Source organism: Serratia sp. CY74737 (assembly GCF_052166775.1).
GTDB lineage: Bacteria > Pseudomonadota > Gammaproteobacteria > Enterobacterales > Enterobacteriaceae > Serratia > Serratia ureilytica.
Genome location: NZ_JBJNOF010000013.1, coordinates 57,672 through 169,491 on the forward strand (window position 1 = coordinate 57,672; position 111,820 = coordinate 169,491).

At 59.5% G+C, this 111,820-nt stretch carries 112 protein-coding genes and 5 tRNA genes (2 of these 117 only partly in view); 78 read left to right on the forward strand and 39 right to left on the reverse strand.

What is annotated here, in order from left to right:
- From groL to ACJ8PE_RS17700, 3 genes are all read left to right on the forward strand, one after another.
- A protein-coding gene (gene groL / locus ACJ8PE_RS17690; protein WP_004929662.1) for a chaperonin GroEL crosses the window boundary here: on the forward strand, positions 1-1,286 show its 3' portion. It extends 361 nt beyond the left edge of the window; 1,286 of the gene's 1,647 nt are visible here — the last part of the coding sequence; the start codon falls outside the window, past its left edge; the stop codon is at positions 1,284-1,286.
- 225 nt (positions 1,287-1,511) lie between these two features.
- Positions 1,512-3,137, forward strand: coding sequence for a methyl-accepting chemotaxis protein (locus ACJ8PE_RS17695; protein ID WP_197793285.1), 1,626 nt, complete (start codon positions 1,512-1,514; stop codon positions 3,135-3,137).
- Between the two features lie 303 nt (positions 3,138-3,440).
- Positions 3,441-3,785 (forward strand): DUF4156 domain-containing protein, encoded by a 345-nt coding sequence (locus ACJ8PE_RS17700; RefSeq protein WP_025305007.1) that lies wholly within the window; start codon positions 3,441-3,443, stop codon positions 3,783-3,785.
- An 87-nt stretch (positions 3,786-3,872) separates the two neighbouring features.
- Here ACJ8PE_RS17700 and epmB read toward each other — a convergent pair whose 3' ends face one another.
- Complete coding sequence (epmB, locus tag ACJ8PE_RS17705; RefSeq protein ID WP_187048543.1) at positions 3,873-4,901, reverse strand: EF-P beta-lysylation protein EpmB; 1,029 nt, start codon at positions 4,899-4,901, stop codon at positions 3,873-3,875.
- Positions 4,902-4,943: 42 nt separating this feature from the next.
- On the opposite strand from epmB, the gene efp reads away from it, so the two are divergent.
- The 4 genes from efp (at position 4,944) to sugE (ending at position 6,474) form a co-directional block, all read left to right on the forward strand.
- Positions 4,944-5,510 (forward strand): elongation factor P, encoded by a 567-nt coding sequence (efp, locus tag ACJ8PE_RS17710; RefSeq protein WP_004929666.1) that lies wholly within the window; start codon positions 4,944-4,946, stop codon positions 5,508-5,510.
- Between the two features lie 70 nt (positions 5,511-5,580).
- Positions 5,581-5,712, forward strand: coding sequence for an entericidin A/B family lipoprotein (locus tag ACJ8PE_RS17715; RefSeq protein WP_004929667.1), 132 nt, complete (start codon positions 5,581-5,583; stop codon positions 5,710-5,712).
- 120 nt (positions 5,713-5,832) lie between these two features.
- Positions 5,833-5,964 carry an entericidin A/B family lipoprotein gene (locus tag ACJ8PE_RS17720; RefSeq protein ID WP_004929668.1) on the forward strand — a complete coding sequence of 44 codons (132 nt, stop codon included), beginning with the start codon at positions 5,833-5,835 and terminating at the stop codon, positions 5,962-5,964.
- A 192-nt stretch (positions 5,965-6,156) separates the two neighbouring features.
- Positions 6,157-6,474 carry a quaternary ammonium compound efflux SMR transporter SugE gene (sugE, locus tag ACJ8PE_RS17725; RefSeq protein WP_004929669.1) on the forward strand — a complete coding sequence of 106 codons (318 nt, stop codon included), beginning with the start codon at positions 6,157-6,159 and terminating at the stop codon, positions 6,472-6,474.
- On the opposite strand, the gene blc is transcribed toward sugE, so the two are convergent.
- The 5 genes from blc to frdA all read right to left on the reverse strand — a co-directional run bounded on the left by blc (position 6,468) and on the right by frdA (position 10,388).
- On the reverse strand, positions 6,468-7,001 hold the full coding sequence (gene blc / locus ACJ8PE_RS17730) for an outer membrane lipoprotein Blc (protein WP_197760334.1): 534 nt from the start codon (positions 6,999-7,001) through the stop codon (positions 6,468-6,470). The genes sugE and blc overlap by 7 nt on opposite strands.
- Before the next feature lie 84 nt (positions 7,002-7,085).
- Entirely contained in the window at positions 7,086-7,445 is a 360-nt protein-coding gene (gene frdD, locus ACJ8PE_RS17735; protein WP_004929672.1) for a fumarate reductase subunit FrdD, read from the reverse strand.
- Positions 7,446-7,457: 12 nt separating this feature from the next.
- Entirely contained in the window at positions 7,458-7,850 is a 393-nt protein-coding gene (gene frdC / locus ACJ8PE_RS17740) for a fumarate reductase subunit FrdC (RefSeq protein WP_025305010.1), read from the reverse strand.
- A 14-nt stretch (positions 7,851-7,864) separates the two neighbouring features.
- Positions 7,865-8,599, reverse strand: coding sequence for a succinate dehydrogenase/fumarate reductase iron-sulfur subunit (locus tag ACJ8PE_RS17745; protein WP_033648713.1), 735 nt, complete (start codon positions 8,597-8,599; stop codon positions 7,865-7,867).
- Entirely contained in the window at positions 8,592-10,388 is a 1,797-nt protein-coding gene (frdA, locus tag ACJ8PE_RS17750; RefSeq protein WP_404769132.1) for a fumarate reductase (quinol) flavoprotein subunit, read from the reverse strand. The genes ACJ8PE_RS17745 and frdA overlap by 8 nt, the downstream gene beginning before the upstream one ends.
- A 385-nt stretch (positions 10,389-10,773) precedes the next feature.
- Between frdA and epmA the strand changes: the two genes are divergently transcribed.
- Positions 10,774-11,751 carry an elongation factor P--(R)-beta-lysine ligase gene (gene epmA / locus ACJ8PE_RS17755; protein WP_004929681.1) on the forward strand — a complete coding sequence of 326 codons (978 nt, stop codon included), beginning with the start codon at positions 10,774-10,776 and terminating at the stop codon, positions 11,749-11,751.
- A 66-nt stretch (positions 11,752-11,817) separates the two neighbouring features.
- On the opposite strand, the gene mscM is transcribed toward epmA, so the two are convergent.
- From mscM to rsgA, 3 genes are all read right to left on the reverse strand, one after another.
- Positions 11,818-15,165: a miniconductance mechanosensitive channel MscM gene (gene mscM / locus ACJ8PE_RS17760; protein WP_273873545.1), complete on the reverse strand. Its 3,348-nt coding sequence runs from the start codon at positions 15,163-15,165 to the stop codon at positions 11,818-11,820.
- Positions 15,166-15,178: 13 nt separating this feature from the next.
- A complete protein-coding gene (asd, locus tag ACJ8PE_RS17765; RefSeq protein WP_089192471.1) occupies positions 15,179-16,072 on the reverse strand; it encodes an archaetidylserine decarboxylase in 894 nt (297 codons plus the stop codon).
- Positions 16,073-16,148: 76 nt separating this feature from the next.
- The gene (gene rsgA, locus ACJ8PE_RS17770) at positions 16,149-17,198 is read right to left on the reverse strand and encodes a small ribosomal subunit biogenesis GTPase RsgA (RefSeq protein ID WP_033641617.1); all 1,050 of its coding nucleotides are present in this window, start codon (positions 17,196-17,198) and stop codon (positions 16,149-16,151) included.
- 245 nt (positions 17,199-17,443) lie between these two features.
- Here rsgA and orn point away from each other — a divergent pair, with 245 nt between their 5' ends.
- The 4 genes from orn to ACJ8PE_RS17790 all read left to right on the forward strand — a co-directional run bounded on the left by orn (position 17,444) and on the right by ACJ8PE_RS17790 (position 18,529).
- A complete protein-coding gene (gene orn, locus ACJ8PE_RS17775) occupies positions 17,444-17,989 on the forward strand; it encodes an oligoribonuclease (protein ID WP_197760331.1) in 546 nt (181 codons plus the stop codon).
- 192 nt (positions 17,990-18,181) lie between these two features.
- Positions 18,182-18,257 (forward strand) — tRNA-Gly (locus ACJ8PE_RS17780).
- Between the two features lie 66 nt (positions 18,258-18,323).
- A tRNA-Gly gene (locus ACJ8PE_RS17785) sits at positions 18,324-18,399 on the forward strand.
- 54 nt (positions 18,400-18,453) lie between these two features.
- A tRNA-Gly gene (locus tag ACJ8PE_RS17790) sits at positions 18,454-18,529 on the forward strand.
- 311 nt (positions 18,530-18,840) lie between these two features.
- Here ACJ8PE_RS17790 and queG read toward each other — a convergent pair.
- Entirely contained in the window at positions 18,841-19,980 is a 1,140-nt protein-coding gene (gene queG, locus ACJ8PE_RS17795) for a tRNA epoxyqueuosine(34) reductase QueG (protein ID WP_033651499.1), read from the reverse strand.
- Between queG and nnr the strand changes: the two genes are divergently transcribed.
- The 16 genes from nnr (at position 19,979) to ACJ8PE_RS17875 (ending at position 38,604) form a co-directional block, all read left to right on the forward strand.
- On the forward strand, positions 19,979-21,493 hold the full coding sequence (gene nnr / locus ACJ8PE_RS17800) for a bifunctional ADP-dependent NAD(P)H-hydrate dehydratase/NAD(P)H-hydrate epimerase (RefSeq protein WP_197760329.1): 1,515 nt from the start codon (positions 19,979-19,981) through the stop codon (positions 21,491-21,493). The genes queG and nnr overlap by 2 nt on opposite strands.
- A gap of 10 nt (positions 21,494-21,503) precedes the next feature.
- On the forward strand, positions 21,504-21,974 hold the full coding sequence (tsaE, locus tag ACJ8PE_RS17805; protein ID WP_025305017.1) for a tRNA (adenosine(37)-N6)-threonylcarbamoyltransferase complex ATPase subunit type 1 TsaE: 471 nt from the start codon (positions 21,504-21,506) through the stop codon (positions 21,972-21,974).
- Positions 21,975-21,981: 7 nt separating this feature from the next.
- Positions 21,982-23,778, forward strand: coding sequence for an N-acetylmuramoyl-L-alanine amidase AmiB (amiB, locus tag ACJ8PE_RS17810; RefSeq protein WP_197760328.1), 1,797 nt, complete (start codon positions 21,982-21,984; stop codon positions 23,776-23,778).
- 22 nt (positions 23,779-23,800) lie between these two features.
- Positions 23,801-25,684 (forward strand): DNA mismatch repair endonuclease MutL, encoded by a 1,884-nt coding sequence (gene mutL / locus ACJ8PE_RS17815; protein ID WP_122004263.1) that lies wholly within the window; start codon positions 23,801-23,803, stop codon positions 25,682-25,684.
- The gene (miaA, locus tag ACJ8PE_RS17820; RefSeq protein ID WP_047025079.1) at positions 25,677-26,618 is read left to right on the forward strand and encodes a tRNA (adenosine(37)-N6)-dimethylallyltransferase MiaA; all 942 of its coding nucleotides are present in this window, start codon (positions 25,677-25,679) and stop codon (positions 26,616-26,618) included. Before mutL ends, miaA begins: the two co-directional genes overlap by 8 nt.
- Positions 26,619-26,732: 114 nt before the next feature.
- Positions 26,733-27,041: an RNA chaperone Hfq gene (gene hfq / locus ACJ8PE_RS17825; protein ID WP_004933678.1), complete on the forward strand. Its 309-nt coding sequence runs from the start codon at positions 26,733-26,735 to the stop codon at positions 27,039-27,041.
- Positions 27,042-27,139: 98 nt separating this feature from the next.
- The gene (gene hflX, locus ACJ8PE_RS17830; protein ID WP_033641625.1) at positions 27,140-28,420 is read left to right on the forward strand and encodes a ribosome rescue GTPase HflX; all 1,281 of its coding nucleotides are present in this window, start codon (positions 27,140-27,142) and stop codon (positions 28,418-28,420) included.
- Between the two features lie 68 nt (positions 28,421-28,488).
- On the forward strand, positions 28,489-29,739 hold the full coding sequence (gene hflK / locus ACJ8PE_RS17835; protein WP_033641626.1) for an FtsH protease activity modulator HflK: 1,251 nt from the start codon (positions 28,489-28,491) through the stop codon (positions 29,737-29,739).
- A gap of 3 nt (positions 29,740-29,742) precedes the next feature.
- Positions 29,743-30,747: a protease modulator HflC gene (gene hflC / locus ACJ8PE_RS17840; RefSeq protein ID WP_004933669.1), complete on the forward strand. Its 1,005-nt coding sequence runs from the start codon at positions 29,743-29,745 to the stop codon at positions 30,745-30,747.
- Positions 30,748-30,810: 63 nt separating this feature from the next.
- Positions 30,811-31,011, forward strand: coding sequence for a DUF2065 domain-containing protein (locus tag ACJ8PE_RS17845; RefSeq protein ID WP_004933666.1), 201 nt, complete (start codon positions 30,811-30,813; stop codon positions 31,009-31,011).
- Positions 31,012-31,109: 98 nt separating this feature from the next.
- Positions 31,110-32,408, forward strand: a complete 1,299-nt coding sequence (locus ACJ8PE_RS17850) for an adenylosuccinate synthase (RefSeq protein ID WP_025159583.1) — start codon at positions 31,110-31,112, stop codon at positions 32,406-32,408.
- Positions 32,409-32,641: 233 nt separating this feature from the next.
- Positions 32,642-33,067: a nitric oxide-sensing transcriptional repressor NsrR gene (nsrR, locus tag ACJ8PE_RS17855; RefSeq protein ID WP_015376391.1), complete on the forward strand. Its 426-nt coding sequence runs from the start codon at positions 32,642-32,644 to the stop codon at positions 33,065-33,067.
- Between the two features lie 59 nt (positions 33,068-33,126).
- Positions 33,127-35,601, forward strand: coding sequence for a ribonuclease R (gene rnr / locus ACJ8PE_RS17860; RefSeq protein ID WP_033651494.1), 2,475 nt, complete (start codon positions 33,127-33,129; stop codon positions 35,599-35,601).
- 61 nt (positions 35,602-35,662) lie between these two features.
- Positions 35,663-36,394, forward strand: a complete 732-nt coding sequence (gene rlmB / locus ACJ8PE_RS17865) for a 23S rRNA (guanosine(2251)-2'-O)-methyltransferase RlmB (protein ID WP_149571042.1) — start codon at positions 35,663-35,665, stop codon at positions 36,392-36,394.
- 116 nt (positions 36,395-36,510) lie between these two features.
- On the forward strand, positions 36,511-38,139 hold the full coding sequence (locus ACJ8PE_RS17870; protein ID WP_117187861.1) for an isovaleryl-CoA dehydrogenase: 1,629 nt from the start codon (positions 36,511-36,513) through the stop codon (positions 38,137-38,139).
- Between the two features lie 66 nt (positions 38,140-38,205).
- Positions 38,206-38,604 carry a DUF350 domain-containing protein gene (locus ACJ8PE_RS17875; protein WP_015376394.1) on the forward strand — a complete coding sequence of 133 codons (399 nt, stop codon included), beginning with the start codon at positions 38,206-38,208 and terminating at the stop codon, positions 38,602-38,604.
- Here ACJ8PE_RS17875 and ACJ8PE_RS17880 read toward each other — a convergent pair.
- Both ACJ8PE_RS17880 and bsmA read right to left on the reverse strand, forming a co-directional pair.
- The gene (locus ACJ8PE_RS17880) at positions 38,601-38,876 is read right to left on the reverse strand and encodes a DUF1471 domain-containing protein (RefSeq protein ID WP_025305027.1); all 276 of its coding nucleotides are present in this window, start codon (positions 38,874-38,876) and stop codon (positions 38,601-38,603) included. The two genes, ACJ8PE_RS17875 and ACJ8PE_RS17880, sit on opposite strands and share 4 nt — an antisense overlap.
- Before the next feature lie 123 nt (positions 38,877-38,999).
- Positions 39,000-39,308 (reverse strand): biofilm peroxide resistance protein BsmA, encoded by a 309-nt coding sequence (gene bsmA, locus ACJ8PE_RS17885; RefSeq protein WP_197793289.1) that lies wholly within the window; start codon positions 39,306-39,308, stop codon positions 39,000-39,002.
- 127 nt (positions 39,309-39,435) lie between these two features.
- Here bsmA and yjfP point away from each other — a divergent pair, with 127 nt between their 5' ends.
- Together yjfP and ACJ8PE_RS17895 are read left to right on the forward strand one after the other, a co-directional pair.
- Positions 39,436-40,188 carry an esterase gene (gene yjfP / locus ACJ8PE_RS17890; RefSeq protein ID WP_033641630.1) on the forward strand — a complete coding sequence of 251 codons (753 nt, stop codon included), beginning with the start codon at positions 39,436-39,438 and terminating at the stop codon, positions 40,186-40,188.
- A gap of 124 nt (positions 40,189-40,312) precedes the next feature.
- Positions 40,313-40,687: a hypothetical protein gene (locus tag ACJ8PE_RS17895; RefSeq protein ID WP_197760324.1), complete on the forward strand. Its 375-nt coding sequence runs from the start codon at positions 40,313-40,315 to the stop codon at positions 40,685-40,687.
- Positions 40,688-40,786: 99 nt separating this feature from the next.
- Here ACJ8PE_RS17895 and ACJ8PE_RS17900 read toward each other — a convergent pair whose 3' ends face one another.
- Complete coding sequence (locus ACJ8PE_RS17900; protein ID WP_033638913.1) at positions 40,787-41,053, reverse strand: DUF1471 domain-containing protein; 267 nt, start codon at positions 41,051-41,053, stop codon at positions 40,787-40,789.
- A 453-nt stretch (positions 41,054-41,506) separates the two neighbouring features.
- Here ACJ8PE_RS17900 and rpsF point away from each other — a divergent pair, with 453 nt between their 5' ends.
- The 5 genes from rpsF to ACJ8PE_RS17925 all read left to right on the forward strand — a co-directional run bounded on the left by rpsF (position 41,507) and on the right by ACJ8PE_RS17925 (position 43,421).
- The gene (rpsF, locus tag ACJ8PE_RS17905; protein ID WP_004933634.1) at positions 41,507-41,905 is read left to right on the forward strand and encodes a 30S ribosomal protein S6; all 399 of its coding nucleotides are present in this window, start codon (positions 41,507-41,509) and stop codon (positions 41,903-41,905) included.
- An 8-nt stretch (positions 41,906-41,913) separates the two neighbouring features.
- Positions 41,914-42,231, forward strand: a complete 318-nt coding sequence (gene priB, locus ACJ8PE_RS17910; protein ID WP_049233092.1) for a primosomal replication protein N — start codon at positions 41,914-41,916, stop codon at positions 42,229-42,231.
- 4 nt (positions 42,232-42,235) lie between these two features.
- Positions 42,236-42,463 carry a 30S ribosomal protein S18 gene (gene rpsR, locus ACJ8PE_RS17915; protein ID WP_000135199.1) on the forward strand — a complete coding sequence of 76 codons (228 nt, stop codon included), beginning with the start codon at positions 42,236-42,238 and terminating at the stop codon, positions 42,461-42,463.
- Positions 42,464-42,502: 39 nt separating this feature from the next.
- The gene (gene rplI / locus ACJ8PE_RS17920) at positions 42,503-42,955 is read left to right on the forward strand and encodes a 50S ribosomal protein L9 (protein ID WP_004933629.1); all 453 of its coding nucleotides are present in this window, start codon (positions 42,503-42,505) and stop codon (positions 42,953-42,955) included.
- Between the two features lie 112 nt (positions 42,956-43,067).
- Positions 43,068-43,421: a DUF488 domain-containing protein gene (locus tag ACJ8PE_RS17925; RefSeq protein ID WP_033641634.1), complete on the forward strand. Its 354-nt coding sequence runs from the start codon at positions 43,068-43,070 to the stop codon at positions 43,419-43,421.
- Between the two features lie 3 nt (positions 43,422-43,424).
- Here ACJ8PE_RS17925 and ACJ8PE_RS17930 read toward each other — a convergent pair whose 3' ends face one another.
- Positions 43,425-44,099, reverse strand: a complete 675-nt coding sequence (locus tag ACJ8PE_RS17930) for an OapA family protein (RefSeq protein WP_197793292.1) — start codon at positions 44,097-44,099, stop codon at positions 43,425-43,427.
- 267 nt (positions 44,100-44,366) lie between these two features.
- On the opposite strand from ACJ8PE_RS17930, the gene fklB reads away from it, so the two are divergent.
- Positions 44,367-44,987 (forward strand): FKBP-type peptidyl-prolyl cis-trans isomerase, encoded by a 621-nt coding sequence (gene fklB, locus ACJ8PE_RS17935; RefSeq protein ID WP_004933618.1) that lies wholly within the window; start codon positions 44,367-44,369, stop codon positions 44,985-44,987.
- Positions 44,988-45,087: 100 nt separating this feature from the next.
- Here fklB and ACJ8PE_RS17940 read toward each other — a convergent pair whose 3' ends face one another.
- Positions 45,088-47,040, reverse strand: a complete 1,953-nt coding sequence (locus tag ACJ8PE_RS17940; RefSeq protein ID WP_404769133.1) for a bifunctional 2',3'-cyclic-nucleotide 2'-phosphodiesterase/3'-nucleotidase — start codon at positions 47,038-47,040, stop codon at positions 45,088-45,090.
- Between the two features lie 255 nt (positions 47,041-47,295).
- On the opposite strand from ACJ8PE_RS17940, the gene cysQ reads away from it, so the two are divergent.
- Positions 47,296-48,036 carry a 3'(2'),5'-bisphosphate nucleotidase CysQ gene (gene cysQ / locus ACJ8PE_RS17945; RefSeq protein ID WP_197760363.1) on the forward strand — a complete coding sequence of 247 codons (741 nt, stop codon included), beginning with the start codon at positions 47,296-47,298 and terminating at the stop codon, positions 48,034-48,036.
- Position 48,037: 1 nt separating this feature from the next.
- On the opposite strand, the gene ACJ8PE_RS17950 is transcribed toward cysQ, so the two are convergent.
- Entirely contained in the window at positions 48,038-48,595 is a 558-nt protein-coding gene (locus tag ACJ8PE_RS17950) for a YtfJ family protein (protein ID WP_025159587.1), read from the reverse strand.
- Positions 48,596-48,925: 330 nt separating this feature from the next.
- Here ACJ8PE_RS17950 and ACJ8PE_RS17955 point away from each other — a divergent pair, with 330 nt between their 5' ends.
- The gene (locus tag ACJ8PE_RS17955) at positions 48,926-49,132 is read left to right on the forward strand and encodes a DUF1107 domain-containing protein (RefSeq protein WP_197793294.1); all 207 of its coding nucleotides are present in this window, start codon (positions 48,926-48,928) and stop codon (positions 49,130-49,132) included.
- 69 nt (positions 49,133-49,201) lie between these two features.
- On the opposite strand, the gene ACJ8PE_RS17960 is transcribed toward ACJ8PE_RS17955, so the two are convergent.
- Together ACJ8PE_RS17960 and msrA are read right to left on the reverse strand one after the other, a co-directional pair.
- A complete protein-coding gene (locus ACJ8PE_RS17960) occupies positions 49,202-50,533 on the reverse strand; it encodes a hemolysin family protein (RefSeq protein WP_197793295.1) in 1,332 nt (443 codons plus the stop codon).
- A gap of 180 nt (positions 50,534-50,713) precedes the next feature.
- A complete protein-coding gene (gene msrA / locus ACJ8PE_RS17965; protein ID WP_089195519.1) occupies positions 50,714-51,352 on the reverse strand; it encodes a peptide-methionine (S)-S-oxide reductase MsrA in 639 nt (212 codons plus the stop codon).
- Positions 51,353-51,656: 304 nt separating this feature from the next.
- Here msrA and tamA point away from each other — a divergent pair, with 304 nt between their 5' ends.
- From tamA to ACJ8PE_RS17980, 3 genes are read left to right on the forward strand one after another with little or no spacing between them, the layout of a single operon-like run.
- A complete protein-coding gene (tamA, locus tag ACJ8PE_RS17970; RefSeq protein ID WP_232099426.1) occupies positions 51,657-53,375 on the forward strand; it encodes an autotransporter assembly complex protein TamA in 1,719 nt (572 codons plus the stop codon).
- Positions 53,372-57,190, forward strand: a complete 3,819-nt coding sequence (tamB, locus tag ACJ8PE_RS17975) for an autotransporter assembly complex protein TamB (protein WP_197793297.1) — start codon at positions 53,372-53,374, stop codon at positions 57,188-57,190. Before tamA ends, tamB begins: the two co-directional genes overlap by 4 nt.
- 2 nt (positions 57,191-57,192) lie before the next feature.
- Positions 57,193-57,540, forward strand: coding sequence for a gamma-glutamylcyclotransferase family protein (locus ACJ8PE_RS17980; protein ID WP_025159589.1), 348 nt, complete (start codon positions 57,193-57,195; stop codon positions 57,538-57,540).
- Between the two features lie 53 nt (positions 57,541-57,593).
- Here ACJ8PE_RS17980 and ppa read toward each other — a convergent pair whose 3' ends face one another.
- The gene (gene ppa, locus ACJ8PE_RS17985) at positions 57,594-58,124 is read right to left on the reverse strand and encodes an inorganic diphosphatase (RefSeq protein ID WP_004933594.1); all 531 of its coding nucleotides are present in this window, start codon (positions 58,122-58,124) and stop codon (positions 57,594-57,596) included.
- 260 nt (positions 58,125-58,384) lie between these two features.
- Here ppa and ACJ8PE_RS17990 point away from each other — a divergent pair, with 260 nt between their 5' ends.
- Positions 58,385-59,938 (forward strand): methyl-accepting chemotaxis protein, encoded by a 1,554-nt coding sequence (locus tag ACJ8PE_RS17990; RefSeq protein WP_033651483.1) that lies wholly within the window; start codon positions 58,385-58,387, stop codon positions 59,936-59,938.
- A gap of 45 nt (positions 59,939-59,983) precedes the next feature.
- Here ACJ8PE_RS17990 and fbp read toward each other — a convergent pair whose 3' ends face one another.
- A complete protein-coding gene (fbp, locus tag ACJ8PE_RS17995; protein WP_004933587.1) occupies positions 59,984-60,988 on the reverse strand; it encodes a class 1 fructose-bisphosphatase in 1,005 nt (334 codons plus the stop codon).
- A 169-nt stretch (positions 60,989-61,157) separates the two neighbouring features.
- Between fbp and mpl the strand changes: the two genes are divergently transcribed.
- Positions 61,158-62,537 carry a UDP-N-acetylmuramate:L-alanyl-gamma-D-glutamyl-meso-diaminopimelate ligase gene (gene mpl, locus ACJ8PE_RS18000; protein ID WP_033651482.1) on the forward strand — a complete coding sequence of 460 codons (1,380 nt, stop codon included), beginning with the start codon at positions 61,158-61,160 and terminating at the stop codon, positions 62,535-62,537.
- A gap of 197 nt (positions 62,538-62,734) precedes the next feature.
- Here mpl and yhcN (ACJ8PE_RS18005) read toward each other — a convergent pair whose 3' ends face one another.
- The 3 genes from yhcN (ACJ8PE_RS18005) to argR form a co-directional block, all read right to left on the reverse strand.
- On the reverse strand, positions 62,735-62,998 hold the full coding sequence (gene yhcN, locus ACJ8PE_RS18005) for a peroxide/acid stress response protein YhcN (RefSeq protein WP_025305042.1): 264 nt from the start codon (positions 62,996-62,998) through the stop codon (positions 62,735-62,737).
- A gap of 120 nt (positions 62,999-63,118) precedes the next feature.
- Complete coding sequence (gene yhcN / locus ACJ8PE_RS18010) at positions 63,119-63,382, reverse strand: peroxide/acid stress response protein YhcN (RefSeq protein ID WP_197793324.1); 264 nt, start codon at positions 63,380-63,382, stop codon at positions 63,119-63,121.
- Between the two features lie 403 nt (positions 63,383-63,785).
- On the reverse strand, positions 63,786-64,256 hold the full coding sequence (gene argR / locus ACJ8PE_RS18015; RefSeq protein ID WP_016929335.1) for a transcriptional regulator ArgR: 471 nt from the start codon (positions 64,254-64,256) through the stop codon (positions 63,786-63,788).
- 464 nt (positions 64,257-64,720) lie between these two features.
- On the opposite strand from argR, the gene mdh reads away from it, so the two are divergent.
- The gene (gene mdh / locus ACJ8PE_RS18020; RefSeq protein WP_033636811.1) at positions 64,721-65,659 is read left to right on the forward strand and encodes a malate dehydrogenase; all 939 of its coding nucleotides are present in this window, start codon (positions 64,721-64,723) and stop codon (positions 65,657-65,659) included.
- A gap of 67 nt (positions 65,660-65,726) precedes the next feature.
- On the opposite strand, the gene ACJ8PE_RS18025 is transcribed toward mdh, so the two are convergent.
- Entirely contained in the window at positions 65,727-65,987 is a 261-nt protein-coding gene (locus tag ACJ8PE_RS18025) for a helix-turn-helix domain-containing protein (RefSeq protein WP_004933567.1), read from the reverse strand.
- 180 nt (positions 65,988-66,167) lie between these two features.
- Between ACJ8PE_RS18025 and ACJ8PE_RS18030 the strand changes: the two genes are divergently transcribed.
- Entirely contained in the window at positions 66,168-66,524 is a 357-nt protein-coding gene (locus ACJ8PE_RS18030) for a DNA-binding protein (RefSeq protein ID WP_033651481.1), read from the forward strand.
- A gap of 50 nt (positions 66,525-66,574) precedes the next feature.
- Here the strand turns inward: ACJ8PE_RS18030 and ispB are convergent, their stop codons facing one another.
- The gene (gene ispB, locus ACJ8PE_RS18035) at positions 66,575-67,546 is read right to left on the reverse strand and encodes an octaprenyl diphosphate synthase (protein WP_033641648.1); all 972 of its coding nucleotides are present in this window, start codon (positions 67,544-67,546) and stop codon (positions 66,575-66,577) included.
- A 270-nt stretch (positions 67,547-67,816) separates the two neighbouring features.
- Between ispB and rplU the strand changes: the two genes are divergently transcribed.
- The 4 genes from rplU to cgtA all read left to right on the forward strand — a co-directional run bounded on the left by rplU (position 67,817) and on the right by cgtA (position 70,669).
- Positions 67,817-68,128 carry a 50S ribosomal protein L21 gene (gene rplU / locus ACJ8PE_RS18040; RefSeq protein WP_004933561.1) on the forward strand — a complete coding sequence of 104 codons (312 nt, stop codon included), beginning with the start codon at positions 67,817-67,819 and terminating at the stop codon, positions 68,126-68,128.
- A gap of 17 nt (positions 68,129-68,145) precedes the next feature.
- On the forward strand, positions 68,146-68,403 hold the full coding sequence (gene rpmA, locus ACJ8PE_RS18045; RefSeq protein WP_004933559.1) for a 50S ribosomal protein L27: 258 nt from the start codon (positions 68,146-68,148) through the stop codon (positions 68,401-68,403).
- 105 nt (positions 68,404-68,508) lie between these two features.
- On the forward strand, positions 68,509-69,480 hold the full coding sequence (locus tag ACJ8PE_RS18050; protein ID WP_033641649.1) for a DMT family transporter: 972 nt from the start codon (positions 68,509-68,511) through the stop codon (positions 69,478-69,480).
- Positions 69,481-69,496: 16 nt separating this feature from the next.
- Entirely contained in the window at positions 69,497-70,669 is a 1,173-nt protein-coding gene (cgtA, locus tag ACJ8PE_RS18055) for an Obg family GTPase CgtA (RefSeq protein ID WP_033641651.1), read from the forward strand.
- 36 nt (positions 70,670-70,705) lie between these two features.
- On the opposite strand, the gene pmrB is transcribed toward cgtA, so the two are convergent.
- From pmrB to dacB, 3 genes are read right to left on the reverse strand one after another with little or no spacing between them, the layout of a single operon-like run.
- Positions 70,706-71,767 (reverse strand): two-component system sensor histidine kinase PmrB, encoded by a 1,062-nt coding sequence (gene pmrB / locus ACJ8PE_RS18060; RefSeq protein WP_197760317.1) that lies wholly within the window; start codon positions 71,765-71,767, stop codon positions 70,706-70,708.
- Positions 71,764-72,426: a two-component system response regulator PmrA gene (pmrA, locus tag ACJ8PE_RS18065; RefSeq protein ID WP_033641655.1), complete on the reverse strand. Its 663-nt coding sequence runs from the start codon at positions 72,424-72,426 to the stop codon at positions 71,764-71,766. Before pmrA ends, pmrB begins: the two co-directional genes overlap by 4 nt.
- An 8-nt stretch (positions 72,427-72,434) precedes the next feature.
- Positions 72,435-73,868: a serine-type D-Ala-D-Ala carboxypeptidase gene (gene dacB, locus ACJ8PE_RS18070; RefSeq protein ID WP_197793298.1), complete on the reverse strand. Its 1,434-nt coding sequence runs from the start codon at positions 73,866-73,868 to the stop codon at positions 72,435-72,437.
- A gap of 256 nt (positions 73,869-74,124) precedes the next feature.
- Between dacB and greA the strand changes: the two genes are divergently transcribed.
- Positions 74,125-74,601, forward strand: coding sequence for a transcription elongation factor GreA (gene greA, locus ACJ8PE_RS18075; protein WP_004933539.1), 477 nt, complete (start codon positions 74,125-74,127; stop codon positions 74,599-74,601).
- A 112-nt stretch (positions 74,602-74,713) separates the two neighbouring features.
- Here greA and yhbY read toward each other — a convergent pair whose 3' ends face one another.
- Positions 74,714-75,007: a ribosome assembly RNA-binding protein YhbY gene (yhbY, locus tag ACJ8PE_RS18080; RefSeq protein ID WP_004933536.1), complete on the reverse strand. Its 294-nt coding sequence runs from the start codon at positions 75,005-75,007 to the stop codon at positions 74,714-74,716.
- A 143-nt stretch (positions 75,008-75,150) separates the two neighbouring features.
- Here yhbY and rlmE point away from each other — a divergent pair, with 143 nt between their 5' ends.
- From rlmE to yedF, 19 genes are all read left to right on the forward strand, one after another.
- Positions 75,151-75,780, forward strand: coding sequence for a 23S rRNA (uridine(2552)-2'-O)-methyltransferase RlmE (rlmE, locus tag ACJ8PE_RS18085; protein WP_004933533.1), 630 nt, complete (start codon positions 75,151-75,153; stop codon positions 75,778-75,780).
- Positions 75,781-75,836: 56 nt separating this feature from the next.
- Complete coding sequence (gene ftsH, locus ACJ8PE_RS18090) at positions 75,837-77,768, forward strand: ATP-dependent zinc metalloprotease FtsH (RefSeq protein ID WP_004933529.1); 1,932 nt, start codon at positions 75,837-75,839, stop codon at positions 77,766-77,768.
- Positions 77,769-77,860: 92 nt separating this feature from the next.
- A complete protein-coding gene (gene folP / locus ACJ8PE_RS18095; RefSeq protein WP_042783532.1) occupies positions 77,861-78,697 on the forward strand; it encodes a dihydropteroate synthase in 837 nt (278 codons plus the stop codon).
- 4 nt (positions 78,698-78,701) lie between these two features.
- A complete protein-coding gene (gene glmM, locus ACJ8PE_RS18100; RefSeq protein ID WP_033648671.1) occupies positions 78,702-80,039 on the forward strand; it encodes a phosphoglucosamine mutase in 1,338 nt (445 codons plus the stop codon).
- Positions 80,040-80,259: 220 nt separating this feature from the next.
- Positions 80,260-80,595, forward strand: coding sequence for a preprotein translocase subunit SecG (secG, locus tag ACJ8PE_RS18105; RefSeq protein ID WP_004933519.1), 336 nt, complete (start codon positions 80,260-80,262; stop codon positions 80,593-80,595).
- 69 nt (positions 80,596-80,664) lie between these two features.
- Positions 80,665-80,751, forward strand: a tRNA-Leu gene (locus ACJ8PE_RS18110).
- Between the two features lie 60 nt (positions 80,752-80,811).
- Positions 80,812-80,888 (forward strand) — tRNA-Met (locus tag ACJ8PE_RS18115).
- Between the two features lie 217 nt (positions 80,889-81,105).
- Positions 81,106-81,558 carry a ribosome maturation factor RimP gene (rimP, locus tag ACJ8PE_RS18120; protein WP_004933515.1) on the forward strand — a complete coding sequence of 151 codons (453 nt, stop codon included), beginning with the start codon at positions 81,106-81,108 and terminating at the stop codon, positions 81,556-81,558.
- A gap of 21 nt (positions 81,559-81,579) precedes the next feature.
- The gene (gene nusA / locus ACJ8PE_RS18125; RefSeq protein ID WP_004933514.1) at positions 81,580-83,088 is read left to right on the forward strand and encodes a transcription termination factor NusA; all 1,509 of its coding nucleotides are present in this window, start codon (positions 81,580-81,582) and stop codon (positions 83,086-83,088) included.
- A gap of 23 nt (positions 83,089-83,111) precedes the next feature.
- Positions 83,112-85,802, forward strand: a complete 2,691-nt coding sequence (gene infB / locus ACJ8PE_RS18130) for a translation initiation factor IF-2 (protein WP_019453339.1) — start codon at positions 83,112-83,114, stop codon at positions 85,800-85,802.
- Between the two features lie 70 nt (positions 85,803-85,872).
- Positions 85,873-86,283, forward strand: coding sequence for a 30S ribosome-binding factor RbfA (gene rbfA / locus ACJ8PE_RS18135; protein WP_004933508.1), 411 nt, complete (start codon positions 85,873-85,875; stop codon positions 86,281-86,283).
- On the forward strand, positions 86,283-87,227 hold the full coding sequence (gene truB / locus ACJ8PE_RS18140) for a tRNA pseudouridine(55) synthase TruB (RefSeq protein ID WP_197793300.1): 945 nt from the start codon (positions 86,283-86,285) through the stop codon (positions 87,225-87,227). The genes rbfA and truB overlap by 1 nt, the downstream gene beginning before the upstream one ends.
- A gap of 124 nt (positions 87,228-87,351) precedes the next feature.
- Positions 87,352-87,621 (forward strand): 30S ribosomal protein S15, encoded by a 270-nt coding sequence (gene rpsO / locus ACJ8PE_RS18145; RefSeq protein ID WP_004933502.1) that lies wholly within the window; start codon positions 87,352-87,354, stop codon positions 87,619-87,621.
- A gap of 256 nt (positions 87,622-87,877) precedes the next feature.
- Positions 87,878-89,995 (forward strand): polyribonucleotide nucleotidyltransferase, encoded by a 2,118-nt coding sequence (gene pnp, locus ACJ8PE_RS18150; RefSeq protein ID WP_016929321.1) that lies wholly within the window; start codon positions 87,878-87,880, stop codon positions 89,993-89,995.
- A gap of 128 nt (positions 89,996-90,123) precedes the next feature.
- Positions 90,124-91,008, forward strand: a complete 885-nt coding sequence (gene nlpI / locus ACJ8PE_RS18155; RefSeq protein ID WP_004933495.1) for a lipoprotein NlpI — start codon at positions 90,124-90,126, stop codon at positions 91,006-91,008.
- A gap of 122 nt (positions 91,009-91,130) precedes the next feature.
- Positions 91,131-91,205, forward strand: a complete 75-nt coding sequence (yrbN, locus tag ACJ8PE_RS18160; RefSeq protein ID WP_223182019.1) for a protein YrbN — start codon at positions 91,131-91,133, stop codon at positions 91,203-91,205.
- Positions 91,195-93,117, forward strand: coding sequence for a DEAD/DEAH family ATP-dependent RNA helicase (locus ACJ8PE_RS18165; protein WP_033641661.1), 1,923 nt, complete (start codon positions 91,195-91,197; stop codon positions 93,115-93,117). The genes yrbN and ACJ8PE_RS18165 overlap by 11 nt, the downstream gene beginning before the upstream one ends.
- A gap of 145 nt (positions 93,118-93,262) precedes the next feature.
- Positions 93,263-94,477, forward strand: coding sequence for a selenium metabolism membrane protein YedE/FdhT (gene yedE, locus ACJ8PE_RS18170; RefSeq protein ID WP_197793301.1), 1,215 nt, complete (start codon positions 93,263-93,265; stop codon positions 94,475-94,477).
- Complete coding sequence (yedF, locus tag ACJ8PE_RS18175) at positions 94,474-94,713, forward strand: sulfurtransferase-like selenium metabolism protein YedF (RefSeq protein ID WP_033641662.1); 240 nt, start codon at positions 94,474-94,476, stop codon at positions 94,711-94,713. Before yedE ends, yedF begins: the two co-directional genes overlap by 4 nt.
- Before the next feature lie 37 nt (positions 94,714-94,750).
- Here the strand turns inward: yedF and ACJ8PE_RS18180 are convergent, their stop codons facing one another.
- On the reverse strand, positions 94,751-95,764 hold the full coding sequence (locus ACJ8PE_RS18180) for a luciferase-like monooxygenase (protein ID WP_197793302.1): 1,014 nt from the start codon (positions 95,762-95,764) through the stop codon (positions 94,751-94,753).
- A gap of 230 nt (positions 95,765-95,994) precedes the next feature.
- On the opposite strand from ACJ8PE_RS18180, the gene ACJ8PE_RS18185 reads away from it, so the two are divergent.
- From ACJ8PE_RS18185 to ACJ8PE_RS18205, 5 genes are all read left to right on the forward strand, one after another.
- Positions 95,995-96,966, forward strand: a complete 972-nt coding sequence (locus ACJ8PE_RS18185) for an HlyD family secretion protein (RefSeq protein ID WP_197760312.1) — start codon at positions 95,995-95,997, stop codon at positions 96,964-96,966.
- Positions 96,948-98,102 (forward strand): ABC transporter permease, encoded by a 1,155-nt coding sequence (locus ACJ8PE_RS18190; protein ID WP_197760311.1) that lies wholly within the window; start codon positions 96,948-96,950, stop codon positions 98,100-98,102. The genes ACJ8PE_RS18185 and ACJ8PE_RS18190 overlap by 19 nt, the downstream gene beginning before the upstream one ends.
- Positions 98,099-99,238, forward strand: a complete 1,140-nt coding sequence (locus ACJ8PE_RS18195; RefSeq protein ID WP_171453222.1) for an ABC transporter permease — start codon at positions 98,099-98,101, stop codon at positions 99,236-99,238. The genes ACJ8PE_RS18190 and ACJ8PE_RS18195 overlap by 4 nt, the downstream gene beginning before the upstream one ends.
- 568 nt (positions 99,239-99,806) lie before the next feature.
- Positions 99,807-100,595, forward strand: a complete 789-nt coding sequence (locus ACJ8PE_RS18200) for an alpha/beta hydrolase (RefSeq protein WP_197760310.1) — start codon at positions 99,807-99,809, stop codon at positions 100,593-100,595.
- Positions 100,596-100,608: 13 nt separating this feature from the next.
- On the forward strand, positions 100,609-101,151 hold the full coding sequence (locus tag ACJ8PE_RS18205; protein WP_197760309.1) for a chorismate mutase: 543 nt from the start codon (positions 100,609-100,611) through the stop codon (positions 101,149-101,151).
- 128 nt (positions 101,152-101,279) lie between these two features.
- Here the strand turns inward: ACJ8PE_RS18205 and ACJ8PE_RS18210 are convergent, their stop codons facing one another.
- Both ACJ8PE_RS18210 and ubiU read right to left on the reverse strand, forming a co-directional pair.
- On the reverse strand, positions 101,280-102,158 hold the full coding sequence (locus ACJ8PE_RS18210; RefSeq protein WP_046897988.1) for a U32 family peptidase: 879 nt from the start codon (positions 102,156-102,158) through the stop codon (positions 101,280-101,282).
- Between the two features lie 11 nt (positions 102,159-102,169).
- Positions 102,170-103,165 (reverse strand): ubiquinone anaerobic biosynthesis protein UbiU, encoded by a 996-nt coding sequence (ubiU, locus tag ACJ8PE_RS18215; RefSeq protein WP_033641666.1) that lies wholly within the window; start codon positions 103,163-103,165, stop codon positions 102,170-102,172.
- A 258-nt stretch (positions 103,166-103,423) separates the two neighbouring features.
- Between ubiU and ubiT the strand changes: the two genes are divergently transcribed.
- Positions 103,424-103,945, forward strand: coding sequence for a ubiquinone anaerobic biosynthesis accessory factor UbiT (gene ubiT, locus ACJ8PE_RS18220; protein ID WP_033644181.1), 522 nt, complete (start codon positions 103,424-103,426; stop codon positions 103,943-103,945).
- Entirely contained in the window at positions 103,939-104,442 is a 504-nt protein-coding gene (locus ACJ8PE_RS18225; protein ID WP_197760308.1) for a GNAT family N-acetyltransferase, read from the forward strand. The genes ubiT and ACJ8PE_RS18225 overlap by 7 nt, the downstream gene beginning before the upstream one ends.
- On the opposite strand, the gene ACJ8PE_RS18230 is transcribed toward ACJ8PE_RS18225, so the two are convergent.
- The 4 genes from ACJ8PE_RS18230 to speFL all read right to left on the reverse strand — a co-directional run bounded on the left by ACJ8PE_RS18230 (position 104,429) and on the right by speFL (position 108,742).
- A complete protein-coding gene (locus ACJ8PE_RS18230; RefSeq protein WP_139120340.1) occupies positions 104,429-104,734 on the reverse strand; it encodes a GIY-YIG nuclease family protein in 306 nt (101 codons plus the stop codon). The two genes, ACJ8PE_RS18225 and ACJ8PE_RS18230, sit on opposite strands and share 14 nt — an antisense overlap.
- A gap of 86 nt (positions 104,735-104,820) precedes the next feature.
- On the reverse strand, positions 104,821-106,137 hold the full coding sequence (gene potE / locus ACJ8PE_RS18235) for a putrescine-ornithine antiporter (protein ID WP_033648789.1): 1,317 nt from the start codon (positions 106,135-106,137) through the stop codon (positions 104,821-104,823).
- Between the two features lie 62 nt (positions 106,138-106,199).
- Complete coding sequence (gene speF / locus ACJ8PE_RS18240; RefSeq protein ID WP_197793303.1) at positions 106,200-108,362, reverse strand: ornithine decarboxylase SpeF; 2,163 nt, start codon at positions 108,360-108,362, stop codon at positions 106,200-106,202.
- 275 nt (positions 108,363-108,637) lie between these two features.
- On the reverse strand, positions 108,638-108,742 hold the full coding sequence (speFL, locus tag ACJ8PE_RS18245) for a leader peptide SpeFL (protein ID WP_004933443.1): 105 nt from the start codon (positions 108,740-108,742) through the stop codon (positions 108,638-108,640).
- 433 nt (positions 108,743-109,175) lie between these two features.
- Between speFL and ACJ8PE_RS18250 the strand changes: the two genes are divergently transcribed.
- A complete protein-coding gene (locus tag ACJ8PE_RS18250; RefSeq protein ID WP_197760307.1) occupies positions 109,176-109,616 on the forward strand; it encodes a YhbP family protein in 441 nt (146 codons plus the stop codon).
- Between the two features lie 30 nt (positions 109,617-109,646).
- A complete protein-coding gene (locus tag ACJ8PE_RS18255) occupies positions 109,647-110,279 on the forward strand; it encodes an NAD(P)H-binding protein (RefSeq protein ID WP_442536827.1) in 633 nt (210 codons plus the stop codon).
- Here the strand turns inward: ACJ8PE_RS18255 and phnP are convergent.
- The 3 genes in view from phnP to phnN are tightly spaced (at most 13 nt apart) and all read right to left on the reverse strand, a layout consistent with a single transcriptional unit that may run on beyond the window.
- Positions 110,236-111,018 carry a phosphonate metabolism protein PhnP gene (gene phnP / locus ACJ8PE_RS18260; RefSeq protein ID WP_033641671.1) on the reverse strand — a complete coding sequence of 261 codons (783 nt, stop codon included), beginning with the start codon at positions 111,016-111,018 and terminating at the stop codon, positions 110,236-110,238. The two genes, ACJ8PE_RS18255 and phnP, sit on opposite strands and share 44 nt — an antisense overlap.
- A gap of 13 nt (positions 111,019-111,031) precedes the next feature.
- Positions 111,032-111,634 (reverse strand): DapH/DapD/GlmU-related protein, encoded by a 603-nt coding sequence (locus tag ACJ8PE_RS18265; RefSeq protein WP_197776734.1) that lies wholly within the window; start codon positions 111,632-111,634, stop codon positions 111,032-111,034.
- Positions 111,631-111,820, reverse strand: partial view of a ribose 1,5-bisphosphokinase gene (phnN, locus tag ACJ8PE_RS18270; RefSeq protein WP_016929305.1) — the 3' end only. The gene runs 380 nt beyond the window's last position; only the last 190 of its 570 coding nucleotides appear in the window; its start codon lies off the right edge, out of view; it ends in the stop codon at positions 111,631-111,633. The genes ACJ8PE_RS18265 and phnN overlap by 4 nt, the downstream gene beginning before the upstream one ends.

Genomic DNA, 111,820 nt, shown 5'->3' on the forward strand with positions numbered 1-111,820 from the left:
ACAAAGCGGTTGTCGCTGCGGTTGAAGAACTGAAAAAACTGTCCGTACCTTGCTCCGATTCCAAAGCTATCGCTCAGGTCGGCACCATCTCCGCCAACTCTGACGAAACCGTGGGTAAACTGATCGCGGAAGCGATGGAGAAAGTGGGCAAAGAAGGCGTTATCACCGTTGAAGAAGGCACCGGCCTGCAAGACGAGCTGGACGTGGTTGAAGGTATGCAGTTCGACCGCGGTTACCTGTCCCCATACTTCATCAACAAGCCGGAAACCGGTTCTGTTGAGCTGGAAAGCCCGTTCATCCTGCTGGCTGACAAGAAGATCTCCAACATCCGCGAAATGCTGCCGGTGCTGGAAGCCGTTGCCAAAGCAGGCAAACCGCTGCTGATCATCGCTGAAGACGTTGAAGGTGAAGCGCTGGCGACCCTGGTGGTCAACACCATGCGCGGCATCGTGAAAGTGGCTGCCGTTAAGGCGCCTGGCTTCGGCGACCGTCGTAAAGCCATGCTGCAGGACATCGCGACCCTGACTGCCGGTACCGTTATCTCTGAAGAGATCGGTCTGGAGCTGGAAAAAGCCACCCTGGAAGACCTGGGTCAGGCGAAACGCGTTGTCATCAACAAAGACACCACCATCATCATCGATGGCGTGGGCGACGAAGCGACCATCCAGGGCCGCGTTGCTCAAATTCGTCAGCAGATCGAAGAAGCGACTTCTGACTACGATCGTGAAAAACTGCAGGAGCGCGTAGCGAAACTGGCCGGCGGCGTTGCCGTTATCAAGGTTGGCGCAGCCACTGAAGTTGAAATGAAAGAGAAGAAAGCCCGCGTTGAAGACGCCCTGCACGCGACCCGCGCCGCAGTGGAAGAAGGCGTGGTTGCCGGCGGCGGCGTAGCGCTGATCCGCGTTGCAGGCAAAATCGCCGCGCTGAAAGGCGACAACGAAGACCAGAATGTGGGTATCAAAGTTGCGCTGCGCGCAATGGAAGCCCCTCTGCGTCAGATCGTGGTCAACGCCGGTGAAGAAGCTTCCGTTATCGCCAACCAGGTGAAAGCGGGTGAAGGCAGCTACGGCTACAACGCTTACTCTGAAGAATACGGCGACATGATCGCGATGGGTATCCTGGATCCAACCAAAGTGACCCGTTCTGCTCTGCAGTACGCGGCTTCCGTGGCTGGCCTGATGATCACCACCGAATGCATGGTCACCGACCTGCCGAAGGCTGACGCACCGGATCTGGGCGCAGCAGGCGGCATGGGTGGCATGGGCGGCATGGGCGGCATGATGTAATCATCCCCCACACGCTTGTGTGCTGAAAACCCCGGTCAAATGGCCGGGGTTTTTTTTAGCTTAAAAATCAATAAAAAGAATGTTTATTTAGCTTGTCATTAGTTCACTGAATGAATTATTGCATTATTTTGCTTTTGCCCCAAACCGTTGTCGTTTCGTACCGATATAGCCCTTACCGAGCGGGGAATTTCCCCTCGCCGGTGTGACTGTCAACGGAGACGACTTATGCTGAAAAATATGAAAATAGCCACCTGGCTGATGTTGATGCTGTTGCTGCTGGGCTTGATGCCCATGGGAACCGGCGCCATTGCCTTCTATTTCATGCAGCAAAACGGCCACAGCATCGACAGGATGAGCACCTTCTCCGACGAGGAAGCGGCGCTGAACCGCAGTTGGCGTGCTTTGCTGCAAACGCAGACGCTGATCGACAACATGGCGTTCGAGCGCTGGGCGCAGACCAGCAGAGCCGATATTCAACAGGGTATCGATGAGGCGCGCGGTGAGCTGCGCAGCGCCGACGTCGCTTTCAATCTGTTTTGGGAGACGCCGGGCCTGACGGTATCGCGCCCGGATCTGGGCGAGGCGATGAAAAAGGTCTACCTGGCGCAGCAGGCGGTGCTGAAGCAAGAACTGACGCTGTTGGCCGACACGCCGCAGGCGGCGCTGATTGAGCGGCTGCACGCCATGGCGGCAGAGAAGCGCCAGGTGCGCCAGCGGCTGGATAACCAGTTTGCCGACTACATGCGGGCCACGGTGGCCGCCCACCGTCTGGCAGTGGAAGAGGCGGAGCAGACCCAAAAAGTCTTCGCCCGTCTGCTGAGCGGCACCCTGGCGGCGATCCTGCTGCTGCTGGTCGCCGTGCAGCGTGATTTCCGCCGGCGCTTGATTCTGCCGCTGCGCCAGATCGCCGAACACTTGCAAAAGGTTGGGCGCGGCGATCTACGTAGCGAGATCGCGGTACGCAACAACAATGAGATCGGCATGCTGTTCGCCAGCCTACGGACGATGCAGCAGGAGCTGAGTGCCACCGTGCAGCAGGTGCGTGACGGTGTGGAGTCGATCAACCACGGTACGCACGAGATCGCCGTCGGCAACGCCGATCTCTCCAGCCGCACCGAAGAACAAGCCAGCGCGCTGACGGAAACCGTCGCCAGCATGGAGCAGATCACCGCCACGGTGCGGCAAAACGCCGATAACGCCACTCAGGCCGCCGGCATGGTCAATCAGACCGCCGCCATTGCCCGCAACGGCGAAACGCTGATGGCCAGCGCGGTCGACAAGATGCGGGCGATCAACGACAGCGCGCGTCAGGTGGGGGATATCACCAGCGTGATCGACGGCATCGCCTTCCAGACCAACATTCTGGCGCTGAACGCCGCCGTCGAGGCCGCGCGTGCCGGGGAGCAGGGGCGGGGTTTTGCGGTGGTAGCCGGCGAAGTGCGCAATCTGGCGCAGCGCTGCGCGACTTCGGCCAAGGAGATCAGCGGTCTGGTCGACGGCGTAACCGGCGATATCGCCGCCGGCGTGCGGCTGGTGGAACAGGCGGGCGAGACGATGAATGCCATCGTCGGCTCGGTGAACCAGGTGACGTCGCTGATGGATAACATCTCCTATGCGTCGGAAGAGCAAAGCAAAGGCGTCGAGCAGGTCGGGGTGGCGGTGACCCAGATGGATCAGGTGACCCAGCAGAACGCCGCGCTGGTGGAGGAGGTGGCGACCACCGCCGTCGGCGTGGAGGAACAGGCGGCCCTGCTGGCGCAGGCGGTGGCGGTATTCAAACTGGCGGAGGGGGAACCGCGCCAGGACGAAGAGCAGGCGCAGCCATCGGCGGCCGTTGCCGGTTGGGTATAACGCCGCCGCACTGTATTTGATGATATTTTTGCCGCCCGGGGCGATTTAGCTGGTAAACTGGTAAGTCATCAGCTGTCGCTCAAGACGTTGGCCCGCTCGCGTGGCAACGGATGCTTAAGAGATGGCATCGCTTTCTGATATACCCTATGAATTTCAAGTTGTAGCTAGGCGGCCAGCTCGTGAGTCCCCAGGCGCTTACTTGAGTAAGTAACTGGGGTGAGCGAGTGCAGTCAACAACGCTACAGCTTGAAAGGCGACGGGTAGAAGATTTTGCGTAATTCTCAACATCGAATGGGGAACAAGATGCGGATTAAAGCCTTACTGGGTCTTTCGGCAGCGATGCTGCTGGCGGGTTGCAGCACCACTCATGAACTGACCGCTGCGGGTCAGCAGATCAAGTTCACCGACAGCAAGCCGGCGGCGGAATGCCAGCTGCTGGGGGAAGTGACCGGCACCCAGAGCAACTGGCTGTCCGGCAACGGCGGTGAAGGCAGCTCCATGCGCGGTGCGGCCAACGATCTGCGCAACAAGGCAGCGGCGATGGGCGGCAACGTCATTTACGGCGCCAACAGCCCAAGCCAGAACCTGCTCTCCAGCTTCGCGCCGCTGGACAGCAAAATGGTCGGCCAGGTTTACAAGTGCCCGTAAGGCGCTGAGGCCTAACGCCGCGAAGAGATAAAAAAGAGGAATGCCACGGCATTCCTCTTTTCGTTTCGTCGAGCCCTGTGGCGCGTGTCACTCCTGCATCAGGCGCAGGTCGATCGGCGTTTTGCTCGGTTCGCCGCCCACTTCACGCGTCAGGCGCGGCACCAGATAACCGGACACCTTGCTCAGCAGCGCCTGCATGATGACGCGCGCTTCATCGTCGCTGACCATGAAATGCGCCGCGCCCTGCACCTTGTCCAGCACGTGGATGTAATAGGGCAGGATGCCGGCGTCGAACAGCGCGTTGCTGAGTGCCGCCAGCGTATCGGCATTGTCGTTGACGTCGCGCAGCAGCACGCTCTGGTTGAGCAGCGTGACGCCGGCGAGGCGCAGCTGGGCCATGGCGCTCTGCAGCTCGCGGTCGATTTCGTTGGCGTGGTTGATGTGCGTGACCATCAGCACCTGCAGGCGCGAGGCCGACAGCAGGCGGCACAGCGCTGGCGTAATGCGCGCCGGGATCACCACCGGCAGACGGGTGTGAATGCGCAGGCGTTTCAGGTGCGGAATGGCCTCCAGCTCGCCGACCAGCCACTCCAGCTCGCTGTCTTTGGCCATCAGCGGATCGCCGCCGGAAAAAATGATCTCGTCCAGTTCCGGGTGTTGGCGGATATAATCCAGCGCCTGCCGCCAGTTGTTCTTGTTGCCCTGATTATCCTGATAGGGGAAGTGACGGCGGAAACAGTAACGGCAGTTGACCGCACAGCCGCCTTTGACCAGCAGCAGCGCGCGATTGCGGTATTTGTGCAGCAGGCCCGGCACCACGCTGCGCTGTTCATCCAGCGGATCGGTGGTGAACCCTGGGGCGTTGATGAACTCCTCTCTGGCGGTCAGCACCTGGCGCAGCAGCGGGTCGTTGGCATCGCCGGGGCGCATGCGCGCAGCGAAGGCGCGCGGCACGCGCAGGGCAAACAGCCGACGGGCATCGCGCCCCTGCGGCAGTTCCGGGTGCGTATTCAGTGACAAAAGCTGCAGTAATTCATCGGGATCGGTAATAACATCGGCGAGTTGATGCAACCAATCTTCTCTATGTGCCGTACTTTGGGTTATAATGTGTGCCATTTTTTTGGCTAAGCTACCAGTTCAAATATTCAGAGGGCCATCATGGCGACTTATTCTAGCAACGATTTCCGTCCGGGTCTTAAAATCATGTTCGAGGGCGAACCTTACGCCGTAGAAGCCAGTGAGTTCGTTAAGCCGGGCAAAGGCCAGGCGTTCGCGCGCGTGAAAATGCGCCGTCTGCTGACCGGCACCCGCGTGGAAAAAACCTTCAAGTCTACCGATTCTTGCGAAGGCGCAGACGTGATGGACACCAACATGAACTACCTGTACAGCGACGGTGAGTTCTACCACTTCATGCACCCTGAGTCTTTCGAACAGCATCAGGTTGACGGCAAAACCGTCGGCGACGCGGCCAAATGGCTGCAGGATAACGCAGAGTGCATCATCACCCTGTGGGATGGCCGTCCAATCGCCGTTCAGCCGCCGAACTTCATCGAAGCGGAAATCACCGATACCGATCCTGGCCTGAAAGGCGATACCGCAGGGACTGGCGGCAAGCCGGCTACCCTGAGCACCGGCGCCGTGGTAAAAGTGCCGTTGTTCGTCCAGATCGGCGAAGTGATCAAGGTTGACACTCGCTCTGGCGAATACGTCTCTCGCGTCAAGTAAGTTTCAAAACAGAGGAACCCCCGCGGTTCCTCTGTTTTATCCCATCCCCGTTCGTTGGCAGAAAATCCGCATGTTCAAGAAAACGCTGTTGGCCGTGCTCTCCCTGTTGTTCCTTTTCTCCCTCAGCAGTTGCAATACGTTTCGCGGTTTCGGCGAAGACGTTCAGCATCTCGGCGGCGCCATCTCCCGCACGGCCAGCTGATCCCGCCTTTAACCCGATGTATTTGCGCCACAAAGCCGGTCACGATCCCACACCCTCCGTCAATTTTGACTACGCTTAGAAAGCCGTACTTTTTCATCAACGACAAATAAGGACTTTCTTATGCTGAAGAAAAGTATTATCGCGATCTTCTCTTTGATGATTTTGAGCTCGCTGACCGCCTGCAATACCACCCGCGGTGTGGGTGAAGACATTCAGGCCGGCGGCAAGGCTATTCAGCGCAGCGCGGAATAATCCGCATTCCACCCGGCGGCGTTCCGGCTGCGGAGAGCCGCCACATTTCTATCCCTTGCCTGAGCGTTAACGCTGCTGCTATCCTGCCGCAGTGCGGGTGAGGTTACCCGTCATGCATCACCTCGCTAAACGGGACGACCCGTTTACGCGTCATTTTATCGGGGACGACCCCAGTGGTAGGGAGGCCGTCTCATGGCCTGGATTATTCTGCTTATCGCCGGTTTGCTCGAAGTGGTTTGGGCTATCGGTCTGAAATACACCCACGGTTTTACCCGGCTGACGCCGAGCATCATCACCATCGCCGCGATGGTGGTCAGCATGTTGCTGTTGGCCAACGCCATGAAAACGCTGCCCGCCGGCACCGCCTACGCGGTGTGGACCGGCATCGGCGCGGTGGGCGCGGCCATCATGGGCATGGTGCTGTTGGGCGAATCGACCAATATCGCGCGCATCATCAGCCTGTGCCTGATCGTGGTCGGCATACTCGGGCTGAAGTTCAGCAGTCACTGATCGGCGGACTGTTGCACCCAGATCAGCTGGTCGGTGGCGAAACCGTAGCCTTTGGCCGTCTGCAATAAGCTGGCGCGTACGCTGGCGTCAAGCGTCGGCGTGCGCGACAGGATCCACAGATAGTCGCGGTTCGGGCCGCAAACCAGCGCGTAGCCATACGCCGGATCCAGGGCAATCACGTTGTAGCCGCCATAGAAAGGGCCGAAGAACGACACTTTCAGCGCCGCGATCTGCGGTGAACCGATAAAGTAGGCTTTGCCTTCGCTTTCTTGCCATTGCTGTTTTTGCGGATTGAAGCCGCGATTGATGACGTTCAGTCCGCCGTCGGCGCGCGGGCTGTAATGGGCGGTCACCTGCTGCAAACCGCGTTCAAAACGATGATCCAGACGTGCGATCTCATACCAGGTGCCGAGATAGCGCTGGCTGTCGAAATTGTTCACGACCTTGATGTCTTTAGGCGGGGAGACGCTGCAGGCGACGGAGAGCAGGGCGGAAAGCATGACGCAAAGCTTTGACCATAAACGCATCGGTGACTCCTGTTTACCGGGGGCGAGTAGACAGTGTAGCCGATGAGAAAAGGGCGGCCAACGGGCGTTGGCCACCCGAGCGGTTTACAGAGTGACGACGCCGATGACGGTGACGACGCTGAGGATTGCCGCCAGACCGTAGAACACCCACTTGCCGGCCGGCACGTGGATCTTCAGATCGTGCATCGCATGGTGGATGCGGTGCAGGCCGCACCACAGCGGCAGAATGATCATCAGCAGCAGGAACAGGCGGCCGATCAGGCTCTGGCAGAACGCCAGCACGCGCTCGTAACCCAGCGCTTCACCGGGGAACAGCCCCAGCGGCAGCAGAATGCCGACCAGCAGCACGATAGCCGGCGCGACGATCGCGCCCCACATGCCGCCGGCGCCGAACAATCCCCAGAAAACCGGCTCATCGGAGCGTTTAGGTGCTTGATTTATCATGTTTCCTCCGGATTAGAACAGGGCCACGGCCAGGATGACCACGCTGACGACGATCGTGACGGCCCACAGCCCTTTCACGATGGGGCCCGGTCCCATTTTCTCGCTGTTGACCACGATATTGGCGGCCTTCGGCGCCAGATCGAACCAGGTTTTGGTGTGCAGCGCCGCCGCCAGCAATGCGACGACGTTGATTAACAGCACCAGCGGATTCTGCAAGAAACCGACGAAGCCGGCCCAGCTCTCGGCGCCGCCCTTCAGCGCGAACACGCCGTAGAGCAGCACGATGCTGAACCAGACCGCCAGCACCGAGGTGCCTTCGCGCAGCATGTAGAAACGGTAGAAGCCGAGCTTTTGCCACCAGGTGGGCGTCATGGTGCGCACATAGGGCTTACGTTGAGTTGTCATGGCAATTTTCTCCCTTATTGCGGCTTCAACATGGCGATCATGAAGTCTTTGGCGCTCTCCACCTTGCCTTGCTGGATAGCGGCGGCGGGATCGACGTGCTTCGGACAGACTTCGGAGCAATAGCCGACGAAGGTGCAGCTCCAGACGCCGTTTTGGCCGTTGAGCTGCGGCATGCGCTGTTTCTTGCCGTGGTCGCGGTTGTCCAGGTTATAGCGGTGCGCCAGCGTGATCGCCGCCGGGCCGATAAACTCGGGGTTGAGGCCGAACTGCGGGCACGCCGCATAGCACAGGCCGCAGTTGATGCAGCCGGAGAACTGGTGGTATTTGGCCATCTGCGCCGGAGTCTGCACGTTCGGGCCATCCTCCGGTTTGCGATCGTTGCCGATGATGTACGGCTTGATCGCCTCCAGGCTTTCGATGAAGTGGGTCATGTCGACCACCAGATCGCGCTCGATCGGGAAGTTGCCCAGCGCTTCGACCTTCATGCCGCCGACGTAATCGCGCAGGAAGGTTTTGCACGCCAGCTTCGGCACGCGGTTGACCATCATGCCGCAGGAGCCGCAGATCGCCATGCGGCAAGACCAGCGGTAGGAGAGGTCCGGCGCCAGGTTATCCTTGATATAGCCCAGCGCGTCGAGCAGCGAGGTCTGTTCGTCGTAAGGCACGGCATAAGTGACGAAATGCGGCTCGGCGTCGCTTTCCGGGTTATAGCGCATGACTTCGATCTTCAGGGTTTGCATCTCAGCCATTTGCCTGCTCCTTATTCTTTTTCTCCTGCGCTTCGGCTTCTGCGCCGTAGACGCGTTTGGCCGGCGGCAGCGTGGTGATTTTCACGTCGCTGTATTCGAGACGCGGCGCGCCCTGCGGATTGTGGAACGCCAGCGTATGCTTGAGGAAGTTGACGTCGTCACGCTCGGTGCAGCTTTCGTCCAGGCGCTGGTGGGCGCCGCGCGACTCTTTGCGGTTAAATGCGGAGTGCGCCATGCATTCAGCGACGTCCAGACCATAACCCAGCTCGATGGTGTACAGCAGATCGGTATTGAACACGCTGGTGTTGTCGGTGATTTTGACGCGCTTGAAACGTTCTTTCAGCTCGGCCAGCTTATCGATGGTTTTTTGCATCAGCTCCGGCGTGCGGTAGATGCCGCAGCCTTCTTCCATCGACAGCCCCATTTCGTCGCGGATCTTCGCCCAGTTTTCGTTGCCTTCCTGCTTCATCAGGTTGCTTAGGCGGGTTTCGACGTCGCGGGTTTGCGCATCCAGCGCGCTGCCGTTGGCCGGCGCGGTTTCCAGCGCGCGGCGCGCGGCGTGTTCACCGGCGACGCGGCCGAATACCACCAGTTCCGCCAGCGAGTTGGAGCCGAGACGGTTGGCGCCGTGCAGGCCGACGGAGGAACATTCGCCGACCGCAAACAGCCCCTTGATGCGGGTTTCGCAGTTCTGGTCGGTTTCAATGCCGCCCATGGTGTAGTGCGCGGTAGGGCGCACCGGGATCGGATCTTTCACCGGATCGACGCCGACGTAGGCCTTGGCCAGTTCACAGATGAACGGCAGCCGCTCCAGCAGCTTTTTCTCGCCCAGGTGGCGCAGATCGAGGTAGACCACGTCGCCGCGCGGGGTGGCGATGGTGCGGCCGGCACGCCATTCGTGCCAGAAGGCCTGGGACACTTTATCGCGCGGGCCCAGCTCCATGTATTTGTTCTTCGGCTCGCCCAGCGGGGTTTCCGGGCCCATGCCGTAGTCTTGCAGGTAACGGTAGCCGTCTTTGTTCACCAGAATGCCGCCTTCGCCGCGGCAGCCCTCGGTCATCAGGATGCCGGAACCGGGCAGGCCGGTCGGGTGATATTGCACGAACTCCATGTCGCGCAGCGGTACGCCGTGGTGGAACGCCATGCCCATGCCGTCGCCGGTAACGATGCCGCCGTTGGTGTTGTAGCGATAAACGCGTCCGGCGCCGCCGGTGGCCATCACCACTGCGTTGGCGCGGATCTGCACGCGGGTGCCTTCCATCATGTTGAGCGCCACCAGGCCGCGCGCCTGGCCGTCATCCACCAGGATATCCAGCACGAAGTGCTCGTCGAAGCGTTGGATTTGCGGGTATTTCAGCGAGGTCTGGAACAGGGTGTGCAGCATGTGGAAGCCGGTCTTGTCGGCGGCGAACCAGGTGCGTTCGATCTTCATGCCGCCGAAGCGCCGCACGTTGACCGAACCGTCCGGTTTGCGGCTCCATGGGCAGCCCCACTGCTCAAGCTGGGTCATCTCGCGCGGGCACTGATGCACGAAGTGATCGACCACGTCCTGCTCGCACAGCCAGTCGCCGCCGGCGACGGTGTCGTGGAAGTGATAGTCGAAGGTATCGTGATCCTGGGTGACGGCGGCGGAGCCCCCCTCGGCGGCGACCGTGTGGCTGCGCATCGGGTAGACCTTAGAGATCAGCGCGATTTTCAGTTGGGGATTGGCTTCCGCTGCGGCTATTGCTGCACGTAAACCAGCGCCCCCGGCCCCAATAATGGCAAGATCGGCGTTAAAGGTTTGCACTGCATTCCTCCAATGTTCTTGTTAAGAACGGCAAGTTAAATATCTATGCTTAAAATTTAGCGAACTCTTCGGGTGCTAACTAATTGAACCGATTAATGTTGCTTAAAGGTTAAGGATAGATATCTCCCACCAATAATGGGGAATTAACTATACCTAAAGTTAAGTAGTCGAAATTTGATGTGATCGATTGTTTTGTCGATTAACGCTTGCCCGGCAGGCTTGTCTGTTTTTTTGCGCGTTCGGCCGGCTTTACCCTTTTTAACGCGCTTTTGCCGCCCTTTTATCGGAAATTGGCGTTATCGCCGGTTGCGCATCGTGAAGAATTTGTTTGGCTGCAAGGATGCGAGTAGACTGCATCCCCTGTTTGATTTCGGAGTTAATTACCATGAGCGAAACGGCAAGCTGGCAGCCTAGTGCACCCATCGCCAATTTGTTGAAACGCGCAGCGATTCTGGCTGAGATCCGGCGTTTCTTCGCCGATCGTGGCGTGCTGGAAGTTGAGACGCCCACCATGAGCCAGGCGACGGTCACCGACGTTCACCTGTTCCCGTTCGAGACGCGTTTCGTCGGGCCGGGAGCGGCAGAGGGCCTGACGCTATACATGATGACCAGCCCGGAATATCACATGAAGCGCCTGTTGGCGGCGGGCAGCGGCCCGATCTACCAAATGGGGCGCAGCTTCCGCAATGAAGAAGCCGGGCGGCATCACAACCCGGAATTCACCATGCTGGAGTGGTACCGTCCGCACTACGACATGTACCGCCTGATGAATGAAGTGGACGATCTGCTGCAACAGGTGCTGGACTGCGAGAGCGCGGAGACCCTGTCCTATCAACAGGCGTTCCTGCGCCATCTGGACATCGATCCGCTGTCGGCGGAGAAGGCGCAACTGCGCGAAGCGGCGGCCAAACTCGATCTGAGCAACATCGCCGATACCGAAGAAGATCGCGATACGCTGCTGCAGCTGCTGTTCACCGTGGGCGTGGAACCGCATATCGGCCGTGAAAAACCGGCGTTCGTTTACCACTTCCCGGCCAGCCAGGCGGCGTTGGCGGAGATCAGCACCGAAGACCACCGCGTGGCGGAGCGTTTCGAGGTGTACTTCAAGGGTATCGAGCTGGCGAACGGTTTCCGCGAGCTGACCGACGGCCGTGAACAGCAGCAGCGCTTCGAGCAGGACAACCGCAAACGCGCGGAGCGCGGCCTGCCGCAGCAGCCGATCGACTACAACCTGTTGGCGGCGTTGCAGCACGGCATGCCGGAATGTTCCGGCGTGGCGCTGGGCGTGGATCGCCTGGTGATGCTGGCGCTGGGCGCCGAGAGCCTGAGCGATGTGTTGGCGTTCCCGGTCGGGATCGCCTGACGTTTCAGGCGGTAAGAAAAGCAAAGGGTCGGCATTTGCCGGCCCTTTTTTTATCGCGATAAGTGCTTACAGGCCCCCGGCGTCGCGCTTGGTGTTCGGCGCCGGCGTGGACGGCGGCGTACGGCCGTTGTTGGTCAGCCGCGACAGCGTCTCGGTGCGCACCTGGAACGGTGGGTACGGCAGCGTGATGCCGTGCTCGCGGTAGCCCGCCAGGATCAGCTGGTGGATCTCGTGGCGCAGCGGCATGCGGTGGCCCATCTCGGCGGCGTAAATACGCATCTCGAAGATCTGGATGCCCTGTTGCAGATCGACCAGGTAAACCTCCGGCGCCGGGTTATCCAGCACCAGCGAGCAGCGCTCGGCGGCGTTCATCAGGATCTTGGTCACCTCTTCGCTGTTGGCTTCACCCGGCGCCGGCACGGTCAGCACCACACGGGTCAGGTTATCCGACAGCGACCAGTTGACGAACTGTTCGGTGATGAACGCTTTGTTCGGCACGATGATCTCTTTGCGGTCCCAGTCCGAGATGGTGGTGGCGCGGGTATTGATCTTGGTGACGGTGCCGGTCAGATTGCGGATCGTCACGGTGTCGCCGATGCGGATCGGTTTCTCGAACAGGATGATCAAGCCGGAGATGAAGTTGGAGAAGATCTCCTGCATGCCGAAGCCCAACCCCAGACTGAGCGCGGTAACCACCCACTGCAGTTTCGACCATTCGATGCCGATCCAGGCGAAGCTGAGCACCGCGCCGAACAGCAGCAGCAGGTACTTGGTGATGGTGGTGATGGCGTAGCCGGTGCCCGGGGACAGATCCAGGTGCTGCAGCACCGCCAGCTCCAGCAGCGCCGGCAGGTTGCGCACCAGCTGCATGGTGATGATCAACACCAGAATGGCGATCAGAACCGCGCCGAGGGTGATCGGATGGGCGGTTTCCACGCCGTTCACCGTCGAGGTTACGTCCCACAGCGAGATATTTTCCAGGAAGGCGAACGCGGAGTGGATCTCCGACCATAGTACGATCACCGACACCAGCGCGATCAGCGTTAGGATCGAACGCACCAGCCGCAGCGACTGGGCGCTGATGGTGTCCAGATCGAAGTCCGAGTCGTCCGGATCGATGGCGCCTTCGGTGCTGTTCGGGGTATGTGAAGTTTCGTCTTCGCCGCGGGCGCGCTGGGCCAGAATGTCGGCGCGGCGCTGCTTGGCGCGATCGAAGGCGATGCGCCGCCGCTGGATCAACATCCAACGGCGGATGATGTGGTAGACGACCAGCAGCAGGAACCAGATCGCCACCGAAGTTTCCAGACGCGCCAACAGCGCCTGCGCGGTGGTGAGGTAACCGACGGTCGAGGCCAGCGCCGCCAGCAGCGGCGCCGACAGCAGCAGCCCCCAGAAGGCGCTGTTGAGCATGTTGTCGCCGGAGCCGTTTTTATCCAGATACAGCGGAATGCCGGCGCGTTTCAGGCTGTGGGTGACCAGCGCCAGCGCCAGACACAGCAGGATGAAGCACAGCCGCCCCAGGGTGTTGGCGAACTCACGTTCTTTCAGGCTATCGAAGGTGATCAGCGCCATGATCAGCGGCACGATCAGCCAGATCGACATCTTGTAGTAGCGCATGGCGCGCGAAACCTGCTTCGCCGGCCAGCGGAAGTGCACGATGAACAGCCCCTGCGGGTGGGCGAAGGCGGCGCAGATCATGCAGATCCACAGGATCGGCAGCGTGGCGGTCACCCCTTTACCGATCGCTTCCGCCACCGGGTAGTTCCAGGCGCTCTGCAGGCCGTAACCGAGCGCGGCCCACAGCACCGGCAGCGGCATCGCCACCAGAATCGACCAGAACACTGTGCGCACCGTCAGGAAGAATTCGTCCTGCGTCACCTTGCCGACGCGGCTGCTCGCGCGCTCGAGGAAGGCGTGGTAGTGCTTGCGCGAGCTGATGCTGAAAATCACCAGCAGCAGGGCGCCGAAGATCGGGATCAGCGTTTCGCGGCTGGTCACCATCATCATGAAGGCACCGCCGAGTTGAGACAGCGTGTCCAGCGACAGGACGCGCGTCAGATCGTGCGCCACGTTGAGCGGGTAGGAGAAGTTGATCGGATTGACGTCCGGCACCCAGAACAGATAGCGGTGGGTGGCGTCGCGAATTTCGTTCAACGCTTCGATCAGCTGGGTGTTGGCCACCTTCAGCTTGGTCAGCTCGAGGATTTGGGTGTCGCACCCGGATAACAACGAGTTGAGCAGCTCGCGCTGGGTGCGCAGCTGGGCATCGACGATGCGTTGCTCCTGATTGGTCAGCGCGCTGCCGTCGTCGCGTTTGAATTCGCGCTGCGACAGTTTTTCCAGCTGGTTTTCAAACTGCAGGCGCTGCACGCGCAGCTGGGCCATGTCGCCGTCCAGCTGTTGCGGCTTGGGCATTTCCGGCAGTGTCGCCACCTGGGCGCGCAGGGTTTCCCCCAGCGCCGACGACGAACCGAGCCACTGGGCCTGCTCGATGATGGTGCTCAGCGCCTGGCGCACCTGCAGCGTCTGCGCCGCCGCCTGCCGCTGCTGCGATGAAATCAGATCCATGCGCTGCGCCTGGCTGTTCAGCGCGGCGGACAGTTCGCGGTTGATCTGCAGCTGCTGGCTGATGCTTTTTGGCAAATCGCCGTTCTGCTCGGCCAACTGCTCGGTTTTTTCCAGCGCCAGCTCTGCTTCGCGTTGGCGTTGGGCGTTGAGGTTATTGCGCAGCGCCTGCAGTTGAACGTCTATTTTCTCGTGGCGCTTTTTATAGACCTCGGCGCGCATGCGCGCCAGCTCCTGACGGTTGTTGGCCGACAGCTGCGCCAGCTCCAGCTCGTCCACTTTGGCTTTGCGCGCCGCGGCTTCGGCCTGCAGCAGGGCCAGGGCGGCCTGCGCATAAGGCGTGGTCGGGTTGGCGGGCTGCGCCTGCAGGCGGCGCTGCACTTCCGTCAGCGCACGGCGGGCGTCGGTCTGCTGCTGCGGCAGCTGGCCGAGCGAATCGCTGATCTCCCGCGTGCGATCCTGTTCTTGCTGCAGCAGGCGCGCCTGTTCCAGCAGCAGGCTGCTGGTTTGCAGGATCTGCTGTTCCAGCTCGGCGGCCGGCAGATCGTCGCCGTTAGGCAGGATCTTGTTGCTTTCCAGCACCAGCTGACGGCGCAGCTCCTGCGTCATCTTCGGAAAATCGTCGATCACCCTCTGATACTGCTCGGAGCGAGTCTGCGACTCTTTGCGCTCCGTCAGCCAGTTGAGGGCGCTTTGCAGCGCCTCGGTGGTTTCCGCCTGATTCGGCGCGTTTTTGCTGCTTTCCGCCTGCTTCAGCTCCTGTTTGAGCTGGGTCTCGGTCGGCACGGGGGCGGCCAGCGCCGGTTGCCACAGCAGGCAACCGAGCAAAAGCGTGATGAAAAGGCGCACGGCGTCGATTCCTTTAGAGCGGGGTCTGTGGCGTTTCAGCGGCGGCCGGGATTTCGGCGAAGGCTTCACCCATGCGGGTGACGGTGCCGTTATGCAGCTGCGGCGCAAACTGCACGCTGCCTGCGGTAAACAGGTTGATCACCGTGGAGCCGAGTTTGAAACGGCCCATCTCGGCGCCTTTTTCCAGCGCGATGGCGCCTTCTTCACCGGCGGCCGGGTAGGTCCAGCGCTTGATGATGCCTTCGCGCGGGGGCGTGACGGTGCCGGCCCAGACGGTTTCGATGCTGCCGACGATGGTGGCGCCGACCAGGATTTGCACCATCGGCCCGATGTCGGTGTCGAATACGCAGATCACGCGCTCGTTGCGTGCGAACAGGTTAGGCACGTTGGCGGCGGTGAGCGGGTTGACCGAGAACAAATCGCCCGGCACATAGATCATTTCGCGCAGCACGCCGGCGCACGGCATGTGTACGCGGTGATAGTCGCGCGGCGCCAGATAGGTGGTGGCGAACAGGCCGTTGCGGAACGGCTCGGCCAACAGATAGTTGCCGGCCAGCAGCGCTTCGAGGCTGTAGTGGTGGCCTTTGGCCTGGAAGATTTGATCCTCGCGGATCGGGCCGAGCTGGCTGATGGCGCCATCGGCGGGCAGCGCCAGCCAGTTGGCGTCGGCGATGATGGGGCGCGCGCCGTCGCGCAGCGGGCGCACGAAGAAGTCGTTGAAGGTGGCGTAAGACGCCAGATCCGGATTTTGCGCTTCCTGCATGTCCACGCGGTAGAAGCGGGCGAAGGTTTTGACCACCAGTTGGGTCAGCCAGCCGGCCCGTTTGTCGGCGCCCCAGCCCGCCAGGCGGGTCAGCGCCAGCTTCGGCAGCCAATATTGCAGTTTAATCTTGATGCTATCCAGCACGTTAACCTCGTGAATCAGGGTAAAGGGCGCGCATTGTAACGAGGGCTCCGCCGTCGTCAATGCTCGCTCGTCAGTGTCAGTCTGCGGCGTCCGTGAAGTTCTTGCGAACCTTCACCTGTGCCATGCTTTCCAGAATACGGTGATAGTTGTCGAACCGCTCTTGCGCGATATCGCCTTTCTCCATCGCCGCGCGAATGGCGCAGCCGGGATCGGTATCGTGGCGGCAGTCGCGGAATTTGCAACCGCCTAAATAATCACGGAATTCGACAAAGCCGCGGGTGATTTGTTCCGGCTCCAGGTGCCACAGGCCAAACTCGCGCACCCCCGGGGAGTCGATCACGTCGCCGCCGTGCTGGAAATGGTACAGCCGCGCGGCGGTGGTGGTATGTTGCCCGAGGCCCGAGACGTCGGAAACCTGATTTACCAGAATTTGCTCTTCAGACGGCGGCAGCAGCGCGTTCAGCAAGCTGGACTTGCCGACCCCGGACTGACCGGCGAAGATGCTGATGCGCCCGGCCAGCGCCTGTTCGAACTCCGCCATGCCTTCCCGCGTTTGGCTGGAGACTTCCAGCACCCGGTAGCCAATCTTGCGATAGATATCCATCATGCCGTCGACCAGCTTGCGCGCTTCGGCGTCCAGCAGGTCAATTTTGTTGAGCACGATCAGCGGCTCGACTTCGAGCGTTTCGCAGGCCACCAGATAACGGTCGATGATGTTCAGCGACAGCTCGGGCAGGATCGCCGACACGATGACGATCTGATTGATATTGGCGGCGATCGGCTTCACGCCGTCATAGAAGTCCGGGCGCGTCAGCACCGAGGTGCGTTCGTGCACCGCTTCCACAATGCCTTTTACCCCTTCATGGGCGCCCAGGCCGGGGCGCCATACCACGCGATCGCCGGTCACCAGCGAACGCAATGTGCGGCGGATGTTGCAGCGGTGCTGAGTGCCATCCGGCGCCTCAACGTCGGCGTGCATGCCGAAACGGCTGATGACGACGCCTTCCTGCGGCTCGCCCAGCTGGGAATCATCCGGTTCCGGTTTGTTATCGGCGCGCTTCAGACGGCGCTGATGGTTCGCCTGCACGCGGCGTTGCTGACCTTTGGACAGTTTGTTCTTACTCACTGCGCCTCACTTGAATCGGTTTTATACCTTTACGTATACGCACAGCCGCGGCGGGGGACTTGCCCCGGGCGCAGCCTTGAACCCGTCAGGGTATATGTCGCCCATGGCGACCAAAAAGACTATGATACACGCTATTTTATATTAAATAACCGTTGTTAGCCGCCGGCTGCGGCGTGTCGCCATCGGCGGCGGCCGTCGTCTCGTCCACACAGCGTTTTTCTCTCGGCTTTTAGGCAGGAAACATCATGACAGCAAACGAAAATAACCTGATTTGGATCGATTTGGAGATGACCGGGCTGGATCCCGAGCGTGACCGTATTATCGAGATCGCCACGCTGGTCACCGACGCCAATCTGAACATCCTGGCGGAAGGGCCGGTGATCGCCGTGCACCAATCCGACGAGCAGCTGGCCTTGATGGACGAGTGGAACGTGCGCACCCATACCGGCAGCGGGCTGGTGGAGCGGGTGAAAGCCAGCCAGCAGGACGATCGCGCCGCCGAGCTGGAAACCATCGCCTTCCTGCAGCAATGGGTGCCGGCCGGCAAATCACCGATCTGCGGCAACAGCGTGGGCCAGGATCGCCGTTTCCTGTTCCGCTACATGCCGGAGCTGGAGGCCTACTTCCATTACCGCTACCTGGACGTTAGCACGCTGAAAGAACTGGCGCGCCGTTGGAAGCCGGAAATTCTCGGCGGCTTTAAGAAGCAGGGCACCCATCAGGCGCTGGATGACATCCGCGAATCGGTGGCCGAACTGGCTTATTACCGCGAACATTTCATTCAGCTTTAAGGCGATGGCGGCCTCTGCGGGGAAAAAACGCCGTTTTTAGCCGCTTAATTCGCCAATCTGGCGCTTTAATCGGCAATCAAACAAAAATCGCGTTTTTTTGCTTTCAGGGGCTTGCGACAAAAAGGATTTCTCGTATAATGCGCACCCCGTACCGATGAAGAATTTCGTAACGTTCCACCATCGATACGCCGGGCGGGAATAGCTCAGTTGGTAGAGCACGACCTTGCCAAGGTCGGGGTCGCGAGTTCGAGTCTCGTTTCCCGCTCCAAATTCAACAATGTCGCGATGCGGCATGATGAATAAATAAAGCAGTATCAAGCAGTACCTATGCGACGCGGGAATAGCTCAGTTGGTAGAGCGCAACCTTGCCAAGGTTGAGGTCGCGAGTTCGAGCCTCGTTTCCCGCTCCAAAAATTCAAAGGTCACGCCAGTGTTTGGTGACCGGATGCCAAAAGCATCTCAATGCGGGAATAGCTCAGTTGGTAGAGCACGACCTTGCCAAGGTCGGGGTCGCGAGTTCGAGTCTCGTTTCCCGCTCCAATTTTCTCTTCGTTTCAAACTCAAATCCAACGCCTTATCCGGCGCGGGTTTTTGTCCCGTTTTACACACCTGCTAAAAACGTTGTGAACAGAGTTATCCACAGCCTCTGTACATAAACCCGCCAGCCTGAAAAATCAACGTCATACAAATTAAATATTTATATATTTGATTTATAAGCTTATTTATTTATCCCAAAACGTTATGCCGATCACTTGCTCTTTTTGTTGCAGTTGAAAGACAACGTGTTTTTATTTTTATGCACAAATCCACAGAGTGAGATTTCGGGCGATACGCCCGCGCGGCTCACCCCGTCAGGCATCCCTTGGCAAACCTTTTTCCACAGCCCGTATCAACCGTTTTTTCTGCGCCGTTTGCACCTCGATGCCCTGCGCTTCACGGCGAGCGAGCTGTTGCGCCAGCGCCCAGTGGATATGTTCGTCCAGCATGGCGTCCTGGTCCAAACGCGTGCGCAGCGCGAGCACGATGCTGTCCTCATAAGGCGCATTGCCCAGCGCCACGGCGATATTGCGCAGCCAGCGCAGGTGACCGATGCGGCGTATCGCCGAGCCTTCGGTGATGCGCAGGAATTTTTCTTCCGTCCAACTGAACAGATCGATCAGCTGCGGCGCATGCAGCGCGGCACGCGGGCTGAAATCGTCTTCGTCGGTGAGTTGCGAAAATCGGTTCCACGGGCAGATCAGCTGGCAGTCGTCGCAGCCGTAGATACGGTTGCCGAGCAGCGGCCGGAATTCCTCCGGGATCGCGCCTTCCAGTTCGATGGTCAGATAGGAAATGCAGCGCCGGGCATCGACGGTGTAGGGCGCGACGATGGCCCCGGTCGGGCAAGTGGTGATGCAGGCGACGCAGCGGCCGCACTGCTCTTCCTGCGGCTGATCCACCGGCAGCGGCAGGTCGATCAGCAGTTCGCCGAGGAAAAACCAGGATCCGGCTTCGCGGTTAAGAATTAGTGAGTGTTTACCAACCCAGCCGATGCCCGCCTTGGCGGCCAGCGCGCGCTCCATGACCGGCGCCGAGTCGACAAAGGGGCGGAAATTCAGTTCGCCGCAGTAGGCCTGGATCTGATCGCCCAACTTTTTCAGGCGCTGACGCAACAGCTTGTGATAATCGCGCCCCAGCGCATAGCGGCTGACGTAGCCCAATTGCGGGTTTTGCAGGGTGCTGGCGAACGCCGCCTTGGCCGGCAGGTAGTTCATGCGCACGCTGATCACCCGCAGCGTGCCCGGCAACAGCTCGTGAGGGCGCGCGCGCAGCATGCCGTGGCGCGCCATCCACTCCATCTCGCCGTGGTACTGTTTGTCGAGCCAGGCCTGCAGCTTCGGCTCTTCCAGGCTGAGATCGGTATCGCAGATGCCAACCTGCTGGAATCCTAGCGATTGCCCCCATTGCTTGATATGTTGGGCGAGTTGATGGAGATCGAGGGGGTGCGTCATGACGGGCCACAGTGAAAAAGCATACGCTGACAGTTTACCACACTCTGTCTGGCCTGCGGATTGGATCCGTCGTTCGGAACCTGCGGCGGCGGCCTCGCTCGGTCTTTCTCTTTACGATTTAATGCTGCGCGCCGGTCAGGCGGCCTACGTACTGGCGCGCGACACTTATCCCTGCTGCAACCACTGGCTGGTGCTCTGTGGCCACGGCAACAACGGCGGCGACGGCTATGTGGTGGCGCGTTTGGCGAAGGCGGCGGGCGTGCAGGTGACGGTGATCGCCTGCGAAGGCGCACGCCCTTTGCCGCCGGAGGCCGCAGCGGCCCGCGAGGCCTGGCTGGCCGCCGGCGGCGATATTCTGCCGGCGAACAGCCGCTGGCCGGCGTCCGTCTCTCTTATTATCGACGGTCTGTTAGGCACCGGCCTGGGCAGCGCGCCGCGCGCGCCTTACGATGCGCTGATCGAGGCCGCCAACCGCCATTCGGCGCCGGTGGTGGCGCTCGATATCCCGTCCGGGCTGCTGGCGGAAAGCGGCGCGGCGCCGGGCGCGGTCGTGCGTGCCGCGCATACCGTCACGTTCATCGGCCTCAAGCCGGGTTTGCTGACCGGGCAGGCGCGCGACTGGGTCGGGCAACTTCATCAGAATACGCTAGGCTTAGCGGATTGGTTGGCGAAGCAACCGGAACAGATTCAGCGGCTTACCGCCGAGGCGTTGCCGCGCTGGCTGCATCCGCGGCGCCCCTGCGCCCATAAGGGCGAGCATGGCCGTCTGCTGCTGGTGGGCGGCGACCGCGGATTCGGCGGCGCCATTCGCATGGCGGCGGAAGCGGCGCTGCGCAGCGGGGCTGGATTGGTGCGAGTGCTTACTCACATTGAGCACGTCGCGTCGCTGCTGGCGGCCAGGCCGGAGTTGATGGCGCAGGCGCTGGACGAGACGACCTTGCGGCAGGCGATGCAATGGGCGGACGTGCTGGTGATTGGCCCGGGGCTGGGCCAGGCTGAGTGGGGCAAAAACGCCTTGAACGTGCTGCAAACCAGCGATAAACCGGCCTTGTGGGACGCCGATGCGCTGAACTTGCTGGCATTAAATCCCGAGAAACGGCAGAATCGCGTGATGACTCCGCATCCCGGAGAGGCGGCGCGGCTGTTGAGCTGCAGCACTGCCGACATCGAGAGTGATCGCTTACTTGCCGTGCGTAACTTGACGGCGCGCTACGGCGGCGTGGCGGTGCTGAAAGGCGCCGGCACGCTGATCGCCGATGAGCAGGGCCAGATGGCGATCGCCGACGTCGGCAACGCCGGCATGGCCTCCGGCGGCATGGGCGATGTGCTGTCGGGCATCATCGGCGGTTTGCTGGCGCAAAAGCTCTCGCTGTATGATGCCGCCTGTGCGGGCTGCGTCGTACACGGCGCGGCCGGCGATCGCGTAGCGGAAAGACAAGGAACAAGAGGCATGTTGGCGACCGATTTACTGCCGGACATCCTTCATTTCGTTAACCCTGAGTGGGCAAAATAGACTTTATCGAATGAAAGAACTCGTTTTACCTCTGCCGGACGAGGCAGCGACTGTCGCTTTGGGCACCACTTTGGCCAAGGCCTGCGATCGCGCCAGCGTCATCTATCTCTACGGCGACCTGGGCGCCGGTAAAACCACCTTCAGCCGTGGCTTCCTGCAGGCGTTGGGGCATCAGGGCAATGTCAAAAGCCCGACCTACACGCTGGTGGAGCCCTATGCCTTGCAGCCCTTGGCGGTATATCACTTCGATCTGTATCGCCTGGCCGATCCGGAAGAGCTTGAATTTATGGGCATTCGCGATTACTTCGCGCAAGACGCCATCTGCCTGGTCGAATGGCCGCAGCAGGGCACCGGCGTGCTGCCGGAGCCGGATCTGGCGCTGCACCTCAGCTATCAGGGCGAGGGGCGAGAGGCGAAGATCGAGGCGATTTCTGCTTACGGCAGCCAGCTGTTAGACCGTATTCATGGATCACAGGGATGATGCTGCAATGACGCATGTGTTGAAAAAATTTGCGGTCATCATGCTGATCGCCGTGCTGGGGCCGCTCGGCGCGTTGAACGCGCTGGCGGCATCCTCGCTGTCCGATATCAAAGTGTCCAACGCCCAGCGCGAAGCGACGGTGTCGGTGAGCTTCAATGGCCCGCCGGACTACGCGTTTTTCCCGCTGCACGGCCCGGAGCGCGTGGTGCTGGACGTCAACCAGAAAGGCAAGGTCGGCGGGCTGCCGCTCAATTTCAGCGGCCAAAACCTGGTGAAAAGCATTCGCTCCAGCGCGCCGAAAGACGCTCAGAGCGTGCGCCTGGTGTTTGATCTGACTCAGCGCGCTAAAACCCGCGTCTCCACCCGCCAGAACGGCGGCGTGCACACCGTGGTATTCACCCTTACGGCCGAAGGCGGCGTCAATACCGTGGCGCGTAAAGCGCCGGTCCAAACGCCTGCGCCGGTCGCCGTCAGCCAACCGCCGCGTCAGGCGCCGGTCGCGGTGCGTGAAGCGCCGGAGCCGCCGCTGCGCAAAGCGCCGACGGGATCGAATCCCTTTACCAATAAACAGAGCGTGGTCGCGGGCACCGCCACTGAGGTGACGCCGCGCAGCAGCCGCGTTTCCGCCGGTTCCGGCGATCGGGTGGTGGTGGCGATCGACGCCGGCCACGGCGGCCAGGATCCGGGCGCCATCGGCCCGAGCGGGTTGAAAGAAAAGAATGTCACCATCGCCATCGCGCGCCGCCTGCAGGCGATGCTGGACGCCGATCCGCAGTTCAAGCCGGTGCTGACGCGTAACGGCGACTATTTTATTTCGGTGATGGGGCGCTCCGACGTTGCGCGTAAACAGGGCGCCAACGTACTGGTCTCCATCCACGCCGACGCCGCGCCAAACCGCAGCGCCAGCGGGGCTTCCGTCTGGGTGCTGTCCAATCGCCGCGCCAACAGCGAAATGGCCGGTTGGCTCGAACAGCATGAGAAGCAGTCCGAGCTGCTCGGCGGCGCCGGCGACTTGCTGGCCAACAGCCAGGCCGACCCTTATCTGAGCCAGGCGGTGCTGGATCTGCAGTTCGGCCACTCGCAGCGCGTTGGCTACGATGTGGCGGTGAAGGTGCTGCAGCAGCTGCAGAGCGTCGGATCGTTGCATAAACGCCGGCCGGAACACGCCAGCCTGGGCGTGCTGCGTTCGCCGGATATTCCATCGCTGCTGGTGGAAACAGGATTTATCAGTAATAGCACGGAGGAGCGGCTGCTGGGCAGTAGCGCGTATCAGGAGAAGATTGCCAAGGCCATTCATAACGGCCTGCGCAGCTACTTCCTGGCGCATCCGCTGCAAGCCGACCCAAAGGTGGAAAACCGACCGCTGGACGTCGCAGCGGCGGTTAACACTTCAACACCAGACGTGCGCCAGCCTGAGCCTATCGTCAGCTCGGCCGGCGCGAGCCGCAACGTAAGCGGCAAGACCCAGATCCACGTGGTGAAACGGGCGGAGACGCTGTCCGGCATCGCCGACAGCTACGGCACGACCATGGCGGCGCTGCGGGATCTGAACAAACTGAAGAAAGACGGCGTGTGGGTCGGGCAACGCCTGAAGGTGCCGGCGGGGAAAACCGCCGCCGTCACCGCCGTCGCCAAAGCGAAAACGCCGGCGAAGAAGCCGTCTAAACATAAAGTGGCCCGCGGGGACACGCTGTCCTCCATCGCTTCTCGCTACGGGGTCAGCGTCGGCGATTTGAAACGGGTCAATAATCTGAAGTCGGACGTCGCGCCGCTGGATCGGACGCTGACCATTCCGCAGGCCTAGCGCCACCGCTACAGGAGTCAGCATGCCTATCCAGGTGTTACCGCCACAGCTCGCCAACCAGATCGCCGCCGGAGAGGTGGTCGAACGCCCCGCGTCGGTCGTCAAAGAGCTGGTGGAAAACAGCCTGGACGCCGGTGCGACGCGCATCGATATCGATATCGAACGCGGCGGCGCCAAGTTGATCCGCATTCGCGACAACGGCTGCGGCATCGGCAAGGACGATCTGGCGCTGGCGCTGGCGCGGCACGCCACCAGTAAAATCAGCACGCTCGACGACCTGGAAGCGATCGTCAGCCTCGGTTTTCGCGGCGAAGCACTGGCCAGCATTAGCTCGGTTTCCCGTTTGACCCTGACGTCGCGCACCGCAGACCAGAGCGAAGCGTGGCAAGCCTATGCCGAAGGGCGCGAACAGGCGGTGACGGTCAAACCCGCCGCGCACCCGGTCGGCAGCACGCTGGAAGTGCTGGATCTGTTTTACAACACCCCGGCGCGCCGCAAGTTCATGCGCACCGAGAAAACCGAATTCGGCCATATCGATGAAGTGGTGCGGCGCATCGCGCTGGCGCGCTTCGATGTGGCGATCAACCTCAGCCATAACGGCAAACTGATCCGCCAATATCGGGCGGCGAAGGAAGAAAGCCAGCACGAGCGCCGTTTGGGCAGCATCTGCGGCCCGGCGTTTTTGCAGCATGCGCTGAACATCGACTGGCAGCATGGCGATCTGAGCATCCGCGGTTGGGTGGCGGATCCGGACGGGGCGCGCCAGCTGGGTGAGATGCAGTATTGCTACGTCAACAGCCGCATGATGCGCGATCGCTTGATCAACCACGCCATTCGTCAGGCCTATCAGGATCAGCTGAAAGACGATCAGCAGCCCGCTTACGTGTTGTATCTGGAGGTGGATCCGCACCAGGTGGACGTCAACGTTCATCCCGCCAAGCACGAGGTGCGTTTCCATCAGGCGCGGCTGGTGCACGATTTTATCTACCAGGCGGTGACCACGGTGCTGCAACAGGCCGGGCAGACGCCGTCGCTGCCGCTGGCGGAAGCGCCTGACGAGGCGCCTGCGCCGGTCTGGCAGCAGGAAAACCGCGTCGCCGCCGGCGGCAACCATTTTTCACAGCCGGCGCCGCGTCGCGAAACGCCGCCACCGGCCGGCGCTGCCCGCGAGCGCGCGCCGCAGCCCGGTTGGCAAACGGCGGGCGGTTACCAGAAACGCGAAGGCGAGCTGTACGGCAAACTGATGCGGCCTGCCGCCGAGCCGCAGGCTGAGGCCGCGCCGGAAGCCCCGAGTCGGCCGCCGCTGTTCCCACCGGTGAAAGCCGCCGTGGAAACGCCGTTGGCGAGCGGGCAACACAGCTTTGGCCGGGTGCTGATGATCCATCCGCCGTGCTACGCACTGATTGAACAGCGCCAGCAGCCGGCGTTGCTCAACCTGACGGTGGCCGAGCGCTGGCTGCGCCAGGCGCAGCTCAATCCGCCGACGGAAGGGCTGCGGCCGCAGCCGCTGCTGATCCCAGTCAAGCTGACGTTGGACAAGAACGAAGCGGCGGCCATCGCGCGGCATCAGGCGCTGCTGACGATGATGGGGCTGGACTTGCAGACGGATCACGGCCGTGTGACGCTGCGCGCAGTGCCTTTACCATTACGCCAACAAAATTTACAAAAACTGATACCCGAACTGTTAGGCTATCTGGCCGAGCATCAGGAGATGTCGCCCGCGGTGTTGGCCACCTGGCTCGCTCGCCGTCTCGGCAGCGAACATGAACAGTGGAACACCTCGCAAGCGATACAATTGCTGACCGACGTTGAACGACTTTGCCCGCAGCTGGTCAAATCGCCACCGAGCGGACTTTTACAACCCGTTGATTTACAGGCCGCACTGGCGGCCCTCAAGCATGACTGAAACTGAAATGACATCACGTCCCCCGGCTATTTTCATCATGGGGCCGACCGCCTCGGGCAAGACCGCGCTGGCGATCGCGCTGCGCGAGCGCCTGCCGGTGGAACTGATCAGCGTCGATTCCGCGCTGATTTATCGCGGCATGGATATCGGCACCGCCAAGCCGAGCGCCGAAGAATTGGCGCAGGCGCCGCATCGGCTGATCGATATTCGCGATCCCGCCGAAGCTTACTCGGCTGCGGAGTTCCGCGCCGATGCGCTGAAAGAGATGGCCGATATCACCGCCGCCGGCCGCATTCCGCTGTTGGTGGGTGGCACCATGTTGTATTTCAAGGCGTTGCTGGAAGGACTGTCGCCGTTGCCGTCCGCCGATCCCGCGGTGCGCGAGCGCATCGAACGGCAAGCGGCGGAGCAGGGCTGGGAGGCGCTGCACCGTCAGTTACAGGCGATCGATCCGGTCGCGGCAGTGAGAATTCATCCGAATGATCCGCAGAGACTGTCCAGAGCACTGGAAGTTTTTTTTATTTCGGGTAAAACTTTAACGGAACTGACTAAAATTTCGGGTGAATCGTTACCGTATCAAGTTCACCAATTTGCGATAGCGCCGACCAGCCGTGAGTTGATCCATCAACGCATCGAGCTGCGGTACCATCAAATGTTGGCGGCGGGTTTTGAGACGGAAGCGCGTGCACTTTTCGCACGGGGTGATTTGCATACGGACTTGCCCTCCATTCGCTGTGTCGGTTACCGCCAGATGTGGTCATACTTGTCTGGTGAAATTAGTTACGATGAGATGGTTTATCGTGGTATTTGCGCAACACGTCAGTTGGCTAAACGCCAGATGACCTGGTTACGGGGTTGGGAGTCGGTCCATTGGTTGGACAGTGAAAAGCCGGGAGAGGCTTTGGACTCGGTGACACAGGTTGTTAGTGCATAGGTTGGGTGATTGTGTACAATTGCTGAGTATTCAGCGCGCAAATTTTTTACGTCGTTTATTTTAGAGCCGACAGGTTCTTAGTTACAAACAACAAGCAAATAAGGAAAAGATAGAATGGCTAAGGGGCAATCTTTGCAAGATCCGTTCCTGAACGCATTGCGTCGTGAACGTGTTCCGGTTTCTATTTATTTGGTGAATGGTATTAAGCTGCAAGGCCAGATTGAGTCTTTTGACCAGTTTGTCATCCTGTTGAAGAACACGGTTAGCCAGATGGTGTACAAGCACGCTATCTCTACCGTTGTCCCGTCACGCCCGGTCTCGCATCACAGCAACAATCCGAGCGGCGGTTCAAGCAACTATCACCATGGTAACAATCCGTCTGCGCAGCAACAGCCGCAGCAGGAAAGCGATGACGCTGAATAAAGCGCGTTGCAAGTCAACCATGACGGGGAGCATAAGCAGCCGCGTGCTGTTTATGTCCCCCAAACTCACGGTGAGTGTCCGTTTGAGAGGTTGCACGCTTGTTTGACCGTTATGAAGCCGGTGAGCAGGCCGTACTGGTTCATATCTATTTCTCGCAAGACAAAGATACGGAAGATCTCAGCGAGTTCGAATCGCTGGTCTCCTCAGCCGGTGTCGAAGCTTTGCAAGTGGTGACTGGTAGCCGCAAAGCCCCGCATCCGAAGTACTTTGTCGGCGAAGGAAAGGCCGAAGAAATTGCAGATGCGGTGAAAGCCAGCGGCGCGTCTGTTGTCCTGTTTGATCATTCCCTTTCCCCGGCGCAGGAAAGAAACCTCGAGCGCCTGTGCGAATGCCGGGTGATCGATCGCACCGGGCTGATTTTAGACATTTTCGCCCAGCGTGCCCGCACCCATGAAGGTAAGCTGCAGGTGGAGCTGGCGCAGCTGCGTCACATCGCCACGCGTCTGGTACGCGGCTGGACGCACCTGGAGCGGCAAAAAGGGGGGATAGGCCTGCGCGGGCCGGGGGAAACCCAGCTTGAGACCGACCGTCGCCTGTTACGCGATCGCATCAGCTTGATTCTGCGCCGCCTGGAGCGGGTAGAGAAGCAGCGTGAACAAGGCCGACGCGCGCGAACCCGCGCCGATGTGCCGACCGTATCGCTGGTGGGCTATACCAACGCCGGCAAATCCACCCTGTTTAACCGAATAACGTCTGCCGAGGTGTATGCGGCGGACCAGCTATTTGCCACCCTGGATCCTACGTTGCGGCGCATTGACGTGCCGGACGTGGGGGATACCGTGTTGGCGGATACCGTAGGCTTTATCCGGCACCTGCCGCACGATCTGGTGGCCGCCTTCAAGGCGACGCTGCAGGAGACGCGCCAGGCCTCTTTGCTGCTGCACGTCATCGACGCGGCGGATCCGCGCGTCGACGAGAACATCGACGCGGTGAACACCGTGCTGGCGGAGATAGACTCGGATGAAATCCCTACACTGTTAGTGATGAACAAAATAGATATGCTGGACGATTTTGTGCCGCGTATCGACCGCAACGATGAAAACCTGCCGATCCGGGTGTGGCTGTCCGCCGCCAGCGGAGAGGGTATTCCGTTGCTGTATCAGGCGTTGACGGAGCGCTTATCGGGGGAGATCGCGCATTACGAATTGCGCTTACCGCCACGGGCAGGCCGTCTTCGCAGCCGTTTTTACCAGCTTCAGGCGATTGAAAAAGAGTGGAACGAAGAGGACGGCAGCATTGGCGTGGTGGTGCGAATGCCGATCGTCGAATGGCGTCGTCTCTGCAAGCAAGAACAGGACCTGATTGACTTTATCGTATGATCATATCCTGTTACATTTATGCTTCGCGAAAGCCTGAAGTACCCAATCACAGAATATGGAGCTAAAACATGGCGTGGAATCAGCCCGGTAATAACGGACAGGACCGCGACCCGTGGGGGAGCAGCAATAACAATGGCGGCAACTCTGGCGGTAACAACAAAGGCGGTCGTGATCAAGGGCCACCTGATTTGGATGATATCTTCCGCAAACTGAGCAAGAAATTGAGCGGTTTTGGCGGGGGCAAAGGCTCCAACAGCAATAGCGGCGGCACCGGGGCCTCCGGCCCGGGCTTCAGCGGCCGCATTATCGGTATCGCGGCGGTTGCCGTGGTGGTGATCTGGGCCGCCAGCGGCTTCTACACCATCAAGGAAGCCGAGCGCGGCGTTGTGACGCGTTTCGGTAAGTTCAGCCACCTGGTGCAGCCGGGCCTGAACTGGAAGCCGACCTTCATCGACGACGTGCGTCCGGTGAACGTGGAATCCGTGCGTGAGCTGGCGGCGTCCGGCGTGATGCTGACCTCCGATGAAAACGTGGTGCGCGTGGAAATGAACGTGCAGTACCGCGTGACCAACCCGGAAGCGTACCTGTTCAGCGTCGTCAATGCCGACGACAGCCTGAGCCAGGCGACCGACAGCGCCCTGCGCGGCGTGATCGGCAAATACTCGATGGATCGCATCCTGACCGAAGGCCGTACCGTGGTGCGTAACGATACGCAGCGCATGCTGGAAGAGACCATTCGTCCTTACAACATGGGCATCACGCTGCTGGACGTCAACTTCCAGGCGGCGCGTCCGCCGGAAGAGGTGAAGGCGTCGTTCGACGATGCGATCGCCGCGCGTGAGAACGAGCAGCAATACATCCGTGAAGCGGAAGCTTACGCCAACGAAGTTCAGCCGCGTGCGAACGGCCAGGCGCAGCGTCTGCTGGAAGACTCCAAGGCTTATAAAGACCGCACCGTCCTGGAAGCTCAGGGTGAGGTGGCGCGCTTTGCCAAGCTGTTGCCGGAATACAAGTCCGCACCGCAGATCACCCGCGAGCGTCTGTATATCGAAACCATGGAAAAAGTGCTGGGCCATACCCGTAAGGTGTTGGTGAGCGACAAAGGCAACAACCTGATGGTGCTGCCGCTGGATCAGATGCTGCGCGGCCAAGGCGCGGCGACGGAGAGCGGCAACAAGGATACCAGCCTGATTCGCCTCAATCCGAATCCAGCGCCGGCTGCCAACAGCAGCACCCCGCGCACCAGCAGCGGATCGGTTATGGATCAGCGCCGGGCGAATGCGCAGCGTGACGACACCACTCGCGTAGGGAGAGAGTAATCAATGCGTAAGTCTTTTGTAGTTATTGTCCTCGCGGTGCTGGTGGTGCTGTACGCTTCGCTGTTCGTGGTGCAGGAAGGCCAGCGCGGCATCGTGCTGCGCTTCGGCAAGGTGCTGCGCGACGGCGAAAACAAGCCGCTGGTGTATGCGCCGGGTCTGCACCTCAAGATCCCGTTCATTGAGACCGTGAAGAACCTGGATGCGCGTATCCAGACCATGGACAACCAGGCCGATCGCTTCGTGACCAGCGAGAAGAAAGACCTGATCGTTGACTCCTATCTGAAGTGGCGCATCAGCGACTTCAGCCGCTACTATCTGGCGACCGGCGGCGGCGACGTCTCCCAGGCCGAAGTGCTGCTGAAGCGTAAGTTCAGCGACCGTCTGCGTTCCGAAATCGGCCGCCTGGACGTGAAAGACATCGTGACCGACTCGCGCGGCAAGCTGATGTCTGACGTGCGTGACGCGCTGAACACCGGCACCGTGGGTGACGGCGAAGAAGTGGCGACCACCGAAGCCGATGACGCTATCGCCTCTGCGGCGGCGCGCGTTGAGCGGGAAACCACCGGCAAACAGCCGCAGGTGAACCCGAACAGCATGGCGGCGTTGGGCATCGAAGTGATCGACGTGCGTATCAAGCAGATCAACCTGCCGGCCGAAGTCTCCGACGCCATCTACCAGCGTATGCGCGCCGAGCGTGAAGCGGTAGCCCGTCGCCTGCGCTCGCAGGGCCAGGAAGAAGCCGAGAAACTGCGCGCCAGCGCGGACTACGAAGTGACCCGTACCCTGGCGGAAGCCGAGCGTCAGGCGCGTATCACCCGTGGTGAAGGCGATGCTGAAGCAGCCAAGCTGTTCGCCAACGCGTTCAGCCAGGATCCGGACTTCTATGCCTTTATCCGCAGCCTGCGTGCCTATGAAGCCAGCTTCAAGGACAACCAGGACGTGCTGGTACTGAGCCCGGACAGCGATTTCTTCCGCTACATGAAGTCGCCTGATACCCTGCGCAAATAAGCGCGGCAGGCAATCTGATCGAGGGCCCGTTTTCGCGGGCCCTTTCTCGTTTTTGGGGGATGCATGAACTCAACGATTTGGCTGGCGCTCGGGCTGGTCCTGGTGCTGGAAGGACTGGGGCCGATGCTGTTTCCGCAGGCCTGGCGCAAAATGATTGTGGCGATGTCGCAGTTGCCGGACGCGACGCTGCGGCGATTTGGCGGTGGAATAGTGGTTGCGGGCTGCGTGATCTACTACATGTTGAGCGGCCGCACGGGTCTTTAAAGTCTAGCCCAAAATTTATGCAATCGTATGCTAAAAGTGCTGAAAATCGAAAATTACGGTGGTAGAATCCATTTTTAAGCAATCGGTGATTTTGAAAAATGGGTAAGAACGTCGTCGTACTGGGCACCCAATGGGGTGACGAAGGTAAAGGCAAGGTTGTAGACCTGCTGACTGAACGGGCTCAATATGTTGTGCGCTACCAAGGTGGCCATAACGCTGGCCACACTCTGGTAATCAACGGTGAAAAAACCGTTCTTCATTTAATTCCTTCAGGTATTCTGCGTGAAAACGTCACCAGCATCATCGGCAACGGTGTTGTTCTGGCGCCGGACGCGTTGATGAAAGAAATGGGTGAACTCGAAGCGCGTGGCATCCCGGTACGCGAACGTCTGTTACTCTCTGAAGCTTGCCCGTTGATCCTGCCTTACCACGTTGCGTTGGATAACGCGCGTGAGAAAGCGCGCGGCGCGAAAGCGATCGGCACTACCGGTCGCGGCATCGGCCCGGCTTACGAAGATAAAGTGGCTCGTCGCGGTCTGCGCGTCGGCGATCTGTTCAACAAAGAAACCTTCGCCGTTAAGCTGAAAGAGATCGTCGATTACCACAACTTCCAACTGGTCAACTACTACAAAGTTGAAGCCGTCGATTATCAGGCGACGCTGGACTACGTGCTGTCTATCGCCGATATCCTGACCGCGATGGTGGTTGACGTTTCCGAACTGCTGGACGGCGCGCGCAAGCGTGGCGATCTGATCATGTTCGAAGGCGCTCAGGGCACCCTGCTGGATATCGACCACGGTACTTACCCGTATGTGACCTCTTCCAACACCACCGCCGGCGGCGTGGCTACCGGTTCCGGCATCGGCCCGCGTTATGTGGACTACGTGCTGGGTATCGTGAAAGCCTACTCCACTCGCGTGGGGGCAGGCCCGTTCCCAACCGAACTGTTCGATGAAACCGGCGAGTACCTGTGCAAGCAGGGTAACGAGTTCGGCGCCACCACCGGCCGTCGTCGTCGTACCGGCTGGCTGGACGCGGTAGCGGTGCGTCGCGCGGTGCAGATCAACTCCCTGTCCGGCTTCTGCCTGACCAAACTGGACGTCCTGGACGGCCTGAAAGAAGTGAAAATCTGCGTGGGTTACCGCATGCCGGACGGCCGTGAAGTGGACACCACTCCGCTGGCGGCTGAAGGCTGGGAAGGCATTGAGCCTATCTACGAAACCATGCCGGGCTGGAGCGAAACCACCTTTGGCGTGAAAGAGCACAGCAAGCTGCCTCAGGCTGCGCTGAACTACATCAAGCGCATCGAAGAAGTGACCGGCGTACCGGTAGACATCATCTCTACCGGCCCGGATCGCAGCGAAACCATGATCCTGCGCGACCCGTTCGACGCATAATCAGGCTTTGCGGCATTAAACAAACCGGGCGCGTCCCGGTTTGTTTTTATCCTGACTCCCTCCGATTGCGGTTTCACGTCAAAAAATCCTTTCATAAACCCGCCTTAGGGCGCGGGATTCGCTAAATAATTAGCGACGAACTCTCCGGCTGGTTTATTATCCAATGAGTAATCTTTTGAATAGCGCCGAAAAGCGGCGTATCAGACGGGTAAAGTCATACCCAGAGGTAAGATGTGCAGTTAACAAGTTTTACTGATTATGGTCTGCGGGCGTTGATCTACATGGCCTCGTTGCCGCAGGACAAGATGACCAGTATTTCGGAAGTGACCGAGGTGTATGGCGTGTCTCGCAACCATATGGTGAAGATCATCAATCAGTTGAGCCGGGTCGGTTTTGTCACGGCGGTGCGCGGCAAGCATGGCGGCATCCGTTTGGGCAAACCGGCCGAGAGCATTCGCCTCGGCGATGTCGTGCGGGCGCTGGAGCCGCTTGCGTTGGTTAACTGCAGCAGCGAGTTTTGCCACATCACCCCTGCCTGCCGATTGAAGCAGGTGCTCCAACAGGGCGTACAGAATTTCCTTGAAGAGCTGGATAAGCATACGTTGGCCGACATGGTCGAAGACAATCCGCCGCTCTACAAGCTATTGCTTGTCGAATAAAACGACGTTGAGAAGACAAGGCTCAACGTCATCCTGCTGATGACAACGGAGGAACCGCAATGTCACAAGATCCATTCCTGGAACGAGAAGCAGAAAAATACGAATCTCCCATCCCCAGCCGTGAATATATCCTGGCCCATTTGGCGAAACGAGAAACGCCGGCCAGCCGCGAAGAACTGGGCAACGAATTGGGCCTCAGCGGCGAAGAACAACTGGAAGCGCTGCGCCGCCGCCTGCGCGCCATGGAGCGCGATGGCCAGTTAGTGTTTACCCGCCGCCAGTGCTACGCGCTGCCGGAGCGTTTGGACCTGCTGCGCGGCACGGTGATCGGCCACCGCGACGGCTACGGCTTCCTGCGCGTTGAAGGCAGCAAAGACGATCTGTACCTGTCCGCCGAACAGATGAAAATGGCGATCCACGGTGACGTGGTGCTGGCGCAGGCGCTGGGCGCGGATCGCAAAGGGCGTCGCGAAGCGCGCATCGTGCGCGTGCTGGTGCCGAAAACCAGCCAGATCGTCGGCCGCTTCTTCATGGATGCCGGTACCGGCTTCGTGGTGCCGGACGATAGCCGTCTGAGCTTCGATATTCTGATCCCGGCGGACAGCGTCAGCGGCGCGCGCATGGGCTACATGGTGGTGGTGGAGCTGACTCAGCGCCCAACCCGCCGCACCAAAGCGGTCGGCAAGATCGTCGAGATTCTCGGCGACAAAATGGGCACCAGCATGGCGGTGGATATCGCGCTGCGCACCCATGAGATCCCGCATACCTGGCCACCGCAGGTGGAAAAGCAGGTGGCCGATCTCAGCGAACAGGTGCCGGAAGCGGCCAAGAAGGGCCGCGTCGATCTGCGCAAGCTGCCGTTGGTCACCATCGACGGTGAAGACGCGCGCGACTTCGATGACGCCGTGTACTGCGAGAAAAAACGCGGCGGCGGCTGGCGACTGTGGGTGGCGATCGCCGACGTCAGCTACTATGTGCGTCCACGCACCGCGCTGGACGACGAAGCGCGCAGCCGCGGCAACTCGGTGTATTTCCCGTCGCAGGTGATCCCGATGCTGCCGGAAGTGCTGTCCAACGGGCTGTGCTCTCTGAACCCGCAGGTCGATCGCCTGTGTATGGTGTGCGAGATGACCATCTCCGCTCAGGGGCGCCTGTCCACGGCCAAGTTCTACGAGGCGGTGATGAGCTCCCACGCCCGCCTGACCTACAACAAGGTGTGGCACATTCTGCAGGGCGATCAGGAGCTGCGCGAGCATTACCACCCGCTGGTCAAGCACCTGGAAGAGCTGCACGCCATGTACAAGGTGCTGGATAAGGCGCGCGCCGAGCGCGGCGGCATCGCGTTTGAAACCGAAGAAGCCAAATTCATCTTCAACGCCGAACGCCGCATCGAGCGCGTGGAGCCGACGGTGCGCAACGACGCCCACAAGCTGATCGAAGAGTGCATGATCATGGCCAACGTGGCGGCCGCGCGCTTCGTCGAGAAACGCAACGAGCCGGCGCTGTACCGCGTGCACGATCGTCCGAGCGATGACCATATCTCCGCGCTGCGCAGCGTGCTGAGCGAGCTGGGGCTGACGCTGGGCGGCGGCAACAAGCCGCAGCCGAAGGACTATGCGGTGCTGATGGATGAAGTGTCCGAGCGCCCTGACCACGAAATGCTGCAAACCATGTTGCTGCGCTCGATGAAGCAGGCGATTTACGATCCGGAAAACCGCGGCCACTTCGGCCTGGCGCTGGCCTCTTACGGCCACTTCACCTCGCCGATCCGCCGTTATCCGGATCTGGCGTTGCACCGCGCGATCAAATACCAGCTGGCCAAAGAGCATGGCGAGCCGAAAGAGCGCTGGACGCCGACCGGCGGCTGGCACAGCGAATTCGAAGAGATGCTGCAGCTGGGCGAACACTGCTCGATGACCGAGCGCCGCGCGGACGAAGCGACGCGCAACGTCGCCGACTGGCTGAAGTGCGATTTCATGCAGGATCACGTCGGTGAAGTGTTCAGCGGCATTATCTCCAGCGTGACCGGCTTCGGCTTCTTCGTGCGCCTGAACGATCTGTTCATCGACGGGCTGGTGCACGTATCAACGCTGGATAATGATTACTATCGCTACGATAATATCGGCCAGCGCCTGATCGGCGAGTCTTCCGGCACGGTCTATCGCCTGGGGGATACGGTGGAGATCCGCGTGGATGCGGTCCATATGGACGAGCGCAAGATCGACTTCGCGCTGGTGTCCAGCACCCGCAAAGCGCGCGGTGAAGGCAAAACCGAGCGCGATCGCGCCAAGAAGGGCGGCCAGCGCACGCTGCGCGACAGCGGCAATGCGGGGCGCGGCAAGCGCCGCGGCGGCAAACCGCCGGCCAACTTCGAGCCGGACAGCGCCTTCCGCAAGCAGGATGACGCCAAGCCCGCGGACAACGTGAAGAAGGCGAAAAAGAAAGCCAAGAAAGCGTCCGACAAAACGCGGAAAATCGCGGCGGCGACCAAAGCCAAACGCGCAGCCAAGAAGAAAGGTGCCGAGCAGGCTTAACCTGCCGCACATCGTTACCATCGGCCGGTTATCGCCGGCCGCACGACTTTAAAAGAGCATCATGAGCGAAATTATTTACGGCATCCACGCCGTCAAAGCCCTGTTAGAGCGCGATCCGCAACGCTTCCTGGAAGTGTTTATCCTGAAAGGCCGCGAAGATCGCCGCCTGCAGCCGCTGATCGCCGAGCTGGAAGCGACCGGCATCGTGATCCAGGTGGCGAACCGCCAATGGCTGGATGACAAGGTTGAAGGCGCGGTGCACCAGGGGATCATCGCCCGGGTGCGCGAAGGGCGTCAGTATCAGGAGAACGATCTGCCGGGGCTGTTGGAGAGCGTGGAAACGCCATTCCTGCTGGTGCTGGACGGCGTGACCGACCCGCATAACCTCGGCGCCTGCCTGCGCAGCGCCGATGCGGCCGGCGTGCACGCGGTGATCGTGCCCCGCGATCGTTCCGCCCAGTTGAACGCCACCGCCAAGAAAGTGGCCTGCGGCGCCGCCGAGAGCGTACCTCTGATCCGCGTGACCAACCTGGCGCGCACGCTGCGCCTGCTGCAGGAAATGAACGTCTGGGTGGTGGGCACTGCCGGCGAAGCCGACCATACGCTGTATCAGAGCAAAATGACCGGCCCGATGGCGCTGGTGATGGGCGCGGAAGGCGAAGGCATGCGCCGCCTGACCCGCGAACACTGCGATGAGCTGATCAGCATCCCGATGGCCGGTACCGTCTCTTCACTGAACGTGTCGGTCGCCACCGGCATCTGCCTGTTCGAAGCGGTGCGCCAGCGCGGCTGATTCTTCTGACGGGGGCGCCGTGCTCCCGTTAATTCCCCCTCTTGTGATCCCGCCTGCGGCAGAAATCTCTGCGCCGACCATACTTACCCCTGACGCTTTTTTCAGGGAGCACTCTCATGGTCTGGACTACGCACACCGTTTTTAACCAACCCAAGCCGCTGGGCAACAGCAACCTGTTTCTCTCCGATACGCCGCTGCGCGAAGCGTTGCAGCGCGAGCAGGGCGGTTGGGACGCCGAGGTATTGGCTTCGCTGGGCCAGCAGCTCGGCACGCAGGAGTCGCTGGAGCTGGGGCGGCTGGCCAACGCCAACCCGCCGGAGCTGCTGCGCTACGACGCCACCGGCCAGCGGCTGGACGACGTTCGCTTTCATCCCGCCTGGCATATCCTGATGCAGGGGCTGATCGCCAACCGGGTGCACAACCTGCCCTGGCAGGAGGATGCGCGCATCGGTTCCTTCGTAGCGCGCGCCGCGCGCTTTATGCTGCATGCGCAGGTCGAAGCCGGCACGCTCTGCCCGGTGACCATGACCTTCGGCGCCACGCCGCTGCTGCTGCAGGCATTACCGGCCGAGTTTCGCTCCTGGCTGACGCCGCTGCTGTCGGATCGTTATGACGCTCATCTGCTGCCGGGCGGGCAAAAACGCGGCCTGCTGATCGGCATGGGCATGACGGAGAAACAGGGCGGCTCCGATGTCTTGAGCAATACCACCACCGCCACGCCGCTCGGCGCGCGCGGGCCGGGCGAAGCCTACCGGCTGGTGGGGCACAAGTGGTTCTTCTCGGTGCCGCAAAGCGATGCGCACCTGGTGCTGGCGCAGGCCGAAGGTGGGCTGTCCTGCTTCTTCCTGCCGCGTATTTTGCCGGACGGCAGCCGCAACGCCATTCGCCTTGAGCGGTTGAAAGACAAGCTGGGCAACCGCTCCAACGCCAGCAGCGAGGTGGAGTTTCAGGACGCCACGGCCTGGCTGCTGGGCGATGAGGGCGACGGGGTGCGGCATATCCTGAAGATGGGCGGCCTGACCCGCTTCGACTGTTCGCTGGGCAGCCACGGCCTGATGCGCCGCGGGCTGTCGGTGGCGCTGTATCATGCGTTGCAGCGGCAGGCGTTCGGCAAATTGTTGATAGAACAACCGCTGATGCGCCAGGTCTTGGCGCGCATGGCGCTGCGGCTGGAAGGGCATACCGCGTTGCTGTTCCGGCTGGCCCGCGCCTGGGAGAGCCGCAGCAATGAAGGCGAACTGATCTACAGCCGGCTGCTGACCCCGGCGGCCAAATACAGCATCTGCCGTCAGGGCATGCCGTTCATCGCCGAGGCGATGGAGGTGCTGGGCGGCATCGGTTACTGCGAGGAGAGCGAGCTGCCGCGCCTGTACCGTGAAATGCCGGTGAACAGCATCTGGGAAGGCTCCGGCAACATCATGTGTCTGGACGTGTTACGCAGTCTGCATAAACTGCCGGGCGCGCTCGAGATGTTGCAGTTCGAGCTGCAGCCGGTGCGCGGCCAGAATCGGTTGTTCGATCACGCCTGGCGGCAGTGGCAGCAGCGTGCCCGGCAACCGAGCGAGGAGATGGGGCGGCTGCTGACTCAACAGCTGTTCGACCTGTGCTGCGCCGCGCAGCTGCTGCAGCACGCCAGCCCGCTGATCGCCGACGCCTGGTGTCATCTGACGCTGGATCACCGTGGCGAGAGCCTGCTTTCGGCCGAGGCGTGCGAACTGCTGCTGAACCGCGCCATCGGCGGTTAGGGAAAAGGGTGGCGCCCGGCGGCGAAAACCTTTTTAATTCAGCCTCACTCTGACAGGAAAATGCACATGGATATTCTCAGCGCGTTGGCGGCGTTCGCCTCTTATTTCTTCAGCGGTTTCGCCATGATTTTGGTGTTTCTGTTCGTCTATACCCGCATCACCCCGCACGACGAATGGGCGCTGATCAAGGCCGATAATCAATCCGCCGCCTTTGCTTTTATCGGCGCTTGCCTGGGATATGTGATCCCGCTGGCCAGCGCGGCGATCAACTCGATCAGCCTGCTGGATTACCTGCTGTGGGGCGTGGTGGCGCTGGTGGTGCAACTGCTGCTGTTCGCCGCCGTGAAGATCTACATGCCGCGCATCAGCGACAAGATAGAAGCGAATCACCTGGCCGCCGGGATTTTCCTGGGGGGCGTCTCCGTCAGCGGCGGGGTGTTGAATGCGGCCTGCATGAGCTACTAAAGGTATAAGATGGCCGAGGCGCGCCAGCCAAGCGGGTGCGCCTGCTCTTCCATCCGCAGGATGCGGTAATAGCTGGCGCCGTGTTGGTCGGCGGTGCGGGCGATGGCCAGTTCCGCCTCCTGCGGTGAGCCGGGCAAATCGTTGAAGGTGATCTCGGCGATTTCACTGAGCGGCGTCACGCGATCGGCGGGCGCCAGCTCGGCGGACTGTGCGCCGGTGCTGAGCAATCCCATGGAAAGCAAGAGGGAGGTGAGTGCGGTGGAGCGTTTCATGGCGTTCCCCTTCGTCAGATCCTGAATCGACACCCGCAACATGCGGCATGCTGTCCCTCAGTGTGCAACACCCTTCTTCAGCCAGTGCAAAGCCAGTGTAAAGCTGCTTAAAAAATCCCCGCCTTAGCGATACAGGATCGCCTGGGAATACCATTGGCCCGGCACGACGGTTTCGCTGTTCATGATGATCACGTAATAACGGGCGCCGGCGGCGGTGGCCTTGCGTTGGATCTCCGCTTCCACGTCCATCGGGCTGCCGCGCACCACGGCGGTGACGGTGCCCATTTTCACCAGCTCGGCGGTCTGCGCGCGAACGATCTCCTGCGCCTGAGCGGTGGGGGGCGGCGGCGGTTTCGGCGTGGTGGTCATGATGCCGCAGGCGGAAAGCTGTGCGGCCAGCGTCAGGGTAATGAGTGTGCGGACAAACGTCATGGGAACCTCGTAAGCGCCGGTGCGATGGCTTCAGTGTAACGCAATATAAGCTGTAACAGATTGAGCTAACGCTGCTTCGCGCAAGTTTGTCATGATGAATGCCAACAGGTGAGTTGAGGATGAACGGATGATCGAAATTCATGACGAGCGGGTTGGCGATATCGCGGTGATCCATGCGGTGCCGGCGGGGCAGTATCATCGGCCGCTGCCGACGGTGTTCTTCTGCCATGGCTATACCTCGTCGAAAGAGGTGTACGCTTATTTCGCCTATGCGCTGGCACGCGCCGGTTTTCGGGCGGTGTTGCCGGATGCCGATCGGCACGGCGAGCGATTCGACGGCGATGAGGCGCGGCGCCTGGCGTCATTCTGGGAGATCCTGCGCAGCAATATCGACGAACTGCCGCAGATCAACGCGCATTTTGAGCGGCTTGGCCTGATCGCCGACGGCCGCATCGGCGTCGCCGGCGCCTCAATGGGCGGCATGACCGCGCTTGGAGCCTTCGCGCGCTTTCCGTGGATCCGTGCGGCCGCCAGCCTGATGGGCTCCGGCTATTACCGTGCGCTGGCGCAAACGCTGTATCCGCCGTTGGGCGAGACGGGCGAGGCGCTCTCGCCGGCGGCGTTTGCGGCGCGCACCGCCGTGCTGGCGGAGTATGAGCTGGAAGGACGTTTGGCGCAGATTGCAGGGCGGCCGCTGCTGCTGTGGCACGGCGAGACGGACGACGTGGTGCCGGCGGCGGACAGCCTGCGTTTGGCGGCTGAACTGCGGCAGCAAGGTGCGGACGGCCGTTTGACATCGCTCGTCGAGCCGGGCGTGAAGCATCGCATCACGCCGCTGGCGCTGTCCGCCACCACCGATTTCTTTCGCCGCGAATTGTAATGCGCCTCCGGGCGCGATGCGTGGAATTGCGGTGCTCTCTGTAGGCTGTTTCGGTCATTGTTTGACGCATGGCGGAGGAGAATGTCAGCGTGAATTCTTTCAGGGGCGGCAAGGAGCGGAGAGCATGATAAAGGGTATCAGCAATACGGCCGAGACAGCGCGCGGGCTGGCGGGAACGATGAAAGCGCGCGCCGATCTTAACTCAATGGCCTTCAGTGAGATGCTGGGGGCAGCCGACGGCAAGGCGCGGCAAAACAAGGCAAATCCGCTGTCGCGCATCACCGCGCATACGGTGCAAAACATGACGGCGCTGTTCGCCTCCGCGCCGAAAGCGGCGGCCGCGCAAACCCCGAAGGCCGGCTCGCTCTCCTTTGAGCAGCGGGCGACGCTGGAGGAAAGCGCCGAACTGCTGCAGGCACGGACAAACTATCTGCGGATGGCGCTGCAATTGCACAATCCGGGCAAGGCGTTCAGCGCGCCGACGTTGCTCAAACTGTGATGGGTGAGGAAGTGGAGCGCCCGACAGGCGGCGCTCCGGTGCGGACTGAACGGGCTTTCTGATGAAGCCCTGGGGATTTCCCTGGCGTGGCGCGTCTTTTTAACGGTACAGCTCGGCGCTGACGTGCATCGTGCTGTTGTCGCCCGGTTCGTGCAGGGCGATGATGCGATAAGAGCTTGCACCGCGTTGATCGGCGATTTTACTGACCTGGCTGCTGGCGTCATCCGGCGAGACCACGTTCTGGTTCAGAGTGACGAAGCCAACGCTCTGGCGTTGATCGGCCTGGTGTGAGGAGATCTCCGTCGCGGCCATCACGTTGGCGGAGAACAGGGCGGCAAGCGCCGTCGCGAGAATGATGCGTTTCATAGTGCCTCTCTTACTTTTTGCCGTTACGGCCTGACAGCGAGTGTCGCTGCGGCAAAAAGTCATTTATCTGCATTGAATAACCTGGAATCTTTTTCGTCGCGCTGTCTGCGGCGGATAAGGTTAATTTTAGTCGGTTGCGGCGGATTAAAAAGCGGGGCGTTTTGATGGCCTCTTTCAAAAAAAATGAAATAGATTTGTGACTTAGCGCTGATTTCATTGAAAGATTTTTGAAACTGATGGATCGGCGTACATAGGTTTCCCCGCCAGCAAATCGTGCTATTTCCCATACCCCCTCTCAATAACGCGAATAAAACCCACGCAGTCCTTGAGTTTCCCGCCCTGCGTCAGTATGATTACGCGTCATTTTTCAGCCGCACACTAAACACGTTCCTTGCTTCCATGGGCCGCGGTTGACCCTGACAGGAGGCTGAATAATCCGTAAGGAGCAATTCGATGCGTCATTACGAAATCGTTTTTATGGTCCATCCTGACCAAAGCGAACAGGTTCCGGGCATGATCGAGCGTTACAGTGCTACCATCACTAACGCGCAAGGTCAGATTCACCGTCTGGAAGACTGGGGCCGCCGTCAGCTGGCTTATCCGATCAACAAACTGCACAAAGCTCACTACGTTCTGCTGAACGTTGAAGCGCCGCAGGAAGCGATCGATGAGCTGGAAACTAACTTCCGCTTCAACGACGCCGTTATCCGCAGCATGGTTATGCGCGTTAAGCACGCGGTAACTGAAGCATCTCCGATGGTTAAAGCGAAAGACGAACGTCGTGGCGATCGCCGCGAAGACTTCGCTAACGAAACCGCAGATGATGCAGATGCTGGGGATTCTGAAGAGTAATTGCCGCCGTGACGGCTAATCGTCTGGTTTTGTCGGGCACTGTGTGCAAGGCGCCGGTTCGAAAAGTGAGTCCTTCCGGGATACCGCACTGCCAATTTGTGCTAGAGCACCGTTCGCAGCAGATGGAAGCCGGATTCAGCAGACAAGCATGGTGCCGAATGCCCGTGGTTGTCAGCGGACAACAGTCACAAGCACTAACTCAAAGATTAACGGTCGGCAGTCAGATTACCGTGCAAGGCTTTGTAAGCTGCCATCAAGGGCGCAACGGGCTGAGCAAATTGGTTCTGCATGCCGAGCAGATTGAATTGATAGATTCTGGAGACTAGCCAAATGGCACGTTATTTCCGTCGTCGCAAGTTCTGCCGTTTCACCGCGGAAGGCGTTCAAGAGATTGACTATAAAGACATCGCTACGCTGAAAAACTACATCACCGAAAGTGGTAAAATTGTACCGAGCCGTATCACCGGTACTCGTGCAAAATATCAGCGCCAGCTGGCCCGTGCTATCAAGCGCGCGCGCTACCTGTCTTTGTTGCCGTACACTGATCGTCATCAGTAATCGGCCACTGTCCATTAACGACTTTGAGAGGATAAGGTAATGCAAGTTATTCTGCTTGATAAAGTAGCAAACCTGGGCAGCCTGGGTGATCAAGTTAACGTTAAAGCGGGCTACGCTCGTAACTTCCTGGTACCACAGGGCAAAGCTGTTCCTGCTACCAAGAAAAACGTTGAGTTCTTCGAAGCACGCCGTGCTGAACTGGAAGCCAAACTGGCTGACGTTCTGGCTGCTGCTGAAGCTCGCGCAACCAAGATCAACGAACTGGGTTCAGTGACCATCGCTTCCAAATCTGGCGACGAAGGTAAACTGTTCGGCTCTATCGGCACCCGCGACATCGCTGACGCAGTGACTGCGGCAGGCGTTGAAGTTGCCAAGAGCGAAGTTCGTCTGCCGAACGGCGTTCTGCGTACCACTGGTGAGCACGAAGTGCACTTCCAGGTACACAGCGACGTGTTCGCACAGCTGAATGTAGTTGTGGTTGCAGAAGCGTAATTTACGCTGCTGTTAACCCGGTTAAAACGCCAGCCTCGCGCTGGCGTTTTGCTTTTCTGCGCCCGGCAAAACGCGCTACGCTTGAAGACGGGATGAAAAGGGAGAGCGTGTGATGGCAACGATTACGCTACAGCGGGTTTACGACTTCAGCGCGCCGGCGCCGGCGCATTGCTATCTGATAGACAGGCTATGGCCGCGCGGCATCAGCAAGGAGAGGCTGGCGGGCGTGCAGTGGTTGAAACAGGTGGCGCCGGATGACGAGCTGCGCAAGTGGTTCCATCAGCATACCGACCAGTGGGAAGCCTTCGAGGCGCGTTACCGCCAACAGCTGGCGGCCAACGACGCCTGGCAGCCGCTGGTGGCGCTGTTGCGGCAGGGGGAGGCGCTGACGCTGCTGTATGGCAGCAAAGATACCGCGCACAACCAGGGCGTGGTGCTGCGCGAGTTTCTGCTGGCGCAGCTTTAGCGATTAACGTTCCCGGCGGTAGCTGCCGTCGGCCTGGCGGCGGAACAGCGCCTGGCTGTTGTCCACGGTGGTGACCGACAGCGCGTTAATCACGCCGTTGGCGTCGCGTTCGATGCGCACTTCCTGACCGGCTTTCATGTTGCTCAGCGGCTTGTCGCCGCCTTCCACCTGCGCCATGGCGAACACTTCATTCACCGGCAGATTGTTGTCGCGAAACAGCTGGGCCAGCGTCTGGCCGGGCTGGATCTGATAACGCTGCCAGTTGCCCGCCGGCGTCGGTTCGTTGGCCGGCGTGGCGCCGCCACCGCCGTTTTGCAGCTCAGCCTGCAGCGGCACGCTGGTTTCCTGCTGAGAGACCGGGAACGGCTGCCTTTCGGGCGAGTAGGGCCACAGCAACGCCAACAGCAGGATGATGCCGAAGATCAGCACCCAGCGGCGGTGAAAGTAGGGCAGTGGTTCCATCCAATGGAAACCGTCCGGCAGATGCCAGACTTTGGCCAGCAGCGCTTTGACCCGCTGCATCTTGTCGTTGGCCGACGGCGGTTCCGATGGCGACTCCGCGTCTTCCTGCGTGGGTGCGGTGCCGGGTTTCAGGCGCTGGCTGATGTTCAGCCAGGTGCGCAGCAGCGGCTGGTAGATGCGGGTGGTTTTCCTTCTCCTGGGCGCGATTCTGCCCATGGTGACCTCTCTTCGACGGCGTAATAATAAGCGCGGCGCGGCAAGCGCGTCGCCTGCCCGATATCCTGCTTTCAGTATAGTCCGCTAACTGATTGAAGTGAAAGGCGGCTGAGCGGCAGGGCCGGGGTTTGCGGCTGCGGGCGTTAACAGAAGGTTATTGTTTCTTTTTCTACGACAAAAGTCATCATTCTCCACACAAGATTTTACCCGGCATTGACGCGCTGTTATGCTGCGCTTTCGACTTTTTACAGACTTAAGGAAAACCCCATGACAACCCCTTCTTTTGACAGCGTTGAAGCGCAAGCAAGTTACGGGATTGGTTTACAGGTCGGCCAGCAGCTGCAAGAGTCCGGGCTGGAAGGTTTGCAACCGGAAGCTTTGCTGGCGGGTCTGCGCGACGCGCTGGAAGGGAATGCCCCGGCGGTTCCGGTAGACGTGGTGCACCGTGCGCTGCGTGAAATCCACGAGCGTGCGGATGCGGTGCGCCGCGAGCGCCAGCAGGCGATGGCCGTTGAAGGCCAGAAATTCCTGGACGACAACGCCAAGCGCGACGACGTGACGCTGACCGAGTCTGGCCTGCAGTTCTCCGTACTGGAGCAGGGCAACGGCCCAATCCCGTCCCGTCAGGATCGCGTGCGTGTGCACTACACCGGCCGTCTGATCAACGGCGACGTGTTCGACAGCTCGGTTGAACGCGGCCAGCCGGCAGAATTCCCGGTCAGCGGCGTGATCCCAGGCTGGATCGAAGCGCTGACCCTGATGCCGGTCGGTTCCAAATGGCAGCTGTATATCCCGCACAACCTGGCCTACGGCGAGCGTGGCGCAGGCGCGTCCATCCCGCCGTTCAGCGCGCTGGTGTTCGACGTCGAGCTGCTGGAAATCCTGTAATCCCACCGAGGATTACTCTGGGCGCCTTCGTGGCGCCCTTATTTTATGCGCCGCGCAAACGGGCGATGAATGGCCGGGCGAGCCGGCCAGTGACAGTGAGTTACTTACCGCTTAAATCGATGCGATAAACCGCGAAGCCGATGCTGTCGCTGCCTGCGGCGCTCATCGGGTATTGGGCGTGCTCTTTGATAAACTTCGTCGCTTTGTCCGAAGGCGAGGTCTCGAAGCGGATATCCAGCGGCTGCTGGCTGCTGAAGGTCGCCAAACGCCAGTTGTTGTCCGCCTGCGGATGCACCGCGCCGCGCCGTTGGGTTTCGGCGCTGATGTAGGCCGCCAGCACCGAACGGTTCTCATCCGGCGAAGCGAAGGCGATGTGTTTGTCGCCGGTGCCGGCAAATTTGCCGCCGTAGGCGCGGTAGTTGTTGGTGGCAACCAGGAAGGTGGCGTTCGGATCGATCGGCTTGCCGTTGAAGGTCAGCTGCTTGATGCGCTCCGCCTTAGCGTTGATCAGCTGGCATTCGCCGTCGTAGCGCGCCGGTTGGCTGACGTCGATCTGGTAGTTGACGCCGTCGATCACGTCGAAGTTATAGGTGCGGAAGCCGTCCCAGTTGATCAAGCCTTGCGGCTTGGCGCTGTTGACGTCGATCTGGTTGAACTGGCCGGCGGAGCACTCCAGCCACTCTTTCACCTCTTTGCCGCTGGCCTTCACCACCACCAGCGTATTGGGATAGAGATAGAGATCGGCGGCGTTGCGGAAGGTGAGTTGGCCCTTTTCTACTTCGACGAAGCTGGCCGGATCGTTCTTGCGGCCACCGACCTTGAACGGCGCCGCCGCCGACAGCACCGGCAGATCGGCCAGATCCGGATCGCCCTGAATGTAATGTTCAACGTAGGCCTTCTGCGCATTGTTGACGATCTGCACCGTCGGATCGTCCTGCACCAGCGCCAGGTAGCTGTACATGTTGCCGTCGGATTTGCCGATCGGCTGGCTGACGAACTCGCGCGTGCCCTTGTGATCGTCCGCCAACACCTTCACCAGCGCGGCATCTTCCGCCGCCAGCGATTTCTTGTTCTCTTTGTCGTAGATCGGCCGCGCTTCCGCTTTGGCGGCGGTCACTTTCCAGCTACCGCCATCGTTGTTGAGCTGCAGATCGACCACGCCGAGATGGTCGCCCCATTGGCCCGGCATCACCGCCGGTACGCCATTCAGCAGACCTTTGTCGATATCCGCGCCTTTGATGTTGGCGAAGTCCTTGCTCGGGAACACCGCGTGGGCGTGGCCGAACATGATGGCGTCGATGCCGGGCACCTGGCTGAGGTAATAGACCGAGTTTTCCGCCATCGCCTTGTAAGGCTCGCTGGACAGCCCGGAATGCGGGATCGCCACCACCAGATCGGCGCCCTGTTTACGCATTTCCGGCACGTAGCGTTTGGCGGTGGCGGTGATGTCGTCCACCGTCACCTTGCCCTGCAGGTTAGCTTTGTCCCACACCAGGATCTGCGGCGGCACGAAGCCGATGTAGCCGATGCGCAGCGTATGCGCCTTGCCGTCGCGGTCTTTCACCGGCGTATCGACGATGATGTACGGCGTGAACAGCGGTTTTTGCGTTTTGGCGTCGATGACGTTGGCGTTGATATACGGGAATTTGGCGCCGGCGATGGCGTTCTTCAGGTAGTCCAGCCCGTAGTTGAACTCATGGTTGCCGATGTTGCCGACCACATAGTCCAGCGTGTTCATCGCCTTATAGACCGGGTGCACGTCGCCCGGTTTCAGCCCCTTGGCCGCCATGTAATCGCCGAGCGGGCTGCCCTGAATGATGTCGCCGTTATCCACCAACACCGCGTTGGCGGCCTGCTGGCGCGCCTGTTGGATCAGGCTGGCGGTGCGCACCAGGCCGAACTTGTCGGTCGGCGTGTCCTTGTAGTAATCGAAGTCCATCATGTTGCTGTGCAGATCGGTGGTTTCCAGCACGCGCAGATCGACGGTGGCCGCCTGCGCCGAGGCGCACACCAGCAGCGCAAGCGCGGATAGCGTCAGTGGATGCTTCATCATTTGGGGTTCTCTCCATTCCATTATTCGAGTGTTATCGCAGAGGGAAATGTAATTAACACTGCTTGCCACAGTAAACTGTGAAGTGTGGCAGAAAAAGGCGGCGGGTAACGCGGGGAAGTTCACAGTTGTGCCCAACAAGATCTGAGGAATTCCCGCGGCTTAGCCGGTTGAGATGGATATTCGGCGTAAAAAAAACTAGTCTGCTAGCAGAGACAGAGGGAAATTTCCCACGGAGATGCAGAGTTGAGGTGCATGATGTTAGAGCGAATTTGCCAACTGTCCCGCGAGGCGGGGGCGGCGATCATGGCGGTGTACGACGGTGAACAACCGCTTGATGTCGCAAAGAAAAAAGATGACTCACCGGTGACGGCGGCCGATCTGGCGGCGCATCACATCATCAAGCGCGGCCTGGCGGCCCTGACGCCGGAGGTGCCGCTGTTGTCGGAAGAGGATCCGCCGGCGTGGGAAGAGCGCTGCAACTGGACGCGCTACTGGCTGGTCGATCCGCTGGACGGCACCAAAGAGTTCTTGCATCGCAATGGCGAGTTCACGGTCAATATCGCCCTGATTGAAGACGGGCAGGCGGTGATGGGCGTGGTGTACGCCCCGGCGATCGACGTGTTGTACCTGGCGGAGCGCGGCAAGGCCTGGAAAGAAGAGAAGGGCGTGCGGCAGGCGATCGGCGTCAGCAACGCGCATCCGCCGCTGGTGGTGGTGAGCCGCTCGCATATCGACGACGAATTGAAAGACTATCTGCAGCAGCTGGGCGAGCATCAGACCGTGTCCGTCGGTTCCTCACTGAAGTTCTGCCTGGTGGCGGAAGGCAAGGCGCAGCTCTATCCGCGCTTCGGGCCAACTAATATTTGGGATACCGCCGCAGGACACGCGGTGGCGGTGGCCGCCGGGGCGCAAATTCACGATTGGCAGGGCAAGCCGTTGCTCTATACCCCGCGTGAATCTTTCCTCAACCCCGGCTTCCGGGTGTCGCTGTTCTGAGTTAGTTCGCCAACAGCTGGTGCAGCTTGGACATCACCTGCTGCACCTCTTCCGGCGTCAGCGCGCCGTCTTTGGCGAACTGAATGCGCCCTTGCTTATCCAGCACCACGATGGCGGAACCTTTCGGCTGCAGATCCCAGGCTTTGCGCACGTTGCCGTCGCTGTCGACGATAAACTGCGACCACGGGAACTCTTTCTTGCTGTCTTCGATGCTGCTGCGCACGAACATGGCGGTGCCCATCAGGGCATCGTCGGTGTTGACGATTGTCGTCGTTTGGTAACGATCGTGTGGTAGTTTCGCCTTCTTAATCGCTTCAATCAGTGGGTCGTTCATGTCTTTGGCGGAGCTGCGACCGGCAATGTGCTGTATCACCCGCACTTTTCCACTGAGCTGCGCGCTGTTCCAATTCTGGTAGCTAAAATTACCGTCAGCGTAATTGAGCTCTCCTTTATCGCTGACGCCAACCGGCGCCACGCGCTGCTGGAGCTGGAAGTTGTGCGCGGAAGCGAAAAGCGGGGCGAGCAGCAGGGATACCATCAGCATGCGACTTGTTTTCATGCTTTCTCCTTGTAAATGGGGGAATTTGTGCGACAGCACTTCGACAGCCTAAAGCATAGGATGTGATAAGAGGTCTGTCCTGTTAACCGGATCGCAGTTTTTCCCTTGGTTCGCTAATCATCAGATTTTGAAGGGATATCCTGAAAACGTTATAAATCATCATATACAATTCTGTCAAAAAGTGTAAATCCAGTGCAGATCACCGGGCGGAAGTGAACGATCTGGTCTTTACTGGGTCTACTACATGCAATCAAGTTGCGTTCTGAATTTCGAGGCTGCCACCTTTGGCGGCTCGCTGAGCGCATGGATCAACGGGAGGAGCGTAAAAGAATGAGAATCTTCCAGCGTTATAACCCTTTGAAAGTGGCGAAGTACGTTAAGACCCTGTTTCGCGGAAGGCTGTATATCAAGGACGTGGGCGCATTTGAATTCGACGAGGGGAAAATCCTGCCGCCGAAGATTCGCGACAAGCGCCATTTCAGCGTGATGTCCGAAGTGAACCGCCAGGTGCAGCTGCTGCAGGCCGAGGTCGGCTGAACACGGCGCTGACAGCGGTAAAAAAATGCGGCCCCGATGGGGCCGCTGATGTTTTTGTCCTTCGCGCCGTCAGGCCGCAGGCGTGTCGTCCGGCGCTTTCGGCAGCACCGCCACCGGTTTGTCGCTCAGCCGGGTGACCAGCAGCTGATCTATCTTGTAGCTGTCGATATCCACCACTTCGAACTTGTAGCCGGCGTATTTGACGAAGTCGGTGCGTTTCGGGATCTTGCGCAGCATGTACATCATAAAGCCGCCAATGGTTTCGTAGTTGCCCGCCTGCGGGAACTCGTCGATATCCAGCACGCGCATCACGTCGTCGATCGGCGTGCCGCCTTCAATCAGCCATGAGCTTTCGTCGCGCGCCACGATCTGCTCTTCCTGGCCCTGGCCGACCAGATCGCCCATCAGCGTGGTCATCACGTCGTTAAGGGTGATGATGCCCACCACCAACGCATATTCATTGAGGATCACCGCGAAGTCTTCGCCGGCGGTTTTGAAGCTTTCCAGCGCTTCGGACAGCGTCAACGTGTCCGGCACGATCAGCGCCGAGCGGATCTGCACGCCGCTGCTCAACACCAGGCTCTGGTTGCCCAGCACGCGGTTCAGCAGGTCTTTGGAATCGACATAACCTACCACCTGATCGATATGGCCGTCGCACACCAGGAACTTGGAGTGCGGATGGGTCGAGACCTTCTCCTTGATGCTCTCTTCGCTTTCGCGCAGATCGAAGTACACCACGCTTTCGCGCGAGGTCATCGAAGACGGCACGGTGCGCGACTCCAGTTCGAACACGTTTTCAATCAGCTCGTGCTCCTGCTTGCGCAGCACGCCCGCCAGGGCACCGGCTTCCACCACCGCGTAGATGTCATCGGAGGTGATGTCGTCTTTACGCACCATCGGCAGCTTGAACATGCGGAAGATCAGGTTGGCCATGCCGTTGAAGAACCACACCAGCGGGCGGAAGATCATGATGGAGAAACGCATCGGGTTGATGATCCGGACGGCGACCGTCTCTGGTGCAATCATACCGATGCGCTTCGGGGTCAAATCGGCGAACAGGATAAACAGGCTGGTCACCAGCACGAAGGAGCAGATGAAGCTGACCTGTTCCGCCAGTTCGGGCGACAGGAAGCGAATAAAGAACTGTTGGAAGGTGCCGGAAAACGCCGCGTCGCCGACGATACCGCCGAGGATGGCCACGGCGTTCAGGCCGATCTGCACCACGGTGAAGAAGATGCCTGGGGTTTCTTGCAGTTTAAGCACTCTGGCGGCGTTGATGTTGCCTTCGTCCGCCATCAGCTTCAGTTTGATCTTGCGCGAGGCGGCCAGAGAGATTTCCGACAGTGAGAAAAACGCACTCACCGCGATCAGAAAAAGAATCAGTAAAATACTGTTTAACATAATCTATCCATACGTGCCGACGGGATGCCGGCGCTCTTGAGGAAGGGTAGTACATAGTAAAAAAAGCAGCGATAACAACCAGAAGGGAAGCTATCGGGCCGCAGAAGCGGCCCGCACAGTATAGCAGTTGCCCCACAGGGGCCGCCAGCGGTTAAAAAAGTGCCGCCGGCCGGCATCGGATCAGCCCTGCGGCGGCAGGCAAACGCCGATGCCGCCCAGCCCGCAGTAACCTTCCGGATTTTTGAACAGGTACTGCTGGTGATCGTCTTCCGCATAATAGAACGGCAGCGCCGGCGCGATCTCGGTGGTGATGACGCGCTTGTCGCCCGCCGCCGCCATCGCCTGCTGGAAGCGTTGCAGGCTGCTTTCCGCCTCGGCCTGCTGCTCTGGGCTCAGCGTGTAAATCGCCGAGCGGTACTGCGTGCCGACGTCGCCGCCCTGGCGCATGCCCTGCGCCGGATCGTGATTTTCCCAGAACACCTGCAGCAGCTGCTTGTAGCTGACGACCTGCGGATCGAACACCACGCGCACCACTTCGGCGTGGCCGGTCTGGCCGCTGCACACTTCGCGGTAGGTCGGGTTCGGCGTGTAGCCGCCGCTGTAGCCGGCGGCGGTGCTGTAGACGCCCGGCTGTTGCCAGAACAGACGCTCAACGCCCCAGAAACAGCCCATGGCGAAGATCGCCACTTCCATGCCGGCCGGCACCTGAGTCATCGAGTGTTCGGTGACGACGTTGAGCGTTGCGACAGGCATTGGCGTGGTGCGGCCAGGCAGCGCGCTTGCCTTATCGACGGTTTGTGATTTATCAAAAAATGGCACCACGGTTGACTCCTGTTGTCACAGTAAGAATTGACCCTACATGGCGGCGGTTCGGTTGTATCTCACCGCGTCTTTGCCCACAATAAGCGGCAAGTGGGATTTTGTATAAGCTTAACGCAGTATTTTGAGCGCCAAAAGTGAAGAATTCGCCTGTTGCGCGGCGGCAAAGCGCAGCGGGCGGCGTCCGGAAGAAGGTTGAAGAGGGCTGCCGTCATGATAGCGCGGAGTCTGCCCTGGCCCCGGAGCGAACACCATAACAGGAAAGTAAAATCAATAAGGAGAACACGTGCCAAAGTACCCGGTCATGTGCTTGATATCTGTGTTGCTTGCGGCACCTGCAGCCTATGCGGCCAACGTGCGGCTGCAGGTGGAGGGGTTAAGCGGAGAGTTGGAAAAAAACGTCCGGGTGCGGCTGTCGTCGATCACGCCTGAAGAGGTCGGCACCGACGGTCGCTTTCGCGCACGGGTGGATGAGGCGGTGCGCCAGGGGCTGCGCGCGCTCGGTTATTACCAGCCGACCATCGAGTTTACGCTGGACGATCGGCCGGGGATGTCGCGTCCGGTGCTGCATGCCAAGGTCAATCCGGGCGAACCGGTGCGCATCGCCGGCGCCAACATCGTGCTGGAAGGCGGCGCGAAGAGCGATGAGGACTACCTGGCGCTGGTAAAGAAGGATCGGCCGACCATCGGCGAGATCCTCAACCACGGCAAGTATGACAGTTTCAAAGGCTCGCTGACCGGCCTGGCGCTGCGCAAAGGCTACTTCGACGCCGACATGACCAAAAGCCAGCTCGGCGTGGCAGAAGATCTGCACAAGGCGTTTTGGGATATCGATTTCAACAGCGGCGAACGTTACCGCTTCGGCAAGGTGAAATTCACCGGTTCGCAAATCCGCGAAGACTATCTGCAAAATCTGGTGCCCTTTCATCAGGGGGATTACTACAGTTCGGAGGATTTGGCCGAGCTGAACCGCCGTTTGTCCGCCACCAACTGGTTCAACTCGGTGGTGGTGTCCCCTGATTTCAACGATGCCAAAGAGAACAAGATTTTGCCGTTGGACGCGCTGGTAACGCCGCGTACGCGCAATACCATCGAAACCGGTATCGGTTACTCCACCGACGTCGGCCCGCGGGTGAAAGGCACCTGGAAAAAGCCCTGGCTCAACGATCGCGGCCACAGCCTGGAAACCAGCGCCAGCGTGTCGGCGCCGGAGCAGCAGCTGGATCTGACCTATAAGATCCCGCTGTTGAAGAATCCGCTGGAGCAGTATTACCTGCTGCAGGGCGGGCTCAAGAACGTCGATCTTAACGACACCAAATCCGTGACCTCCAAAGTGGTGGCTTCGCGCAACTGGGATCTCTCCAGCGGCTGGCAGCGGGCGATCAACCTGACCTGGCGCTGGGATAACTTTACCCAGGGCAACGTCAGCAACACCACCATGCTGCTGTATCCCGGCGTCAGCTTCAACCGCACCCGCTCGCGCGGCGGCCTGATGCCGACCTGGGGCGACAGCCAGCGCTACTCCATCGACGTATCCGACACCACCTGGGGCTCCGGCGTGGACTTCGCGCTGATGCAGGCGCAGAACGTCTGGATCCGCACGCTTGCCGACAAGCATCGTTTCGTGGCGCGCGGGCAGGTGGGATGGATAGAAACCAACGACTTCGACAAGGTGCCGCCGGATTTGCGCTTCTTCGCCGGTGGTGACCGCAGCATTCGCGGCTACAAGTACAAAGACATTTCGCCGCGCGGCGACGACGGCAAGCTGACCGGCGCCTCCAAGATGCTGACCGGCTCGCTGGAGTATCAATACAACGTGACCGGCAAATGGTGGGGGGCGATGTTCGTCGATTCCGGTGAAGCGGTGAACGATATCAAGCAGAGCAACTTCAAGACCGGCGCCGGCGTAGGCGTGCGCTGGCAGTCGCCGGTGGGGCCGGTGAAGCTGGATATCGCCGCGCCCGTGGGAGACAAGGACACTCACGGGATGCAGTTCTACATCGGTTTGGGGCCTGAACTATGAGCCTGGTTAAAAAGATTTGTCTCGGATTTCTGGTCGTCCTGCTGCTGCTGATCGGCGGACTGGCCTTTCTGGTGGGAACCACCACCGGTTTGCATATGGTCATCAACGGCGCGGCGCGCTGGGTGCCGGGGCTGGAGATCGCCGGCGTCAGCGGCGGCTGGCGCGATCTGACGCTGAAGGGCGTGAAGTATCAGATGCCGGGCGTGACGGTCAACGCCGGGCAATTCCATTTGTCCCTCGATCTCTCCTGCTTTAAACGCAGCTCGCTGTGCGTCAACGCCTTGACCGCTCAGGACGTGGACGTGGCGGTGAACACCAAAGAGATGGCGCCCTCCGCGCCGGTGGAGGAGAGCAGTGAGCCGACCACCAATCTCAGTACGCCTTATCCGATCACCCTGCGCCTGCTGGCGCTGAACAACGTCAAGGTCACCGTCGACGACACCGCCATTTCTCTGGCCGAGTTCCGCACCGGCGCGCAGTGGCAAGAGCGCGCGTTGACGCTGATGCCGACCAAGATCGGCTCGTTGCTGATCGCCTTGCCGAAAACGCCGCAAAATCCGTTGCCGGAAGCGGTGCAACCGGCGGTCGAGGTGGCGAAGAAGGTCGGTGAGCAGGTTACCGACGCGGCGAAACCGGCGCCGCCGCCGGAAGAGAAGCCGCTTGGCGAAACGCTGAAGGAACTGTTCGCCAAACCGCTGTTGCCGGATCTGCCGGACATCCGCCTGCCGCTGGATATCACCGTGAAAGAGATCAGCGGCGAACAGCTGCGCTTGACCGGCGATACCGACGTGCTGATCACGAGTCTGTTGCTGCAGGCCAGCACGCAGGATCAGCATATCCAACTGGACAACTTTGACGTGAAGTCGCCGCAGGGCACGCTATCGGTGCAGGGGCAGGCGACCCTGACCGGCGATTGGCCGGTGGCCCTCACCGCCAACAGCGCATTGAACATCGAGCCGCTGAAGGGCGAAAAGGTGAAGCTGAACATCGGCGGCGGGTTGCGTGATGAGCTGAAGGTCGCGCTGAATCTGTCCGGCCCGGTCGGTGCCCAGCTTGATGTGCAAACCCGGCTGGCCGAAGCCGGCCTGCCGCTGGCGCTGACGCTGCAGAGCAAACAGCTGAAATGGCCGCTGAGCGGCGAGGCGCAGTATCAGGTTAACGATTTCCGCCTGCGCTTTAACGGCAAGGCGACCGACTATGCGTTGTCGACGCGCGCCAATCTGAAAGGTCAGGATCTGCCGCCGGCGGTGCTGACGCTGGACGGCAAAGGCAACGTCGAGCAGTTCAAGCTGGAGCGCCTGCGGCTGGCGGCGCTGCAGGGCAATACCGATCTCACCGCGCTGGTGGACTGGAGCAAGGCCATCAGCTGGAACTCGCAATTGACGCTGAGCGGCATCAATACCGCCAAGCAGTGGCCGGAATGGCCGGCGAAACTCGACGGCAAGATCACCACGCGCGGCAGCCTGCACGGCGGCAGCTGGCAGCTGCAGGTGCCGGTGCTGCAGCTGGACGGCAACGTGAAGCAGAACAAGATCACGGCGCGCGGCACGCTGAGCGGCAACGCCGCCGGGCAGTGGAAAATCCCCGGCATCGATCTGACGTTGGGGCGCAACCAGCTGAACGTCAAAGGACAGCTGGACGAGAAGAGCTGGAACCTGGACGCCAACATCGACGCACCGCGTCTGGACGGCGCGCTGCCGGGCCTGGGCGGCACCGCCAAAGGGCTGCTGAAGCTGCGCGGCAATCTGCAGGCACCTCAGCTGCTGGCGGATTTGACCGCCTCCGGTTTGCAGTGGCAGGCGCTGCGCATCAACCGGGTGAAGATCGACGGTGACGTGCGCTCCACGGATCAGATCCAGGGGCAGCTGGCGGTACGCGTCGAGCAACTGAAGCAGGACGCGCTGGAAGTCAGCCTGCTGACCCTCGACGCCAAAGGCAGCGAGAAGCAGCATCAGCTGCAGTTGAAGATCGACGGTAAGCCGGTCTCCGGCCAGCTGGCGCTGCAGGGCAGCTTCGATCGTCAGCAGCAGCGCTGGCGCGGCAATCTGAACAATACCCGCTTCGATACGCCGGTGGGGGAGTGGCGCCTGACGCGCGCCATCGCGCTGGACTACCTGAACACTGCGCAGAAAATCAGCATCGGGCCGCACTGTTGGCAGAACCCGAACGCCGAGCTGTGTGTGCCGAAGACCATCGAAGCCGGCCAGAGCGGCCAGGCCAGCGTGGTGCTCAACCGGTTCGATCTGGCGATGATCAAGCCGTTCCTCGGCCCGGAGACCGCCCTGAGCGGCGTGTTCACCGGCCGGGCCGACGTCAGCTGGAAACCGGGCGGCGCGCTGCCGGAGGCGAAGGTCACGTTGGCCGGCAACGGCGTCAAGGTGGTGCAGCAGGTGCAGGGCAACGCGCTGCCGATCGCCTTCGATACGCTGACCCTCAACGCCGGTCTGAACAACGGCCGCGCGCAGGCCGACTGGCGGATCAAACTGACCAACAACGGCCAGTTCGACGGCAATATCCAGGTGGCGGATCCGCAGGTGCGGCGCACCATCAGCGGCAACGTCAATATCACCAACATTTCGTTGGCGCTGATTAACCCGGCGCTGATGAAGGGCGAAAGCGCGGCGGGCATGCTGAACGCCAACCTGCGTCTGGGCGGCAGCGCGCAGAAGCCGCTGGTGTTCGGGCGTCTGGCGTTGGATCGGGCGAAGGTGCAGGGCCACTGGATGCCGTTCGATATGACCGACGCGCGGCTGGCGGTGAATTTCAACGGCATGACCTCGACGCTGGAAGGGCTGCTCAGCACCACGCGCGGCCAGCTGAATCTGGCGGGCGATGCCGACTGGCGTGACATCAACGCCTGGCGTGCGCGCATTGCCGCCAAGGGCGACAAGCTGCGGGTGACGGTGCCGCCGATGATCCGCATCGACGTGTCGCCGGATCTGGTGTTCGAAGCCACGCCGCAGCTGTTCTCGCTCAACGGCAAGGTCGACATCCCTTGGGCGCGCATCACGGTGCAGGAGCTGCCGGAAAGCGCGGTGGGCGTCTCTTCCGACGAAGTGATGCTGGACGACCAGCTGAAGCCGATTCAACCGAAGACCGCCTCGATTCCGATCAACAGCAACCTGATGATCCACGTCGGCAATGACGTGCGGCTGGACGCCTTCGGCCTCAAAGCCCGCCTGAAGGGTGATTTGAAAGTGGTACAGGACAAGAAAGGGCTGGGCCTTAATGGCCAGATTGACATCCCTTCCGGTCGCTTCCATGCTTATGGTCAGGATTTGATCGTGCGTAAAGGGCAGCTGATGTTCTCCGGCCCGCCGGATCAGCCGCTGCTCAATATCGAAGCGATCCGCAACCCGGAATCCACCGAGGACGACGTGACCGCCGGCGTGCGCGTGACCGGCCTGGCGGATGCGCCGAAGCTGGAAGTGTTCTCCGATCCGGCCAAATCGCAACAGGAAGCCCTGTCTTATCTGCTGCGCGGCCAGGGCTTGAACAGCTCAGGCGCCGACGGCAACGCCATGACGTCGATGTTAATCGGCATGGGGGTTGCACAAAGTGGTCAACTTGTGGGTAAAATCGGCGAGGCATTCGGCGTGAGTAATTTGGCTCTGGACACTCAAGGGGTTGGCGACAATTCCCAGGTTGTCGTGAGCGGCTATGTCCTCCCAGGCTTACAAGTAAAATATGGGGTGGGCATTTTCGACTCGCTGGCCACGCTGACGTTGCGTTATCGCCTGATGCCTAAGTTGTATCTTGAAGCGGTGTCTGGTCTCGACCAGGCATTAGATTTGCTCTATCAGTTTGAGTTTTAGCGATGCGAATAATTGTCTACGGCAGTTTACGACGCAAACAGGGAAACAGCCATTGGATGACCAACGCCCAATGGCTCGGCGAGCACGAGCTCGAAGGCTATCAGATTTACAATCTGGGCCATTACCCGGCGGCGATCCCTGGAGAGGGCACGATACATTGCGAGGTGTATCGTATTAACTCATCGATTCTGGCAGAGCTGGACGAACTGAAAAGCAACACCAAGGACTATAAGCGCGAGCTGATTCAGACGCCTTATGGGAGTGCGTGGATCTACCTGTACAAACACAGCGTGGACGGTTACCCGCGAATTACCAGCGGTGACTGGCTGAAGCGTCTCGAAGAACAGTAAGAAAAAAAACACCGCTCAATGAGCGGTGTTTTTTCATCGGACGGCGGCTGGAATTACTTCTTGGCAGCGCGTTCGAAGGAGGCGATGATTTCCGCTTTAGCCGCAGCAGCGTCTGCCCAGCCTTCCACTTTCACCCATTTGCCTTTTTCCAGATCTTTGTAGTGCTCGAAGAAGTGAGCGATCTGGGCTTTCAGCAGTTCCGGCAGGTCGTTCACGTCTTTCACGTGATCGTACTCTTTGGTCAGCTTGCTGTGCGGCACCGCAACCAGCTTGGCGTCTTCACCGGCTTCGTCGGTCATTTTCAGCACGCCAACCGGACGGCAGCGGATCACGGAGCCCGGCTGCAGCGGGTATGGGGTTGGAACCAGCACGTCAACCGGGTCACCGTCCAGAGACAGGGTGTGGTTGATGTAGCCGTAGTTGCACGGGTAGAACATCGCGGTGGACATGAAACGGTCAACGAACAGCGCGCCGGTTTCTTTGTCGATTTCGTATTTGATTGGATCGGCGTTGGCCGGGATTTCGATTACTACGTAGATGTCTTCCGGCAGGTCTTTGCCAGCAGGGACCAGATTCAAGCTCATGTCGGTTTCCTTTAATCATCAAACCAGAAATGGAGTGGCGGCTATTATAGCGGACTCTTTTGCGATTTCCTGCCCTTTTCATCGTCGAAAACCCCGCGCGCCGACGCAGGGATAATTTCCAGATTAATCCCGCCGCGGCATGAAGTTTTGCCTCCGCCTGCCGATAACTTCAACAAACAATAATGAGCCAGCAAAGCTGGCTCCGCGTTTTGCCACCCCTACTACGTCTGATCTCACTATTCTGAAGCCGGGAAGAACTCATGCTAAAAAAGATTACGGTGAAGGCTGGGCTGATCGCCCTGCTGAGCCTGATGACCATGCTGCTGATCATGGTCAGCGTTATTGGCGTCAACGCGATTAACGAAGGATCGCGCTCGATCCATACCTTAAACCAGATCCTCGGCGAAGAGCTGGGCTCGCTGGCCAACAGCTCCAACCTGACGCTGCGCGCCCGAACCGCCGCCTCGCTGGCGGTGCGCCAACGGGAGATCGGCCAGACTGATGTCTCCGACGCCACCGTGGGCCGCATCTACGGCTACCTCGAGCAGTCGAACAAGGAAATGGCGCGCTTTGTCGGCGTCGGCACCGTGACCGAGCGCGGCCGCGAACTCTCCAGCCGCCTGCAAAACAGCTATCGCGCCTATCTGGAGCAGGGCGTGAAGCCGATGGCCGCCGCCATCAAGGCCGGCAAGATCGATGAGTATTACCATATCCAGGAGACGCGCATTTCCGCCCTGAGCATCGCGTTTGAAAAGGATCTCACCGATTTCCGCAGCTTCGCCATGAAGCTCGGCGAGAAGCAGGTGTATGAGGCGGAAAGCAACGCCAGCACCAAGATCTCGCTGATCGTGGTGGCGGGCCTGCTCAGCGTGCTGTTGGCGTTGCTGGCCTGGTTCGCGCTGCGCGTGATTATCCTGCGTCCGCTGGACGAGTCCATCGCGCAGTTGGAACACATCGCCGGCGGCGATCTGACCCACGAGATCCGCGGCGAGGGCGATACCGAGATGGGGCGCCTGGTGCGGGCGATGCAGCGTATGCAGCAGGCGCTGGCCAGTTCGGTCAGCAAAGTGCGCGACGCCAGCAGCCAGATCGACACCGGTTCGCGCGAACTGGCGGCCGGCAACCTGCATCTGGCGCAGCGCACCGAAGAATCGGCCGCGTCGCTGGAAGAGACCGCCGCCAGCATGGAACAGCTGACCTCGACGGTGAAAATGAACGCCGAGAACTGTGAACAGGCCAACCAGCTGGCGCTGAGCGTGTCCGATATCGCCAACCAGGGCAGTGAGGTGGTCAGCCAGGTGATGAGCAAGATGCAGGCGATCACCGACAGTTCGCGCCGCATCGCCGATATCATCAGCGTGATGGACGGCATCGCCTTCCAGACCAACATCCTGGCGCTGAACGCGGCGGTGGAAGCCGCGCGCGCCGGCGAACAGGGCCGCGGTTTCGCGGTGGTGGCCGGTGAAGTGCGCAACCTGGCGCAGCGCAGCGCCCAGTCGGCGAAAGAGATCAAAGGGCTGATCGAAGCGTCGCAAAACCGGGTGCAGGAAGGCGAACAGATGGTGGAGTCGGCGGCGCAGACCATGAGCGGCATCACCGGTGAAGTGGGCCGGGTGACGGCGCTGATGCGTGAGATCTCGGCGGCGACGCGCGAACAAAGCAGCGGTATCGAACAGGTGAACCTGGCGGTGGCGCAGATGGATCAGGTGGCGCAACAGAATGCGGCGCTGGTGGAGGAGTCTGCGGCGGCGACGCGCTCGCTGGAAGATCAGGCTCAGCTGCTGGCGCAGAGCATGGCGGCGTTCAAGCTGTAAGGCAATAAGGGTTCGGCAAGGCGCCGAACCCTGGCAAAGAACGCGTTACTCGTCCGGGTTTTCGGCGATGAAGCGTTCTGCGTCTTCCACCATCGACTTGGTGCCGACGAAGAATGGCGCGCGCTGGTGCAGTTTCACCGGCGTGATGTCCAGAATGCGGTTTTTGCCGTCGCTGGCCTTGCCGCCGGCCTGTTCGGCCAGGAACGCCATCGGGTTGCATTCGTACAGCAGGCGCAGCTTGCCTTGCGGGTGGCTGGCGGTGCTTGGGTAGATGTAGATGCCGCCTTTCAGCAGGTTGCGGTGGAAGTCCGCCACCAGAGAACCGATGTAGCGCGAGGTGTAAGGGCGCTGCGTCGCTTCATCCTGCTCCTGGCAGTACTTGATGTATTTCTTCACGCCGAGAGGGAACTTGATGTAGTTGCCTTCGTTGATGGAATACATGTTGCCGCTCGCCGGGAAACGCACTTTCTCGTGAGAGAGACAGAACACGCCCAGAGACGGATCGTACGTGAAGGCGTGGACGCCGTAACCGGTGGTGTACACCAGCATGGTGGAGGAACCGTAAACCACGTAACCCGCTGCGACCTGGGCGCTGCCCGGCTGCAGGAAGTCTTCTTCGGTCACCGGCGTGCCGACCGGCGTGATGCGACGATAGATAGAGAAAATCGTACCGACCGAGACGTTGACATCGATGTTGGACGAACCGTCCAACGGATCCATCAATACGACATACTTGGCATTTTCAGCTCGCTCGCCGTCGAATATCACGATTTCATCTTCTTCTTCGGAAGCGATACCCGCAACTTCACCACGCGCTTTCAACGCCGCTTTCAGTTTTTCGTTCGCGTACAGGTCCAGTTTCATCTGAACTTCGCCCTGTACGTTGGACACCCCGCTGGTCCCCAGAATATCAACCAGGCCGGCCTTGTTGATGTCGCGGTGAATGATTTTGGCGCCCAGTTTAATGGCAGAAAGTAACGCGGTCAGCTCGCCGGTGGCGTGCGAGAAGTCGTGCTGTTTCTCGACGATAAATTCGCCTAACGTTTTCATGACACAATCCCTGAATCTACGGATGGATAGCGGCCTGTTAACAAACCGCCAACGTTTTCGCGAGCAGTGTAGCCCAAAGATGCGCGCCATTCATAGGCAAATCCATTTCTTCTGGACGATTCTGAGCGTTAGAATATGCCGACATTCGATGCACTCACATGAGAAACCTATGCGCATTCACATTCTTGGGATCTGTGGCACCTTTATGGGCGGGCTGGCGATGCTGGCGCGCTCACTGGGGCATGACGTCACCGGTTCGGACGCCAACGTCTATCCGCCGATGAGCACGCTGCTGGAGAACCAGGGGATCGATCTTATTCAGGGTTATGATCCGGCCCAGCTGGATCCGGCGCCGGATCTGGTGATCATCGGCAACGCCATGACGCGCGGCAACCCGTGCGTGGAGGCGGTGCTGGAGCGTGGTATCCCTTACGTTTCCGGCCCGCAGTGGCTGCACGACGCCGTATTGCGCGATCGCTGGGTACTGGCGGTCGCCGGCACCCACGGCAAAACCACCACCGCTGGCATGGCGACCTGGATCCTCGAAGCCTGCGGCTACCAGCCGGGCTTCGTCATCGGCGGCGTGCCGGGCAACTTCGACGTCTCGGCTCGCCTCGGCGGCAGCCCGTTCTTCGTGATCGAGGCCGACGAGTATGACTGCGCGTTCTTCGACAAGCGCTCCAAGTTCGTGCACTACAGCCCGCGCACGCTGATCATGAACAACCTGGAGTTCGACCACGCCGATATCTTCGACGATCTGAAAGCCATTCAGAAACAATTCCACCACCTGGTGCGCCTGGTGCCGGGCAAAGGCAAGATCATCCTGCCGGACAATGACAGCCACCTGAAGCAGGTGATGGCGATGGGCTGCTGGAGCGAACAGGAGCTGGTGGGCGAAGAGGGCACCTGGCGCGCGCAGAAGCTGACGCCGGACGCCAGTCATTACGCGGTGTTCCTCGACGGCGAGCAGGTCGGCGAAGTGAACTGGGCGCTGGTGGGCGAGCACAACATGCATAACGGCCTGATGGCCATCGCGGCGACCCGTCACGTCGGCGTGCAGCCGGCGGACGCCTGCCGCGCCTTGGGCGACTTCATCAACGCCCGTCGCCGCCTGGAGCTGCGGGGCGAAGCCAACGGCGTCACGGTCTACGACGATTTCGCGCACCACCCGACGGCGATCCTGGCCACTCTGGCCGCACTGCGCGGCAAGGTAGGCGGCACGGCGCGCATTCTGGCGGTGCTGGAGCCGCGATCCAACACCATGAAAATGGGCATCAGCAAAAACGATCTGGCGCCTTCGCTCGGCCGTGCCGATGAAGTGTTCCTGTTCCAGCCGCATCACATTCCGTGGCAGGTTGCGGAAGTGGCGGATGCCTGCGTGCAGCCGGCGCACTGGAGCGCGGATCTCGATACGCTGGTGGAGATGGTGGTGAAAACCGCACAGCCGGGCGACCACATTCTGGTGATGAGCAACGGCGGTTTCGGCGGCATTCACGATCGCCTGTTGGACGCGTTGGCGAAAAAGCAGGAACCGAAGGTGACCTACTGATTGTTCAGCCGCATAAGCCAACCTAAGGGCCGCATTCGCGGCCTTTTTTACGCCCATAAAAAAGCCCTCGCGAGCGAGGGCAACGGGGTTCGTCGGATAGGACGACGAGAGGGTCTCTGGGAAATCGGCGTTTGCGTCAGAACTCGGCAGTGGCAGTGACGAGGGTAATCAGCTCTGCAAAGCCGTTCCCAGAGTTGTTATTTGTAAATCTCGGCGGTGGCGTGGTAGTTGCCTTCGTTACGCGCTTCGATCACGCGGTAGGCGGTCGCGCCTTTAGCATCGGCTTTCTCCGACAGCGCCTGGCGAATGTCGGTCGGTGCGCCGTCGATACCGCTGACGGTAATGGTGCCGATAGATTGCAGATTGGCGGTCTGATCGTTAGTCACCAGCTGGGCGGCAGACGCGCCAAAGGAGATGACAGACAGCAAACCGAGTGCAGCGAGAGTAGTTTTCATGTTCATGATAGCGATCCTTGGTCATAACAGCCTGGAAGGGCTTGGCAGCGATTTTTATTCTTGAAGGCCGTTATGACAGCGTTTGATTCCAGAGATGTATTGCCCATTGCCGGGTAATGCCGGTACTTATTTGTAGATTTCAGCGGTCGCGTGGAAGTTGCCGTCGTTGCGCGCTTCGATCACGCGGTAAGCGCTCGCCCCTTTGGCGTCGGCTTTATCGGACAGCGCCTGACGAATGTCGGAAGGCGCAGCGGCGACGCCGCTCACGGTGATCACACCGGCGGGCTGCAGTTTTGCGGCCTGGATTGCATCAACAGATTGTGCTGCGAATGCGCCAAAGGAAAGCATGGACAGAACGCTCAGGGTTGCAACGGTAGCTTTAATTTTCATCATCTCACCTCATCGTATTCTTTTATCAGTTCCAACGAACTGTGATTCAGTTCACGGAAATGAGTATACAGCTAGTAACGTGAAAAATTAATAGTTCGCTAACAGTTGCTAGTGAAACTTTAAACCAATGAACCTTATTTTTTATAACTACAAGGAATAAAAAACGCTCATAAAACGATCTTTCGATGTTAAATTTATGTAATTTCAATAAGGTAAGTGCTTTTGACCAAAAGTGCGGAAGATCACAGTGGGTACTGCTGGTTACATGGATATGTCATGGAAATGTGTTGTTGCGGGATAAAAAAGCAGTGTTAAACGCGGTTGAAGGCCGGAAAGGTAACGCGAGGGTTAAAGAAGCGCTAACAAAATGCGGGCGGTAGCCGCACTTTGTTAGCGCCAGGTTTCACAGCTCTTGCTCGAACACGCCCAGGATCGCTTCATGCAGCTTCTGAGCGGTAAAGCCGCTGGACGGCGTGACGAAAATCGTGTCGTCGCCGGCGATAGTGCCGAGGATGCCCTGGGATTTGCCCAAGGAGTCAAGCAGGCGGGCGATCAGCTGTGCGGCGCCCGGACTGGTGTGGATCACCACGACGGCGTCGTTATGGTCGACGTCCAGCACCAGGTTCTTCAGCGGGCTGGTGGTGGTCGGCACGCCGAGTTCGGCAGGAAGGCAATACACCATTTCCATTTTGGCATTGCGCGTACGTACCGCACCGAACTTGGTCAGCATGCGCGATACTTTGGATTGGTTAATGTTTTCGAAGCCTTCTTCTTGCAGCGCCAAAACGATCTCGCCTTGAGAACTGAATTTTTCTTCTTTCAATAACGCTTTGAACGTCTTGATCAGATCTTCCTGTTTTGCGGGATTACGCATTTTGCACCGTGGAATGTTGATAATGGAAGTCATGATTATGCATATAGATGAATTTTTATGCAACAAAGGCCGACCCAAAGAAAATAAACATGACCGGGCGGCGAGGAAAGGGCGGCATTTTAACAAAATCCGGCCGTGATGAATATGCCCTTTTGACGTCGGAAAATCGGCCTGCGCTGGTAAATAAAATGTTATTAAAATGATGTTGTTCTGATGTTGCGTAAGGGTGTAATGTAACGGCCGGTTAACTTGCTCGTGAATAACCTCGCACTATTTTTGATTAGTGTGCGCTATGCCCTTCATGCGTAAGCGATTTAATCTAAAATGGGCGCGACAGCGGTCATTTTATTGCACCTGCAGGCAACAATTAGCTAATTTATTGTTTTTAAAGGTGTAATAATTTAAGGTCCGTCACCAACACATTCACGGCGCTTTATATATTTAAGACAATAAAGGAGTATAGGATGAAAGTTGCAGTTCTCGGTGCTGCTGGCGGTATCGGCCAGGCCCTCGCCCTTCTACTCAAAACCCAGCTTCCTTCAGGTTCTGAACTCTCTCTCTACGACATTGCCCCCGTTACCCCAGGCGTTGCCGTCGACTTAAGCCACATCCCAACCGCAGTTAAAATCAAAGGCTTCAGCGGCGAAGACGCGACCCCGGCTCTGCAGGGTGCGGACGTGGTGCTGATTTCCGCCGGCGTGGCCCGTAAGCCAGGCATGGATCGCTCTGACCTGTTCAACGTTAACGCCGGCATCGTGCGTAACCTGATTGAGCAAGTGGCGAAAACCTGCCCGAAAGCCTGCATCGGCATCATCACCAACCCGGTTAACACCACGGTCGCCATCGCGGCGGAAGTGTTGAAAAAAGCCGGCGTTTACGACAAGAACAAACTGTTCGGCGTGACTTCGCTGGATATCATCCGTTCCAACACCTTCGTGGCCGAGCTGAAAGGCAAGCAGCCGGAAGAGCTGAATGTGCCGGTCATCGGCGGCCACTCTGGCGTGACTATCCTGCCTCTGCTGTCGCAGATCCCTGGCGTGAGCTTCACCGATCAGGAAGTGGCGGATCTGACCAAACGCATTCAGAACGCCGGCACCGAAGTGGTGGAAGCCAAAGCCGGTGGCGGGTCTGCTACGCTGTCCATGGGCCAGGCGGCCGCGCGTTTCGGTCTGTCTCTGGTGCGCGCACTGCAGGGCGAGAAAGGCGTTGTGGAATGCGCTTACGTTGAAGGCGACGGCAAATACGCTCGCTTCTTCGCACAGCCGCTGGTGCTGGGTAAAAACGGCGTTGAAGAACGCAAGGATATCGGCACGCTGAGCGCCTTCGAACAGAAAGCGCTGAATGAGATGCTGGACGTGCTGCACAAAGATATCGAACTGGGCGAGAAGTTCATCAATAACTGATCGTCGCCGATAGTCAGCCGATAAACGCCGCCGGACGCTGTTCCGGCGGTTTTTTTTTGCCCCGCGTTCACGATTTGATGCGGGCTTTTCGATCCAGCAGGCAATCGCTGTGCGGATCATAATAGCGGCTTGGCCAGATCTCCGATGGGTGGATGCCGATTGCTTCGGCGATCAGCCATTCCCCCTTCGGCCAGGGACGCGACAGCGCGTTGGCCAGCGTTGATGAGCTTAATCCGGCCTTGCGCGACACCGCCGCCAGCGTGGTGCCCTGTTTGCGTAACGCCGCGATGATATCTGCCGGATGCCAATCTGGGTTCCTTGAATTCATGTTTACATTCCTTTTCTGATTAGCCAAAGTTGCGTTAGTGGTATAACTAACGGATCAGGGTTAGGCGTTTGAACAACGTGAAACGCTTATTCGGAAACAAGAATACCATTAAATTTCCTAAAAAATACCCAAGTAATTTCCAAAAATGACTTTGCCCACTATTGCCCAGAGATGATGGCTATGAAAAACGAGTGGTTTGCCGCCAAGGAACTGACAGGCATCGCAGGATTACCTTCCTCACCACAGGGAATCAATCTGATGGCCCGGCGCGAAGGCTGGATAAGCCGCAGGCGTAAAGGCGTGCAGGGAAAAGCGTTGGAGTATCATATCGACAGCCTGCCGCCTGGCGCGCGCAACCTGCTGATGCTGAAAGAAGATGGGGCGGCGTATGACGTAGAACGCCAGGATCCGTTAGCGGTATGGATCGAGTATTACTACCATTTGACGGAGAGCGAGCGCGAGAAAATGGTGGCTTTCCTGATGCGGGAAGGGATAGGCGGCCTGCTGGCGCGCATTGACGAAGAGAACAATACCTAGACAGGCCCGCCTCAGCGGGCCTGATAAGAATGTTAAGAAACTTTTGTTTCTTAAAAGTCGCGTTGCACTGCCAGATGCGCCAGGCCTTCCAGCGCCGTGCGGTGCTCCGAGGCCGGCAAGACCTGCAGCGCGGCGATCGCCTTGTCGGCTTCTTCCTCGGCGCGTTGGCGAGTGTATTCCAGCGAACCGCATTGTTGCATCGCCTGCAATACCGGCTCCAGCAGATGACGACCGTTGCCTTGCTCAATCGCGCCGCGGATCATCTCACGCTGTGCGTCGTCGCCGTTGTGCATCGCGTGCAGCAGCGGCAGGGTCGGTTTCCCTTCATTCAGATCGTCACCGGTGTTTTTGCCCAGGGTGCTGCCGTCGGCGCTGTAGTCGAGCAGATCGTCGATCAGCTGGAAAGCGGTGCCGAGGTAGCGGCCATAATCTTGCAGCGCCTTCTCTTGCTCGGCGTTGGCGCCGGACAGGATCGCCGACGATTGCGCCGCCGCCTCAAACAGACGGGCGGTTTTGCTGTAGATCACCCGCATATAGCTTTCTTCGCTGATGTCAGGATCGTGCACGTTCATCAACTGCAGCACTTCGCCTTCGGCGATGACGTTGACCGCCTCCGACATCAGCGCCAGCACGCGCAGCGATTCCAGGCTGGTCATCATCTGGAAGGCGCGGGTATAGATAAAGTCGCCGACCAGCACGCTGGCGGCGTTGCCGAACGCGGCGTTGGCGGTGGCTTTGCCGCGGCGCATGTCCGATTCGTCGACGACGTCGTCATGCAGCAGCGTGGCGGTATGGATGAATTCGATCAGGGCGGCGACGGTGACGTGCTTGTTGCCTTCATAGCCCAACGCTCGCGCCGCCAGGACGGCGATCATCGGCCGGATGCGTTTACCGCCACCGCTGATAATGTAATAGCCAAGCTGATTGATGAGCGTGACATCGGAATTCAGCTGTTCGAGAATTGTTGCGTTCACGGCCGCCATATCTTGCGCGGTTAACTCGGTAATTTGCTCTAGGTTCATTGTGTTTTTTTCAGCTGTGTTTCTCTTCACCGCGTTGAGATCGCTGCTCACATCGGTACATGGCGGTAACTGTCCCTATGATTGTACTTGAAAAACGGTTCAGATAAACGCCACGAAAGAAACTGTGTTTTTTTTCTTCTTTTTTGTACATCTGGTCTTATTCTGCTCTTGTCATGCGCCGCTTTTTTGCGTAGAATTCGCGCCCTATTGTGAATATTTATAGCGCGCTCTGAACTAACACAGTCGGGCACGCGGAAAGCGGAGTTTTATATGTACGCGGTTTTCCAAAGTGGTGGTAAACAACACCGAGTAAGCGAAGGTCAGACCGTTCGCTTGGAAAAGCTGGACATCGCAACTGGTGAAGCGGTTGAGTTTGACCAGATTCTGATGATCGCTAATGGCGAAGATATCAAAATCGGCGTTCCTTTCGTCGATGGCGGCAAGATCAAAGCTGAAGTCGTTGCTCACGGTCGTGGCGAGAAAATTAAAATTGTTAAGTTTCGTCGTCGTAAACACCACCGTAAGCAGCAGGGCCACCGTCAGTGGTTCACTGACGTTAAAATCACCGGCATCAGCGCTTAAGTTAGGAGAGCGGATTAATGGCACACAAAAAGGCTGGCGGCTCGACTCGTAACGGTCGCGATTCAGAAGCTAAACGTCTGGGCGTAAAACGCTTTGGCGGCGAAGCAGTACTGGCAGGCAGCATCATCGTTCGTCAGCGCGGCACCAAATTCCACGCTGGTACCAACGTGGGTTGCGGCAAAGACCACACTCTGTTTGCTTTGAAAGACGGTAAAGTCAAATTCGAAGTTAAAGGCCCGAGCAATCGTAAATTCATCAGCATCGAAGCTGAATAATTTTTCGAGCCTTACGAAATAGATGTAAGCCCCGCAATTCGTTGCGGGGCTTTTTACATTTATGGGTTGCCTGCGGGCAGCCCCGTCAGCGTTGGCGAAGGTAATATGGATACGAAGCAGCAGGTCGGCGTGGGTATTTCCCTGGCGTTAACCACGGCGGTTTGCTGGGGTGCGTTGCCGATCGCGATGAAAGAAGTGTTGGCGGTGATGGAGCCGTTTACCGTCGTTTGGTATCGCTTTACCATGGCCGCCATCGGTTTGGGCGTGATCCTCGCGGTGCGCGGCAAGCTGCCGCCGCTGAAGATGTTCCGTCAACCGCGTTGGCTGCTGCTGTTGGCGATCGCCACGGCGGGGCTGTTGGGCAACTTTGTGTTCTTCAGTTCCTCGCTGCAATACCTGAGCCCGACGGCGTCGCAGGTGATTGGCCAGCTGTCGCCGGTGGGCATGATGTTCGCCAGCGTGCTGATTTTAAAAGAGCGCATGCGCATTACCCAGGTCATTGGCGCCTTGATGCTGATTTGTGGACTGATGTTGTTTTTCAACGTCAGTCTGATAGAGATCTTTACCCGGCTGACGGACTACACGCTGGGCGTCATGCTGGGCGTGTGTGCGGCGATGGTCTGGGTGAGCTACGGCGTGGCGCAGAAGGTATTGCTGCGACGGCTGGCTTCGCCGCAGATCCTGGTTATGTTGTACACTTTATGTGCGATGGCGTTGTTCCCTCTGGCCAAACCCGAGGTGATTTTCCAGCTTAGCGGCTGGCAATTGGCGTGCCTGCTGTTTTGCGGCGCCAACACGTTGATCGGCTATGGCGCGCTGGCGGAAGCGATGGCGCGCTGGCAGGCGGCGCAGGTGAGTGCGTTGGTGACGCTGACCCCGCTGTTTACCCTGCTGTTTTCTGATTTATTGGCGCTGGCCTGGCCCCAGGCGTTCGCCGCGCCGACGTTAAATCTCGTCGGCTATGTTGGCGCGTTTGTGGTCGTGGCGGGCGCTATGTTTTCCGCAATTGGTCACCGGTGGTGGCCGCGACGGGCAGAACCCCCCCAGGTTGCTCCTTTGAAGCAGCCCGGTGAATGATTTACGGAGACGGTAAATGAAGTTTGTAGATGAAGCAGCGATTCTGGTCGTTGCAGGCGATGGCGGCAACGGATGCGTCAGCTTCCGCCGCGAAAAATATATCCCTAACGGTGGGCCTGACGGCGGCGACGGCGGCGACGGCGGTGACGTCTACCTGCTGGCGGACGAGAACCTCAATACCCTGATCGACTACCGTTTTGAGAAGTCTTTCCGCGCCGAGCGCGGTCAGAATGGCCAGAGCCGCGACTGTACCGGTAAACGCGGTAAAGACGTCATCATCAAGGTGCCGGTCGGCACGCGCGTGAAGGATCAGGGCACCGGCGAGATCCTCGGCGACATGACCCGTCACGAGCAGAAACTGATGGTCGCCAAAGGCGGCTGGCACGGTCTGGGTAACACCCGTTTCAAATCGTCGGTCAACCGTGCGCCGCGTCAGAAGACGCTGGGCACCGCCGGCGAAGCGCGCGATCTGTTGCTGGAGCTGTTGCTGCTGGCCGATGTGGGCATGCTGGGGCTGCCGAACGCCGGCAAGTCGACCTTCATCCGCGCGGTGTCCGCCGCCAAACCGAAGGTGGCCGATTATCCGTTTACCACGCTGGTGCCAAGCCTGGGCGTGGTGCGCATGGACCACGAGCAGAGCTTTGTGGTCGCCGACATTCCGGGGCTGATCGAGGGCGCCTCCGAAGGCGCGGGCCTGGGCATTCGCTTCCTGAAACACCTGGAGCGTTGCCGCGTGCTGTTGCACCTGGTGGACATTGCGCCGATCGACGAATCCGATCCGGTGGAAAACGCCAAAGTCATCATCAACGAGTTGAACCAATACAGCGAAAATCTGGCGCAGAAGCCACGCTGGCTGGTGTTCAACAAAATTGATGTGATTGGTGAGGAAGAAGCTGCCGAACGCGCCAAGGCGATTGTGGAAGGCATGGGCTGGGAAGGAAAGTACTACATGATCTCCGCCGCCAACCGCGAAGGCGTCAACGCGCTGTGCTGGGACGTGATGAACTTCATCAACACCCAGCCGAAAGCGATGGCGATCGAAGAAAGCGCGCCGGAAAAAGTCGAATTCATGTGGGACGACTATCACCGCGAACAGCTGGCGGAGATGGAATCGGAAGCGGATGACGACTGGGATGACGACTGGGACGAAGACGACGACGAAGGTGTCGAAATCATTTACCAGAAGTAATTCGATGATAAAGGGCTCAGCAACGCTGGGCCCTTATTATTTGAGCGCCTTTTCCGGCAGCCAACACTGGGCATTCAGGCCGCGCGCATCGCGGCGGTTTTCCAGCGTCAAGCGCCCCTGGTGCAGCTGCACGATGCGGATCACGATATTCAAGCCCAGTCCGCTGCCGCCGTAGCGTTGATCCATGCGGCGAAACGCCTGCGTCAGCTCCCCGACCATCTCTTCCTTGATCCCCGGGCCATCGTCGATGACCTGCAGCAGATAACCGCGGTCCTGCGGCGTTAACCGCACCTGTATCGCGCCGCCTTCCGGGCCGTATCGGTGGGCGTTTTCGACCAGGTTGCGCAGCAGCAGCCGCAGCAGCACCGGATCGCCGTTTACCGCGGCGGCGGCCGGCAATTGCCAGGCCAGCGTTTGCTCGCGTTGGGCGGTCATTTCGTCGAGCTCCTCACGCAGCGGTTGGATCACATCGGCTACCCAATCGAAATGCTGGTAATGGCCGCTGGCAAAGTCTTGCCCGGCGCGCGACAGCATCAGCAGTTGCTCGACGGTGTGCATCAGTTGATCGATGCGGGCAATCAGCGCCTGGCTGCCCTTGACGCCCTGTTTTTCCATCAGTTCCAGATGCAGGCGGATGCCGGCCAGCGGCGTGCGCAGCTCGTGGGCGGCGTCGGCGGTGAACAGGCGTTCCTGCTGAATGGTGTTGTCCAGCCGTGAGAACAGCTGATTGAGCGCATTGGTGACCGCCACCATTTCCTGGCTGTCGCTGGTGATCGGCAGCGGCGTCAGGTTATCGGCAGAGCGCTTTTCCAGCCGCTGCTGCAATTGGTTGAGCGGGCGGGTGATCCAGCTGATGGCCCAGAAAGACGCCAGCAGGGTCACGATCATCATGATCAGCGAAGGCGCCAACAGCGAGGCGATGGCCTCGGCGATCTCGGTATCGACGCGCTCGCTGCGCACTTTGGCGGACAGGGTTTCGTCCACCAGGAAGCTGATCTGTTCCTGGCTTTCGTGCCACAGCCAGAAGGCGCTGATGAGCTGCGTGACCAACAGGATCAGCGCCAACATCAGCAGCAGGCGGCGGCGCATGCTGATCATGAGGAAGGTTCCAGGCGGTAGCCGATGCCGCGCACGGTGCGGATGCGATCCTTGCCCAGTTTACGGCGCAGGTTGTGGATGTGCACTTCCAGCGTGTTGGAGCCCAGGTCGTCTTGCCAGGTGTAGAGATCTTGTTGCAGGAGCTCACGGTTGACCGTCTGCCCGGCACGCATGATCAGGCGCGACAGAATGGCGAACTCTTTTGGCGTGACTTCCACCGGCTGTTGCTGCAGGTAGACCTGCTGGCTGGAGAGGTTCAACTGCAGGTCATCCACCTGCATCAGATTGTCGCTGTGGCCCTGGTAGCGCCGAAGGAGGGCGCGCACGCGTGCCTGCAGCTCAACCAGCGCGAAGGGTTTGACCAGATAGTCGTCGGCGCCGGCGTCCAGCCCGTCGACGCGATCTTCCAGGGCGTCGCGGGCGGTCAGGATCAGCACCGGCAGATCGATCTGCTGGCGGCGCCACTGCCGCAGCAGCGCCGCGCCGTCCATGTCCGGCAGGCCGAGATCCAGGATCACCATGCTGTATTGGCTGGTGATGAGCAGGCTGTTGGCCTCCGCCGCCGTGGCGGCACAGTCGCAGACGTAACCCTCGCCGGTCAGCGCCAACGCCAGCCCCTGTTGCAGCAGTTCATCATCTTCAACGACCAGCAGCTTCATGACGACCCTCAGTTGTTTTGGTAAATATCCCGATACAGGCGGCTTTCGAAGCGCACCAGCGGCGCGCGGCGCTGTTTCTGATCTTCCGGCGGCACGGCGTAGCCGGAGAGATACTGTACGAAGGCCATACGCTGTCCGCTGGCGGTCGTGATGAAGCCCGCCAGGTTGTAGACGCCCTGCAGCGCGCCGGTCTTGGCCGATACCTTGCCGTCGACGCCGGCTTCATGCAGGCCGCCGCGGTAGCGCAGGGTGCCGTCATAGCCGGACAGCGGCAGCATCGAGATAAAGTTCAGCTCGTTGTCGTGCTGCGCGATGTACTGCAGCGCCTGCATCATGGTCGCCGGGGCGAGCAGGTTGTGGCGCGACAGGCCGGAACCGTCAGCGATGATGGTATTGCCCAGATCGATACCGGCCTTTTGGCGCAGCACCTGGCGCACCGCATCGGAGCCCGCTCGCCAGGTGCCCGGCACGCCGAAGCGCTCATGGCCGATGGTGCGGAAGACGGTATCGGCAATCATGTTGTCCGACTTCTTCAGCATGATCTTCAACAGATCGTGCAGCGGTGCCGACTGGGTTTGCGCGATCACTGTGCCGGTAATGCCGGGACGCGTCTGGCGTTTCAAATGCCCGTCGATCTGGATGCCGGCCTGCGTTAGCTCGTCTTTCAAGATGGCGCCCGCATAGCTGGCACCGTCCTGGATGGCGAAGGCCAGCGGCAACGGCTCGATGCGCTGCGTCAGGCAGCCGGTCAGGGTAAAGCGGTTCAGCTCGCCCGGCACCACGTCCAGCTCGCAGTACTGTGCGTCTGCCGAGCCGCGCGCCAGGGTGCGTACCTGGCTAAACATATTAACCGGATAATAGGAGGCGACGCGGATAAACGCCATGTCGCCCGGATTTGGCGCGCTGTACAGCGAGACCGAGAAACAGTTGCGATCGACGATGGCGGCGGCCGGCGGCGCGCTGAAGCACTGCGTCAGATCGTTCCACGGCCAACCGGGCGCTTTGTCATGGCTGGCGAAGACCGAGGTATCGACCAGCACGTCGCCGCTGATTTGGCGCACGCCTTGCTTTTTCAGGACGGCCACCATATTGCGCAGGCTCTGGCGTTTGAAGGTCGGATCGCCGCTGAAGCGAGCGATCAGGTTGCCGCGCAGCACGCCGTCGCGGATATCGCCCTGGCTCTCCAGCGTGGTGGTGAAACGGTAATCGGGCCCGAGTTGCAGCAATGCCGCCAGCGCCGTCAGCACTTTTTGGGTACTGGCCGGCAGCGCCATTTGCTGAGAGTGGTAATCGATCGTCGGCGAGCCGGCGCCGATCTTCTGAACGACCAGGGCAAGGTTGGCCCCATCAGGCAGATATTGTGTGTACTCTTCAACCGGGGCCGCATTCGCATTCAGAACAAATGCGCAAGCCAATGCACTGACAATTCGTGAAAAACGCATAATCTCGGGATAACAGCTGGATAACGTGCCGTCATACTACGGTGCAATCAGGGAAAAAGTAAACGATGACCCTCAAGGAACTCTAGGCTAAAATGCGTATCAAAATGCAAAACCGATCTTGGCTTGGGCTCCGTTCCGAGTCAGGTTTCTTTTGTTTGTCGCCTGGAGGCGGGGGGCAGTATGCCAACCGTGTTTTCATACGAATACGTCAGGATGACGGTTATTTGAACAGGAAAGATTTAGAGGTATTTATACGATGAACCAAATTCCGATGACCTTGTTTGGCGCTGAAAAACTGCGCGAAGAGCTCGAATATCTGAAAAGCGTGCGCCGCCCGAAAATCATTGCGGATATCGCTGAAGCGCGTGAACACGGCGACTTGAAAGAAAATGCCGAGTACCATGCCGCCCGCGAACAGCAGGGTTTCTGTGAAGGCCGCATTCAGGAAATCGAAGCCAAGCTGTCCAATGCTCAGGTGATCGACATCACCAAGATGCCGAACACCGGTCGGGTGATCTTCGGCGCCACCGTATCGGTGATGAATCTGGACAGCGAAGAAGAAGTGACTTACCGCATCGTTGGCGACGATGAGGCCGATTTCAAGAAAAATCTGATTTCGGTAAACTCGCCGATGGCGCGCGGCCTGATCGGCAAAGAGCAAGACGATGTGGTGGTGATCAAAACCCCAGGCGGCGACGTGGAATACGAGATCCTGAAGGTCGAGTATCTCTGATCGGGACCGTTGGTCATTAATGCGCCAACGTTTTGTAAAGATAGGAAAAAGGCCGCAAGCGGCCTTTTATCTTGGTCAGGCGCATGGCACCTTTTCGTTAACCTGATGGTTATTAACGCGGTAGACTGATCTTGCGCTCTTTCGACGGGCGGTAAAGAATAAGCGTACTGCCGATAACTTGCACATTGCAGGCGCCCGTTTCACGCACGATAGCGTCGGCGATCAGGGTCTTGGTTTCGCGATCTTCAGCGGCGATTTTTACCTTGATCAGCTCATGATGCTCCAGAGCCTGTTCAATTTCAGCCAGCACCCCTTCGGTAAGACCGTTATTGCCCAGCATCACCACCGGTTTTAACGGATGCGCCAGGCCTTTCAGGTGCTGTTTTTGTTTATTATTCAGATTCATTGTCTTTTTTGCTTAAGTTGGGATTGAAAACGGTACATTCTACCGCCATCTCATGTATATCACCAAATCGGTCTTCACCGGTGTGAGTCTACGTGAGCAGCGACCCTGACATAAGACTCTTTTTATGATAGTTGGAAAACGAGATGGCTAATAAAAAGCGTTCGGCTAGCTCCAGTCGCTGGTTACAAGAACACTTTAGCGATAAATATGTACAGCAGGCGCAGAAAAAGGGACTGCGTTCCCGTGCCTGGTTTAAACTTGATGAAATACAGCAGAGCGACAAACTGTTCAAACCGGGCATGACCGTGGTTGATCTGGGCGCCGCACCGGGCGGCTGGTCGCAGTATGTGGTCACCCAAATCGGCGGTACCGGGCGCATCATCGCCTGTGATATTTTGCCAATGGATCCTATCGTTGGCGTCGATTTCCTTCAGGGCGATTTTCGTGATGAACTGGTGCTGAAGGCACTGTTGGAACGAGTAGGCGAGAGTAAGGTTCAGGTGGTCATGTCCGATATGGCCCCGAATATGAGTGGCACCCCGGCGGTCGATATTCCAAGGTCGATGTATCTGGTGGAGTTGGCGCTGGATATGTGTCGTGATGTCCTCGCACCAGGCGGAAGTTTCCTGGTGAAGGTGTTCCAGGGAGATGGCTTTGACGAGTACCTACGGGAAATTCGCTCCCTGTTTACGAAGGTTAAGATTCGTAAGCCAGACGCTTCCCGCGCCCGTTCGCGCGAAGTGTACATTGTAGCGACAGGGCGCAAACTGTAGTACCCTAACGCTGTTTGTTAACACAGTTGTAAGATGAGGTTAATCCCTTGAGTGACATGGCGAAAAACCTAATTCTCTGGTTAGTCATCGCGGTAGTGTTGATGTCTGTATTCCAGAGCTTTGGGCCCAGCGAGTCGAATGGCCGTAGGGTGGATTACTCTACCTTCATGTCCGAACTGACCCAGGACCAGGTTCGCGAAGCGCGAATCAACGGACGTGAAATTAACGTTACCAAGAAAGACAGTAACAAATACACGACCTACATCCCTGTCAACGATCCTAAGTTGCTGGATACGTTGTTAACGAAGAATGTGAAAGTTGTCGGCGAGCCGCCTGAAGAGCCGAGCCTGCTGGCTTCTATCTTTATCTCTTGGTTCCCGATGCTGTTGCTGATCGGGGTCTGGATCTTCTTTATGCGGCAAATGCAGGGCGGCGGCGGCAAGGGCGCGATGTCCTTCGGCAAGAGCAAGGCCCGCATGCTGACGGAAGACCAGATCAAGACCACTTTCGCCGATGTCGCCGGGTGTGACGAAGCGAAAGAAGAGGTGAGCGAACTGGTGGAATACCTGCGCGAACCGAGCCGTTTCCAGAAGCTGGGCGGCAAGATCCCGAAAGGCGTGCTGATGGTTGGCCCGCCGGGGACCGGTAAAACGCTGTTGGCGAAAGCGATCGCCGGCGAAGCGAAGGTACCATTCTTCACCATTTCCGGTTCCGACTTCGTCGAAATGTTCGTCGGCGTGGGTGCATCCCGCGTGCGCGACATGTTCGAACAAGCGAAGAAAGCCGCGCCGTGCATCATCTTCATCGATGAAATCGACGCCGTCGGTCGCCAGCGTGGCGCCGGCCTGGGTGGCGGTCACGATGAGCGTGAGCAGACCCTGAACCAGATGCTGGTTGAGATGGACGGTTTCGAAGGCAACGAGGGCATCATCGTCATCGCGGCGACTAACCGTCCGGACGTGCTTGACCCCGCGCTGCTGCGCCCGGGCCGTTTCGACCGTCAGGTCGTGGTCGGGCTGCCGGACGTGCGCGGCCGTGAGCAGATCCTGAAGGTGCACATGCGCCGCGTGCCGTTGGCGGCCGACATCGACGCCTCCGTCATTGCGCGTGGTACGCCGGGCTTCTCCGGTGCCGACCTGGCCAACCTGGTCAATGAAGCGGCGCTGTTCGCCGCCCGCGGCAACAAGCGCGTGGTGTCGATGGTGGAGTTCGAGAAAGCCAAAGACAAGATCATGATGGGTGCGGAACGCCGCTCCATGGTGATGACTGAAGCGCAGAAAGAGTCGACCGCGTATCACGAAGCGGGCCATGCCATCATTGGCCGCCTGGTTCCTGAACACGATCCGGTGCACAAAGTGACCATTATTCCTCGTGGCCGTGCGCTTGGCGTGACCTTCTTCCTGCCGGAAGGGGATGCGATCAGCGCCAGCCGTCAGAAGCTGGAGAGCCAAATCTCCACCCTGTACGGCGGTCGTCTGGCGGAAGAGATCATCTACGGGCCGGAAAAAGTCTCTACCGGTGCGTCGAACGACATCAAAGTGGCGACCTCCATCGCTCGCAACATGGTGACCCAATGGGGCTTCTCCGAGAAGCTGGGGCCGCTGCTGTATGCGGAAGAAGAGGGCGAAGTGTTCCTGGGCCGTTCCGTGGCCAAGGCGAAGCACATGTCGGATGAAACCGCGCGTATCATCGACCAGGAAGTGAAGTCGCTGATCGAACGCAACTACACGCGTGCTCGCTCGCTGCTGATGGAAAACATGGACATCCTGCACTCGATGAAGGATGCGTTGATGAAGTATGAAACCATCGATGCGCCGCAGATCGACGATCTGATGAATCGCAAAGACGTGCGTCCGCCGGCGGGCTGGGACGATGCGAACAAAGGCAACAGCTCCGACAACGGTGGCACCCCGAAAGCCCCGACGCCGGTAGATGAGCCGCGCACCCCAACGCCGGGCAACACCATGTCCGAACAGCTCGACAAGTAACAGCGGCTGTGTAATAACATCAAACCCCGGCATGCCGGGGTTTTTTTTTGCCCGGCGGGCAGTGAACCAGGCAACAGTAAGGTGGACCAACCATGCAGTTAACCGTGCGCGACATGACGCTCAATCTTTCCCATCCGCAGGTGATGGGCATCCTCAACGTGACGCCGGATTCGTTTTCCGACGGCGGCCGCCACAACACCCTGAACCAGGCGCTGGTACATGCGCATGCGCTGATTTCGGCCGGCGCCACGATGATTGATATCGGCGGCGAATCGACAAGGCCGGGGGCGGCGGAAGTGAGCGAAGAGGAGGAGCTTGAGCGGGTCGTGCCTGTGGTGGAAGCGCTGGCGCAGCGCTTTGAAGTCTTTATCTCGGTCGATACCTCGAAAGCGGGTGTGATCCGCGAATCGGCGCACGCCGGCGCACACTTGATCAACGACATCCGTTCGCTGCAGGAGCCGGGCGCTCTGGCGGCGGCGGCGGAAAGCGGTTTGCCGGTCTGCCTGATGCACATGCAGGGGCAGCCGCGCACCATGCAGCAGGCGCCGCACTACGACGATCTGATCGCCGACGTTCAGACGTTTTTCGAGCACCATATCCGGCGCTGTAACGAGGCGGGGATAACAAATCAGAAATTGCTGCTCGACCCAGGCTTCGGTTTCGGTAAAAATTTGGCGCACAACTATCAGCTTCTGGCCCGGTTGTCGGAATTTCATCGTTTCGGTTTGCCGCTGTTGGTCGGCATGTCGCGCAAATCGATGATTGGACAACTGCTGAACGTGCCGCCGGATCAACGGGTTATCGGCAGCGTGGCCTGCGCGGTGATCGCGGCGATGCAGGGTGCGCAGATTGTCAGAGTGCATGATGTTAAAGAAACCGTCGAGGCGATGCGTGTCGTCGAGGCAACACTTTCAGCTAAGGGACAGTAGAGACATGAGCGAGCGCAAATATTTTGGCACCGACGGCATCCGTGGCAAGGTCGGGGACAGCCCCATCACGCCTGACTTCGTGCTGAAGCTGGGCTGGGCGGCCGGTAAAGTGCTGGCGCGTCACGGTTCCCGCAAGATCATCATCGGTAAGGATACGCGCATCTCCGGATATATGCTGGAGTCCGCTCTGGAAGCCGGCCTGGCGGCCGCCGGATTGTCCGCCTCCTTCACCGGGCCGATGCCCACGCCGGCGGTGGCCTACCTGACGCGCACCTTCCGCGCGGAAGCGGGCATTGTCATCTCCGCTTCGCACAACCCGTTCTATGACAACGGCATCAAGTTCTTCTCGATCGACGGCGCCAAATTGCCGGACAACGTCGAAGAGGCGATCGAAGCCGAGATGGAAAAACCGCTGACCTGCGTGGAGTCCGCCGAGCTGGGTAAAGCCAGCCGTATCATCGACGCCGCTGGCCGCTATATCGAATTCTGCAAAGGCACCTTCCCGAGCGAGCTGAGCCTGAAGGGGCTGAAAATCGTGGTTGACTGCGCCAACGGCGCGACTTACCACATCGCGCCGAGCGTGCTGCGCGAGCTGGGCGCCACGGTGATCGCCATCGGCGTTGAGCCGGACGGGATGAACATCAATGAAAAATGCGGCGCTACCGATGTGCGTCAGCTGCAGGAGCGCGTGTTGCAGGAAAAAGCGCACGTCGGCCTGGCGTTCGACGGCGACGGCGACCGCGTGATGATGGTGGATCACCTGGGCAACAAGGTGGACGGCGACCAGATCCTGTACATCATCGCCCGTGAAGGCCTGCGTCAGGGCCAGCTGCGCGGCGGCGCGGTCGGCACCCTGATGAGCAATATGGGGTTGGAGCTGGCGCTGAAACAGCTGGGCATTCCGTTCGCTCGCGCCAAAGTGGGCGACCGCTACGTGCTGGAGAAGCTGCAGGAGTTGGGCTGGCGCATCGGCGCGGAAAACTCCGGCCATGTGATCCTGCTGGACAAAACCACCACCGGCGACGGCATCGTGGCCGGGCTGCAGGTGCTGACCGCCATGGTGCGCAACCACATGAGCCTGCATGACCTGTGCAGCGGCATGAAGCTGCTGCCGCAGATCCTGGTCAACGTGCGCTTCGCCGGCGAGCACAATCCGCTGGAGTCCGACGCGGTGCGCAAAGTCACCGAGCAAGTGGAGGCCGAGCTGGCCGGCCGCGGCCGGGTGCTGCTGCGCAAATCGGGCACCGAGCCGCTGATCCGCGTGATGGTGGAAGGCGAAGACGAGCAGCAGGTGACTGCGCTGGCGCATCGCATCGCCGATGCGGTGAAATCCGCAGGTTAAAACAGACAGTTAGCCGCCGGGCTTGGCATCGCTGAGCCCGAACAGGCGATTGTTGGCGTTTTTTTCCGCAAACGCGCCGGCGGCTGCAAATTGCCCTTGCGCGGGTTGGCGGCTTTGGTTAGTATTCACACCCGCTTCAGTAGGCAGTTTATAAAAACGCCTGCTTGATGAGTGTGAAGCATTTGGCATGCGGTAAGGCCGCAAGGATACGGGTACTACTATGTACGAAGCTCTTCTGGTAATTTTCCTGCTGATCTCAATCGGGCTGGTTGCTCTGATTATGTTGCAGCAAGGTAAAGGCGCTGATATGGGAGCCTCTTTCGGAGCAGGTGCATCAGGCACGTTGTTCGGTTCGAGTGGTTCCGGTAACTTTATGACCCGCATGACTGCTGTATTGGCGACGCTGTTCTTCGTCATCAGCCTGATTCTGGGCAACCTCAGCAGCAACCAAAGCAAGAAAGGCAGCGAGTGGGAAAACCTCGGTCAGCCGGTGAAAACTGAGCAGACAACCGCGCCGGCAGCACCTGCCAAGCCGAGCAGCGACATCCCGCAGTAAGCCGCAAAAAGTTTGTAAACGGTGGTTGTGAACTCGAAAGAACAACGGCCGTTAGCAGTAAGAATCAGTACCGAGGTGGTGGAATTGGTAGACACGCTACCTTGAGGTGGTAGTGCCCTAACGGGCTTGTGGGTTCGAGTCCCATCCTCGGTACCAAATCCCAGAGATAACTTGCAATTTTGCGATTATCGGCGTAGTATTTGCCACGTTTTCGAACGCGGGGTGGAGCAGCCTGGTAGCTCGTCGGGCTCATAACCCGAAGGTCGTCGGTTCAAATCCGGCCCCCGCAACCACTTTCCTTTAAGTGTTTATTTTCAAATACACTTTTCGATTGAAACCCGCTTTTCTCGATCAACATTTGAAAATGACACTTGCTCGAAAGTTGTACCGAGGCCGCCTAGCGGCAAACAGGGTCCAGTTGCATAAAGCCCCGATTTTTCGGGGTTTTTTGTTATTTGGCAACAGAATCACTGGGCTATTTAGCCCTTTTTTTATGTCTTGGGGGTGGGCTTGTCCACATTAGAGCAACAGTTAACAGAGATGCTTTCGGCACCCGTAGAAGCGTTGGGCTTTGAGCTTGTAGGCATCGAATTCATTCGTGCGCGCCAATCGACGCTCCGCATCTATATTGATAGTGATAACGGCATCAATGTTGATGATTGCGCTGATGTCAGCCACCAGGTCAGCGCTGTATTGGACGTCGAAGATCCAATCACGGTCGCTTACAACTTGGAAGTCTCCTCTCCTGGCCTTGATCGCCCGATGTTCACCGCAGAACACTATACGCGTTACCTCGGTGAAGAAGTCAGCCTGGTCCTGCGCATGGCGGTACAGAACCGTCGCAAGTGGCAGGGTATTATCAAGTCTGTCGAAGGCGAGATGATCACGGTTACTGTGGAAGGGAAAGATGAAGTGTTCGCGCTGAGCAACATCCAGAAAGCGAACCTGGTACCCCACTTTTAAAGTTTGGAAGAGGCAACTAGGATGAACAAAGAGATTCTGGCTGTTGTTGAAGCAGTTTCCAATGAAAAATCCCTTCCGCGCGAGAAGATTTTCGAAGCGCTGGAAACTGCATTAGCCACCGCAACCAAGAAAAAATACGAGCAGGAAATCGACGTGCGCGTCAGCATTGACCGCAGAACCGGCGATTTCGATACCTTCCGCCGTTGGGTCGCCGTAGACGAAGTGACTCAGCCGACGCGTGAAATCACGCTGGAAGCCGCTCAGTTTGAAGATCCGAGCATCGAGCTCGGCGGATACGTCGAAGATCAGATCGAATCCGTGACCTTCGACCGCATCACCACCCAAACCGCCAAGCAGGTTATCGTGCAGAAAGTGCGCGAGGCCGAGCGCGCGATGGTGGTCGACGCTTTCCGTGAACACGAAGGTGAGATCGTCACCGGCGTGGTGAAGAAGGTGAACCGTGACAGCATCGCGCTGGATCTGGGCAACAACGCCGAAGCGGTCATTGGCCGTGAAGACATGCTGCCGCGCGAAAACTTCCGTCCGGGCGACCGCATTCGCGGCGTATTGTATGCCGTACGTCCCGAAGCTCGCGGCGCGCAGCTGTTCGTCAGCCGTTCCAGCCCGGAAATGCTGAAAGAGCTGTTCCGCATCGAAGTGCCGGAAATCGGCGAAGAAGTGATCGAGATTAAAGCGGCAGCCCGCGATCCAGGCTCCCGTGCGAAAATTGCAGTGAAAACCAACGACAAGCGCATCGATCCGGTCGGCGCCTGCGTAGGTATGCGCGGTGCGCGCGTTCAGGCCGTGTCGAGCGAGCTCGGCGGCGAACGCATCGATATCATCCTGTGGGATGATAACCCAGCGCAATTCGTCATCAACGCCATGGCGCCGGCCGACGTCGCGTCGATCGTGGTAGACGAAGATAACTGCACCATGGATATCGCCGTTGAAGCCAGCAACCTGGCGCAGGCGATCGGCCGTAACGGCCAAAACGTGCGTTTGGCTTCCCAACTGCTGAAACAACACCGCGGCGACGATCGTTGGGAACTGAACGTGATGACGGCGGACGACCTGCAGGCCAAGCACCAGGCCGAGGCTCATGCCGCTATTGATACCTTCACCAAGTATCTTGATATCGACGAAGATTTCGCCACCGTACTGGTTGAAGAAGGCTTCTCCACGCTGGAAGAGCTGGCCTACGTGCCGATCAAAGAGCTGTTGGAAATCGACGGTCTGGATGAAGATACGGTTGAAGCATTGCGCGAACGCGCCAAAGCTGCATTGACCACGCTGGCCCTGGCACAAGAAGAAAGCCTGGGCGACAACAAACCGGCCGACGATTTGCTCAACCTGCCGGGTCTTGAGCGCAGCATGGCCTTTAAACTGGCCGCGCGTGGGGTTTGTACGCTGGAAGATCTTGCCGAGCAGGGTGTTGACGATCTGGCTGATATTGAAGGGCTTAGCGATGAGCAAGCCGGCGAGCTGATCATGGCTGCACGCAATATCTGTTGGTTTGGCGACAACGCGTAATAACTGTAGCAGGAAGGAACAGCATGACGACAGATGTAACCGTAAAATCGCTGGCAGCAGAGATTCAGACTCCGGTTGATCGCCTGGTACAGCAGTTTGCTGATGCAGGGATCAACAAGTCCGAGTCGGACTCTGTTACCCAGCAAGAAAAAGAAACATTACTGGCGCACCTGAACCGTGAACACGGCAGCGCGCCGGGTAAACTCACTTTGCAGCGCAAAACGCGCAGCACCTTGAATATCCCGAGCACCGGCGGTAAAAGTAAATCGGTGCAAATTGAGGTCCGCAAGAAACGCACTTATGTAAATCGCGATACGCAGGAAGCCCAGTTGGCTGAAGCGGCAGAGCAGGCACAGCGTGAAGCGGAAGAGCAGGCACGGCGCGAAGCGGAAGAGCTCGCAAAACGCGAAGCGGAAGCGAAGCGCGCAGCCGAAGAGCAAGCCAAACGTGAGGCCGCGGAGATTGCTAAGCGTAATTCAGCGGAAAAAGAAAAAGTGACCAATCAACATACCGACGAAATGACCAAGCCAGCTCAGGCGGAAAAAGCACGCCGTGAAGCCGAAGCCGCTGAACTGAAACGTAAAGCGGAAGAGGAAGTGCGCCGCAAGGTTGAAGAGGAAGCCAAGCGCGTGGCGGAAGAAGCCCGTCGCATGGCCGAAGAGAACGGCGAGAAGTGGGCCCAGGCCGACGCGGCTAGCGCTGCGGTTGAAAGCGCCGACTATCACGTGACCACCTCTCAGCACGCCCGTGCCGCTGAAGACGAAAACGACGCCAAAGTTGAAGGCGATCGTCGCAGCCGCACCCGCGGCGGCAAAGCCACCAAGCAGAAGAAAGGCAACAAGCTGTCCGAATCCAAAGCGGATCGCGAAGAAGCGCGTGCCGTTACCCGTGGCGGCAAAGGCGGCAAACGCAAGCCTAGCGCTCTGCAGCAGGGCTTCAACAAGCCGGCGCAGGTGGTTAACCGTGACGTGGTGATCGGTGAAACCATCACCGTGGCCGAGCTGGCCAACAAGATGGCGGTCAAAGGTTCTCAGGTCATCAAAGTGATGATGAAACTGGGCGCCATGGCCACCATCAACCAGGTTATCGACCAGGAAACCGCACAGCTGGTTGCCGAAGAGATGGGCCACAAAGTTATCCTGCGTCGTGAAAACGAGCTGGAAGAAGCGCTGATGAGCGACCGTGATACGGGCGCTGCGGCCGAGCCGCGCGCGCCGGTCGTGACCATCATGGGCCACGTTGACCACGGTAAAACCTCTCTGCTGGACTACATCCGCTCCACCAAAGTGGCGGCGGGCGAAGCCGGCGGCATTACCCAGCACATCGGTGCCTACCACGTAGAAACCGAGAACGGCATGATCACCTTCCTGGACACCCCGGGCCACGCCGCGTTTACCTCGATGCGTGCTCGCGGTGCTCAGGCGACTGACATCGTGGTTCTGGTGGTGGCGGCCGACGACGGCGTGATGCCACAAACCATCGAAGCTATCCAGCACGCGAAAGCGGCGCAGGTGCCATTGGTGGTTGCGGTGAACAAAATCGACAAACCGGAAGCCGATCCGGATCGCGTTAAGCAGGAACTGTCTCAGTACGGCGTTATGCCGGAAGAGTGGGGCGGCGAAGCGCAGTTCGTTCACGTGTCCGCGAAAGCCGGTACCGGTATCGACGAGCTGCTGCAGGCCATCCTGCTGCAGGCCGAAGTGCTGGAGCTGAAAGCGGTTCGCAGCGGCATGGCGAGCGGCGTAGTGATCGAGTCCTTCCTGGATAAAGGCCGTGGCCCGGTTGCTACCGTGCTGGTTCAGGAAGGTACGCTGAACAAGGGCGACATCGTCCTGTGCGGCTTCGAATACGGCCGCGTGCGTGCGATGCGTGACGAGCTGGGTCGTGAAGTGACCTCCGCCGGTCCGTCTATCCCTGTGGAAATCCTGGGTCTGTCCAGCGTGCCTGCAGCGGGTGACGAAGCGACCGTGGTGCGTGACGAGAAGAAAGCGCGTGAAGTGGCGCTGTACCGTCAGGGCAAGTTCCGCGAAGTCAAACTGGCGCGTCAGCAGAAGTCCAAGCTGGAAAACATGTTCGCCAACATGACCGACGGCGAAGTGTCCGAGCTGAACATCGTACTGAAATCCGACGTACAGGGTTCTTGCGAAGCGATCAGCGACTCGCTGCTGAAACTCTCCACCGACGAAGTGAAGGTGAAGATTGTCGGCTCCGGCGTAGGTGGGATCACCGAAACCGACGCGACGCTGGCTGCGGCTTCCAACGCCATCATCCTGGGCTTCAACGTGCGTGCCGACGCTTCTGCGCGCCGCGTGATCGAAGCGGAAAGCCTGGATCTGCGTTACTACTCCGTGATCTATAACCTGATCGACGAAGTGAAGCAGGCGATGAGCGGTATGCTGGCGCCGGAATACAAGCAGCAGATCATCGGCCTGGCCGAAGTGCGCGACGTGTTCAAATCGCCTAAGTTCGGCGCTATCGCCGGCTGTATGGTTACCGAAGGTACCATCAAGCGTCACAACCCAATCCGCGTACTGCGCGACAACGTGGTTATCTATGAAGGCGAGCTGGAATCCCTGCGCCGCTTCAAAGATGACGTTAACGAAGTCCGTAACGGCATGGAATGTGGTATCGGCGTTAAGAACTATAACGACGTGCGCGTCGGCGACATGATCGAAGTGTTCGAAATCATTGAGATCCAACGCACCATCGCTTAACGATTGCACATCTGCTTATATCTGTTTACGGGGGGCCTTTGTGCCCCCCGATTTGTCTGGAGAATCCAAAATGGCAAAAGAATTCAGCCGCGGTCAACGCGTGGCGCAAGAGATGCAGAAAGAGATTGCGATCATTCTGCAGCGTGAAGTGAAAGATCCGCGCGTCGGCATGGCGACCGTTTCCGGCGTGGAAGTGTCCCGCGACCTGGCGTATGCCAAGGTTTACGTCACCTTCCTGAACGTATTGACCGAGAACCACGATCCGGATCTGGTCACCAACGGCATCAAAGCGTTGCAAGACGCTTCCGGCTATATCCGCACCCTGCTGGGCAAAGCGATGCGCCTGCGCGTGGTGCCGGAGCTGACCTTCGCTTACGACAACTCCCTGGTGGAAGGCATGCGCATGTCCAACCTGGTGACCAACGTGGTGAAGAACGACGCAGAGCGCCGTTCCGCCTCAGGCGATGACAAGGAGGATTAATGAGTCGCCCTCGTCGCCGCGGCCGTGACATCCACGGCGTGCTGTTGCTGGACAAGCCGCAGGGATTGTCGTCCAACGATGCGCTGCAAAAAGTAAAACGTCTGTACAACGCCAACCGAGCGGGCCATACCGGCGCGCTCGATCCGTTGGCGACCGGCATGCTGCCTATCTGCCTGGGCGAAGCGACCAAGTTTTCGCAATACCTGCTCGATTCCGACAAGCGCTATCGGGTGATCGCCAAGCTGGGGCAGCGTACCGATACCTCCGACGCCGACGGGCAGATCGTGCAGGAGCGCCCGGTGAGCTTCACCCAGGCGCAGCTCGACGCGGCGCTGGACACCTTCCGCGGCGACATCCAGCAGGTGCCGTCGATGTATTCGGCGTTGAAATACCAGGGCAAGAAACTCTACGAGTATGCGCGCCAGGGCATCGAAGTGCCGCGCGAAGCGCGCAGCATCACGGTGTACGAGCTGCAGTTTATCCGCTGGGAAGGGGATGAGCTGGAGCTGGAGATCCACTGCTCGAAAGGCACCTACATCCGCACCATCACCGACGATCTCGGCGAGCTGCTGGGCTGCGGCGCGCACGTGATCTATCTGCGCCGCCTGCAGGTGGCGACTTATCCGATCGCGCGCATGGTGACGCTGGAACAGCTGAACGCTTTGCTGGTTCAGGCGCAGGAACAAGACATCGCACCCGGCGAACTGCTCGATCCGCTGCTGATGCCGATGGACAGCCCGGTTGAGAACTATCCGGAAGTGAATTTGCTGCCGGTGGTGGCGGGCTACGTCAAGCAGGGGCAACCGGTGCAAGTGGCCGGCGCGCCGGCTTCCGGCCTGGTGCGCATCACCGAGGGTGAAGAGCGGAAATTCATCGGCGTTGGCGACATCGCCGAGGATGGTCGCGTGGCGCCGCGCCGCCTGGTGGTCGAGCATTTCGACTGACGGCGGGGCACTGCGTCGCCTTGCGATCGCACTGCGCTAAGAGTAGAATGGCGCAGCTTATGCATTGGGTTGCTGAATTAGAGATCGGCGCCTGTTTTTATTATCTATAATCTGGAGTATTACAATGTCTCTAAGTGTTGAAGCTAAAGCTCAAATCGTAGCTGATTTCGGTCGTGGTACTAACGACAGCGGTTCTACCGAAGTTCAGGTTGCCCTGCTGACTGCGCAGATCAACCATCTGCAAGGCCACTTCTCCGAGCACAAAAAAGATCACCACAGCCGTCGTGGTCTGCTGCGTATGGTTTCTCAGCGTCGTAAGCTGCTGGACTACCTGAAGCGTAAAGATGTAGCACGTTACACCAGCCTGATCGAGCGTCTGGGTCTGCGTCGCTAATCTAGCAAGTTTCAGTGGAAAGGGGCCTATTTTGGCCCCTTTCTTCTAGGAAGCATAAGCAAATCAGGTTAATGTATTACTGATGTTTCCAAACAGGTTCTTCCGTTACAGAGGTTCGCGCGGCTAATGAGAGGCTTTATCTCCCGCCTGAGATAAGGATTGTCATTAGTCGCGAGGATGTAGTGAGAAGGCAAATCGAGTCACAGGCGTGTCGAGTCGTCAATGCGATTGCGCGCCGTTAATCAAGGATATAATTTTGCTGACACCGATCATTCGCAAATTCCAGTATGGCCAGCATACCGTCACCATCGAAACCGGTATGATGGCGCGTCAGGCCACCGCCGCCGTTATGGTGAGCATGGATGACACCGCCGTATTCGTTACCGTCGTTGGCCAGAAAAAAGCCAAGCCGGGCCAGAGCTTCTTCCCGCTGACGGTGAACTACCAAGAGCGTACCTACGCCGCCGGCCGCATCCCGGGCAGCTTCTTCCGCCGCGAAGGCCGTCCGAGCGAAGGCGAGACGCTGACTTCCCGTCTGATCGACCGTCCGATTCGTCCACTGTTCCCGGACAGCTTCCTGAACGAAGTTCAGGTGATCGCGACCGTGGTTTCCGTTAACCCGCAGGTGAACCCGGACATCGTTGCGATGATCGGCGCCTCTGCCGCCCTGAGCCTGTCCGGTATTCCGTTCAACGGCCCAATCGGCGCCGCGCGCGTAGGTTACATCAACGATCAGTACGTACTGAACCCGACGACCGACGAACTGAAAGAAAGCCGTCTGGATCTGGTGGTTGCCGGTACCGCTGGCGCGGTGCTGATGGTGGAATCCGAAGCTGACGTGCTGAGCGAAGATCAGATGCTGGGCGCCGTGGTGTTCGGCCACGACCAGCAGCAAGTGGTTATCGAAAACATCAACGCGCTGGTTGCCGAAGCCGGCAAGCCGAAGTGGGATTGGCAGGCGCCTGCGGTCAACGAAGCGCTGCACGCGCGCGTGGCTGAATTGGCCGAGGCTCGCCTGGGCGACGCTTACCACATTACCGAAAAACAAGAGCGTTACGCTCAGGTTGACGCGATCAAAGACAGCGTGGTTGAAACCCTGCTGGCGCAGGACGAAACGCTGGACGCCGGCGAAATCCAGGACATCCTGGGCACCGTCGAGAAGAACGTGGTGCGCAGCCGCGTACTGCGTGGCGAGCCGCGTATCGACGGCCGTGAAAAAGACATGATCCGTGGCCTGGATGTGCGCACCGGCGTACTGCCGCGCACCCACGGTTCCGCGCTGTTCACCCGTGGCGAAACTCAGGCGCTGGTTACCGCGACCCTGGGCACCGCGCGCGACGCACAGAACCTGGACGAGCTGATGGGCGAGAAGACCGACAGCTTCCTGTTCCACTACAACTTCCCTCCGTACTCCGTAGGCGAAACCGGCATGGTCGGTTCTCCTAAGCGTCGTGAAATCGGTCACGGTCGCCTGGCGAAACGCGGCGTATTGGCTATGATGCCTAAACCGGAAGATTTCCCGTACACGGTTCGCGTGGTGTCTGAAATCACCGAGTCCAACGGTTCTTCTTCCATGGCTTCCGTGTGCGGCGCGTCTCTGGCGCTGATGGACGCCGGCGTGCCAATCAAGGCTGCCGTTGCGGGTATCGCGATGGGCCTGGTGAAAGAAGCCGACAACTATGTGGTTCTGTCCGACATTCTGGGTGACGAAGATCACCTGGGCGACATGGACTTCAAAGTGGCCGGTAGCCGCGACGGTATCACCGCGCTGCAGATGGACATCAAAATCGAAGGCATCACCCGCGAAATCATGCAGGTGGCTCTGAACCAGGCCAAGGGCGCGCGTCTGCACATCCTGGGCGTAATGGAACAGGCTATCAGCACTCCGCGCGGCGATATCTCCGAATTCGCACCGCGTATTCATACTATCCGCATCAACCCGGATAAAATCAAAGACGTGATCGGTAAGGGCGGTTCCGTTATCCGCGCGCTGACCGAAGAGACTGGCACTACCATCGAAATTGAAGATGATGGTACAGTTAAAATCGCTGCGACCGACGGTGAGAAAGCGAAATTCGCTATCCGTCGCATCGAAGAGATCACGGCAGAGATCGAAGTGGGCCGTATCTACCAGGGTAAAGTGACCCGTATCGTTGATTTCGGCGCATTCGTCGCTATCGGCGGTGGTAAAGAAGGCCTGGTGCACATTTCTCAGATCGCCGACAAGCGCGTTGAGAAAGTGACCGACTATCTGCAGATGGGTCAGGAAGTGCCGGTTAAGGTACTGGAAGTTGACCGTCAGGGCCGCGTGCGTCTGAGCATCAAAGAAGCGATGGCGCCGGAAGCAGGTTCACCTGCGCCTGAAGCAGAATAACTGTATAGATAGTTTTACAGCTCCCCGCCACGGGGTTGGGAGCTGTTCGTATCGCGCGGGTAGGATGCCCGCGTTTTAGCAAACGGAGGACAGGACGTTCATCCAATGTTTGTCTTCGGGAGTGGGAAATGAAGCCTTTCTTGCGCTGGTGTTACGTTGCGACAGCACTCATGCTGGCAGGATGCAGCAACCATGATTGGCGTAAAGACGAAGTTTTGGCAATCCCGTTGCAGCCTACGTTGCAGCAGGAAGTGATCCTGGCGCGCATGGAACAAATTCTTGCCAGCCGGGCACTGACGGATGACGAACGCGCACAGCTTTTATATGAGCGCGGTGTGCTGTATGATAGCCTCGGGTTACGTGCATTAGCGCGCAATGATTTCTCGCAGGCGCTGGCGATACGTCCCGACATGCCGGAAGTTTTCAACTACCTGGGCATTTACTTAACGCAGGCAGGCAATTTTGATGCTGCCTATGAAGCGTTTGATTCTGTACTAGAGCTTGATCCAACTTACAATTACGCGCGTTTAAACCGGGGCATCGCACTGTACTATGGCGGCCGCTTCCCGTTGGCGCAGGATGATCTGCAGGCGTTTTATCAAGACGACCCAAACGATCCCTTCCGTTCGTTATGGCTGTATCTGGTGGAGCGAGAAATCGATCCCAAGAAGGCCGAGGTAGCGCTTCAGCAGCGCTATGACAAAGCGGACAGAGGGCAATGGGGATGGAATATTGTCGAATTCTACCTGGGCAAGATCAGCGAAAAAACGCTGATGGAACGCCTCAAGGCAGATGCAACGGATAACACTTCGCTCGCTGAGCATCTCAGTGAAACTGACTTCTATTTGGGTAAACACTACCTGAGTCTGGGGGACAAGGACACCGCTTCGGCGCTGTTCAAACTGACGGTGTCTAACAACGTTCACAACTTCGTTGAGCACCGCTATGCATTGTTGGAATTGGCGCTTTTGGGCCAAGAGCAAGACGACCTATCGGAATCGGACCAGCAATAGCTGACGAACACCTATCAGCCTGATGAACATTGGTTTTTAACCAAAGTTATCGCCTTAACGGGCGAGGGCTTTTTTGTTCGTTTTATAATCTAATTTGAGCCGGTTCACACTTTTCAATGAAAATGACTGAAAATTTTCTCGACGAGTTATGTAGACTGGCTGCCATTATTAATGAGGCACGTGTACATGACGACTGAGTTTGAAACCTCTTTTGCTGATCTGGGGCTGTCTGCTCCAATCATTTCCGCCCTGAACGATCTGGGCTATGAAAAACCATCTCCGATCCAGGCTGAGTGTATTCCTCACCTGTTGAACGGCCGCGACGTGCTGGGCATGGCACAGACCGGTAGTGGTAAAACTGCAGCGTTCTCGCTGCCGCTGCTGCACAACCTGCAGGCAGACCTGAAAGCACCTCAGATCCTGGTGCTGGCACCGACCCGCGAACTGGCGGTTCAGGTTGCCGAAGCGATGACCGATTTCTCCAAACACATGAACGGCGTCAACGTGGTAGCCCTGTACGGCGGCCAGCGTTACGACGTGCAGCTGCGCGCTCTGCGCCAGGGCCCGCAAATCGTTGTGGGTACCCCAGGCCGCCTGCTGGACCACCTGAAGCGCGGCACCCTGAACCTCTCCAACCTGAGCGGTCTGGTGCTGGATGAAGCCGACGAAATGCTGCGCATGGGCTTTATCGAAGACGTAGAAACCATCATGGCTGAGATCCCGGCTGAACATCAGACCGCGCTGTTCTCCGCCACCATGCCGGAAGCGATCCGTCGCATTACCCGCCGCTTCATGAAAGAGCCGCAGGAAGTGCGCATCCAGTCCAGCGTCACCACCCGTCCGGACATCAGCCAGAGCTACTGGTCGGTCTACGGCATGCGTAAAAACGAAGCGCTGGTGCGTTTCCTGGAAGCCGAAGACTTTGACGCGGCGATCATCTTCGTTCGTACCAAGAACGCGACCCTGGAAGTGGCCGAAGCGCTGGAGCGCAGCGGTTACAGCAGCGCCGCGCTGAACGGCGACATGAACCAGGCGCTGCGTGAGCAGACCCTAGAGCGCCTGAAAGACGGTCGTCTGGATATCCTGATCGCGACCGACGTTGCGGCCCGTGGCCTGGACGTTGAGCGCATCAGCCTGGTTGTCAACTATGACATCCCGATGGACTCCGAGTCTTACGTTCACCGTATCGGCCGTACCGGTCGTGCGGGCCGCGCCGGCCGCGCGCTGCTGTTCGTGGAAAACCGCGAACGCCGCCTGCTCCGCAACATCGAACGCACCATGAAGCTGACCATCCCGGAAGTGGAGCTGCCGAACGCAGAACTGCTGGGTGAGCGTCGTCTGGCCAAGTTCGCCGCGAAAGTTCAGCAGCAGCTGGAAAGCAGCGATCTGGATCTGTACCGCGCGCTGCTGACCAAACTGCAGCCGGAAGAAGAGCTGGATATGGAAACCCTGGCCGCAGCGCTGCTGAAAATGGCTCAGGGCGAACGTCCGCTGATCCTGCCGCCGGATCCGGTCTTCAAGCCGCGTCAGCGTCGTGAGTTCAACGACCGTGACGATCGCCGCGGCGACCGTCGTGACAGCCGCGACAGCCGTGACGGCGATCGTCCGCGTCGCGAACGTCGTGACGTTGGCGAAATGCAGCTGTACCGCATCGAAGTGGGCCGTGACGATGGCGTAGAAGTCCGTCATATCGTTGGCGCTATCGCTAACGAAGGCGACATCAGCAGCCGTTACATCGGCAACATCAAGCTGTTCGCTTCCCACTCCACCATCGAGCTGCCAAAAGGCATGCCGGGCGAGATCCTGAATCACTTCACTCGCACTCGCATCCTGAACAAGCCGATGAACATGCAGCTGCTGGGCGATGCACAGCCGTTCGAACGTCGCGAGCGTCGTGACGGTGGCAACGGTGGCGAGCGTCGCGGCAACGGTCGTCCGTTCAACGGCGAACGTCGCGAAGGCGGCCCACGTCGTTCCTTCGGTGAACGTCGTGAAGGCGGCAACGGCGGCGAGCGTCGTGGCGGTAACTACAACCGTGACGGCAAACCGGCCCCACGCCGTGATGACGGCGCACCGGCAGCACCACGTCGTCGTTTCGGCGACGCGTAATCGCTGATTCACCGTTCGCGGTGAGCGCTCTGAAAAACCAGCCTGCGGGCTGGTTTTTTTATGCCTGAAAGTTGCCGTCAAACGCCCTTGAATGGCGTATCATTCATAAGGTTTTTTCTTATGGATGATATGCACGGGAGATGCCATGAGTTGGCAGCAGTTCAAATCTCAATACCTGGTGCGCTTTTGGGCACCGCTGCCGGCGGTGATCGCTGCCGGGATCCTTTCTACCTACTACTTCGGCATGACCGGCACCTTCTGGGCGGTGACCGGCGAGTTCACGCGCTGGGGCGGCCATGTGCTGCAGTGGTTCGGCCTGCACCCCGAGCAGTGGGGCTATTTCAAGGTTATCGGCCTGCAGGGCACGCCGCTGGAGCGCATCGACGGGCGCATGATCATCGGCATGTTCGCCGGCTGCATCGCCGCCGCGCTGTGGGCCAACAACATCAAGCTGCGCCAGCCGCAGCACCGCATTCGCATCGTGCAGGCGCTGCTGGGCGGCATCATCGCCGGTTTCGGCGCGCGCCTGGCGATGGGGTGTAACCTGGCGGCATTCTTCACCGGCATTCCTCAGTTCTCGTTGCACGCCTGGTTTTTCGCGCTGGCGACCGCCGCCGGTTCTTACTTCGGCGCCAAATTCACGCTGCTGCCGATGTTCCGCATCCCGGTCAAATTGCAAAAGGTGAAGGCCGCCGCGCCGTTGACGCAGAAGCCTGAGCAGGCGCGCCGCCGCTTCCGGCTGGGCATGGCCGTCTTCGGCCTGGCGGTTGCCTGGTCGCTGTGGACACTGTTCGATGCGCCGAAGCTCGGCATCGCCATGCTGTTCGGCATCGGCTTTGGCCTGCTGATCGAGCGCGCGCAGATCTGCTTCACTTCGGCGTTCCGCGATCTGTGGATCACCGGCCGCACCCACATGGCGAAAGCCATCATCATCGGCATGGCGGTGAGCGCCATCGGCATCTTCAGCTATGTGCAGCTCGGCGTGTCGCCGAAGATCATGTGGGCCGGCCCGAATGCGGTGCTGGGCGGTTTGCTGTTCGGCTTCGGCATCGTGCTGGCCGGCGGCTGCGAGACCGGTTGGATGTACCGCGCCGTGGAAGGGCAGGTGCACTACTGGTGGGTGGGGCTGGGCAACATCATCGGCGCTACGCTGCTGGCCTATTACTGGGACGACCTGGCACCGGCGCTGGCGACCGACTACGACAAGATCAACCTGCTCGATACCTTCGGCCCGATCGGCGGCCTGCTGGTGACTTACCTGCTGCTGGCGCTGGCCTTCGCCGCCATGCTGTGGTGGGAGAAACGCTTTTTCCGCGCCCGGCCTGAGGCGCAGGTGGTGAATTTGAGGAGCCTGCCATGAAAGCAACGACGATAGTGCCGGACTACCGGCTGGACATGCTGGGCGAGCCTTGCCCGTACCCGGCAGTGGCGACACTGGAGGCGATGCCGCAGCTGAAGCCGGGGGAAATTCTGGAAGTGATCAGCGATTGCCCGCAGTCGATCAACAACATCCCGCTCGATGCGCGCAACCACGGCTACAAGGTGCTGGATATCCAGCAGGACGGGCCGACCATCCGCTACCTGATCCAGCGTTAACGCCAGGGCGGTGGGGTTCCCACCGCCTTTTCGCTTTTTAGCCCTTCACGATGTCGCCCTTCACGCCGGCGACGATCTCGAACGAACGCAGCCGCGCCTGATGATCGAAAATCTGGCCGTTGACCATGATCTCGTCGGCATCGGTTTCACGCAGCAGCGTTTGCAGCCCGTGGCGCACCGTTTTTTCATCGCCGACGATCGACATCCGCAGCGCCTGCTCGACGCCGTATTGCTCGCCGGCGGTCCACAACGCGTGAATGTTATCCACCGGCGGCGGCAGCGGGCCGGGCGAACCGCGACGCAGATTGATGAACTGCTGCTGCATCGAGCTGAACAGGAAGCGCGCATCGCGGTCGCTGTCGGCGGCGATCACGTTGACGCACACCATGGCGTGCGGCTGCGCCAGCTGTTTGGACGGTTTGAAGTTATCGCGGTACAGCTGCAGCGCCTGGAACAGCATATCCGGGGCGAAGTGCGAAGCGAAGGCGAACGGCAGGCCGAGCTGCGCCGCCAGCTGCGCGCTGTAGAGGCTGGAACCGAGCAGCCAGAGCGGCACATGCAGCCCCTGGCCCGGCACCGCCTGCACGGGCTGGCCGGGCTGCGCATCGCAGAAGTAGTTTTGCAGCTCCTGCACGTCGCGCGGGAAGGTATCCACATCGCCGGACAGGTGGCGGCGCAGCGCCATCATGGTGCGCTGATCGGTGCCGGGCGCGCGGCCAAGCCCCAGATCGATGCGCCCCGGATAGAGCGACTCCAGCGTGCCGAACTGTTCGGCGATCACCAGCGGCGCATGGTTCGGCAGCATCACGCCGCCGGAGCCGAGGCGAATGCTCTGGGTGCCGGCGGCCAGATAGCCCAGCAGCACCGAGGTGGCGGCGCTGCCGATGCCGGTCATGTTGTGGTGCTCGGCCAGCCAATAGCGCCGGTAGCCCCAGCGTTCGGCGTGCTGCGCCAAATCCAGCGAACAGTGGAAAGCGTCGCGCGCCTTGGCCCCTTGCGGGATTGGCGATAAATCCAGTACCGAAAGCGGTACGGCAGTGTTTTCAGTCATGACATCGTCCATCAGAGAGTGAATCGCTTAAAGGGCGATTGCAGGAATCTGCATACCAAAAAGCCTAAAATGATGCTTTTTAGTGTTAAAAGCATAATCCAATTTATAGTTATAAAAGAGGAGATATGTGCTTGTGATATCCTCATGAGTGCAATGGTGTTTTTTGGAGCAATTTGAGACATGGAAATGATGATCCCCGCCCGCCGCTTACCGTTCCGGGAGCCGATATAATGAAAAAAAAGACGCTGTTTACCCTGTTGCTGATGATGGTGGCGATCGCATTGGCGATCCTGTTCCGCGCGCACAATCAGGATCTGTTACTGCAGGGTGAAGTGGACGCCCCCGAAGTGATCGTCGCTTCCAAAGCGAAAGGCCGGGTCATTGAACGCCTGATCGAACGCGGCGACGACGTGAAAAGCGGCCAGCTGATCATTCAACTCGACAGCCCCGAACTGATGGCGCAACTGCGTTCCGCACAGGCGACGCGCGACGAGGCCAAGGCGCAGCTCGAGCTGTCGCTGCACGGCACCCGTGAAGAGAGCATCCGCAACCTGCGCGCCAACCTGGCGCAGGCCGAGGCGCAGTACCGCAATGCGCAAAACGACTACAACCGCAACCTGAGCGTGGCCGGCAAAGGCTATATCTCGAAGTCCGAGCTGGACGCTTCGCGCCGGTCGCGCGACACCGCCTTCCAGCAGGTGCAGGCGGCCAAAGCCAACCTGGATGAAGGCATCAACGGCGACCGCGTCGAGCAGCGGCAGCAATATGCGGCGGCGCTGCGGGCGGCGGAAGAGAACCTGCTGCAGATCCAGGCGCAGAGCGACGATCTGCAGGTGAAAGCGCCGGTAGACGGCGAAGTGGGGCCGATCCCGGCCGAAGTGGGCGAATTGCTGAACGCCGGCAGCCCGCTGGTGACGTTGATCCGGGTGCCGGACGCCTACTTCGTGTTTAACCTGCGTGAAGACATCCTGGCCCACGTGCGCAAAGGCGACAAGGTCAAGCTGCGGGTGCCGGCGCTGAAGGACAAAATGATCGACACCGAGGTGCGCTACATCGCGCCGCTGGGGGATTACGCCACCAAACGCGCCACCCGCGCCACCGGCGACTTCGACCTGAAAACCTTCGAAGTGCGCCTGTATCCGTCACAGCCGGTGGACGGCCTGCGTCCGGGGATGAGCACCTTATGGCAATGGAAAGAGTAAGGGCCGGCTGGCGCTGCTTCAGTCACGCGTTCGACAAAGAGTGTCGCGTCGCCTTTCGCAGCCCGGTGGTGCACTGGCTGAGCTGGATCTTTCCGCTGATCCTGTTTGCGCTGATCAGCAGCAACTTCTCCGAAGGCACGCTGCTCGATCTGCCGGTCTCGGTGGTGGACAGCGATCACAGCCCGCTGTCCAAATCGCTGACGCGTCGGCTGGACGCCGGTTCGCACGCCCACGTCGAGGCTTACGGCGGCGGGTTGCCGGAGTCGCTGAGCCGCCTGCGCAGCGCGCAGGATTACGCGTTGCTGTACATTCCGCCGGACTTCGAGGCCAACGCGCTGTCGGGCAAACAGCCGAGCGTGGTGATGTACTACAACGCGCTGTTCTACGGCGCCGGGCTGTACTCCACCCAGGACTTTGGCGGCCTGATGAACGAAATCAACGCCAGCACCCGCAGCATCATCGCCACCGAGATGGGCAAATCGCTGCCGCCGCTGGCGGACGTGACGCTCTCTTACGGCAGCCTGTTCAACGCCAGCGGCAGCTATATCTATTACCAGCAGTTCGCCGCCACCATCCATCTGCTGCAGCTGTTCGCGGTGACCTGCATGATCTACGTGCTGGCGCGCAGCAAGTCGCTGCTGCAGGCCAAGCCGTTCAGCCTGGCGCTGCTCGGCAAGCTGGCGCCCTACACGCTGTGTTTCACCACCCTGCTGATGGTGGAGATCGCGGCGCTGGTGGGCATTTTTGACGCCCGCGTCAGCGGCAACCCGCTGTTTATGCTGATGATTGGCCTGTTTTACGTGATGGCGGCGCAGAGCATCGGCCTGCTGCTGTATACCTTTACCGGCAGCACCATCACCGCGTACAGCCTGATCGGTATTTTGGTCAGTATCGCGATGACCTTCTCCGGCATGGCGGTGCCTGAGCTGTCGATGCCGCTGCCGGCGCGCATCATTTCCAACATCGAACCGCTGACCCACGCACTGTACGCGATGTTCGACGTGTTCTTGCGGCAGGTGCACGCCAGCGCCATCTTCAGCGTGTGTGCGCTGCTGGCGGTTTACCCGCTGGTGGCCGCGCTGCTGGTGCGCAATCGCCTGCCGGCGCGGCTGGCAAAAGAGGGGAACGCCGGATGAAGCTCTATTGGCAAACCTTCGTTAAGGTGCTGCTCGGCATGCTGGAGCGGCCGGTGTGGCTGATGCTGATCCTGTCGCTGTGCATTATGAGCCTGGTGTACGCCAACCGCACGGTGTGGGATCTGCCGGTGGGGGTGGTCGATCAGGATCACAGCACCGCCAGCCGGCAGCTGATCCGCCAGCTGGACGCCACCTCCAAGATCGCGATTGAAACCTACGACAGCCTGGAACAGGCGCAGCGCGATCTCAGCTGGCGCAAGCTGTTTGCGGTGATCATCATGCCGGTGGATCTGGAGAAGAAGATCCTCAGCGGGCAGAACATCGTGGTGCCGGTCTACGGCGACGCCACCAATCGCCTGGCCAACGGCCAGATCCAACAGGACGTGGTGGCGGCCTATCAGCAGCTGCTGACGGAGTACAACAACGGGCTGCTGCTGCGCAGCGGTTTCAGCGAGCGGCAGGCGCAGATACTGCTGACGCCGATACTGGGACAAACGCTGGACGTGTTCAACCCCGGCATCAGCTTTGCGGCGATCATCTTTCCCGGCCTGTTGGTGATGCTGCTGCAGCACTCGTTGCTGATCGCCTGTATCCGCGTCAATATCGCCATGAAGAGCATGCCCGGCGGCAAGGCGCCGCTGGCGGCGCACCTCGGCGGGCTGACGGCGCTGCTGCCGATTTGGCTGTTCCTGTCGATCGTGCTGTTCGTGCTGTGGCCGTGGGTATTGGGCTATAGGCAGACGGCGAACATCGCCGAACTGCTGCTGCTGACCTTCCCGTTCCTGCTGGCGGTACTGGGGCTGGGCAAGCTGGTGACCGAGTGCCTGCGCAGCGTCGAGATGATCTACCTGACGCTGGCGTTCATTACCACGCCGATCTTCTACCTGTCCGGCACCATCTGGCCGCTGCAGTCGATGCCGGCCTGGGTGCGCGCCATCTCGTACAGCATTCCCTCCACCTGGGGCACCAAGGCGATCGCCGGCGTCAACCAGATGGGGCTGTCGCTGAATGAAGTGTGGGGCGACGTGGTGATGATGTTGATACTCGGCGTGGTCTACACCCTGCTGGGCTTCGGCGTGGCCTTCTTGCGCAACAGCGTGGCGCTGCGCGGGATGTTCAGGAAGCGGCGGGCGTAAGGGGAGGTATTGATGCCTTTCCTGGTGACGTCAAAAGCTAATAAATACAATTGGTTATTGCGTTATCCCCGCGGCCGGCGGGGATAACGCAAAGCGGCCACAACCCGGCAGTCTGGTTTCGGCCGCGCATAAACGCTACTCGCTAGCGGCACGCAGCAACCCCTTCTTGAAATTCGGTCTGGCCCGCCGACAAGCACGCACACCTTCAATCACGCCTGTTTGTGTTGCAGTGTTATGTTCTCTTTTTGATAAGGCTATTCCTAATTCTTTCAACCTTATCATCCCTAAAAAATAACCATTCGACTATTTAGCCAAAAGTGATATTTGCCGGGATAGAACATTGCTTATCCAATTTTAATTGTTATATTTCTATTTTGCCCAAAATGATTAGGCTTTCTTAATTGTTGACGTGTGTGATGAATTCCTCGGGATTTACGATCTTAGCGTGCGGAAATCATTAATTGTAAGATAATTAAATGGATTGCTCGATCATAGTCATGAGATTGGTCTGTAAACGGGATGTTTCAGATAGGTGCCGTTATGTAATAAATATGAAGGAGCATGATGTATGACGGGTAAATTAAGCGTTCAAACGGTTCTGTTTGAATATCATGGACAAAAATATAAGGTCTTCCTGGCATGCGATAAACGGCATGTTGGGTGCAACGAATTAAATCCGTTGTATTTTTTAGATGCCAACAGACACTTTGAGACCCTAATTAAGGCGGGTTATCACGGTGATGATGTATCCCCTGTGCTTTATATTGGAATCGGTTATCAGGAGGGGGTCGATATTAAGGCGGCTCGCACATTCGACTATACGGTGAGCGATGGCAGCGAGCGCTTTAAAGACGGGGGCGGAGCGGAGCAATTTTATCGATTTATTCAGGATGTCGTCAAACCGTGGGTCGAATGTCGTTTTAAGGTCAATAAGCAAATGCAAACGCTGGCGGGGCATTCGTTTGGCGGGCATTTCACCTTATACGTGGCGTTTCATCATCAAACGGCTTTTCAGCGCTATGTTGCCGCCAGTCCCGCGCTCTGGTGGGCGAATGGCGCGGTGCTGCCCGAAGGCGACGCTAAGCTTGCCGCAAGCATTGATTGGTTATCGCTGTTATTAGGCAGCCGCGAGGAGCGGGCGGAGCCGGACAGTACCGATCTTGAGAAAGAGATCTTCCAGCGCATAGAGGATAACCCAAGGTTGAATGTCAGGAATCTGGCGTCGCAGTTAGTGAAAGACGGCGAGCGCTGCAGCTTCGAGTTTCTTCCCGGGCGCAAACATCCGGCGGTGGCAAAAGATTATGCACGCATAGCGAATTTCGTTGCGAGCCAAAAACCACTGCCAACAGGGCTGTAACAGGAGAGGTTAAATGGATTCTAAAGTGACGAGAGGGTTGCTGCTTTTGGCTGGATTATTTTTCTCTATCACGGCGGTGGCAAAGCCTGTTCAAACCGACGAGACCGCCTCATTGATTAACCAGCGATTGTCTTACATGAAAGACGTTGCCGGGTATAAGGCAAACAACCATCTGGCCATTGAGGATTTGCCTCAGGAAGCCAACGTATTGACCAACTCAGTCCGCGAGGCGGAAGCATTGGGATTGGATGGCAAGTCGGTGGCTCCTTTTATACAGGCGCAAATGGATGCGGCCAAAGCGATTCAGTATCGCTACCGGGCAGACTGGCTGTCGGCGCCGGAAAACGGCTGGCAGCCTGAATCGCTGGACAGTGTGAGAGCGAAAATCAGCCGGCTGAATACCCAGATTTTGACCAGCGTCAGCAATAAATTGAAGAAAGGCGAGCGCTTTAATGACAGGTTTGTTTTTATGAAATCCCTGGAACAAACCCACCTGAAAGTTGGCGATAAAGAACGCCTGTGGCAGTCATTAAAGCGAATTGCGTTGAAAAGGTAATCGCCTGCCGTTGTTCTGGCTGAATGCGCCCGATGTGTGGTTTCGGGCGCATTCTCCTCGCGGGCGGCCAGCCGAATAATGGCGTTGAAAGGCCCCTCAGGCGAGGGAAAGCCCGGCGCCGGCCTCCATCACCCCACCAACTCCAACCCCGCCACGCGGCGCCAGTAGCCGTTGCAGTCGGCGTGGTCGGTCAAGGCCAGCGGCTGCTCGCCGCGCTCGTTGGCGCGGAAGGCATCGATCTGTGCCAGCGTCTCGGCGCCCTGCGGCGACAGCCGCACGATGTCCACCAGCCCCTGCATGTTCGGCAGCTCGTTGCCGAGGTTATAGCAGTAACCGCTCATCGTCTGGATGCCGTTGAGTACGAACACCTGCTGTTGTTCCTGCGAACGCATCATGCGGCCCTGCGGATACTTGATGCAGCAGGTTTCGCACTCGTCCTTGCCGCGGTTCTCCGAGCGGGCGGTGAAGCAGCGCGCGGAATAGGCCAGCGGCAGATGGCCGTAGCTCAGCACCTCCACCTCGAAGTCGTGGCGGAAGCCCAGCTCATCGCACTGCGTCAGCAGATTGGCCAGCCAGTCGCGCGACAGCTCGACCGGCATGCACCAGCGGATCATGCCCTGGCGGCGCAGCAGGCGCAGGGTATAGGCGTTGTAGCAGTTCAGCGCATGGCCGGCGACGAACGGCAGGCCGCGCTCCGCCGCCATGTTCACCGCGCCCAGATCGTTGGCTTCAAACAGGAACTCGCCGTTTTCCACATAGCGTTTCAGCTCATTCAGTTCGGACGGCGCCTGCAGCAGCGCCAGCGTGGAGATCACCACCTGTTTACCGCTGCGGGCGATTTCGCGCGCCAGCGCCAGCCAGTCGCCGACCTTCATCTCGCGGCGCTTGGCGCAGACGCTCTCGCCGAGATAAATGATGTCGGCGCTGCTGTCCGCCGCCTGTTGATAGAACGTTGCGATGTCGTTTTTCGGCCAGTAGTAGAGTACCGGCCCGAGTGCGTATTTCATGTTTCCTCCGGCTACTGCCATTTGCGGTGATAGGCGCCCAGCGTGGTTTGGGTGCCTTCGGACATCGCGCCCAGCGTCTCCATCCAGGCGGCGTCGGCGCGGTAGGCGGCCGGATCTGCCTGGCAACGGTCGATCGCCTGGCGCCAGACGCGCGCCACCTGGCTGACGTAAGCCGGGCTGCGCTGGCGGCCTTCGATCTTCACCGAAGCGATGTTGGCGGCCAGCAGCTCCGGCAGCAGCTCCAGGGTATTGAGGCTGGTGGGCTCTTCCAGCGCGTGGTAGCGCACGTCGTCCACCAGATAGCGGCCCTTGCACAGCGTCGGGTAACCGGCGTTTTCGTGGTCCTGATAGCGGTCGATCAGCACGTCGTTCAGGCGCGACTCCATGCCCTGTGCGGTTTGCTGCCAGCGCACGAAACGCGCCGGCGAACAGGCGCCGACGGTGTTCGGCGACTCGCCGGTCAGGTAGGAGGAGAGGTAGCAGCGCCCCTCGGCCATGATGCACAGGCTGCCGAAGGCGAACACTTCCAGCGGCACCGGGCTGGTGCGCGCCAGCTGTTTCACCTGGTGCATCGATAGCACCCGCGGCAGCACCACCCGGCCGACCTCGAAGTTGCGCTGGTAGAAACGGATCGCCTCCTCATTGGTGGCGGAAGCCTGCACCGAAACGTGGCGTTCCAGCTGCGGGTAGCGCTGGGCGGCGTATTCCAGCATCGCCAGATCCGCCAGAATCAACGCGTCGGCGCCCAGTTGGGCGGCCATATCCACCGCGCGCTGCCAGCGGGCGTAGCCGTCGGGATGGGCGAAGGTGTTGATGGCGATATGCAGTTTGCGGCCGTGGCGATGCACGTAATCGACCGCTTCCTGCAGCTTTTTCTCGGTGAAGTTGAGGCCGGCGAAGTGGCGCGCGTTGGTATCGTCTTTCAGCCCGATGTAAACGGCATCGGCGCCGTTATCCACCGCGGCCTTCAGGGCCGGCAGGTTGCCGGCGGGACAAAGCAGCTCCATAGATTTATCCTGGCTTAGCCGTACGCCCGGCCGGGCGCACGCTGTCTTTAAAGGTTGCCGACGACGGTGTTCCGCCGGCAAACGCGAATCGGGGAGGCCATTTTAGGCAAAGGGGCGCGCACGGGTTTTGATTTGAGGCAGCTTATGGCGTATTGATAAACATGGCGGTGAAATGCACTATTTGTTGATATAGACCGCTGAAGCCGCGCGTCAGTGTGGCAAAATAGCGGTAGTCCGAATTGAAAGGAGTGGATGACCGTGTTGGAACAACTACGAGCACGTCTTGTGCGCCAGGGGCCGTCGCTGCTGCGCATCCCGCTGAAATTCACGCCGTTCGCTCTGCAGCGCCAACTGCTGCAACAGGTGCTGAGCTGGCAGTTCCGCCAGGCGTTGGCGGATGGCGATCTGGAATTTCTCGAATCGCGCTGGTTAAAGATCGAAGTTCGCGATCTGGCGCTACAATGGTTTATGACGGTAGAAAACGACAAACTGGTGGTCAGCCAGCACGCCGAAGCGGACGTCAGCTTCAGCGGCGACGCCAACGATCTGATCCTGATCGCGGCGCGTAAGCAAGATCCGGATACGCTGTTCTTTCAGCGTCGGCTGCAGATTGAAGGGGATACCGAATTGGGCCTGTATGTGAAAAATTTGATGGACGCCATTGAGCTGGAAAGCATGCCTGCGCCGCTGCGCATGGGGCTGTTGCAGTTGGCTGATTTTGTCGAAGCAGGGCTGCAGGAGGGCACGGCGTCGGCTTCCCGTGTGGCGGCATCATGCTGATCCGCGTAGAGATACCGGTAGACGCGGCGGGTATCGATGCCTTGCTGCGCCGCGCCTTTGGCCGCGACGACGAAGCCGACCTGGTGCAGCAGCTGCGCGAAGACGGCCTGCTGACGCTGGGCGTGGTCGCCACTGACGACGAAGGCGGCGTAGTGGGTTACGCCGCGTTCAGCCCGGTGGATGTGGCCGGCGAAGATCGCCAATGGGTGGCGCTGGCGCCGCTGGCGGTAGATGAAAGCCTGCGCCGTCAGGGGCTGGCTGAAAAGCTGGTGTACGAGGGGTTGGATTCGCTGAACGAATTCAGCTACGCCGCGGTGGTGGTGCTGGGCGATCCGGCCTATTACGGCCGCTTCGGTTTCAAACTGGCCGCCGCCTATGGCCTGAATTGTCGCTGGCCGGACACGGAAAGCGCATTCCAGGTGTATCCGCTGGCGCAAGACGCTCTGAATGGCGTCAGCGGCGAAGTGGCGTTTTCGGCGCCGTTTAATCGCTTTTAACGACCGGCAATAGAGACTCCAACGACAGCGGCGGGTGATTCACCAGCCGCTCTTTTTGTATTTTGCTCAGCTGTTTGACGCGGTATTCCAGCTTCAGCGCCGTTGAGCGATCCCCCACCTGGCAGTGAAACGCCAGCGTCAGCTCCCCTTTACCGCGCAGCGCCTTGGCGCCTTTGCCGGCTTGATGTTGCGCCAAGCGGCGCGCCACGTCGGTGGTGATGCCGGTATACAGCATGCCGCTCGGTAAACGCAGCATGTAGAGGTGCCAGGGAGTGGGGGTAGTGTCGGTCATCGTACGCCGTTTCGGTGGCCAGGGTAGGCGTATGATGGCATGTTCGCCGTCACAATCCCATCCCCGGCCGCCGGAGCCTTACCGCTTTACCCCTTTTTTCCCGCCAGCTCGAAGCGCGGCGAGACAATGCCGTACAGCGTCCAGCCGAGGAAGGTGGCGATGGCGCCCCACATCATCGCTTCCTCACCGGAGCTGTAAAGCGCATAGAAGCTGTACAGCGCGCCGATGCCGGCGATGATATTGGCGATGCGCGCCTTGTTGTCCGGCACCTTCGCCACTTTCTGAATAATGACCAGCGCCGCCATCGACAGGATGTACGGGATGATGTTGGTCACCACCGCCAGGTTCACCAGCACGTTGAACTGCTTGTTCAGCGACGGGCTGATGGTCATCAGAGACAAACCGCTCTGGATGACGACGATGGTCAGCATGCCTTTGACTGGCGCGTCGGCCTTGCTCAGCTTGGAGAAGATTTTCGGGAAGAAGCCGCTGTCGGCGGAGGATTTGAACACCTGGGCGATGGTGAACTGCCAACCGAGCAGCGAGCCGACGCAGGACATCACCATCAACGCCATGATGATCTTGCCGACCGTCGGATTGAACATGTGGGAGAACGCCAGCCCGAACGGGGCGGTGGAGTTGGCCAGATCCATGTTTGGCACGATGCCGGCGATCACGTTGGTCGAAACGATATAGATCACCGCCGCGCTGAGTGTGCCGCCCAGTACGGCGATCGGCACGTTGCGCTCCGGATTTTCCACCACGTCGGTGTTGGCGCAAGCGGATTCCAGCCCCAGGAACGCCCACAGGGTCATTGAGATCGAGGCGCCAATGGCTTCGAAGGTCGGCACCTGATGCGGGTTCCAGGCGGCGACGTAGGCGCTGCCGCTGAACCAGTACCAGCCGATGACCGAGATGCCCACCACCGGAATGATCACGCCCCAGACGGTGATGCCGCTTATTTTGCCGGTGATGCGCGCGCCGCCGAAGTTAGCGACGGTCGCCAGCCACAGCACGCCGATGGTGGCGATACAGATCCCGAGCGGGCTGAGCGTGGTGTCGAACAGCTCGGTGCCGTAGCCGACGGCGGAAATGGCGATGGCGATATTGGCGATCAGCAGCGAAACGCCGTAGGTGTAGTTCGCCATGAAGTTGCCTGATTTACCGAAGGCGTATTCGGCGTAGCCGCCCATGCCGCCGGATTTACGGCTGAACATGCCGCATTTGGCGAACGCGTAGGCCAGCGCCATCGAGCCGACGGCGGTCACCAGCCAGGAAACGATCGAAATCGTGCCCACTTCGGCCAGCTTGGTCGGCAGCATAATTATGCCGGAACCCATCATATTCACGGCGGTCAGGATCGTTAATTGCACGACCCCCATTTTATTGTTGGACTTACTCATGATCATTTTCTCTTTTAGGATGCGATCCGGGCGGCGAGAATAATCGCCGCCCCGTAAGGTGATTAATTTTTCATGACGTAGCCGTAAGCGCGGTTCCAGCCGTCCTCATCCTGTTGGATATAAACGCCCTGCAATTCCGGCGCGAATCCCGGCAATAAGTTGATGCCTTCTTCCAATGCCAGGAAATAACGCTGCGCGGCGCCGCCCCAAATTTCACCGGGCACGACGCACAGCACGCCAGGAGGGTAAGGCAGGGCGCCTTCGGCGGCGATGCGCCCCTCGGCCTTGGCCAGCGAGACCAATTCCACGTTGCCGCGTACAAACTCGGTATTGGCGTCCTGCGGATTCATCACCACGCGCGGGAAATAACTTTTGCGGAACATCTCTTTTTGCAGCTCTTTAACGTCGTAGCTGACGTAAAGGTCGTGCATTTCCTGGCACAGCTGGCGGATGGTGTAGTTTTTGTAGCGCTGCTGGTGGTTTTTATAGACCGCAGGCAGCACCTCGCTGAGCAGGGAGTTCTGCTCGATGTGCTTCTCGAAGCGGGCGATCAGGGCCACCAGATGCTGCATCTTGGCGATGTCTTCCGCCGGCGTCAGCAGGAACAGGATCGAGTTGAGATCGCATTTTTCCGGCACGATGCCGTTTTCGCGCAGGTAGTTGGCCAGAATGGTCGCCGGGATGCCGAATTCGCTGTAGCTGCCGGTGGCGGTATCGATGCCCGGCGTGGTGAGCAGCAGTTTGCACGGATCGACGAAGTACTGCGATTCGGCATAGCCCTCAAAGGCGTGCCATTTTTCGCCGGGCACGAAGTTGAAGAAGCGCAGATCGTTGGCCATCGCCGCGGTGTCATAGGCCTGCCACGGTTTGCCGTCGATCTGATCCGGTACGAACGGTTTGATCATCGTGCAGGTGTCCAGCAGCATTTTGCGCGCTTCGATCCCCACGCGCACGCACTCCTGCCACAGGCGCTGGCCGCTTTTGCCCTCGTGCATCTTGGCATTGACGTCCAGCGCGGCGAACAGCGGATAGAACGGGCTGGTGGAGGCGTGCAGCATAAAGGCGTTGTTGAAGCGCTTGTGGTTGCAGTAGCGGCTCTGCCCCTTGATATGCTTGTCTTTTTTGTGGATCTGCGAGGTTTGCGAGAAGCCGGCCTGCTGTTTGTGCACCGACTGGGTGACGATGATGCCGGGATCGTTTTCGTTCAGCTCCAGCAGCAGCGGCGAGCAGTCTTTCATCATCGGAATGAACTGCTCATAGCCCACCCAGGCGGAGTCGAACAGGATGTAATCGCACAGGTGGCCAATCTTGTCGACCACCTGGCGGGCGTTGTAGATGGTGCCGTCGTAGGTGCCGAGCTGGATGATTGCCAGGCGGAACGGGCGGGCTTCGTTGGCGCGTTCCGGCGCCACTTCGCGGATCTGTTGGCGCAGGTAGCGTTCGTCGAAGCAGTGCGCGTCGATGCCGCCGATAAAGCCGAACGGGTTGCGGGCGGTTTCCAGATACACCGGCGTGGCACCGGCCTGGATCAACGCGCCGTGGTGGTTGGATTTATGGTTGTTGCGGTCGAACAGCACCAGATCGCCGCGCGTCAGCAGGGCGTTGGTCGCCACCTTGTTCGAGGCCGAGGTGCCGTTGAGCACGAAGTAGGTCTTGTCGGCGTTGAACACCTTGGCGGCGTGCTGCTGCGCCGCGCAAGGCGCGCCTTCGTGGATCAACAGATCGCCCAGTTTGACGTCGGCGTTGCACATGTCGGAGCGAAAAAGCGTTTCGCCGTAGAAGTCGAAGAACTGGCGGCCCGCCGGGTGTTTGCGGAAGAACTCGCCGCCCTGGTGGCCGGGGCAGGCGAAGGTGGCGTTGCCCATTTCCACGTACTGCGTCAGCGTATTGAAGAACGGCGGCAGCAGCTCGCTCTCATACTTGGCGGCGGCGGCCTCCAGCTGTTTGCCGTAGAACTGGGTATTCTTGCCGCACAGCTCAAACACACCGTGCAGCGCCGGCAATACGGCGTTATCCAGCTCTTCTTCGCAGCAGACGGCGACGAACAGCGGAATGTTCAGGCAGTGCTCTTCGATGCGCACCACCATGCCTTGCGCGACGTCTTCTACCGACAGCACGATGGCGGCGACGTCATTAAAATCGCTGTGGTGCACATCGACGATGTCGCGTTCAGTTTCAAAGCAGCCGAGGGTTTGGGTGTTGGCGGCAATTTTTAATTTTTTCATTTTTCTCATTCTTCAGGCAAAGGCGCGCCGTCGGCAAATAATTCCATTTGCCGCTAACGCCTTCACGAAAATAAAGGTGTACGAGAACCCAGTGATGCCCTAAGACATTAACTGTGTTCTTTGTTTTATTTTTCTTGGAGGCTCTTTTACGGTATTAAAAATGTATTGCGCGCCCTTCCCGGTTTGCGGGGGAAAGACATTATCACCGGAGTGCGGAGAATAAAGTGAAACGCAAAGACACTCTTAACAACGGCGTAAGAGCGAGGGGGTGAGGGTTATCTGTAGTTGAAGAATGCGAAACTAAAGCAGCTGCGATGAGCCATCATCATAATATGGGTTGTGCGCCTGATGTGCGCCATTTTTCGGTTATTGTTTTCCATTTTCTAATCCACCTTGCTGAGTGAAAAGATGGCGCTATTTTAACGCAAGATGGGCAGAAAATCGTGATTTCCATCACATAAATGCCGGTGTTTATAAATAACTATTCATTGATTATGCAGTGAGTTGCATAAAATGCGGCCAGGCAGACAAATGAGCATGTAAATAAATTGCTAATCGGCGCCGGGCAGACGCGCTAAATTTGCGTGCCGTCAGGGTGGGAATAAAAGAATGGCGCAATTAATCGGTTGCCTAACGATCAAATAAATCCGGCTTGTTTTTTTTATGTTATAAACCCGCCTGATGCTGAAATGAGTAAAAATACAGATATTGTGATTTTATATTCGCATGGGATTTTTGGTGATTATCGTTATTTGTGACTCGCTTCAACAACGCAGGGTAAGATGAAGTGAGTGAACAGGGAGGCGAGTAACCTTGAATACCCCAGAACAACGGCAGCAGATTGCGGATTTCATCGGCAAGCAACACGTCTTGACGCTGTGCGCCGGCGACGGCCTCGACATGTGGTGCGCCAACTGTTTTTACGTGTTCGACGCCGTGACGATGGCGCTGTGGCTGATGACCGAACCGCACACCCGCCACGGCGGGCTGATGCTGAACAGCGGCCGGGTGGTCGGCACCATCGCGCCGAAACCGAAAAGCATCGCGCTGATCCGCGGCGTGCAGTACCGCGCCGAGGCGGTGCTGCTGAGCGGCGAAGAAGCCGAGGCGGCGCGCGCGCGTTACTGCAAGCGCTTCCCGATCGCCAGGGCGATGAAGGCCTCGGTTTGGCGGCTGGATCTGCACGAGGTGAAGATGACCGACAACACCCTCGGCTTCGGCAAGAAGCTGCATTGGGCGCGGTCTATACTTTAAGTCGATGTATTGATTACAACGGGAGATTGCATGGCGCGAGCACTGTTAGTCGGCGCAACCGGGCTGGTGGGGCGCGAGTTGCTGCTGCTGTTGCAAAGCGATCCGCAGGTAACGGCCATCGTGGCGCCGACGCGCACGCCGCTGCCGCCGCACGGCAAGCTGACCAACCCGGTCGGCGATGCGCTGTTCGAGCTGCTGAGCGGCCTGCAGCAGCCGGTCGATCTGGTGTTCTGCTGCCTGGGCACCACCCGCCAGGCGGCGGGCAGCGCCGATGCCTTCCGCTACGTCGATTACCAACTGGTGGTGGAGAGTGCGCTGACCGGCCGCCGGTTGGGGGCGCAGCACTGTCTGGTGGTGAGTGCGTTGGGCGCCAACGCGGATTCCACCTTCCTGTATAACCGCACCAAAGGCGAGATGGAGCAGGCGCTGCGCGAACAGCACTGGCCGCGCCTGACGCTGGTGCGGCCCTCCATGCTGGTGGGGGATCGCCCTGCGCCGCGCCTGATGGAGCGCCTCACGCTGCCGCTGTTCAGGCTGCTGCCCGGCAAATGGCGCGCCGTCGCCGCCAAAGACGTGGCGCAGACGCTGCTGCAGCAGGCGTTCACGCCGGGCGAAGGGGTCAGGGTGCTGGAGTCGGATCGGCTGCACTGCTACCGAGGCTGACGCTGAGGTGGTCGAACGCCAGCTCCAGCCCGGCGGGCAGTTCGTTGTCCAGCAGCCACAGATCGAGATGATGGCTGATGTGCGTCAGCAGCGTGCGCTTGGGCTGCAGCAACCGCTGCGTCTCCTGCGCGCGGGTCAGGTCGTTGTGGTTGCGCGGCGCCTGCGGCTGAGGCGGCAGGCTGCAGTCGAGCACCAGCAGATCCAGCGCCACGTTCTGCAAATAGTCGGCGGTGGCCGGCGGCAGGCCGACGGTGTCGGTCAGGTAGGCCAGCGCAGCGCCCGCCGCCTGGATCAGATAGCCGTGGGTCAGTTTGGAGTGTTGCAGCGGCAGCGGGGTGATGCGCATGCCGCCCAGCTCGACGGTGGCGAAGGGCGCTAACGGCGGCTGAAACGCCAGAATGCCGGGGTGTTTGAACAGATCGTCGCAGCCCTGTTCATCCGGCGGGCCATACACCGGAATGGAATTTCCGCACCCCCAACGCAAAGGAAATAACCCCTGAACGTGATCCATGTGGTAATGTGTCAGTAAAAAACGTTGAATTTGCCCCGCCGAAAATCGCCGCTCCAAAGCCGGCAATCCCGCATCCAATAAGGTCGTTTCCCCCTGATAGTTGAGCATGGCGCTGCACGCGCGCCGCCGAAATGCCGGCTCGCGCCGCGCCCGTTGGCAGATCAGGCAGTCGCAGCCGAACACCGGCACCTGCTGCGCGCCGCCGGTGCCGAGAAAGGTCAGTTGCATCGCTCCCCCTCCGTTAAAGGTACTTCTGCGCAAAGCGGTTGATGTCGCGAAAATCCGCCAGCCGCGCCTGCAGCGTGGCGTGATCCCAGTGCCACCACTGGCTGCGTTCGATACGCTCTATCAGCGCGTCGTCAAAGCGCATGCCGATCTTTTTGGCCGCCACGCCGGCGACGATGCTGTAAGGCTCCACGTCCTTGGTGACCACCGCCGCGCTGCCGATCACCGCGCCGTTGCCGACGCTGACGCCCGGCATCAGGATGGCGTTATGGCCGATCCACACGTCGTGGCCGACGGTGACGTGGTGCTCGCGCCGCCAGTCGAAGAACGTCGCGTCGTCTTCCCCCAGCCCGTATTCGGAAGCGCGATAGGTGAAGTGGTGCTGCGCGATGCGCTGGTAGGTCGGGTGGTTGCCGGGATTGATGCGCGCATAGGAGGCGATGGAGACGAACTTGCCGATAGTGGCGTAAAAGATCTGGTTGTGCCCGGCGGTGTAGGAGTAGTCCCCCATCTCCACCTCTTCCAGGATCGCATCGTCGGCCAGGTGCACATACTGGCCGAGCCGGGTGCGGTTAAGGGTCACGTTGTCGCCGATTTTCGGCTGGGAAAAGTCGTTCATGGCGTCGCATCCTGAGCTTGTCGGGTGGCGGTAGGCAGCAGCGCCAACAGCGCCGCCAGGGTATCGTCGAGTGGGCCGTCGTTGTGCAGCACCCGGCAGCCGGCGGGCAGACTCTGCTGATATTCCGCCGCCCGCGCCAGCCGCTGCTCGATCTGTTCAGCGCTTTCCCGTCCGCGATCCTGCAGG

Coding starts and splice junctions, on each gene's coding strand:
- nnr (WP_197760329.1), top strand. CDS start 19,979: ATGACGGGCCACAGTGAAAAAGCATACGCTGACAGTTTACCACACTCT.
- rnr (WP_033651494.1), top strand. CDS start 33,127: ATGTCACAAGATCCATTCCTGGAACGAGAAGCAGAAAAATACGAATCT.
- ftsH (WP_004933529.1), top strand. CDS start 75,837: ATGGCGAAAAACCTAATTCTCTGGTTAGTCATCGCGGTAGTGTTGATG.
- cysQ (WP_197760363.1), top strand. CDS start 47,296: ATGTTAGAGCGAATTTGCCAACTGTCCCGCGAGGCGGGGGCGGCGATC.
- ACJ8PE_RS17700 (WP_025305007.1), top strand. CDS start 3,441: ATGCGGATTAAAGCCTTACTGGGTCTTTCGGCAGCGATGCTGCTGGCG.
- rlmE (WP_004933533.1), top strand. CDS start 75,151: ATGGCTAATAAAAAGCGTTCGGCTAGCTCCAGTCGCTGGTTACAAGAA.
- frdD (WP_004929672.1), bottom strand. CDS start 7,445: ATGATAAATCAAGCACCTAAACGCTCCGATGAGCCGGTTTTCTGGGGA.
- ACJ8PE_RS17745 (WP_033648713.1), bottom strand. CDS start 8,599: ATGGCTGAGATGCAAACCCTGAAGATCGAAGTCATGCGCTATAACCCG.
- ACJ8PE_RS18195 (WP_171453222.1), top strand. CDS start 98,099: ATGAAGCTCTATTGGCAAACCTTCGTTAAGGTGCTGCTCGGCATGCTG.
- tamA (WP_232099426.1), top strand. CDS start 51,657: ATGTGCTTGATATCTGTGTTGCTTGCGGCACCTGCAGCCTATGCGGCC.
- cgtA (WP_033641651.1), top strand. CDS start 69,497: ATGAAGTTTGTAGATGAAGCAGCGATTCTGGTCGTTGCAGGCGATGGC.
- ACJ8PE_RS17980 (WP_025159589.1), top strand. CDS start 57,193: ATGCGAATAATTGTCTACGGCAGTTTACGACGCAAACAGGGAAACAGC.
- yhcN (WP_197793324.1), bottom strand. CDS start 63,382: ATGAAAATTAAAGCTACCGTTGCAACCCTGAGCGTTCTGTCCATGCTT.
- folP (WP_042783532.1), top strand. CDS start 77,861: ATGCAGTTAACCGTGCGCGACATGACGCTCAATCTTTCCCATCCGCAG.
- phnP (WP_033641671.1), bottom strand. CDS start 111,018: ATGCAACTGACCTTTCTCGGCACCGGCGGCGCGCAGCAGGTGCCGGTG.
- hflK (WP_033641626.1), top strand. CDS start 28,489: ATGGCGTGGAATCAGCCCGGTAATAACGGACAGGACCGCGACCCGTGG.
- tsaE (WP_025305017.1), top strand. CDS start 21,504: ATGAAAGAACTCGTTTTACCTCTGCCGGACGAGGCAGCGACTGTCGCT.
- ACJ8PE_RS17695 (WP_197793285.1), top strand. CDS start 1,512: ATGCTGAAAAATATGAAAATAGCCACCTGGCTGATGTTGATGCTGTTG.
- fklB (WP_004933618.1), top strand. CDS start 44,367: ATGACAACCCCTTCTTTTGACAGCGTTGAAGCGCAAGCAAGTTACGGG.
- frdC (WP_025305010.1), bottom strand. CDS start 7,850: ATGACAACTCAACGTAAGCCCTATGTGCGCACCATGACGCCCACCTGG.
- ispB (WP_033641648.1), bottom strand. CDS start 67,546: ATGAACCTAGAGCAAATTACCGAGTTAACCGCGCAAGATATGGCGGCC.
- ppa (WP_004933594.1), bottom strand. CDS start 58,124: ATGAGCTTGAATCTGGTCCCTGCTGGCAAAGACCTGCCGGAAGACATC.
- ACJ8PE_RS17950 (WP_025159587.1), bottom strand. CDS start 48,595: ATGAAAACAAGTCGCATGCTGATGGTATCCCTGCTGCTCGCCCCGCTT.
- infB (WP_019453339.1), top strand. CDS start 83,112: ATGACGACAGATGTAACCGTAAAATCGCTGGCAGCAGAGATTCAGACT.
- argR (WP_016929335.1), bottom strand. CDS start 64,256: ATGCGTAATCCCGCAAAACAGGAAGATCTGATCAAGACGTTCAAAGCG.
- hfq (WP_004933678.1), top strand. CDS start 26,733: ATGGCTAAGGGGCAATCTTTGCAAGATCCGTTCCTGAACGCATTGCGT.
- ACJ8PE_RS17875 (WP_015376394.1), top strand. CDS start 38,206: ATGGATATTCTCAGCGCGTTGGCGGCGTTCGCCTCTTATTTCTTCAGC.
- ACJ8PE_RS17895 (WP_197760324.1), top strand. CDS start 40,313: ATGATAAAGGGTATCAGCAATACGGCCGAGACAGCGCGCGGGCTGGCG.
- yedE (WP_197793301.1), top strand. CDS start 93,263: ATGAGTTGGCAGCAGTTCAAATCTCAATACCTGGTGCGCTTTTGGGCA.
- ACJ8PE_RS17900 (WP_033638913.1), bottom strand. CDS start 41,053: ATGAAACGCATCATTCTCGCGACGGCGCTTGCCGCCCTGTTCTCCGCC.
- mdh (WP_033636811.1), top strand. CDS start 64,721: ATGAAAGTTGCAGTTCTCGGTGCTGCTGGCGGTATCGGCCAGGCCCTC.
- pmrA (WP_033641655.1), bottom strand. CDS start 72,426: ATGAAGCTGCTGGTCGTTGAAGATGATGAACTGCTGCAACAGGGGCTG.
- ACJ8PE_RS17990 (WP_033651483.1), top strand. CDS start 58,385: ATGCTAAAAAAGATTACGGTGAAGGCTGGGCTGATCGCCCTGCTGAGC.
- blc (WP_197760334.1), bottom strand. CDS start 7,001: ATGCGTTTATGGTCAAAGCTTTGCGTCATGCTTTCCGCCCTGCTCTCC.
- rpsF (WP_004933634.1), top strand. CDS start 41,507: ATGCGTCATTACGAAATCGTTTTTATGGTCCATCCTGACCAAAGCGAA.
- yhcN (WP_025305042.1), bottom strand. CDS start 62,998: ATGAACATGAAAACTACTCTCGCTGCACTCGGTTTGCTGTCTGTCATC.
- yjfP (WP_033641630.1), top strand. CDS start 39,436: ATGATCGAAATTCATGACGAGCGGGTTGGCGATATCGCGGTGATCCAT.
- epmA (WP_004929681.1), top strand. CDS start 10,774: ATGAGCGAAACGGCAAGCTGGCAGCCTAGTGCACCCATCGCCAATTTG.
- nlpI (WP_004933495.1), top strand. CDS start 90,124: ATGAAGCCTTTCTTGCGCTGGTGTTACGTTGCGACAGCACTCATGCTG.
- rpsR (WP_000135199.1), top strand. CDS start 42,236: ATGGCACGTTATTTCCGTCGTCGCAAGTTCTGCCGTTTCACCGCGGAA.
- amiB (WP_197760328.1), top strand. CDS start 21,982: ATGACGCATGTGTTGAAAAAATTTGCGGTCATCATGCTGATCGCCGTG.
- rplU (WP_004933561.1), top strand. CDS start 67,817: ATGTACGCGGTTTTCCAAAGTGGTGGTAAACAACACCGAGTAAGCGAA.
- mpl (WP_033651482.1), top strand. CDS start 61,158: ATGCGCATTCACATTCTTGGGATCTGTGGCACCTTTATGGGCGGGCTG.
- ACJ8PE_RS17880 (WP_025305027.1), bottom strand. CDS start 38,876: ATGAAACGCTCCACCGCACTCACCTCCCTCTTGCTTTCCATGGGATTG.
- ACJ8PE_RS18205 (WP_197760309.1), top strand. CDS start 100,609: ATGGATTCTAAAGTGACGAGAGGGTTGCTGCTTTTGGCTGGATTATTT.
- ACJ8PE_RS18185 (WP_197760312.1), top strand. CDS start 95,995: ATGAAAAAAAAGACGCTGTTTACCCTGTTGCTGATGATGGTGGCGATC.
- ACJ8PE_RS18180 (WP_197793302.1), bottom strand. CDS start 95,764: ATGACTGAAAACACTGCCGTACCGCTTTCGGTACTGGATTTATCGCCA.
- rbfA (WP_004933508.1), top strand. CDS start 85,873: ATGGCAAAAGAATTCAGCCGCGGTCAACGCGTGGCGCAAGAGATGCAG.
- speF (WP_197793303.1), bottom strand. CDS start 108,362: ATGAAAAAATTAAAAATTGCCGCCAACACCCAAACCCTCGGCTGCTTT.
- ACJ8PE_RS17715 (WP_004929667.1), top strand. CDS start 5,581: ATGTTCAAGAAAACGCTGTTGGCCGTGCTCTCCCTGTTGTTCCTTTTC.
- ACJ8PE_RS17850 (WP_025159583.1), top strand. CDS start 31,110: ATGGGTAAGAACGTCGTCGTACTGGGCACCCAATGGGGTGACGAAGGT.
- mutL (WP_122004263.1), top strand. CDS start 23,801: ATGCCTATCCAGGTGTTACCGCCACAGCTCGCCAACCAGATCGCCGCC.
- hflC (WP_004933669.1), top strand. CDS start 29,743: ATGCGTAAGTCTTTTGTAGTTATTGTCCTCGCGGTGCTGGTGGTGCTG.
- ACJ8PE_RS18210 (WP_046897988.1), bottom strand. CDS start 102,158: ATGAAATACGCACTCGGGCCGGTACTCTACTACTGGCCGAAAAACGAC.
- dacB (WP_197793298.1), bottom strand. CDS start 73,868: ATGCGTTTTTCACGAATTGTCAGTGCATTGGCTTGCGCATTTGTTCTG.
- glmM (WP_033648671.1), top strand. CDS start 78,702: ATGAGCGAGCGCAAATATTTTGGCACCGACGGCATCCGTGGCAAGGTC.
- speFL (WP_004933443.1), bottom strand. CDS start 108,742: ATGGAAAACAATAACCGAAAAATGGCGCACATCAGGCGCACAACCCAT.
- ACJ8PE_RS18050 (WP_033641649.1), top strand. CDS start 68,509: ATGGATACGAAGCAGCAGGTCGGCGTGGGTATTTCCCTGGCGTTAACC.
- greA (WP_004933539.1), top strand. CDS start 74,125: ATGAACCAAATTCCGATGACCTTGTTTGGCGCTGAAAAACTGCGCGAA.
- ACJ8PE_RS18200 (WP_197760310.1), top strand. CDS start 99,807: ATGACGGGTAAATTAAGCGTTCAAACGGTTCTGTTTGAATATCATGGA.
- ACJ8PE_RS17845 (WP_004933666.1), top strand. CDS start 30,811: ATGAACTCAACGATTTGGCTGGCGCTCGGGCTGGTCCTGGTGCTGGAA.
- bsmA (WP_197793289.1), bottom strand. CDS start 39,308: ATGACGTTTGTCCGCACACTCATTACCCTGACGCTGGCCGCACAGCTT.
- ACJ8PE_RS18225 (WP_197760308.1), top strand. CDS start 103,939: ATGCTGATCCGCGTAGAGATACCGGTAGACGCGGCGGGTATCGATGCC.
- ACJ8PE_RS17955 (WP_197793294.1), top strand. CDS start 48,926: ATGAGAATCTTCCAGCGTTATAACCCTTTGAAAGTGGCGAAGTACGTT.
- sugE (WP_004929669.1), top strand. CDS start 6,157: ATGGCCTGGATTATTCTGCTTATCGCCGGTTTGCTCGAAGTGGTTTGG.
- potE (WP_033648789.1), bottom strand. CDS start 106,137: ATGAGTAAGTCCAACAATAAAATGGGGGTCGTGCAATTAACGATCCTG.
- efp (WP_004929666.1), top strand. CDS start 4,944: ATGGCGACTTATTCTAGCAACGATTTCCGTCCGGGTCTTAAAATCATG.
- nusA (WP_004933514.1), top strand. CDS start 81,580: ATGAACAAAGAGATTCTGGCTGTTGTTGAAGCAGTTTCCAATGAAAAA.
- rlmB (WP_149571042.1), top strand. CDS start 35,663: ATGAGCGAAATTATTTACGGCATCCACGCCGTCAAAGCCCTGTTAGAG.
- pmrB (WP_197760317.1), bottom strand. CDS start 71,767: ATGATCAGCATGCGCCGCCGCCTGCTGCTGATGTTGGCGCTGATCCTG.
- yhbY (WP_004933536.1), bottom strand. CDS start 75,007: ATGAATCTGAATAATAAACAAAAACAGCACCTGAAAGGCCTGGCGCAT.
- ACJ8PE_RS17870 (WP_117187861.1), top strand. CDS start 36,511: ATGGTCTGGACTACGCACACCGTTTTTAACCAACCCAAGCCGCTGGGC.
- ACJ8PE_RS18255 (WP_442536827.1), top strand. CDS start 109,647: ATGGCGCGAGCACTGTTAGTCGGCGCAACCGGGCTGGTGGGGCGCGAG.
- ACJ8PE_RS18265 (WP_197776734.1), bottom strand. CDS start 111,634: ATGAACGACTTTTCCCAGCCGAAAATCGGCGACAACGTGACCCTTAAC.
- ACJ8PE_RS17925 (WP_033641634.1), top strand. CDS start 43,068: ATGGCAACGATTACGCTACAGCGGGTTTACGACTTCAGCGCGCCGGCG.
- fbp (WP_004933587.1), bottom strand. CDS start 60,988: ATGAAAACGTTAGGCGAATTTATCGTCGAGAAACAGCACGACTTCTCG.
- ACJ8PE_RS17720 (WP_004929668.1), top strand. CDS start 5,833: ATGCTGAAGAAAAGTATTATCGCGATCTTCTCTTTGATGATTTTGAGC.
- ACJ8PE_RS18230 (WP_139120340.1), bottom strand. CDS start 104,734: ATGACCGACACTACCCCCACTCCCTGGCACCTCTACATGCTGCGTTTA.
- rpmA (WP_004933559.1), top strand. CDS start 68,146: ATGGCACACAAAAAGGCTGGCGGCTCGACTCGTAACGGTCGCGATTCA.
- ACJ8PE_RS17960 (WP_197793295.1), bottom strand. CDS start 50,533: ATGTTAAACAGTATTTTACTGATTCTTTTTCTGATCGCGGTGAGTGCG.
- epmB (WP_187048543.1), bottom strand. CDS start 4,901: ATGGCACACATTATAACCCAAAGTACGGCACATAGAGAAGATTGGTTG.
- ACJ8PE_RS18190 (WP_197760311.1), top strand. CDS start 96,948: ATGGCAATGGAAAGAGTAAGGGCCGGCTGGCGCTGCTTCAGTCACGCG.
- orn (WP_197760331.1), top strand. CDS start 17,444: ATGACAGCAAACGAAAATAACCTGATTTGGATCGATTTGGAGATGACC.
- ACJ8PE_RS17940 (WP_404769133.1), bottom strand. CDS start 47,040: ATGATGAAGCATCCACTGACGCTATCCGCGCTTGCGCTGCTGGTGTGC.
- yedF (WP_033641662.1), top strand. CDS start 94,474: ATGAAAGCAACGACGATAGTGCCGGACTACCGGCTGGACATGCTGGGC.
- ACJ8PE_RS17930 (WP_197793292.1), bottom strand. CDS start 44,099: ATGGGCAGAATCGCGCCCAGGAGAAGGAAAACCACCCGCATCTACCAG.
- rplI (WP_004933629.1), top strand. CDS start 42,503: ATGCAAGTTATTCTGCTTGATAAAGTAGCAAACCTGGGCAGCCTGGGT.
- ACJ8PE_RS18165 (WP_033641661.1), top strand. CDS start 91,195: ATGACGACTGAGTTTGAAACCTCTTTTGCTGATCTGGGGCTGTCTGCT.
- ACJ8PE_RS18030 (WP_033651481.1), top strand. CDS start 66,168: ATGAAAAACGAGTGGTTTGCCGCCAAGGAACTGACAGGCATCGCAGGA.
- truB (WP_197793300.1), top strand. CDS start 86,283: ATGAGTCGCCCTCGTCGCCGCGGCCGTGACATCCACGGCGTGCTGTTG.
- secG (WP_004933519.1), top strand. CDS start 80,260: ATGTACGAAGCTCTTCTGGTAATTTTCCTGCTGATCTCAATCGGGCTG.
- miaA (WP_047025079.1), top strand. CDS start 25,677: ATGACTGAAACTGAAATGACATCACGTCCCCCGGCTATTTTCATCATG.
- ACJ8PE_RS18025 (WP_004933567.1), bottom strand. CDS start 65,987: ATGAATTCAAGGAACCCAGATTGGCATCCGGCAGATATCATCGCGGCG.
- rpsO (WP_004933502.1), top strand. CDS start 87,352: ATGTCTCTAAGTGTTGAAGCTAAAGCTCAAATCGTAGCTGATTTCGGT.
- ubiU (WP_033641666.1), bottom strand. CDS start 103,165: ATGGAGCTGCTTTGTCCCGCCGGCAACCTGCCGGCCCTGAAGGCCGCG.
- queG (WP_033651499.1), bottom strand. CDS start 19,980: ATGACGCACCCCCTCGATCTCCATCAACTCGCCCAACATATCAAGCAA.
- tamB (WP_197793297.1), top strand. CDS start 53,372: ATGAGCCTGGTTAAAAAGATTTGTCTCGGATTTCTGGTCGTCCTGCTG.